The sequence below is a fragment of the Streptomyces sp. NPDC004435 genome, from assembly GCF_042873895.1.
Taxonomy (GTDB): domain Bacteria; phylum Actinomycetota; class Actinomycetes; order Streptomycetales; family Streptomycetaceae; genus Streptomyces.
The window spans coordinates 287,369-400,069 of record NZ_JBIAMB010000007.1; the positions used below are offsets into that span (position 1 = coordinate 287,369).

The window sequence follows — 112,701 nt, forward strand, 5'->3', positions numbered from 1 at the left end:
CGGTTCGCGCCCCGCGGGGTGCGGCGGCCCGGTACTCCCCCGGGGTCATGCCGTAGGTGGTGCGGAAGGCCAGGTGGAAGCCGACCCTGCTGCGGTAGCCGACGCGGGCGGGTACGGCCGACTGGGGGAGCCCGGTCTCGGCGAGCAGCCGGGCGGCCTCCCGTATCCGCCGGGCCGTCAGACGGCGGGCCGGGGGTGTGCCGACGGCCTCGCGGAAGGCGGCGGTGAAGGCGGAGCGGGACATCCCGGCCTCGCGGGCGAGGGTGACCACCGTCCAGGGCTCGGCGTAGCGGGTCTCGATGGCGGCGACGGCGCGGCCGATGCCGGGGTGGGGGTACGGGCCTGACGGGGGCCGGGGCGCGGCGGCCAGGACGAGGGCGGTCTCCAGGGCCCGCAGGGCGAGCAGCCGGTCGCCGGGTCCGGGGCGGCGGCCGGGGGCGGCGAGCAGGGCGAGGGTGTCGCGGAGCAGCGGGGCGGCGTCGACGCGGGCCCGTTCGAGGCGGAGGGCCCGGGGCAGGGCGGTGACGAGGGGCGACGCGGCCCGGCGGTCGTATCCGGCGCGGACGGTCAGCAGCCGGACTCCGGTGTCCGGTCCGCCGAGTTCGAGCACCGCGGCGGCGGGGCCGGACGGGGGCGGGGTGCCGGAGGCCCCGGGTCCGGCGGCGAGCCGGTGGCGGGCGCCGGTGGGCAGCAGCGCGAGGTCGCCGGCCGCGAGGTCGAGGGCCGCCGCCCCCGCCGCGGCGAGCCGGCACCTTCCGGCCAGGACGTGGTGGAGGACGGCCCGGGCGTCGCCGGTCTCCGTGTCCATGGGGGTCTCCCGTTCTCGCACCGGTCCCGAAGGACCGTCAGCGTAGCGAGGGCGGGGAGGGGGTCCGGTGCTCCGCGCGGCGCCCGGCGGATTTCTTGTCCGGCTCGCGTCCTTGCCCGGCCCCCTACGCCCTAGTAGTTAACAAAGGGCCGGATTGCCCACCCGCGAACCTGGGGAAGGCTCCACCGGTACCCCCCGAATCCGTTGTCCCCGTACCCGTCTTCATCCCTGTGGGCCCGCCATCCGAGTGAACGCGGAGGGGCGCGGCGATGCCGTCCTCCCCCCGGCCTCCGGCGCGGCTAGAAAGAGCGCACCACCACCCGCACCCCCGCAAACCGTCAGGTGATGCTGTGAATCCGCTCATGGGACGCATTCCCGTACTGGACGTCCGCCCGCTGGTCGACTGTGGCCGGCGCCCCGCGAAGGCTGTGGCCGGCGAGACCTTCGAGGTCTCGGCGACCGTTTTCCGCGAGGGCCACGACGCGGTCGCCGCCAATGTCGTACTGACCGGCCCGACCGGCCGGACCGGACCGTGGACCCCGATGCGCGAGCTGGCCGAGGGCACCGACCGCTGGGGTGCCGAGGTCACCCCGGACGCCGAGGGCCTGTGGACGTACACCGTCGAGGCGTGGAGCGACCCGCTGGCGACCTGGCGCCACGCGGCGAAGATCAAGATCCCGGCCGGGATCGACTCCGAACTCGTCCTGGCCGAGGGCGCGGAGCTGCACGAGCGGGCCGCCAAGGGCGTCCCGAAGAAGGGCGGCGGCCGGGAGGCGGTGCTCGCGGCGGCGGACGCGCTGCGCGACGAGTCCCGGCCGGCCGCCGCCCGGCTCGCCGCGGCGCTCGCGCCGCGGGTGACGGAGACCCTGGACCGGCATCCGCTGCGCGAACTGGTCTCCACCTCACCGGTGTTCCCCCTCCGGGTGGAGCGGGAGCGGGCGCTGTACGGCTCCTGGTACGAGTTCTTCCCGCGCTCGGAGGGCGTGCGGAAGGTCAAGGGCCGTACCGTGCCCGGGAATTTCCGCACCGCCGCGGAACGCCTGCCGGCCATCGCGGCGATGGGCTTCGACGTGGTCTACCTGCCGCCGATCCACCCGATCGGCGAGACGCACCGCAAGGGCCCCAACAACGCGCTGTCGGCGGCCCCGGGCGATGTCGGCGTGCCGTGGGCGATCGGTTCGCCGGAGGGCGGGCACGACGCGGTCCACCCGGACCTGGGCACGATCGAGGACTTCGACGCCTTCGTGGAGCGGGCCCGGGAACTGCGCCTGGAGATCGCGCTGGACTTCGCGCTCCAGTGCTCGCCCGACCACCCGTGGGTGGAGAAGCACCCGGAGTGGTTCCACCACCGCGCGGACGGCTCGATCGCGTACGCGGAGAACCCGCCGAAGAAGTACCAGGACATTTACCCGATCGCGTTCGACAAGGACATGGACGGCCTGGTCGCCGAGACCGTGCGGGTCATGCGGCACTGGATGGACCACGGGGTGCGGATCTTCCGGGTGGACAACCCGCACACCAAGCCGGTGGTGTTCTGGGAGCGGGTGATCGGGGAGATCAACGACCGCGACCCGGACGTGATCTTCCTGGCGGAGGCGTTCACCCGGCCGGCGATGATGCGGACCCTGGGCGCGGTCGGCTTCCAGCAGTCGTACACGTACTTCACCTGGCGGAACACGAAGGACGAGCTCACCGAGTACCTGACCGAGCTGTCCGGGGACGTGGCGGCGCAGATGCGGCCCAACTTCTTCGTGAACACCCCGGACATCCTGCACGCCTACCTCCAGGAGGGCGGCCGGCCGGCCTTCGAGGCGCGGGCGGTCCTCGCGGCGACGCTCTCGCCGACCTGGGGGATCTACGCCGGGTACGAGCTGTGCGAGAACACCGCGCTGCGCCCGGGCAGCGAGGAGTACCTGGACTCGGAGAAGTACCAACTCCGGCCGCGTGACTGGGAGTCGGCGGAGCGCTCGGGCGCGACGATCACTCCGCTGATCACCTCCCTGAACCGGATCCGGCGCCGTCACCCGGCCCTCCGGCGCCTCCGGAACCTGTCCTTCCACGGGACGGACAACCCCCAGGTGATCGCGTACTCGAAGAAGTCGGGTTCGAACACCGTTCTGGTGGTCGTCAACCTCGACCCGCACCACACCCAGGAGGCGACGCTCTCGTTGAACATGCCGGAACTCGGCCTCGGCTGGCACGAGACCGCTCCGGTGCGCGACGAGCTCACCGGCGACACCTATCACTGGGGCAGGAGCGCCTACGTGCGCCTGGAACCGGGCGTCACGCCCGCGCACGTGCTCGTCCTGCGACCGTCCCCGCAGACCGGAGGGTCACCCACCTCATGACTGTCAACGATCCCGTCCCCGACACCTTCGAGGACACCCCCGCCAAGGACCGCGACCCCGACTGGTTCAAGCGGGCCGTGTTCTACGAGGTCCTCGTCCGGTCCTTCCAGGACAGCAACGGCGACGGCGTCGGCGACCTGAAGGGCATCACGTCCCGGCTGGACTACCTCCAGTGGCTCGGCGTGGACTGCCTGTGGCTGCCGCCGTTCTTCAAGTCCCCGCTGCGCGACGGCGGCTACGACGTCGCCGACTACACCTCGGTCCTCCCCGAGTTCGGCGACCTCGCCGACTTCGTGGAGTTCGTGGACGCGGCGCACCAGCGCGGGATGCGCGTGATCATCGACTTCGTCATGAACCACACCAGCGACCAGCACCCGTGGTTCCAGGAGTCGCGGCGCGACCCGGAGGGCCCGTACGGCGACTACTACGTCTGGGCCGACGACGACAAGCAGTACCCGGACGCCCGGATCATCTTCGTCGACACCGAGACCTCCAACTGGACCTTCGACCCGGTCCGCAAGCAGTACTACTGGCACCGCTTCTTCTCGCACCAGCCGGACCTCAACTACGAGAACCCGGCGGTGCGGGAGGGGATCCTGTCGGCGCTGAAGTTCTGGCTCGACCTGGGGATCGACGGCTTCCGGCTGGACGCGGTGCCGTACCTGTACCAGCAGGAGGGCACCAACTGCGAGAACCTGCCGGCGACGCACACCTTCCTCAAGCAGGTCCGCAAGGAGATCGACGACCACTACCCGGACACGGTGCTGCTGGCCGAGGCCAACCAGTGGCCCGAGGACGTCGTGGACTACTTCGGCGACTTTCGGTCCGGCGGCGACGAGTGCCACATGGCCTTCCACTTCCCGGTCATGCCGCGGATCTTCATGGCCGTGCGGCGCGAGTCCCGCTACCCGGTCTCCGAGATCCTGGCGAAGACGCCGGAGATCCCCTCCGGCTGCCAGTGGGGCATCTTCCTCCGCAACCACGACGAGCTCACCCTCGAGATGGTCACGGACGAGGAACGCGACTACATGTACGCCGAGTACGCCAAGGACCCGCGGATGCGGGCCAACATCGGCATCCGGCGGCGGCTCGCCCCGCTCCTCGACAACGACCGCAAGCAGATGGAGCTGTTCACCGGGCTGCTCTTCTCCCTGCCGGGCTCGCCGGTGCTGTACTACGGCGACGAGATCGGCATGGGCGACAACATCTGGCTCGGTGACCGGGACGGGGTGCGGACCCCGATGCAGTGGACCCCGGACCGGAACGCGGGCTTCTCCTCCTGCGACCCGGGCCGGCTCTACCTGCCGGCCATCATGGACCCGGTCCACGGCTACCAGGTGACGAACGTGGAGGCGGGGATGGCCTCGCCATCCTCGCTGCTGCACTGGACGAAGCGGATGATCGAGATCCGCAAGCAGAACCGCGCCTTCGGGACGGGCACGTACACCGAACTGCCGTCCTCCAACGCGGCGGTGCTCGCCTTCCTCCGCGAGGCCGCTCCGGAGGAGGGAGAGGACGCCGACCTGGTGCTGTGCGTGAACAACTTCTCGCGGTTCGCGCAGCCGACCGAGCTGGACCTGCGGCGCTTCGCCGGGATGCGGCCCGTCGAGCTGATCGGCGGGGTGGAGTTCCCGGCGGTCGGCGAGCTGCCGTATCTGCTGACGCTGGCGGGTCACGGCTTCTACTGGTTCCGCATGAAGCGGAGTTGACATTTCGTCAGCTTCGTATTCGCCTCGGGCGGGGCGGTTTCCGCCGCCCCGCCCGGGGAACTGTGTCCCACACACGAACCCGCCCGATCCTGGGCCCTTCTGATCCATCCCGGTCCATCCGTATGGATCTTCCCTTTCCGACACGTCCCGCACATCCGGACAGCCCCAGCCGCCATCCGGGACAATCTGCGCATTTGAATGCCTACGACGCCCAACTGCGCGCCCCGGGGAAAGGACGCGATGCCATGCCGGAGACCGCATCCACCGCCCGGGCCACGGACGCCCTCCTTCCGTCCCTGACACCCCTGCTCCACGAATGGCTGCCCCGGCAGCGCTGGTTCGCGGGCAAGGGCCGCCGGGTCACCGGATTCACGCTGGACGCGGCCACCGAGCTGCTGCCCCTGGACGGCGCCGGCCCCGGACTGCTCCACCTCCTGCTGCGGGTCGAACAGCCGGGCCGTCCGGCCGGTGAACCCGCCGACTGCTACCAGATCCTCCTCGGCGTGCGGAGCCAGCTGCCGCCGCGGCTCGCCCCCGCCCTCATCGGACGCGTCCGGCAGGGCCCGCTGGCCGGCCGCGCCGTCTACGAGGGGCTGCGCGACCCGCGCCTCGCCGGGCTCCTGTACGAGCGGCTGCGCACCCCCGGCCGCACCGGACCGCTCCGCTTCCACGCCACCCGCGCGCTGCCCGGGGCGCTCGCCCCCCGGGTCCTCGACGCCGAGCAGTCCAACTCCTCGCTCGTCTTCGGCGACGCGTACATCCTCAAGATCTTCCGCCGGGTCAGCCCCGGCGCCAACCCGGATCTCGAACTGCCCCTCGCCCTCGGGCAGGCCGGCTGCGCCCGCGTCCCGGCGCCGGTGGCCTGGTTCGAGTCGGGGGCGGCGACGCTGGGCGTCCTCCAGCCCTATCTGCGGGACTCGCGGGACGGCTGGCGGCTGGCGCTCGACGCGCTGGCGGCGGGGCGGGAGTTCACCGCCGAGGCGCGGGCGCTCGGCCGGGCCACCGCCGAGGTGCACCTCGCCCTCGCCGAGGCCCTGCCCACCCAGCGGCTGCCGCGCGCCGAGACGGAGGGCCTCGCCGCCGCGATGGACCGGCGGCTGCACGCCGCCGCCCAGGCCGTGCCCGCGCTGCTGCCGTACGTGCCCGGACTGCGGGCCGTCTTCGCGGCGGCGGGCGACGCGGAGGGGGCGGGCGCGGTGCAGCGCATCCACGGCGACCTGCACCTCGGGCAGACGCTGCGCGGCTCCGACGGCGCCTGGGCCGTCATCGACTTCGAGGGCGAGCCGGCGAAGCCCCTCGACGAGCGGCGGCGCCCGCAGCCGACCGTCCGCGACGTCGCCGGCATGCTGCGCTCCTTCGACTACGCGGCCCGCACCCACCGGCCCTGGAACGCGGACTGGGCGGCACGGTGCCGGGCGGCGTACTGCACGGGCTACGCGGAGGCCGCGGGCGCGGATCCGCGCGCCGACCCCGCGCTGCTGCGCGCCTACGAGACGGACAAGGCCGTCTACGAGGTCGTCTACGAGGCGCGCCACCGTCCCGACTGGCTCCCCGTCCCCATGTCCGCCATCCACCGCCTCTCCGCCCCCCGATGACCCCTCCCTGCGCGCCGCCGTCCCGTCGCGGGCGGCGGCGGGAGATGGCCCGTTCGGCGGAGTGTCCCGGCGGGCCACGGGCGCGTTGCCCTATTCGTACACTTTCTCAGCATTCTGGAGGCTTCCGGTGACCGCCAAGACGCCCCGCACGGCGCCCCCTCTCGACCCCGGCGAGCGCGCGCGGCTCCTCGCCGGAGAGCACCACGATCCGCACGCGCTGCTCGGCGCCCACCCGGTGAAGGGCGGGGTGGTCGTGCGGGTGCTGCGCCCCTGGGCCCGGAGCGTGGCGGCCGTGCTGCCGAAGGGGCGGAGGGTCGAACTGCGCGACGAGGGCGACGGCCTGTTCTCGGCGCTCGTACCGCTGCTGCGCAAGGTCCCGGCGTACGAGCTGCGGGTGTCGTACGGCGACGGGGAGCTCGCGGTCCAGGACCCGTACCGGCACCTTCCGTCCCTCGGCGAGCTGGACCTGCACCTGATCGGCGAGGGCCGGCACGAGGAGCTGTGGACCGCGCTGGGCTCGCGGGTGATGACGCACGGCGGGGTGGCCGGCACCCGCTTCGCCGTGTGGGCGCCGAACGCGCGCGGGGTGCGGGTCACCGGTGAGTTCACGCACTGGGACGGCACCGGCCTGCCGATGCGCTCCCTCGGCTCGACCGGCGTGTGGGAGCTGTTCGTGCCGGGTGTCGGCGAGGGGGCGGTCTACAAGTACGACATCACCCGCCCGGACGGCTCGCACACGGTCCGCGCCGACCCGATGGCCCGCCGCACCGAGTGCCCGCCGGACACGGCCTCGATCGTCACCGAGTCGCACTACGAGTGGAGCGACCAGGAGTGGATGGCCCGGCGCGGGGCCCGCCCGCCGCACGAGGCGCCGATCTCCGTGTACGAGCTCCACCTGGCCTCCTGGCGGCCCGGCCTGAACTACCGCCAGCTGGCCGAGGAGCTGCCCGCGTACGTGCGGGAACTCGGCTTCACGCACGTGGAGTTCATGCCGGTCACCGAGCATCCCTTCGGCGGCTCCTGGGGCTACCAGGTCACCGGCTTCTACGCGCCGACCGCCCGCCTGGGCACCCCGGACGACTTCAAGTTCCTGGTGGACGCGCTGCACCGGGCCGGGATCGGCGTGCTGATGGACTGGGTCCCGGCGCACTTCCCGAAGGACGACTGGGCGCTGGCCGAGTTCGACGGGCGGCCGCTGTACGAGCACGCCGACCCGCGCCGCTCGCACCACCCGGACTGGGGCACGCTGGAGTTCGACTACGGCCGCAAAGAGGTGCGGAACTTCCTCGTCGCCAACGCGGTGTACTGGTGCCAGGAGTTCCACGTCGACGGCCTGCGGGTGGACGCGGTCGCCTCGATGCTCTACCTCGACTACTCCCGCGAGTACGGCGAGTGGCTGCCGAACGAGTACGGCGGCCGGGAGAACCTGGACGCGGTCGCCTTCCTCCAGGAGATGAACGCCACCGTCTACCGCCGCTGCCCCGGCATCGTCACCTTCGCCGAGGAGTCGACGGCCTGGGACGGGGTGACCCGGGCGACGGACCTGGTCGGCCCGGGCGGTCACGGCGGGCTCGGCTTCGGCATGAAGTGGAACATGGGCTGGATGCACGACTCGCTCCAGTACATGGAGAAGGAGGCGGTGCACCGCAAGTACCACCACCACGAGATGACCTTCTCGATGGTGTACGCGTACAGCGAGAACTACATCCTGCCGATCTCGCACGACGAGGTGGTGCACGGCAAGCGGGCGCTGGTGTCGAAGATGCCCGGCGACTGGTGGCAGCGGCGCGCCAACCACCGCGCCTACCTGGGCTTCATGTGGGCCCACCCCGGCAAGCAGCTCCTCTTCATGGGGCAGGAGTTCGCACAGGGCTCGGAGTGGTCGGCGGACCACGGGCCGGAGTGGTGGCTGCTCGACCCGGAGTACGGGGCGGAGGCCGACCACCGGGGCGTGAAGGACCTGGTGCGGGACCTGAACCGGGTCTACACGGCGACGCCGTCGCTGTGGGAGCGGGACACCGTGCCCGAGGGGTTCCGGTGGGTGGTCGGGGACGCCGCCGACGACAACGTCCTCGCCTTCCTGCGCTACGACGGCTTCGGCTCGCCGCTCCTCGCCGTCTGCAACTTCTCCCCCGTCGTCCGGCACGACTACCGGCTGGGCGTGCCGGACTCCTTCGCCGCCTGGGGCGAGGTGCTGAACACGGACGCGGCCCGGTACGGCGGTTCGGACGTGGTCGGCACCGACCCGGTGAAGACCGAGTCGGTGCCGTGGCACGGCCGGGAGGCCAGTGTCCGGATGACGCTGCCGCCGCTCGCGACGGTCTGGCTCAGGCCCGCCTGAGCCGCGCCCGCCCGGCCCGACCCCGGCGGCTCAGGCCCGCCTGACGATCCCGAGCCGCTGGGTGGCCCGGGTCAGCGCCACGTACAGGTCGTTCGTGCCGTGCGGGGCGCCGGCCCGGATGCCGTCCGGGTCGACGACGAGGACGGTGTCGAATTCGAGACCCTTCGCCTGGCGGGGGTCGAGGAGGACCACCGGGCGGGTCAGGTCGGGCTTCGGACCGTACGAGGCGTCGGGGAGGGCCGCGACCAGGCCGGGGAGCAGCTCCGCCGGGGCGATCACGGCGAGCCGGCCCTCGGCGCCGGCCTCGGCCGCGACGGCGTCGGCGGTCTCCTTCACCGGGTCCTCGACGCTCCGGTCCCAGGGCTCGACGCCGGTGGAGCGGACCGAGCCGGGCGGCTCGAAGGAGGGGTCGTCCTCCCGGCGCACGGCGGCGGCGACCGCCATGATCTCGGCGGGGGTGCGGTAGTTGACCCCGAGCCGCACGTGCTGCCAGCGGTCCTGCACGTACGGGGCGAGGATCGCGTCCCACGCGCCGACGCCGGCCGGGTCACCGGTCTGGGCGGGGTCGCCGACCAGGGTCATCGAGCGGGTGGGGCTGCGGCGCATCAGGAGCCGCCACTGCATCGCGGACAGCTCCTGCGCCTCGTCGACGATGATGTGGCCGAAGGCCCAGGTGCGGTCGGCGGCGGCCCGCTCGGCGGCGGTGCGGTGGTCGGCCTCCTCGTGCCGCTCGGCGAACCGCTCGGCGTCGATGATGTCGTGGGCGGACAGCACCTCGGAGGCGTCCTCGTCGAGTTCCTCCTTGTCCTCGAACTCGTAGGTGCGGGAGGCGAAGGAGACGTCGAGGACGCCCTGCGCGTACTGCACCTGGCGCTGCCGCTCGGCCTCCTGCGCGGCGCGGGCGGCCGAGTCGTCGTGACCGAGGAGTTCGGCGGCCTCGTCGAGGAGCGGTACGTCGCCCGGGGTCCAGGCGCCGCCCTCGCGGCGGATCGCGGCCGCGTCCTCCTCGGGGAGGTGGGTGGGCTCGGCGAGGTAGTCGGCGAGGAACTCCCCGGGGGTGAGCTCGGGCCAGAGCGAGTCGATCGCGGCGTGCACGTCGGCGTTGGCGGCGATGCCCTTGGCGAGCAGGGCGATGTCGTCGGGGCCGAGGAAGTTCGGTCCTCCGTAGGGGTCGGCGCCGATCCGGTCGGCGAGCTGCGCGGCGAGCGCGTCGAGGATCCGGAAGGCGAAGTAGGGGCGGGCGAGGTTGTGCGGGAGGACGGTCTCGCGCGCCTTGTGGCGGGCCTCCAGGGCCATGTCCCAGTCGATGACCAGGTCGCCGTCCTCGTGCGGCACGACCAGCGGTGCGCCGCGCTCGGGGACCTGCTGCCGGTCGCGTACGGCCGCCGCGAGCGCGTCGGCCATCCGCGCGTCGCCCTTCACGGCGGCGGCGCGGGCGGTGTCGGTGCCGGTGGCGCGGACGCCCGGGTACAGCTCGCCGGGGGTGGCGAGCAGGACGCCGGTCTCGCCGAGCGAGGGCAGCACGTTGCCGATGTAGCCGAGGAAGGCGGGGTTGGGGCCGACGATGAGGACGGCCCGCTTGGCGAGCTGCTCGCGGTGGGCGTAGAGGAGGTAGGCGGCGCGGTGCAGGGCGACCGCGGTCTTGCCGGTGCCGGGTCCGCCCTCGACGACGAGGACGCCGGCGTGCGGGGAGCGGATGATGGCGTCCTGCTCGGCCTGGATGGTCTGCACGATGTCGTGCATCCGGCCGGTGCGGGCGGCGTCGAGCGCGGCGAGCAGCACCTCGTCCGCGTCCCGGCCCTCGTGTCCCGAGCGGGTGCGGTCGGCGAGGTCGAGGACCTCGTCGTGGAGCGAGACGACCTCGCGGCCCCGGGTGGTGAGGTGTCTGCGGCGGGTCAGGCCCATGGGCTCGTGGCCGGTGGCGAGGTAGAAGGGGCGGGCGATCTCGGCGCGCCAGTCGACGACGAGCGGGGTGCGCTGCGGGTCGTCCTCGCGCAGGCCGATGCGCCCGATGTGGTGGTCGCGGCCGTCGCGGAAGACGAGCCGGCCGAAGCAGAGCCCGGTCTCTCCCGCGTTGAAGGCGGCGAGCAGTCCCGACTGCTCGGCCACCATGATGTCCCGCTCCAGGCGCGACTGCGCGCTCCCGGCCCCGGGCGTCCTGAGCGCCTCGCCCACGGCGGCCTCGGCCCGGTCCCGCAGAGCGTCGAGCCGCGCGTAGAGCGAGGTGATGAATTTCTGCTCTTCCCGAATTGGCTCGGTTGACAATTCGACTCCCAGCGCGATACAGTGCCTTTAGTGAAATGCTCCGTGAATTCGTCCGGCATAAGCTTGGAACAGACACACGGAATTCACTAATATAGGCGCCGCACCACCCCGACTGTCAATTCAGCCGGGGTATTTTTGTGCCCGCGTCCGCTCTCCGTCTAGCTCTCCGTGTGACGCAGGATCGCCTCCGCCAGCGGGGCGTGCACCTGCGGGGGCAGGGCGTGGCCCATGCCGGGGATCTCGGCGATGCGGGCGCCGCGGATCGCCTGGGCGAGGTGCTCGGCGTGCGGCGGCGGGGTGACCGGTTCGGCCGGGGCGGCGATCACCAGGACGGGCACTTCGGTGGCGGCCAGTTCGTCGGTGCGCAGCAGCCCGGACGCGTCGGCGAGGGCGTGGGCGGTGCCGGGCGCGTGATGCCCGGTGTGGGCGACGATCGCGCGTTCCTGCGCGCGGAACCAGTCCGCGTCGAAGGGAAGGGCGTCGCCGGCGAGGGCGCGCCAGTGCTCGACCCGGTGGTCCAGCTCCGCGTCGAGGTCCCGCTCCTCCGGAGGCAGCGACCAGAACTCCAGGAGGTGCTTCGAGGGGCCGGGCAGCTCCTCGGCCGGCACCCGGGTCCCGTCGGGGCGGACGTACGGGGCGGTGCTGACCGCGCCGGTGCCGATGAGCGTGGCGCTGAGCAGCCGGTCCGGGTGGTCGGCGATCAGGAGCTGGCCGATCAGCCCGCCGAGCGACATGCCGACGACATGGGCCCGGTCGACCCCGAACGCGTCCAGGACGGCGACGGCGTCCTCGGCGAGCCGGGAGAGGGGGTAGGGGTTCTCGTCGAAGGCCCAGGTGGAGCGGCCGGTGTCCCGGTGGTCGTAGCGGATCACCCGGTGGTGCTCGGCGAGCAGCGCCACCAGTTCGTCGGGCCAGGCGAGGCCGGACGCCAGGGCGCCCATGACCAGGAGCAGCGGGGGCCGGTCGGCGGCTCCGTGCTCCTCGGCCCAGAGTCGTACGCCCGGCTCCACGTCCACATACCGTTCCCGCGTCATGCGGATCTCCTCCCGTCGGCTCAACAAGACGAGACGTATCGTATTGCGACAGTGCCGAGGATGGCAAGGGCGAACCCGGACGGGAGTGGGGCCGGACCCGGACGGGAGCCGACGGGAGCCGGACGGGAGCCGGACGGGACTGCGGGAAGCGCGGAGGGCCGGGCCCCGGGGAGGGGCCCGGCTCCCCCGCGGTCACGGGGTGTCGGTCACCAGCTTCTTGTGGAAGTGGACGTCCTGCGCGCCGCCCGGGATGCCGAGCGTCCGGCCGGTCTCCACGTACCCGTGGCGCCGGTAGAAGTCCGGGGCCTGGAAGGTGAAGGAGGAGACCACCGCGCGGTCGCAGCCGCGCCGGCCGGCCTCGGCCTCGGCCGCGCGCAGCAGCCTGCTCCCCCAGCCGCCTCGGCGGTGGTCCTCGCGCACCCACAGCATGTCGATGCCGAGCAGCCCGCCCCAGGTCCAGGCGGTGAGGCCGCCGACGGTCTCGCCGGTTGCCGGGTCGACCGCCCGTACGGAGAGCTCTCCCTGGTCCTCGGCGGTGGTCCCGGTGGCCGCGAAGTTGTACGCGTCGAGGCCGGCGTCGAGGATCTTCGTCAGCTCCGGATCGCGGTCGCCGACGGTCAGTCCCGTCTCGTCGTGATCATGGTTCATGGGTCGAGTCTGGCACGGGCCGCCCGGCCCCGACCGCGTCGCGGGGAGGGGGGCGGGACCGGCGGGAGCCGACCGGCCGCGACCACGTCATGGGGAGGGGCGGGGACCCGGCGGGAGCCCACTGGCCCCGAGCCCGTCACGCGGAGAGGGCCGGGCCCGACAGAAGCGCCGACCGGCCCCGGCCTCGTCGACGGGGCCGACAAGAGAGCCGACCGGCCCCGACCTCGCTGACGGGCCGGCGCGGGCCGGCCGGCTCAGGCCAGGACGTCCGCCAGCTCCTCCCGGAGCTTCCGCTTCGGGCGGGCGCCGACCAGGGACTTCACCGGCTCGCCGTCCTGGAAGACCAGCAGGGTGGGGGTGGCGAGGACGCCGTAGCGGGCGGTGGTCGCGGGGTTGCGGTCGACGTCGATCTCGACCACCCGCAGCCGGCCCTCCTCCTCGGCCGCGAGCGCGGCGAGCACCGGCTTCAGCTGGCGGCAGGGGCCGCACCAGACGGCCGTGAACTGCACCAGGACCGGCGGCCCCGCCGACAGCACGTCCGCCGCGAACTCCGCGTCGGTCGTCTCCCGCACCGTCGCCGCCACGGGGTTCCTCGTCATGTCCGTCATCTCCGTCACTCCTCCGTACCTCCGGTCGTCTCCGCGCCCAGTTCGCATCGGGGGGCCGGGCCCGCGGGCAGGTCCGCCTCGGCCCTCAGCAGCTGGACGGCCACCTGGTCGCGGACCTCGTGGAGCCGGCCGAGCAGCGCGTCCAGCTCGTCGAGCTTGCGGCGGTAGACGGCCACCGAGGCGGGACAGGAGTCCCCCGCGGGGTGGCCCGCCCGCAGACAGTCGACGAACGGCCGGGTCTCCTCCAGCTCGAACCCGAAGTCCTGGAGCGTCCGGATCTCCCGGAGCAGCCGGAGGTCGCCCTCGTCGTAGGTCCGGTGCCCCTGTGCCGTGCGCCGGGCGGGCAGGAGACCGCGGGACTCGTAGTACCGCAGGGTCCGCGTGGTCGTCCCGGCCCGCTCGGCCAGCTCTCCGATGCGCATGCCGCCGAACGTACGCGTTGACGCCGACGTCAGGGCAAGGCCGCGGAGTACGGAAGCTCAGCCGACCGCCTTGAGGAGGGGCACGAGCTCCGCCTCCTCGTACGCGAAGTGCGTCTCCAGCTCCGACCGCAGCCGCTCGAACGCGGGGCGCAGCTCCCCCGGCCCGGTGTCCTCGACCCGGGCGAGCATCCCGCGCAGATCCTCCAGGGCGCGGGCGACCGTGTCGTGCTCGGACCGCAGCCGCTCGAAGACCTCCGCCTTCCCGGGGAACTCCCGGGCCAGGTAGGGGAAGAGGCCGGCGTCCTCGCCGCCGTGGTGGGTGGCGAGGCCCGCGCAGAAGGTGAGGCGGCGGCGGAGCTCCACCGTGAGGTCGGGCGTGCCGGGGGTGGCGAGGCCCTCGGCGAGGACGGCGAGTTCGCCGCGCAGCCGGTCGTGGATCTTCACCGGCTCGTCGGCGAGGGCGTCGGGCCGGCTCGGCGGGGTGTGGTCGGAGGCCGGGATCCGGTGGAGGACGACGACGGGCAGGACGCGGCTGGTGGCCCGCTGGTAGTCGGCGTAGCCGGGGGCGGCGGCGACCGCCTTCGCGAAGAGCGCGTCCCGTTCGGTCCCGGTGGCGGCGACAGCGGTGGCCTGCCAGGTGTCGGCGCCCAGTTCGACGGTGACGGTGGGGTTCCGCAGGATGTTGCGGTACCAGTCCGGGTGGCGGTCGGAGCCGCCGGCCGAGCCGACGACGCGGAGGCCCTTGACGCTGTCAAGGGCCTTCGGCGCGGGGCGGGTTCCTCCCGGTGCCCGGATCCGGCTCAAGGCCCGGGTCCCGGGAGGAGGTTCGCGGCGGTCATACTCCGGCGCGGGCGCGCTCCTCGCCCTGGTCGCGCTGGTCCGGAACGGGCCCGGGGTCGGTGGCCGGGGCGTGGGGTGCGTGGTCGGCGTGGTGGGCGTGGTCGTCGACGAGCGTCTTCTCGTCGAAGGGGATTTTCCCCGCCAGGACCTCGGTCACCCGCGTCCGGTCGATCTCCTTCGTCCAGGTGCCGACGAGGACGGTGGCGACGGCGTTGCCCGCGAAGTTCGTGAGGGCGCGGGCCTCGCTCATGAAGCGGTCGATGCCGACGATCAGGCCGACGCCGTCGACGAGGTCGGGGCGGTGCGACTGGAGGCCGCCGGCGAGGGTGGCGAGGCCGGCGCCGGTGACGCCCGCGGCGCCCTTGGAGGCGATGATCATGAAGACGAGGAGGGAGATCTGTTCGCCGATCGAGAGCGGGTCGCCCATCGCCTCGGCGACGAAGAGCGAGGCCATCGTGAGGTAGATGGCGGTGCCGTCGAGGTTGAAGGAGTAGCCGGTGGGGACGGTGATGCCGACGACCGGCTTGGAGACGCCCAGGTGCTCCATCTTGGCGATCAGGCGGGGCAGCGCGGACTCGGAGGAGGAGGTCGAGAGGATCAGCAGGAACTCGCGGCCCAGGTACTTCAGGAGCGCCCAGATGCCGATCCCGGCGACCAGCCGGAGCAGCGCGCCGAGGACGACGAAGACGAAGAGGGCGCAGGTCAGGTAGAAGCCGATCATGATGACGGCGAGCGACTTGAGGGCGTCGAGGCCGGTCGCGCCGACGACGGCGGCGATGGCGCCGAAGGCGCCCACCGGGGCCGCCCACATGATCATCGAGAGGATGCGGAAGACCAGCCGCTGGATGTGGCCGATGCCGCGCAGCACCGGCTCGCCGGCCGGGCCCATCGCCTGGAGCGCGAAGCCCGCGAGGAGGGCGACGAGCAGGGTCTGGAGGACCTCGCCCTCGGTGAAGGCGGAGACCAGGGTCGTCGGGATGATCCCGAGCACGAAGTCGGCGGTGGACTCGCTCGCGCCCTCCGCCTGCTGGGCGCCGGCCTCGGCCAGCTCCTTGGTGAGGTGGAGGCCGGAACCGGGCTCCAGGAGGTTGCCGACGAGCAGGCCGATCGCGAGTGCGACGGTCGACATCACCATGAAGTAGCCGAGCGCGAGGCCGCCGACGGCGCCGACCTTGGCGGCCTTGCGGACCGAGCCGACGCCCAGGACGATCGTGCAGAAGATGATCGGCGAGATCATCATCTTGATCAGGTTCACGAAGCCGGTGCCCAGCGGCTTCAGCTCGACGGCCACGCCGGGGGCGAGGAAGCCCACGGCGACGCCGAGCAGAACGGCGCCGATCACGGCCAGATACAGATAGTGGGTACGGTCCCGGCGTGCGGCCACGGGGTCCTCCTCGCGCTGATGGGTGTCCACGTCCCGGTGGACTCCGCGACTATCCATCAGCCTGTGACCGGGGTCACCGTTGCGTGCCTTTCGTTCACGGCCGAAACGTCGCCGTCCCCCGTGACCGGCCCGGACGGGGCCGGGGCGGCCGGCGGGGAAGGGCACGATTCGGGAACGCAACGCTCAGGAGCAAATCCCGGCGTGCACACTTCTCGCATGCGTCTCCCGTCCCTCCGCCCGCTCCCCCGGCCACGGCCCCGCAGCCTGGCGGGCCAGCTCTTCGCGATGCAGGTCGTGCTGATGGCCGCGGTCGTGGCGGGCTGCGCGGTCTTCGCGTACCTCACGGACCGGGACCAGGCCGAGGAGACCGCGCGCCGGCAGTCCACGGCGACCGCGACGGCCGTGGCCGGTTCGCCGTCCGTGGTGGCCGCGGCCCGCTCGGCCGATCCGTCCGCCGCGCTCCAGCCGTACGCGGAGGAGCTGCGCCGGCGGGCGGACGTGGCCTTCGTGGTGATCATGGCGCCCGACGGCACCCGGTGGACGCACCCGGAACCGGAGCAGATCGGCCGCCACTACCTGGGGCACATCGAGCCCGCGCTGCGCGGCGAGACGCTCTCGGAGACCCACCTCGGGGTCCTCGGCCCCTCGGTGCGGACGATCACCCCGGTCTTCTCCGGCGGTCGGGTGGTCGCCCTGGTCAGCGCGGGCATCACCATCGAGCGGATCAGCGCGCAGATACGGGAGCAGGTGACCGCGCTGCTCGGGATGGCGGGCCTGGCGCTCGCGCTCGGCGGCGCCGGGACGTACGTGGTCAACGCGCGACTGCGGCGGCACACCCACGGGATGAACGCCGCCGAGCTGAGCCGGATGCACGACTACCACGAGGCCGCGCTGCACGCGGTGCGGGAGGGCCTGGTGATGCTCGACGGGCGGCGGCGGATCGCGCTGATCAACGACGGGGCGCGTGAACTCCTGGGCCTGGACGAGGGGGTGGTGGGCCGGCCGGCGGCCGAGCTCGGGCTGCCGGCGCCGCTGACGGGGGCGCTGCTCTCCTCCGAGCCCCGGGTGGACGAGACCCATCTGACCGACGAGCGGGTGCTCGTCGTCAACACCCGCCCGGTGGTGGGCGGCGAGCGGCGCGGCACCGTGGTGACACTCCGGGACCGCACCGAACTCCAGTCACTGTCGGGCGAGTTGGACTCGCAGCGCGGGTTCACGGAGGCGCTGCGCTCACAGGCGCACGAGGCGGCGAACCGGCTCCACACGGTGGTGTCCCTGATCGAACTCGGGCGGGTGACCGAGGCGGTGGAGTTCGCCACGGCGGAGCTGGAGCTCGCCCAGGCGCTCACCGACCGGGTGGTGGACGCGGTCGGCGAACCGGTCCTGGCGGCGCTGCTGCTCGGCAAGGCGGCCCAGGCCAACGAGCGGGGCGTGGAGCTGGTCCTCACCGAGGACAGCCGGATCGACGACGGCCTGCTCCCGCCGGCCCTGGAGCCGAGGGACCTGGTGACGGTCCTGGGCAATCTCGTGGACAACGCGGTGGAGGCGGCGGGCGGCGCCCCGCACGCGCGCGTGACCGTCACGGTCGCGGCCCGGACGGGCGACGGCGAGCTGCTGCTCCGGGTCGACGACAGCGGGCCGGGCGTCCGCCCCGCCGACCGGGACGCGGTCCTCGGCCGGGGCTGGTCCACCCGGGGCCCCGGCCGCGGCCTCGGCCTCGCGCTGGTCCGCCAGGCCGTCACCCGCGCCTCCGGCACCCTGACCCTGGACGAGGCCCCGGGCGGCGGCGCGCGCTTCACGGTCCGGGTGCCGCTGCCGCGCCACGCGGAGGGGGCCGGGGCGGCGGAGGCAGGACCCGCCGTCAGGTCCGCGGCCCCCGAGGGAGGTGCCGCGTGAGCGGGGTGCAGGAGATCCGGGTGCTGGTCGTCGAGGACGATCCCGTCGCCGCCGACGCGCACGCGCTGTACGCCGGGCGGGTGGAGGGCTTCCGGGTGGTCGGGGTCGCGCACTCGCGGGCCGCGGCGGTACGGCTGCTCGACCGGGTCCCCGTCGACCTGATCCTGCTCGACCTCTACCTGCCGGACGGGCACGGGCTCGCGCTGCTGCGGGCGCTGCGGGCCGCCGGGCACGGGGCGGACGTGATCGCGGTGACCTCGGCGCGCGATCTGGCGGTGGTGCGCGAGGGGGTGTCCCTCGGCGTGGTCCAGTACGTCCTCAAGCCGTTCGCCTTCGCCACGCTGCGGGACCGGCTGGTGCGGTACGCCGAGTTCCGGGGTGCGGCCGGGGAGGCGTCCGGGCAGGACGAGGTCGACCGGGCGCTCGCCGCACTGCGCGCCCCGCATCCGGCCGCCCTGCCGAAGGGCCTGAGCGGTCCGACCCTGGAAGCGGTGACGCGGACGCTGCGGGAGGCGCCGGCGGGCCTGACGGCGGCGGAGTCGGGGGCGGCGGTGGGCATCTCGCGGATCACCGCCCGCCGCTACCTGGAGCACCTGGTGACCGAGGGCCGCGCGCTACGGGCCCCCCAGTACGGCCAGATCGGCCGCCCCGAGCTCCAGTACCGCTGGCGCGGCGCGGACCGCTGACCACACGGGGCGGGGCGGAGCCGCGCCGTGCCCGGAGCGATGGGGGCGAAGGCGGTACGGGCGCCGGGGGCCGGGCCCGCGTCGCCGGGCGGACGCTGGAGGCGGAGCCCCCACCACCGGCGCGGGCCTCTCGGGTGGAGCCCGTACCCGCCGGCGCGAGCTGCTGGAGCGGAGCCCGTACCGCCCGCGTGAAGCACACAGACGGAGCCCTTCCCGCCGGCGCGAGCCCCCACCACCGACGCGGTCGCGACGCGGCGGCGTCCGCACCGCTCACCGGACGTCACGTACCGATTACCGACCGGTTCCGACGTTCCTACAGGCCGTGGCCTCAGATGAACGCACCGTAGCCACAGATCCTCCCAGACCCCTACCGTGGTCGGGTGCACCATCCCTCTCCTCCCTTCGACGCCCCGGCCGCCCGCCGCCTGCGCCAGGCGCTCGGCATGGCGCCGGGTCATGTCGCCTACGGCCTGCGGGCCCAGTACGGCCTCCCCGTCGCGCCCGACACCGTCGCCGCCTGGGAGCGCGGCACCCTCCGGCCGACCGAGCAGGAGCTGACCGCCCTCGCGGGCGTCCTCTGGTGCTCGCCCGCCGACCTGATCGCCCTCCCCACCACCCTGCGGGAGCACCGCGTGGCACGCGGGCTCTCCGTGGAGGAGCTGGCCCACCAGGTGGGCGTCGCCACGCACGCGTACCGCCGGATGGAGGACGAGGGCAGCTGGAAGGGGACCGAGCGGCAGACGGCCGCGCTCGCCGAGGTCCTCGGCCTCGGTCCGCGCGCCCTCATCACCGCCACCGGCGGCGACGAGCAGCTCGCGGAGCTGCTGCGGGACGCGGCGACGACCCGCTGGCAGGCGTACGTGAAGCCGGTCGTCCGCCTGCTGCCGCTGCCCAAGCGGGTGGTGGAACCGGCCCTCGCGCGGCTGCACTCCGAGTACCACGCCCGGATGGCGGCGACCACCGGCTGGGGCGCCTCGGCCGCGACCGGCGACGAGGGCCGCGCCTACCTGGAGGCGGTCGCCGACCACTTCTGGGCGGCGGTCGGACACTAGGACCGGAACGGGATCCGGGCACGAGGACCAGGACAGGACTCGGGCACGAGAACCGGTACGGGATCCCGGCACAAGGACCGGTACGCGATCCCGGCACGAGGACCACGACGCGATCCGGGCCGGAAGGCCCGGGCAAAGAAAGGACGGAAGGCCCGGCGCCCGGGCCTTCCGTCCTTCGTCGTCCGCGCGCGCGTGCGGCCGTCAGAAGACCGACTCGGCCTCGCGCACCCGGTCCTGGGGGACCGTCTTGAGCCGGGTGACGGCCTCCGCGAGCGGGACCATCTTCACGTCGGTGCCGCGCAGCGCCGTCATGTTGCCGAACTCGCCGCGGTGCACCGCCTCCACCGCGTGCCAGCCGAAGCGGGTCGCGAGGACGCGGTCGTACGCCGTCGGGGTGCCGCCGCGCTGGACGTGGCCGAGGATGACCGGACGGGCCTCCTTGCCGAGGCGGCGCTCCAGCTCGTAGGCGAGGGCCGTGCCGATGCCCTGGAAGCGCTCGTGGCCGAACTGGTCGATCTCGCCCTTGCCGTAGTCCATCGTGCCCTCGGTGGGGTGCGCGCCCTCGGCGACGCAGATGACGGCGAACTTCTTGCCCCGGGCGAACCGCTCCTCGACCATCTTGACCAGGTCGGCCGGGTCGAAGGCGCGCTCGGGCAGGCAGATGCCGTGGGCGCCGCCCGCCATGCCGGACTCCAGCGCGATCCAGCCGGCGTGGCGGCCCATCACCTCGACGACCATCACCCGCTGGTGGGACTCGGCGGTGGTCTTCAGCCGGTCCATCGCCTCGGTGGCGACGCCGACGGCGGTGTCGAAGCCGAAGGTGCGGTCGGTCGACGAGATGTCGTTGTCGATGGTCTTGGGGACGCCCACGACCGGCACGCCGGCGTCGGACAGCATCCGGGCGGCGGTCAGGGTGCCCTCGCCGCCGATCGGGATGAGGGCGTCGAAGCCGCTCTTCTCGACGAGCGCCTTGGCGTTGTCGCAGGCGGCGGCGAAGCGGTCGCGCTCCAGGCGGGAGGAGCCGAGGATGGTGCCGCCGCGGGCGAGGATGCCGCTGACGGCGTTCAGGTCGAGGGGGCGGTAGCGGCCGTCGAGGAGCCCGGCGTAGCCGTCCTCGAAGCCGATGACCTCGTCCCCGTAATTGGTCACCGCCCGGTGCACGACCGACCGGATCACTGCGTTCAGGCCGGGGCAGTCGCCGCCTGCGGTGAGGACTCCGATGCGCATCGTGCTCTGTCTCCTGCTCGGTCGAGGTTCCGTTTGAGCCGTTTCGATTCTCACACGACGGATGCGCCCGGGGCGTTCGCCGCCGCTCCGCGCGTGCCGGGAACGGGTCCTTCCGGGGGTCTTTCGTCCCTGCGCGGAGGCCCTTCGTACAGCGGGCGACCTACCCAGGTGCGGGGGTATTGTCAAGGGGGTAATGCCACCCTGTCGGCTTCTTTTGGAGGCTCAGGGTTGACGCAGGGCGAGGGCCGGGCCCCGAGGAAGGGCCGGGCCCTCGCGCAGGACGGCCCCTCCACGGGACGGGCCCCTTCCGCAGGACTGGACAGGAGACCACGGCGTGACGCGCAGCGTGTACGTGACCGGGATCGACCGCGGGGACGGCCGCCAGGTCGTCGAGCTGGGAGTCATGGAACTCCTCACCCGACAGGTGGACCGGGTGGGGGTGTTCCGGCCGCTGGTGCACGACGGCCCCGACCGCCTCTTCGACCTGCTGCGCGCCCGCTACCGCCTCACCCAGGACCCCTCCACGGTCTACGGCATGGACTACCACGAGGCGTCCGCGCTCCAGGCCGAGCAGGGCACCGACGAACTCCTCTCCCGGCTGGTCGACCGCTTCCACGCGGTCGCCCGGGAGTACGAGGTCGTCCTCGTCCTCGGTACCGACTTCGCCGGCACCCAGGTCCCCGACGAACTGGCGCTCAACGCGCGCCTGGCGAACGAGTTCGGCGCCTCCGTCATCCCGGTCGTCGGCGGCAAGGGCCAGGAGGCGGAGTCGGTGCGGGCCGAGGCGCGCAACGCCTTCCGCGCCTACGACGGCCTGGGCTGCGACGTCCTCGCGATGGTCGTCAACCGGGTGGCGGGCGAGGACCGCGAGGCCATCGCCGAGCGGCTGGCCGCCCGGCTGCCGGTCCCCTGCTACGTCCTCCCGGACGAGCCGGCGCTCGCCGCCCCGACGGTCGCCCAGATCACCCACGCGCTCGGCGCGAGCGTCGTCCTCGGCGACGACGCCGGGCTCGCCCGCGACGCCCTGGACTTCGTCTTCGGCGGCGCGATGCTCCCGAACTTCCTCGCCGCGCTGACCCCCGGCTGCCTCGTCGTCACGCCCGGGGACCGCGCCGATCTGGTCGTCGGCGCGCTCGCCGCCCACTCGGCCGGTACGCCCCCGATCGCCGGCGTGCTGCTCACCCTGGACGAGCGGCCCAGCGACGCGGTCCTCACCCTGGCGGCCCGGCTCGCGCCCGGCACCCCGGTGATCTCCGTCCCCGGCAACAGCTTCCCGACCGCCGCCGAACTCTTCGCCCTGGAGGGCAAGCTGAACGCGGCCACCCCGCGCAAGGCGGAGACCGCGCTCGGCCTCTTCGAGCGGCACGTGGACACCTCCGACCTGCTCAAGCGGATCTCGGTGGCGCCCAGCGGCCGGGTCACCCCGATGATGTTCGAGCACGAGCTGCTGGAGCAGGCCCGGGCCGACCGGCGCCGGGTGGTGCTGCCGGAGGGCACCGAGGAGCGGGTGCTGCGCGCCGCCGACGTGCTGATCCGCCGGGACGTCTGCGACCTCACCCTGCTCGGCGACGTCGAGGCGATCCGCAAGAAGGCGGCCGACCTCAGCGTGGACCTGCGGGGCACCCAGCTGATCGACCCGCAGACCTCCGAGCTGCGGGACGTCTTCGCCGAGAAGTACGCGGCGCTGCGCGCCCACAAGGGCGTCACCGTGGAACTGGCGTACGACGTCGTCTCCGACGTGAACTACTTCGGCACCCTGATGGTCCAGGAGGGCCTGGCCGACGGCATGGTCTCCGGCTCCGTCCACTCGACCGCCGCGACCATCCGCCCCGCCTTCGAGATCATCAAGACCAAGCCGGACGCCTCGATCGTCTCCTCGGTCTTCTTCATGTGCCTCGCCGACAAGGTGCTGGTGTACGGCGACTGCGCGGTCAACCCGGACCCGAACGCCGAGCAGCTCGCCGACATCGCCGTGCAGTCGGCCGCCACCGCCGCCCGCTTCGGCGTCGAGCCGCGGATCGCGATGCTGTCGTACTCCACCGGCACCTCCGGCTCCGGCGCCGACGTCGACAAGGTGCGCGAGGCCACCAAGCTGGTCCGCGAGGCGCACCCCGGGCTGCGGATCGAGGGCCCGATCCAGTACGACGCGGCCGTGGAGCCCTCCGTGGCGGCGACCAAGCTGCCGGACTCGGAGGTCGCGGGCCAGGCGACCGTGCTGATCTTCCCCGACCTGAACACAGGCAACAACACCTACAAGGCGGTGCAGCGTTCGGCCGGCGCCGTGGCGGTCGGCCCGGTCCTCCAGGGCCTGCGCAAGCCGGTCAACGACCTCTCGCGCGGCGCCCTCGTCAGCGACATCGTCAACACGGTCGCCATCACGGCGATCCAGTCCCAGGTCCCGACCCCGGCTGAGGAGCTCCCCGCATGACCGGCACCCCGACCCGCGTCCTCGTCCTCAACTCCGGCTCCTCGTCGGTGAAGTACCAGCTGCTCGACATGAGCGACGGTAGCCGGCTCGCCCTCGGCCTGGTGGAGCGGATCGGCGAGGACACCTCCCGGCTCGCCCACACCCCGCTCCAGGGCGGCGGGAGCGCGCCGCGGGAGCGGACCGGCCCGATCCCCGACCACGCGGCGGCGCTCAAGGCGGTCGCGGAGGAACTGGCGGCGGACGGGCTGGGCCTGGACTCCCCCGAACTGGCCGCGATCGGCCACCGGGTGGTGCACGGCGGGCTGCGCTTCACCGAGCCGACCGTCATCGACGAGGAGGTGCTCGCCGAGATCGAGCGCCTGGTGCCGGTGGCGCCGCTGCACAACCCGGCGAACCTGCTGGGCATCCGCACGGCGATGGCGCTCCGCCCGGACCTGCCGCAGGTCGCGGTCTTCGACACCGCCTTCCACACCACGATGCCGGAGTCGGCCGCCCGGTACGCGATCGACGTGGCGACCGCCGACGCGCACCGGATCCGCCGCTACGGCTTCCACGGCACCTCGCACGCGTACGTCTCCCGGGCGGCGGCGAAGCTGCTCGGCAAGGAGCCGGAGGAGGTGAACGTGATCGTGCTGCACCTCGGCAACGGCGCCTCCGCCTCGGCGGTGCGCGGCGGCCGCTGTGTGGACACCTCCATGGGGCTGACCCCGCTGGAGGGCCTGGTCATGGGCACCCGCTCCGGCGACATCGACCCGGCGGTCACCTTCCACCTCAAGCGGGTGGCCGGCATGGACGCCGACGAGATCGACGTGCTGCTCAACAAGAAGTCCGGACTCGTCGGGCTCTGCGGCGACAACGACATGCGCGAGATCCGGCGCCGGGTGGACGAGGGAGATCCGGCGGCGGCACTCGCCTTCGACATCTACATCCACCGGCTCAAGAAATACATCGGCGCCTATTACGCGGTGCTCGGCCGCGTGGACGCCGTCGTCTTCACGGCCGGTGTGGGCGAGAACGCGGCGCCGGTGCGGGAGGCGGCCATCGGCGGCCTGGAGGAGCTGGGCCTCGCGGTGGACGCCGAGCTCAACGCCGTACGGTCCGGCGAACCGCGGGTGATCTCGCCCGAGTACGCCCGGGTCGCGGTGGCCGTGGTGCCCACCGACGAGGAGCTGGAGATCGCCCGCCAGACCTTCGCCCTGACGGGTGAAAGCGGGGGCGAAAGCGGGGGCGAAAGGGCGGTCGAAAGTTCGGGCGAGAGCGCGGGCGGAAAAGTTACTCGAACGACAAACGCCTGAGCGGACCCGCGCCCATTTGTACTTTCCGCCAGCCGGAATATTCCGCAGCGAAACAAACCGATAGGATCCGCCTCATGCGCCGTTCCAAAATCGTCTGCACACTGGGCCCCGCCGTCGACTCGTACGAGCAGCTGAAGGCTCTCATCGAGGCCGGTATGAACGTGGCCCGTTTCAACATGAGCCACGGGACCCAGGCAGAGCACCAGGAGCGGTACGACCGTCTCCGCAAGGCCTCCGCCGACACCGGCCGCGCCGTCGGCGTGCTGGCCGACCTCCAGGGCCCCAAGATCCGTCTGGAGACCTTCGCCGAGGGGCCGGTCGAGCTGGTCCGCGGGGACGAGTTCACCATCACCACCGAGGACGTCCCCGGCGACAAGTCCATCTGCGGCACCACCTACAAGGGCCTCCCGGGCGACGTCTCCAAGGGCGACCAGGTCCTCATCAACGACGGCAACGTCGAGCTGCGGGTCGTCGAGGTCGAGGGCCCCCGGGTCAAGACCGTCGTCATCGAGGGCGGCGTGATCTCCGACCACAAGGGCATCAACCTGCCCGGCGCGGCGGTCAACGTCCCGGCCCTCTCCGAGAAGGACGTCGAGGACCTCCGCTTCGCCCTCCGGATGGGCTGCGACATGGTCGCCCTCTCCTTCGTCCGCGACGCCGCGGACGTCAAGGACGTCCACAAGGTGATGGACGAGGAGGGCCGCCGGGTCCCGGTCATCGCCAAGGTCGAGAAGCCGCAGGCCGTCGAGAACATGGCCGAGGTCGTCGCGGCCTTCGACGCCGTCATGGTGGCCCGCGGCGACCTCGCCGTCGAGTACCCGCTGGAGCGGGTCCCGATGGTGCAGAAGCGCCTCGTCGAGATGTGCCGCCGCAACGCCAAGCCGGTCATCGTCGCCACCCAGATGATGGAGTCGATGATCACCAACTCGCGGCCGACCCGCGCCGAGGCGAGCGACGTCGCCAACGCCATCCTGGACGGCGCCGACGCGGTCATGCTCTCCGCCGAGTCCTCGGTCGGCGCCTACCCGATCGAGACCGTCAAGACGATGTCGAAGATCGTCGCCGCGGCCGAGGAGGAGCTGCTCGCCAAGGGCCTCCAGCCCCTCGTCCCGGGCAAGAAGCCGCGCACCCAGGGCGGCTCCGTCGCCCGCGCCGCCTGCGAGATCGCCGACTTCCTCGACGGCAAGGCGCTGATCGCCTTCACCCAGTCCGGCGACACCGCCCGGCGCCTCTCGCGCTACCGCACCCAGCAGCCGATCCTCGCCTTCACCACGGACGAGGGCACCCGCAACCAGCTCACCCTGAGCTGGGGCGTCGAGTCCTTCCTGGTCCCCTTCGTCGACAACACCGACGCCATGGTGGACCTCGTCGACGCCGAGCTCCTGAAGCTCCAGCGCTACAACGCGGGCGACACCATGGTCATCACCGCCGGCTCGCCCCCCGGCGTCCCCGGCACCACCAACATGGTCCGCGTGCACCACCTGGGCGGCGGCGAAAGCGCCTGACGCCCCGCACCCCTGGCACGGCGACGGCCTCCCCTCCCTGACGGGAGGGGAGGCCGTCGCCGTGCGCGGCTCCCGGAGCGGTGCGGGATCAGGCGGGCTCGATGGTGTTGCGGAGTTCCTTCACCCTGAGGGTGCCGCCGAACTGGCCGGCCTGCTTCAGCTTCACGTTGGTGAAGAAGACGGCCGGGAGGTCCAGCGGGGGCGGCGACTCGGGACCGAAGGTGATCGGGATGATGCCGAGGAGGTTGCCCTTCAGCTCCTCCGTGTACATCGTCACCGTGCCGTCGGTGATCGTCGACTCCGAGCCCTTCCTGGAGCGGACGTGGCCCTCGCGCCCCTCGGAGTGCTCGGTGATCTGGTGCAGGTCCTTGATGCCGATGTAGGTCGCGGTGAACTTCAGGACCTTCTTGACCTGGCCGCCGTAGGTCTTCACCTCGACGATGCCGTGGTACTTCAGGCCGCTCAGCGTGAGCCTGGTGCTCTCCAGGCGCCAGGGGGCGTCCGGCAGCAGCGGGATACCGGGCTCGACCTCCGCGGCGGCGAGCGCCGCGTCGTCGCGCTCGGGGCACGGGAAGCGGGGCTTGGCGCCGTCGGGTATGTCGGTGTCCGGCTTGGCGTCCAGGCCCTGCGCGCTCTCGGGCAGCTCCTCGACCGGTACGCCGGCCTTCTCTGCGGCCTCCTCGATGGCGGCCTTGGTCGCGTCGGCCGTCTCGCGCTTCGCGGCGGGCGGCTTGGTCGCCGGGGCCTCGGTGGCCGGGGGGTCCGTGTCCTCCGCCGTGGCCGCCTTCTGCCGCGGTGCGGCCGTCGTCGCCGAAGGGGTCGGCGTCGAGGTCGCGGAAGGAGTGGCCGACGGGGTCGCCGTGGGCTCCTGCTTCTTCGGGGCGAGCCCGTCGAAGAAGTCCTTGATGCTGTCGCCGACGCCCAGCGGGTCGAGCGGGTTGACCGACTTCGTGGGCGTGGGCGCGGCGGTGGTCGGCGCGGTGTCGGCGGCGGGCGCCGCCTCCTGGGCACCGCCCTGCGCGGCGGTGGCCGCGGACGTGGTCGCGGTCGGCTCCGGGCTCGCCGTACCGCTCGGTTCGGCGGTCGCGGACGGGGTCGCGGTGGCGGTCGCGGACGGGGTCGCCGTCGGCTCTCCGGACGGTCCCGACGGCTTGGTGGCCGTCGCCGTCGGTTCCGGCTTCGCGGTCTCGGTGGCCTTCGCCGTGGGCGTGGCCGTCGTCTCCTCCGCCACCGGCTCGTCGGAGCGGGTCACACAGGGGCCGGGGGCGAAGGGGATGTCCTTCTCGTCGGCCAGTGCGGGACTGGGCGCGAGGCCCATGCCCATGAGCACGGCGGTCGGCATGGCGGCGAACGCCATCGCCTTGCCCGCGGGGCCCTGGATCCTGTTCAGCAGCGTCTTACGAGGGGCCGCGTGCCGCGGCCCGCTCTTCGCGACAGTCGGCTGGGTGTCGTCACCCCGCACTGTTCCTCCCGCCGTTGGCGTCGGTCGTCGTGTCGGTGGCCGGTCCGTGCGCCTGCTCGGGGACACCGGCCGCCATCACCGGCTCCGTCTCGGGCTCGGAGGCGTCCGCGGTCTTCTCGAAGGTCACCGGCGCACCGTCGTGCTCCGCGTCGTCGGTCTCCTCGACCGGCGGGGCGGGTGCCCAGGCCGCGGACATGCCGCCGCCGACGAGGGCGAACAAGAACCCGATGACGAGACCGCCGAAGTTCGACACGGGGATGGAGACCAGGCCCAGCACGATCGCCGCGATGCCGGCGAAGACCCGGACGACGGGCTGGAACCACATCGTCAGGCCGAGCGTGAAGAGCAGGACGCCGATGATCAGGGCGCCGGCGCCCGCGGTCGTGGCCATGGCCAGGGTGATGTTGCCGAGCCGCACGTCCCCGTAGGGGAGGTACGCGATCGGCACGCTGGCGATGATGGTGAACAGTCCCGCCCAGAAGGGCCGGGTCTGCCGCCAGACCTTGAACCGGTTCTCCTTCTTGGGGACTTCGCGGGAGGCAGGGGTCTCGGCGCTCATGGAAACAGCTCCCTGGAAGCGGTGTTGCTGAGAAAGGTGGAGAGGGCGGGGCCAGGCCCCGGAGCGGGTGCGGGCCGCCGGAACGGCCCGCACCCTCAAGGGCCGGGATCAGCCCTGGAAGCACTCCTTGGACGTGCCCCGGTGCAGGGCCAGCTTCAGGTCCGGGAGCTTGAAGGTGGCGGCCGTGGTGGCCCACGCCTTCTGCTTCACGTTCCTCAGCGTGGCGACGTCGGCGCGCTGCGAGAAGCCGTTCGGGTCGGCCTGGGTCTTGGGCTGGATGCCCTGGCCACCGTCGTACTTCGGGAGCGAGCCGGCGGCGACGCCGATGTCGATGCGCTCGAACTCGGCGTCGGCCTCCAGGTAGGAGACATCGAGGTAGATGTCCTTCGCCTGGACCTTGTCCTCGTCCTTGCCGGTCTTGGCCGCGGCGGTGCCCGCCTCCAGGCGGAGGGTGATGTCACCGAGACCCGGAACCGGGGTCACGACGGACTGGCACATGTTGGTGATCTTGGCCGTGTCGAAGCCGGAGACCGCGACCGGGGCGTGGAGCGGCGAGCCGTCCAGATTCTTGCCGTGCGCGATGCTGCCGTACTGGACGAACTCGGTGCCCTCGAGCTTGTCCGTCGTGACCTTGAACTCCTGGCCGGAGATCGCGAAGGACGCGGCCAGCGCGCCCTGCGCCAGGCCGACACCGATCGCGGCCGTGGCGGCCATGCTCGGGACCATGACGACGGCGAACCGCTTCCATCTGGTCCCGCCACGAACCTGGGACTTCATGAGAATCCTCCTTCTCGGACGTACATCTCCAAGAAGGGCCCGGGGCCCGTCCTGGGATGGGAGAAGAGCTACGTCCTCGGGAAGGAGAGCGCCGAGGCATGAGGAGGCGCGTAGCGCGTCCTGATCACCGGCGATCACCCCCGAGCGACAACCATGTGCCGCGCGTGCGCACGGCCCGGTGGACAGGTCCTGCCCGGTGGGAGCAGGAACCCCCCTGTCCGATGGCCGGCCGCCAGGGGCGCCGGCCCGCCCGGTGGGGACCCTCGCCGCGCGTCCCGGGCGATTGCCGGGGCGTGCGGTTCGGACCGAGCGTGGCCGATCGTGGTCCATTACCGGCGCCCGCACAAGGGGTTCATTACTCGCTAGTAACGGATGCGTGACCACGCCATGGCGCGATGCCGCCGGGTGGGTACGCAGGGTGGAGGCGCGTGGTGCGGAAAGTCCTCTTATAGGAGGGTGAACCCGGACAGACTCACGGGTTCGATTTACTGCAAGTAACAGCGGCCGCGATTATCAAGATTTGGTAAAGCGCGGCCGCCACTTGTCACCGTGTCGCCAAATCGGCAGACGATCCGGCGCCATTCCCCGCCCTGAGCAGGCGCTTAGTGCGGGGCGGGGAATTCGGGGCTCAGAACAGCACCCGGGCCAGCGCCTGACGGCCCGCGATCACCCGCGGGTCCTCCGGGCCGATGACCTCGAACAGCTCCAGGAGACGCAGCCGCGCCGCGTCCCGGTCCTCGCCGAAGGTCCGGCGCACGGTCTCCACCAGCCGCCCGAAGGCGTCCTGGACGTGACCGCCCACCAGGTCCAGGTCGGCGGCGGCGATCTGGGCGGCGACGTCCGCCGGATGGTCCGCCGCGTTCTTCCGCACCGTCTGCGGGTCCATGCCCTGCACCCGGGCGAGCAGCTCGGCCTGGGCGAGGCCCAGCTTGGCCTCGGGGTGCTCGGGGTCGTCGGCCAGCACGTTCTTGTACGCCTGCACCGCACCGGCCATGTCGCCCGCGTCGAGCGCGGACATGGCCGCCTCCAGAAGGGCGTCGTACGGACCGGCGGCCGGCCGCTCGGCGGACTCCGCGCCGTCCGCGTCCCGGTCCACGGCGAGGCCGGTCAGACCGAAGCGCTCCTCGCCGACCTGGATCAGCTGGTCGAGGGTCTGGCGGATCTGCGCCTCGGGCACCGCGCCCTGGAAGAGGGGCAGCGCCTGACCGGCGACGACCGCGAAAACGGCCGGAATTCCCTGGATGCCGAACTGCTGCATCAGCATCTGGTTGGCGTCGACGTCGATCTTCGCGAGCAGGAAACGGCCGTCGTACTCCACGGCCAGCCGCTCCAGGAGCGGGCCGAGCTGCTTGCAGGGCTCGCACCACTCGGCCCAGAAGTCGAGGACGACCGGGACCTCGGCGGAACGCTGGAGCACATCGCGCTCGAAGCCCGCCTCGTCGACGTCGATCACGAGGGCGGAGGGCGGCACCGCCGCGGGCCCGCCGTGGCGGGCGGCCTCGGCACGCGCCTGCTCCGCCTTCGCCTTGGCCTCTCCGGCCGCCTTCACCGCGGCGAGGTCGACGACGCCGCTCATGGACATGTTTCGGGGCTGCATGGGTACATCCTCCCCCCTCCGCACGCCGAACCGGTAAGTCATGGCTGAACAGCGCCCTCCGCCGAGGGCGCCACACCCGCCGGGTCCCCACCCGGCGGTCCTGCGATGGTTGTCGCTCAGGCCGCTCAATGCCTTTCGCTACGGGTCGTAGCGTAATGGCCGGGGCCCGGCCGGCGGGAGTCCCGGGCCGTGAACTGCCTCACATCACGCGCCTCTGGCGCCGTACCTACCGGCGGGTATGGTCGTCGTTCATGTGTAGCCGCACCACCCCACGCACCGGCCGCCCCCGGTCCACCGAGGCCGACGCGGCCATCCTGGAGGCGACCCGCGCGGCCCTGGTGGAGCTGGGCTGGTCCGGGCTGACCATGGGCGACGTCGCCACCCGGGCCGGAGTCGCCAAGACCACCCTGTACCGCCGGTGGGCCAACAAGAACGAACTGGTGGTCGACGCCGTCGCCGTCCTCTTCGATGAACTCGAACTGCCCGACCTGGGTTCCCTCCAGGCCGACATCGAGCACGTCGTCCTCCAGTTCGCCGGTCTCCTGGAGCGCCCCGAGACCAAGACGGCCCTGATGGCCGTGGTCGCCGAGTCGACCCGGGACGCCCCGCTGCGCGAGCGGATCCGCACCTCGATCGTGGAACGCCAGAAGCGGCTCGTCCTGGACGGACGCCGGCGGGCCCAGGAGCGCGGCGAGCTCCCCGCCGACCGGGACCCGGTCGCGGTGGACGCCACCGACGACCTGATCTTCGACGTGGTCGCCGGCGCGGTGGTGCACCGGGCTCTGGTGAGCGCCGAGCCGGTGGACGGGCAGTGGGTCGCGCGGCTCTCCACGCTGCTGGTCGGCGGCCTGGGCGCGGTGGCCGCGCTCGGCTAGCGCTACCGTGCCCGCATGATCATTCGTACGGACATCCGGCTCTCCGAGGCGGTACGCGCCCTGCTCGACGACGTGAACCACGCGGTCCTGGCCACGATCCAGCCCGACGGCTCCCCGCAGACCTCGGTGGTGTGGGTGGGCCGGGACGGCGACGACGTCGTCGTCTCCAGCCAGGAGGGCCGCCGCAAGGTCAAGAACATCCGGGCCGACGCCCGGGTCTCCCTCACCCTCCTCGACCGCCGCGACCCGGACCGCTACACCGAGATCCGCGGCTCGGCGACGGTCACCGAGGACGAGGGCCGGGCCCTTGCGGTGGCGCTGGCCGAGAAGTACGAGGGCGCGGACGCCGGGCGGGAGTACCGGGAACTGCCGCCCGAGAAGGTCCGGGTGACGCTCCGGATCACCCCGTCGAAGGTGCTGGGCTCGGTCCGCTGACACGCACCGGCGGGCCGAGTACGGGCATTCCCGTACCGGTCCGCCGACACACGCCGGAGGCCGGTACGGGGGTCCCGTACCGGCCTGCCGGCTTCTTCGGGCGCGTCCGGATCAGAAGCCGGCGGGCTCCACGTACACGCCCCACTCCTCGCGGAGCACGTCGCAGATCTCGCCGAGGGTGGCCTCGGCGCGGACCGCGTCGAGCATCGGCGGGATCATGTTGGAGCCGTCCCGGGAGGCGGCCAGCATGGCGTCGAGGCAGGCGCGGACCTTCGCCTCGTCGCGTCGGCCCTTCCGCTCGCCGAGGACGCGGACCTGCTCCCACTCGACCTCGTGGCTGACCCGCAGGATCTCCAGGTCGCCGGTGACCGAGCCATGGTGCACGTTGACGCCGACGACCCGCTTCTCGCCCTTCTCCAGGGACTGCTGGTAGCGGAAGGCGGACTCGGCGATCTCGCCGGTGAACCAGCCGTCCTCGATGCCGCGCAGGATGCCGGAGGTGATCGGGCCGATCGGGTGCCTGCCGTCCGGGTGGGCCCGCAGCCCGCGCTCCCTGATCTGGTCGAAGATCTTCTCGGCGTCGGCCTCGATGCGGTCGGTGAGCTGCTCGACGTACCAGGAGCCGCCCAGCGGGTCGGCGACATTGGCGACGCCGGTCTCCTCCATCAGCACCTGCTGGGTGCGCAGCGCGATCTCGGCGGCCTGCGCGCTGGGGAGGGCGAGGGTCTCGTCGAGGGCGTTGGTGTGAAGGGAGTTGGTGCCGCCGAGGACGGCGGAGAGCGCCTCCACGGCCGTGCGGACCACGTTGTTGTAGGGCTGCTGGGCGGTGAGCGAGACGCCGGCGGTCTGGGTGTGGAAGCGGAGCCACTGCGCCTTGTCGGTCTTCGCCCCGTACACCTCCTTCATCCAGCGGGCCCAGATCCGGCGGGCGGCGCGGAACTTGGCGATCTCCTCGAAGAAGTCGAGGTGCGCGTCGAAGAAGAAGGAGAGGCCGGGCGCGAAGACGTCCACGTCGAGGCCGCGGGAGAGACCGAGCTCGACGTAGCCGAAGCCGTCGGCGAGGGTGTACGCCAGCTCCTGCGCGGCCGTCGCCCCGGCCTCGCGGATGTGGTAGCCGGAGACGGAGAGCGGCTTGTACGCGGGGATGCCGGCGGCGCAGTGCTCCATCAGGTCGCCGATGAGGCGCAGGTGCGGCTCGGGCGGGAAGAGCCACTCCTTCTGCGCGATGTACTCCTTGAAGATGTCCGTCTGGAGCGTGCCGTTGAGCACCGCCGGGTCGACGCCCTGGCGCTCGGCGGCGACCAGGTACATGCAGAAGACCGGGACGGCGGGGCCGGAGATCGTCATCGAGGTGGTGACGTCGCCGAGCGGGATGTCCTTGAAGAGGACCTCCATGTCGGCGGCGGAGTCGATGGCGACGCCGCAGTGGCCGACCTCGCCCAGCGAGCGGGGGTCGTCGGAGTCGCGGCCCATGAGGGTGGGCATGTCGAAGGCGACCGAGAGCCCGCCGCCGCCGGCGTCGAGGATCATCTTGTACCGCTCGTTGGTCTGCTCGGCGTTGCCGAAGCCGGCGAACTGGCGGATGGTCCAGGTGCGGCCCCGGTAGCCGGTCGGGTGCAGTCCCCGGGTGAAGGGGTACTCGCCGGGCCAGCCGATGCGCTCGAACCCCTCGTAGGTGTCCCCGGGCCGGGGCCCGTAGACCGGCTCCACGGGATCCCCGGAGAGCGTGGTGAAGTCCGCGTCGCGCTTGCGGGCCTTGTCGTAACGGGCCTGCCAGCGACGGCGGCCTTCCTCGATGGCGTCAGCGTCCATGCTTCAAATTTACTAGGACGTCCTAGTAAATGTCGATGACAAACCCCCGCACATCCGTGCGGGGGTGGGTGTCAGGCCTTGACGGGCACCGGCTGCGCGCCGCTGACCAGCGGCTTCACCTCGGCGACGACCTTGCGCTCGACGAAGAAGGCGGCGAAGGGAATCGTGCCGGAGAGCAGCAGCCACACGATCCTGCCGAACGACCAGCGGGCCTTGGAGCCCAGGTCGAAGGCGAAGACGAGGTAGATGATGTACAGGACACCGTGGGTCTGGGAGACCGCGAAGGTCAGGTCCTCGCCGGTGTCGAAGCCGTACTTGGCGACCATGCAGCCGCAGAGCACGAGCAGCATGACGGCGGTCACGTACGCCATGACGCGGTAGCGGGTCAGCACGCTGGATTTCATGCGGTCGAGCGTAACCGTCCGCTTCGGGGCGATCTTCGCTGGGGTCGCCGTCGCCGGAGCCGGGGTCGCCGCTCGCCGGAGCCGGGGTCCGCCGCTCGCCGGAGCCCGGTCAGCCGCTCGCCGGAGCCGGGTCAGCCCTCGTCGAAGTCGTGCGCCGCGACCCGCAGCGGGCGCAGCAGGGCGAAGATCTCGGCGCATTCCTCGGAGTCGTACGCACCCAGGCCGAACTCCATCTCCATGAGGTCGCGGGTGGCGGACTCGACCACCTCACGGCCCTTCTCGGTGATGGAGGCGAGGGTGCCGCGCCCGTCGTTGGGGTTGGGGCGCTTGTCGACGAGGCCGGACCTCACCAGGCGGTCCACCGTGTTCGTCACCGAGGTGGGGTGGACCATCAGCCGCTCGCCGATCTTCGACATCGGCAGTTCGCCCGCCTTGGAGAAGGTCAGGAGCACCAGGGCCTCGTAGCGGGCGAAGGTCAGCCCGTACGGCTTGACCACCGCGTCGACCTCGGCCAGCAGGATCTGGTGGGCGCGCATGATCGAGGTGATCGCGGCCATCGAGGGGACCGGGCCCCAGCGCTTCTGCCAGAGTTCGTCGGCTCGGGCGATGGGATCGAACGGGAGACTGAGCGGCTTCGGCACGCCTCGACCTTACCCACTGGTCACATGCCGGTCAGCCCTGTCTCATCTTTCGGCCGCCGGACGCGTACGTCTCGGCCAGGAGCGCGGCGACGGCCACGGTGGCGAGGACCCCGGCGCCGGTGACGACGTGGTGGACGGGGACGAACTCGGCGACCAGGCCGGCGCCCGCCATGCCGAGCCCCTGGACGGTCATCATGCCCGCCGTCATCAGGGTCATGGCCCTCCCCCGCTTCTCCTCCGGGACGGCGGCGACGAACCAGGCGTCGAGGCCCAGGACGTAGGCGCCGGCGGCACCGGACAGGGCGAGGGCGAGTGCGGCGAGGGCGAGGCCGGGGCGGAGCGCGTAGAGGAGGAAGGGCAGGAAGGTGACGAGGAGGAGCGGGGCGACGAGCCGGGAGCGGGTGGCGGGGCGCAGCACGGCGCCGGCGAGGAGTTCGCCGGCGATGGTGCCGACGGGCATGGCGCACATGAGGAGGCCGAGGGCGGCGGTGGAGGCGCCGAGTTCGCGCGCGTAGGGGGCGGCGAGGGCCTCGGGGACGACGACGAAGAAGGGCGGCACCCAGAAGAGCAGCATCAGGACGCGGATCCGCCGGTCGCGCAGGAGGGACCAGGTGGCGCCGAGCCCTTCGCGGGCGGCGGCGGCGCGGGCGGGGCGGCGGGCGGTGCCGAGGCGCAGCAGGACGGCGGACAGGAGGAAGGTGCCGGCGGTGAGGGCGATGGCGCCGCGGGCGGGGACGACGGTGAGGAGGACGCCGCCGACGCCGAAGCCGGCGAGGAGGGCGGACTGGGAGACGATCCGGAGGAGCGAGCGGCCGAGGACGAAGAGGTCGCCGTCTCCGAGGATGTCGGCGAGGGTCGCCATCCGGGTGCCCTGGAAGACGGGGGCGACGACGGCGACAGCACAGCGCAGGACGAGGAGTCCGGCGACGGGGGTGGCGGGCAGCACCATGAGCGCGACGGCGCCGGCGCAGATCAGGTCGCAGACGACGAGGACCCGGCGGGGCGGGTACCGGTCGGCGACGCCGGCGAGGAGGGTGCCGCCGAGCAGGTAGGGGACGAAGCCGACGGCGAAGGTGAGGGAGGAGAGGAGCGGGGAGCGGGTGAGGTCGTAGACGAGGACGGTGAGCGCGATCTCGCTGACGACGAGTCCGAGGAGCGAGAGGAGGTGCGCTCCGAAGACCCATCGGAACTCGCGGACGCGGAAGACGGCGAGGTAGCCGGGCGGGGGTGCGGTGGCGGCCGGGGGTGCGGCGGCCGCCGTGTCGGTCGGGGACATGACGGCAGCGTGCGGGCGGGAGCCGCCCCGTCCTAGACTTTCGGCTCCAGCCGAATCCTGAGCCACCCGGCCACCCCGGCCCGGACGCCGGGCCGCCGGGGCCCGAGGCCCGCTCCGGAGCCCTGACGCCCCGGAACTCAAGGCCCGTCCTGGCTCCGGGTCTGCCGCATTCGACCGCCATCGGGAGCCGCCATGCCCTACCACCTGCTCTTCGGGGACGCGGACGCGCTGCGGATCCGGTTCGCGGTGTCGCCGCTGTGGGAGACCCAGTCGGCCGTGAGGGTGCTGGCGCGGCCCCGGAAGCAGGGGTACCACCTGCCGTGGCTGCGGCGGATCGCCGGGGCCGCGCGGGAGCTGGAGCTGGCGCCGCTCCACCTCCTCATGCCGGAGCGGGGGCATTCGCCGGACTTCCTCTATCCGCCGCCGCTCGGTCCGGCGGCCTCCTTCGAGGAGGAGCTCGCGGCCGTGCGGGCGGTCGATCCGGCGCTGGCGGGGCCGGACCTCGCGCAGGCGCTGGCCTGTACGCCGGGGGCGGCGCAGAGCGCGGAGGGGCGGCGGCTGCTCGCCGATCCCGCGGCGGCGGTGGAGCGGCTCGCCGATCTGCTCGAGGCCGCCTGGGAGGCGCTGATCGCTCCCGAGTGGCCGCGGTTGCGGGCGCTGCTGGAGGCGGACGTGGCGTACCACTCGCGGCGGCTGGCGGACGGGGGCCTGGAGCGGCTGCTCGGCGAGCTGCACCCCTCGTTCTCCTGGGATCCGGTCACGGCGGTCCTGGAGGTGCGCGGATATCGCGGGGAGCACGTCCGGGCGCTGGGCGGGCAGGGGCTGGTGCTGATGCCCTCGGTGTTCATCTGGCCGGAGGTGGTGAGCGGTTTCGAGGAGCCGTGGCAGCCGACGGTGGTGTATCCGGTGCGCGGGATCGGCGGGCTGTGGACGGAGCCGCGTGAGCGCACTCCCGAGGCCCTCGCCCGGCTGCTCGGTCCGGTGCGGGCGGACGTCCTGTGCGCCCTCACCGAGCCGATGGGGACCACGGCGCTGGCCCATCGCCTCGGCCGGGCGCCCTCGACCGTCTCGTCCCACCTGTCGGTGCTGCGCGAGGCGGGACTGCTGACCTCGCGGCGCTACGGCCACCAGGTGCTGTACGAGCGGACGCCGCTGGGGATGGCGGTGTCGCAGCCGGACGGCGGGTGACCGACATGTGAGGATGACGCGGTCTGTCCCGTTTCCTTCGGGGGTGGACCTGCGCCCGCACTCCCCTTGTCGCCGACCCTGGGGGCCGGATGTCCCGCCGTACGACCGCCACCGCCACGCTCGCCCTGCTCAGCGCGCTGCTGCTGACCGCGAGCGGGTGCTCCTCCGACGAGCCCGCCCGCTCCCCCGTCGGGCCGCCCGCCGCGACGCGGGCCGAGACGCCGCCGCCGACCGCGGGTTCGCCGTTCTGGGTGGACCCGGAGAGCGACGCGGCGAAGCAGGTGCGGCAGTACGAGGCGCAGGGCCGCGCGGACGACGCCAGGGCGCTGAAGCGGATCTCGGAGCAGCCGGTCGCGGACTGGCCGGCCGGGGACGATCCGGTGCCGGAGATCCTGCGGGCGGTGCGCGGGGCGGCGGCGGAGGACCGGACGGCGGTCTTCGTGGCGTACAACATCCCGCACCGGGACTGCGGCATGTACTCGGCGGGCGGGGCGCGGGACGGGCAGGCGTACCGGGCGTGGGTGGACTCCTTCGCCTCGGCGATCGGGGACGCCCCGGCCGTGGTGGTGCTGGAGCCGGACGCGGTGCCGCACATGGTGGACGGCTGCACGCCGGGGCAGTACCACGAGGAGCGGTCACGGCTGCTGACGGAGGCGATCGAGCGGCTGAAGCGGCAGCCGGGGACGCGGGTCTACCTGGACGCGGGGAACCCGGCCTGGATCGACGACGCGGGGAAGCTGGTGGAGCCGCTGCGGCGGGCCGGGATCTCCCGGGCGGACGGCTTCTCGCTGAACGTGTCGAACTTCCAGACCGACGCGGTGGTGCGGGAGTTCGGGGCGACCCTGTCGGGGCTGCTCGGCGGGATGCACTTCACGGTCGACACGAGCCGGAACGGCGCCGGCCCCCTCCCGGGGGACCGGGCGGAGGCCTGGTGCAATCCCCCGGGCCGGTCGCTCGGCGTGCCGCCGACGGACCGGACCGGGGACGCGCTGGTGGACGCGTATCTGTGGATCAAGCGGCCGGGGGACTCGGACGGGCAGTGCCGGGGCGGTCCGGCCGCGGGGACATGGTGGCCGGAGTACGCCTTGGGGCTGGCCCGCCGCGCGGAGTCCTGACGGGCCTCAGTCCTCCTTCACCTGGATCCAGGTGGCCTCCGAGGGGATGCCGTCGGCGTCGGTGACGAAGAGCATGTACCAGCCGGGCGGGAGGAGGGTGGCGTCGTCCGGGGCGTCCACGGTGACCGTCAGCCCGTCCTGGCCCTTCGTCAGCTCCAGCGCCACCGAGCGCTGTTCGACGTCGGTGGTGTGGGTGACGGCGCTGGGCCGCATCAGCCGGGCCTCGGTGATCCTGCCGGCGTCCTTGGTCCTGAAGGTGGCGCGGCCGTTGCGGTCGAGCTCCCGCGGGCCCTCGCCCAGGGCGGGGCGGTCGGCGCCGGCCCGGTGGAGGTAGGGCGGCGTGAAGACCTCGATGCGCTGCTCGAAGGTGCCGAGCTTGGTGTTGTCCTTGTCGTCGAAGAGCGGGTCGGAGCCGAAGGTGGCGACCCGCCCGTCGGGCAGCAGCAGCGCCTCCGCGTGGTAGTTGCGGCCGACGGTGGGGTCGGCGGCGGCCGTGAAGGCGTTGGCGGCGGGGTCGTAGAACTGGGCCTTGAGGATGTCGCTGCCGCCGCGGCCGCGGTAGTCGCGGGAGCCGCCGGTGGTGAAGACGGTGTCGTCGGGGAGCAGCACGCTGTTGAGGTAGCGGGTGCCCTGCGGGAGGGCGGGGCCGTCCCGGAAGGTCGGGCTCTCGGTGGTGAGGTCGACGATGGCGGTGCGGGCGGTGGACTTGGCGGACTCGCCGACGCCGCCGCCGCCGAGGACCATGACCTTCTGGGCCTGCGCGGGGGGCAGGATCAGGGAGGCGGAGGTCTCCAGCTGGTCGGGGTCGGTGAGGCCGGTCAGGGGGGTGAAGGTGTTGGTCCCCAGGTCCCAGAGGCCCGGCGCGCGGCCCTTCTCGGCGGGGCCGTAGCCGGCGTTGGAGCCGGTGTAGAGGAGCTTGCCGCCCTGGGTGAGGAAGAGCGAGGGGTAGGTCGGGAAGTAGCGGAAGGGGGCCTTGGTCCACTTCTTGGTCTTCGGGTCGTAGATCTCGTTGTCGCCGGGGACGACGTCGCCGACGTCGTTGAGCCCGGAGACGGCCAGGACCTTGCCGTCCTGGAGGCCGACGAGGGTGGGGTACCAGCGGGCGTCCTTCATGGGGGCGACCGGGACGTACTTCTCGGCCCTGGGGTCGAACTCGTAGGCGGCCTTGATGCCCTGGAAGTCCTGCTTCTCGGTGGTGATCTTCTGGGCGAGGCCGTAGACGTTGTCGGCGTCCTCGCCCTGGAGCCCGACGACCTCGTACTGGGCGGCCTGGGTGGTGAGTCCCCCCGGGCCCTCCTCCACGGCCTCGACGAAGACGCGGGCCTCGGCGGCGGTCACCTTGGTCTCCCAGGGCTTCATCTGGCCGCTCTTGAAGTACGAGATCTCGAACTCGCGCTTGGCCTTGGGGACGGTGACGTCGGTGGTGGTGACGTACTCGACCCCGGACGGTGAGCGGAAGAGGGTGCCCTTCTTCAGGGTGACGGCCTTGTCGGGGCTCTCGTTCTTGACCCGCATGCCGCCGCCGGCCTTCTTCACCCCGCCGTCGAGGACCTCGTAGCGGGCGGTGCCGCCGGCCACCAGGAGCCGCCCGTCGGGGAGCTGGCTGTGGCCGGCGCAGAAGAAGTCCTCGGGGGTGGGGACCTTCTTGAAGGTGTTCTTCACCGGGTCCCACAGGACGGTGTCGAAGGTCCCGGCGTCGAAGTTCTTCTGGTTGTTGCCGGAGCCGGCGATCAGCAGCACCTTGCCGGTGTGGAGCAGGGCCGCGTGGATGGCGTTGACGCGGGCCCCGTCGGGGACGGACACCGCGCCCCAGGAGCCGTACTTCTTCTTGTAGCCGGGCTGGGCGATCTTGTAGGCGTGGTACTTCTCCGAGGCGAAGGTGACGGCGGCGGGGGCGTTGAGCGCCGCCAGGACGAGCACGGCGCCGCTGCCGAGCAGGGTCTTCTTGAACTTCTTGGACGGCCGGTACGCCATGGATCAGTTCCCTCCGGTCGTCGTGGTCGCGGGCGGGTGCGGGGGCAGGGGCGGGGACTGCGGGAGCGGCGGTACGGTGCGCAGCTCGATCCCGCTCCGGGCGAGGACGAGGCGGCGGTCGCGGGCCCTGGCGCGGGCGCGGGCGAGGAGGGCGCGGATCCGCCGGTCCCGCAGGCTGGTCCGGGCCCAGACGGCGACCGGGGCGAGCGCGATGACGAGGGCGAGGACCGCCCAGGTGCGCATGGCCGCGTGGGTGTGGTCGAAGCGGACCGAGGCCACCAGGGAGGCGACGAGGACGGCGGCCCAGAAGAGGTGGAGGCGGAAGGTGAGGAGGCGGTCGGGGCTGGCCGCGCCGCCCTTGGGGGTGACGACGAAGCGGCCGCGGGTGCGCAGCAGCGCGGAGCCGAGCGACGTGAGGTAGACGGGCGCGGAGAGCGCGGACATCACCATGCCGGCGAGGCCGCCGGAGCCCTCGGGCTCGTGCGGGGAGACGTTGTGGCGGCGGTTCCAGAGGTAGAGGCCGATCTGGAGGGCGACGGCGTCGCTGTAGATCATGAGCCAGACCTGGGAGGAGACCTGGGTGCCGGAGGCGCCGAGCCACAGGTAGAGGACGCAGCTGAGGATGCCGAGCAGCCAGTTGACGGCCGTCATGGGGTAGTAGACGAGCATCAGCGTGTAGTTGAGGAGGCGGCCGGGCGGCATGGAGAACGGCGCCTTCCAGTACTGCTTGAGGATCGTCTCGTAGGTGCCGCGGGACCAGCGGAGCTGCTGGGTGAAGAAGTCGGTCCAGGACTCCGGTCCCTCGCCGACGGCGAGGACGTCGGGGGTGTAGACGGAGCGCCAGCGGCGGCCGGTGACCGGGTTCTTGCGGCGGTGCAGCTCGAAGCCGGTGGCCATGTCCTCGGTGATGGAGTCGTACAGGCCGCCGATCTGCTTCAGGGCGGCGATCCGGACGACGTTGTTGGTGCCGACGAACATGGGGGCGCGGTAGCGGTTCCCCGCGCGCTGGATGAGGGCGTGGAAGAGGAACTGCTGGGACTCGGCGGCCATGGTGACGGCGCCGGTGTAGTTCCCGTAGACCTGCGGTCCGACGACGAAGGCGATGTCGGGGTCGCGGAAGTAGCCGAGCATCCGCACCAGGAACTCGGGGAGCGGGACGTGGTCGGTGTCGACCGAGGCCATGAAGGCGTAGTCGTCGCCGTGCATGGCGAGCCAGGCGTTGTAGTTGCCGTGCTTGGTCCTCGCCTTGTGCGGGCCCTTCCGGCGGTTCCACTCCGGCACGCCGGCCCGGGTGAAGTGACGGACGCCGAGTTCGGCGCAGAGGGCCTTGGCCTCCTCGGAGTCGCCCTCGTCGAGGAGCCAGACGTGCAGGGTGCCGTCGTGCCGCATGCGGACGGCGGCCTCCAGGGTGCCGCGGACCATGGAGAGGGGTTCCTTGCCGGGCACGTACGTGGTGAGGAAGGCGACCCGGGTGCCCTGCTCGGGGTACACCGGGACGGGGTCCCTGGCGACCATGGTGGCGTGGGCGATGGAGACGACGTTCACCAGCATGAAGAAGCAGATGAGGCCGATCGACACGAGCATCACCGTGTCGTAGGGCACCCGCCAGCTGTCGTCGCCCTCGCGGACGGTCCAGTGGGTGGGCCAGACGAGGTAGGCCAGGAGCACCGCGGAGAGCACCGGCGCGAGGGCCATGAGGAGGACGGCTCGTATTCGGTGCGGCTCCTTCGAGAGCAGGCTCGTGTACCGCACCCGGTAGGCCGTCGTGTCCGGTTCCGTGAGGGGACCGGCGAGTCGGCTGTAGGTGTCGTAGTCGTAGCCTCCCGGCCGCACGGTGCCTCCAGCTGTCGTCGATCGGGTCGATATCCCCACGAAAGGGGACATCGATCGGCGTGTCGACTGGAGTACTCCGAGTGAGGGTGTTCTAGCGCCCGCGGCCACCCGATCGACGCAGCGTGTACGCGACGGCCTTCCGCGCCACCGGGTTCAGCTCCTCGACGGCGGCGAGCAGCGCGCCGAGCTGCTCCAGCGCGGTGAGGGCCGCCTCGGCGCCGTCCGGGTCGACGCCCTCGTACAGTTCGAGCCCGACGAAGGAGGCGGCGACCGCCCGGGCCAGTCCCGAGGGGTCGGCGAAGCCGTCCAGCGGGCCGCCGGCGAGGACCCGCCGGAGCACCTGCTCGATCTCCCCGATCCACAGGTCGAGCCCGGCGGCGGTGGCCGGGGCGAGCCGGGGGTGGTTCTGGGCGCCGGCGAGCAGCTGGGCGAGGACGGCGACGTGCCCGGCGCCCCGCTCCTCGTCGTGCATCGCGCGTCCGAAGGCGAGCAGTTCGTCGAGGCTGGTGACGGCCCGGAGCCGGTCGCGGTGGCGGGCCACCCGCTGTTCGGCGCCGCGCCGGCAGGCGGCCGCGAGCAGGTCGTCGACCGAGCCGAAGTGGTAGAAGACGAGCGCCTGGTTGACGCCCGCGGCGGCGGCGACCGAGCGGGCGGAGGTCCCGGCGATCCCGTGGTCGGCGAGCGACCGCAGGGCGCCGTCGAGCAGCTTCTCTCGGGTCTCCCGACCCTTGTCGTCGCGCGCCCCCCGCGCCTTCTCTTCCCGGCTCACGCCCGCCCCTCTCGCGTACGGGGCCGCCACGCGCACGTCCGGCCGCCGCCGGCCCGGTGGCGCTCCCCCGCGGAGACACCGGCGCCGGCGACGGCCGGGATCGGGAACGCGCTGTGGATCCCCACGACCGTTCCCCCGTCTTGAGCGACTGCTCAAGGAGGACGTTAACCGATGACGATCATTCGCTCAAAGCGCCGCCGGCGACGGAAGAGCCCCCGGCGGTGGGCCGGGGGCTCGTACGGGGTTCCGCGTCAGGCGCCGAGGTGGCGCTCCACGGTCTCGACCTTGGCGGTGAGCCCGTCGGTGACGCCGGGCCGGATGTCGGCCTTGAGGACGAGGGAGACGCGCGGGGCGCGCGCCTCGACGGCGGCGACGGCCCGCTTCACGACGTCCATCACCTCGTCCCACTCGCCCTCGACGGAGGTGAACATCGCGTCCGTGCGGTTCGGGAGGCCGGACTCGCGGACGACGCGGACGGCGTCGGCGACGTACTCGCCGACCTCCTCGCCCACACCGAGCGGGGTGACGGAGAACGCGACGATCACGCCTTCACCGCACCCTCGGCGGCCTCGGCGCGGGCGCGCGAGGCGGTGACGGCCGCGGCGGCCTCGGCCTTCAGCTTGCGGTCGGCGAAGAAGCCGCCGAAGGGCACCACGGAGAGGAGGAAGTAGACGGCGGCGGTGCCGAAGCTCCACTTGGTGCGGTTCCAGGCGTCCAGCCAGAAGAGCACGTACAGCACGAAGAGCACACCGTGGACGGCGCCCATGACCGGCACCGCGTTGAAGTCCGTGGTCCGCTTGAGCACCGAGCAGACCAGCAGGAGCAGGAACGACACGGCCTCCGGGGCGGAGACGAGCCGGAGGCGGTGGAGCGAGGAAGCGGTCTTGAGGTCCACGGAGGGGTCACCTTCGTTATCGAGCCGACGGAGCGAGCCGACGGGCGAGCTGCCGGACGAGCTGCCGAGCGATCTTGTGAACGGATGCACAAGGGTGGGCGGATCCATTGTGCACGCCGTCTTTGCAGTCCCTTTAACCGGGTCCCCGCTACCTTCGGCCCGTGGCTACGTTCCGACTCCAGGGCAGCAAGGTGCTCGCCGTGACGATGACCGGCGACGCCGTCAAGGCGAAGAACGGCTCGATGGTCGCCTACGACGGACAGATGGCGTTCAAGAAGATGAGCGGCGGCGGTGAGGGCCTGCGCGGCATGGTCACCCGCCGGCTGACCGGCGAACAGATGGAGGTGATGGAGGTCAGGGGCCAGGGGACCTGCTGGTTCGCCGACCGGGCCTCCGAGATCAACCTCGTCCAGCTGCACGGCGACAAGCTGTGGGTGGAGGCGAGCAACCTGCTCTGCGCCGACGCCAGCCTGCGCACCGGCACCACCTTCACCGGGATGCGCGGCGGCGCGACCGGCAACGGCCTCTTCACCACCACGGTGGAGGGCACCGGGCAGGCGGCGATCATGTCCGACGGCCCGGCGACGGTGCTCCGGGTCACCCCGCAGTACCCGCTGTCCGTCGACCCCGGCGCGTACATCGCCCACCAGGGCAACCTCCAGCAGCACTTCCAGTCGGGCGTGACCTTCCGCACCCTGATCGGCGAGGGCGGCGGCGAGGCCTTCCAGATCCGCTTCGAGGGGGACGGGCTGGTCTACGTGCAGCCGAGCGAGCGGAACACGATCGGGGGCGATGTCTGATGCCGTTCCGCGAGGTGAACTCGAAGATGATCGAGGCGACCGTGGTGCCCGGGCAGCGGCTCTTCAGCCAGCGCGGCGCCATGCTGGCGTACCGCGGGGACGTCACGTTCACGCCGAACATCGCGGGCGGCCAGGGCGGCCTGGCGTCGATGATCGGCCGCCGGGTGGCCGGCGAGGCGACACCGCTGATGACCGTGGAGGGCAACGGCCTCGTGATGTTCGGGCACGGCGGCCACCACATCCAGGTGATCGCGCTGACCGGCGACACCCTCTACGTGGAGGCGGACCGGCTGCTCGCCTTCGACGGGACCCTGGAGCAGGGCACGATGTTCATGGGCTCGCAGGGCGGCGTCATGGGCATGGTCCGCGGCCAGGTGACCGGCCAGGGCCTCTTCACCACCACCCTCAAGGGCCACGGCTCGGTGGCGGTCATGGCGCACGGCGGGGTGATCGAGCTGCCGATCACGCCGGGCCGCCCGGTGCACGTCGACCCGCAGGCGTACGTGGCCCACCACGGCGACGTGCGCAACAAGCTCTCGACGGCGCTGGGCTGGCGCGACATGGTGGGCCGCGGCTCCGGCGAGGCGTTCCAGCTGGAGCTGAGCGGCAGCGGTGCGGTGTACGTCCAGGCATCGGAGGAGAAGCTTTGAGCACCCCTGTCATCCACGATCCGCACACCCTGCCGTCGGACGACAACGTCAACGCGTACACCTTCTGCGTCGAGCTGAAGGGCTCCCCCTGGTTCCTCCAGAAGGGGAAGATGATCGCCTACTACGGGCGGATCGAGTTCAACGGCATCGGGCACGGGCGGCTCGACCGGCTGGTGCGGACCGCCTTCCACTCGCCGCTGCACGCGAGCGACTGGGTGGTGGCCGAGGGCACCGGCAAGATGCTGCTGGCGGACCGGGCCTTCGACGTGAACTCGTACGACCTGGACGAGGGCAATCTGACGATCCGGTCCGGGAACCTGCTCGCCTACCAGCCGACGCTGGCGCTGAAGCAGTCGATCGTGCCGGGATTCGTGACGCTGATCGGCACCGGCAAGTTCGTGGCCGCGTCCAACGGACCGGTGGTCTTCATGGAGCCTCCGCTCCGGGTCGACCCGCAGGCCCTGGTCGGCTGGGCCGACTGCCCCTCCCCCTGTCATCATTACGACCACGCCTACCTGACGGGCGTGATGGGCGGGGTACGGGCCCTGACCGGCATCGGGGGCTCCTCCGGCGAGGAGCACCAGTTCGAGTTCGTCGGCGCGGGCACGGTCCTGCTCCAGTCGACGGAGCTGCTGATGGCGGAGCGGAACATCGGCGGGCCGCCGGCCCAGGCCGGGGTGCCGGGCGGGCACGGGCACGGTTCCGGCCAGGCGGCGCAGGGTGCGGTACCGCGCCTTCCCGGCCAGCTCGGGGACTTGCAGCGGCGCTTCGGGCTGTGAGCGGTAGTCTGCGGAGCGTGACGCTTCGAACGGCCGCGCGAGGCGTGCGGCCGGCCCGGCGGGTGCCGCGCGTCACCCCGCAGATTTCGTCAAGTATTCAACTTCTTAGGTAGAATCCACTCTATGGACACCGAGACGGCCACTCCCTGGCTCACCGACGCCGAGCAGTGCGCGTGGCGCACCTTCCTCGACGTCCAGCGAATGCTGACGCACCAGCTGGAGCGCGACCTCCAGCCCTTCGGCCTGACGATGAACGACTACGAGATCCTCGTCAACCTCTCCGAGTCCTCCGAGCGCAGGCTCCGGATGAGCGACCTCGCCGCCGCCACCCTCCAGTCCAAGAGCCGCCTCTCCCACCAGATCACCCGGATGGAGAACGCCGGCCTGGTCCAGCGGGTCAACTGCGAGTCCGACCGGCGCGGCCTCTACGCCGTCCTCACCGACCAGGGCATGGAGACCATGCGCAAGGTCGCCCCGCACCACGTGGAGTCCGTCCGCGACCACTTCATCGACCGGCTCACCCCGGAGGCGCTCGGCGACCTCCACGAGTCGCTGAAGCCGGTCGCCGAGCGGCTGCGCGGCAAGCGCGGCAAGCCGTGACCTGACAGAGAAACGCCGAAGGGCCTCCCCCGCGACGGGGAGGCCCTTCGGCGTTCCGGCACGCCTCAGTTGCCGGTGAGGCTCGCCAGGAGCTCGTCGGAGGCCGCGTACGGGTCGAGCGCGCCGGTCGCGATCCGCTCGGCCAGCGCGTCGAGACGCCGGTCACCGTGCAGGTCCCCGATCCGCTCGCGCAGCGCCGTGATGGTGATGGTCTCCACCTCGCGGGCCGCCCGGATCCTCCGGCGCTCCGCCAGGACCCCGTGCTCCTCCATCCAGGCCCGGTGCTTCTCCAGCGCCTCCACGACCTCGTCCACGCCCTCGCCGCGCGCCGCGACCGTCTTCACGATCGGCGGGCGCCAGTCGCCGGGGCCGCGGGCCTCGCCGAGACCCAGCATGTGGTTGAGCTCGCGGGCGGTGGCGTCGGCGCCGTCCCGGTCCGCCTTGTTGACCACGTACACGTCGCCGATCTCCAGGATGCCCGCCTTCGCGGCCTGGATCCCGTCGCCCATGCCCGGCGCGAGCAGCACCACCGAGGTGTCGGCCTGCCCGGCGATCTCCACCTCGGACTGCCCGACGCCGACGGTCTCCACCAGGACCACGTCGCAGCCGGCCGCGTCGAGGACGCGGATCGCCTGCGGCGCGGCCCAGGCGAGACCGCCCAGGTGCCCGCGGGTGGCCATCGAGCGGATGTAGACGCCGGGGTCGGAGGCGTGGTCGGACATCCGCACCCGGTCGCCGAGGAGCGCGCCGCCGCTGAACGGCGAGGAGGGGTCGACGGCGAGCACGCCGACCCGCTTGCCGGCCCGGCGGTACGCGCTCACCAGCGCCGAGGTGGAGGTGGACTTGCCGACGCCCGGCGAGCCGGTCAGGCCCACCACGTAGGCGTTGCCGGTGAGCGGGGCCAGCGCCGCCATCACCTCGCGCAGCTGCGGGGACGCCCCCTCCACGAGCGAGATGAGCCGGGCCACGGCCCGCGGCCGGCCCTCCCGTGCCTGGGCGACCAGAGCGGGGACGTCCACCATGCTGCCTTCTCCTGTCGGAAGTGCTCTTACTTGCCGGCCACGCGGATGATCAGCGCGTCGCCCTGGCCGCCGCCGCCGCACAGCGCCGCCGCGCCGGTGCCGCCGCCGCGCCGCTTCAGTTCGAGGGCGAGGTGGAGCACCACACGGGCGCCGGACATGCCGATCGGGTGGCCGAGCGCGATGGCGCCGCCGTTGACGTTCACCTTTTCCGGGGACACGCCGAGGTCCTTCATGGACTGTACGGCGACGGCGGCGAAGGCCTCGTTGATCTCGATCAGGTCGAGGTCGTCGACGGTCAGGCCGTCCTTCTCCAGGGCGTGCCGGATGGCGTTGGAGGGCTGCGACTGGAGCGAGTTGTCCGGGCCGGCCACGTTGCCGTGGGCGCCGATCTCGGCGATCCACTCCAGGCCCAGCTCCTCCGCCTTGGCCTTGCTCATCACGACCACGGCGGCGGCGCCGTCGGAGATCTGCGAGGAGGTGCCGGCGGTGATCGTGCCGTCCTTGGCGAAGGCGGGGCGGAGCTTGCCGAGGGACTCGACGGTGGTCTCGGCGCGGACGCCCTCGTCCGTGGCGAAGACGACCGGGTCGCCCTTGCGCTGCGGGATCTCGACCGGGGTGATCTCGGCCTCGAAGAGGCCGTTCTTCTGGGCGGCGGCGGCGCGCTGGTGCGACAGCGCGGCGATCTCGTCCTGCGAGGCGCGGTCGATGCCCAGGCGGGTGTTGTGCTTCTCGGTGGACTCGCCCATCGCGATGTTCTCGAAGGCGTCGGTGAGGCCGTCGTACGCCATCGCGTCGAGCATCTCGATCGCGCCGTACTTGTAGCCCTCGCGGGACTTCGGCAGCAGGTGCGGCGCGTTGGTCATCGACTCCTGGCCGCCGGCGACGATCACGTCGAACTCGCCGGCGCGGATCAGCTGGTCGGCCAGCGCGATGGCGTCCAGGCCCGACAGACACACCTTGTTGATGGTGAGGGCGGGGACGTTCATCGGGATGCCGGCCTTGACGGCGGCCTGGCGGGCGGGGATCTGCCCGGCGCCCGCCTGGAGCACCTGGCCCATGATCACGTACTGCACCTGGTCGCCGGCGACGCCCGCCCGGTCCAGGGCGGCCTTGATGGCGAAACCGCCCAGATCGGCGCCGGAGAAGGACTTGAGCGAGCCGAGCAGGCGCCCCATGGGCGTGCGGGCGCCCGAGACGATCACTGAGGTGGTACCGGTCGTTCCAGACATGAGGCACAGCCCCTTGGGATGAGGAGTGAACGAGGGTTTACCGCCAATGTACTGAGCGCCGCGGCGCCCGGTCACCGGCCTGCCGGTGTGACGGCGCGCACGTTGCGTAACCATCCCCGCGGGGGTGCACTGGAGCCATGCTGACGCGTATCGACCACATCGGGATCGCCTGCTTCGACCTGGACAGGACCGTCGAGTTCTACCGTGCCACGTACGGCTTCGAGGTCTACCACTCCGAGGTCAACGAGGAGCAGGGCGTCCGCGAGGCCATGCTGAGGATCAATGCCACCGACGACGGCGGCGCCTCCTACCTCCAGCTCCTGGAGCCCACCCGCGAGGACTCCGCGGTGGGCAAGTGGCTGGCCAAGAACGGGGAGGGCGTCCACCACATCGCCTTCGGCACCGCGGACGTCGACGGGGACGCCGAGGCGATCCGCGGCAAGGGCGTCCGGGTCCTCTACGACGAGCCCCGGACCGGCTCCATGGGCTCCCGGATCACCTTCCTCCACCCCAAGGACTGCCACGGCGTCCTGACCGAACTCGTCACCTCGGCGCGGCCTTCCGCTGACCACTCCTCAGCGGAGCACTGACCTCCGTATTCCCGGCCCGGTAGAGTGGGCGACTCCGGGCCGGGGCCGGTCGGGGCCGCTTCGCGCGGCGCCGTAGTCGGGATGTCGGGGTCGTCCGATCTGCCACGATTCCCCGGGGGGCCGTTCAGTCCGGTGAACGGTGCTCGTCGGAACGTAGCGACCAGGGTTGGGGTCTCCCCTGCTCGGAGAGCTCGGGGAAGGATGGACCGCGCAGTGCGGGGCTACGAACGCCAGGAGAGCCACCGAGCTGAGGACGACCATCTCTCGCGGTTCGAAGCCGAGATGGACCGGCTGAAGAAGGAACGCGAGAAGGCCGTCCAGCACGCCGAGGACCTCGGCTACCAGGTCGAGGTCTTGCGTGCCAAGCTCCACGAGGCGCGACGGACCATCGCGTCCCGTCCCGCCTACGACAGCGCGGACATCGGCTACCAGGCCGAGCAGACGCTGCGGAACGCGCAGGCCCAGGCCGAACAGCTCCGGCAGGACGCCGAGCGGGAGCTGCGCGAGGCCCGGGCGCAGACCCAGCGGATCCTCCAGGAGCACGCCGAGCACCAGGCCCGGCTCCAGGCCGAGCTGCACAACGAGGCCGTGCAGCGCCGCCAGCAGCTCGACCAGGAGCTGAACGAGCGCCGGCAGACGGTCGAGGCCCACGTCAACGAGAACGTGGCCTGGGCCGAACAGCTGCGTGCCCGCACCGAGTCCCAGGCCCGCCGGCTGATGGACGAGGCCCGCGCCGAGGCCGAGCAGTCGCTCTCCTCGGCCCGCGCCGAGGCCACCCGGCTCTCCGAGGAGACGGGCCGCCGCGTCGGCGCCGAGGCGGAGGCCGCCCGCGCCGAGGCCGAAGCGATTCTGCTGCGCGCCCGCAAGGACGCCGAGCGGCTGATGACGGCCGCGTCCACCCAGGCCCAGGAGGCCACCGGCCACGCCGAGCAGCTGCGGACCGCCGCCGTCGCCGAGACCGACCAGGCCCGCCGCCAGGCCACCGAGCTCTCCCGCGCCGCCGAGCAGCGGATCCAGGAGGCCGACGAGAAGCTGCGGCAGGCCCGTACCGAGGCCGACAAGGCGCTCACGGAGGCCAAGGACGCCGCCGCGAAGACGCTCGCCTCCGCCGACTCCGTCAACGAGCAGCGCACCCGTACCGCCAAGGCGGAGATCGCCCGGCTGGTCGGCGAGGCCACCAAGGAGGCCGAGCAGCTCAAGGCGGAGGCCGAGGAGAAGCTGCGCGAGGCGACCGCGCACTCCGAGAAGCTGGTCGCCGAGGCCACCGAGCAGGCCCGCGCCTCCGCGGCCGAGGACTCCGCCGCCGCGCTGGCCAAGGCCGCCCGCAGCGCCGAGGAGGTCCTCAGCAAGGCGTCCGAGGACGCCGCCGAGACCACCCGCAAGGCGTCCGAGGAGGCCGAGCGGATCCGCCGCGAGGCCGAGACCGAGGCCGACCGGCTGCGCTCGCGCGCCGAGGAGCAGGCCGACGAACTGCTCGGTTCGGCGAAGGACGACACCAAGGAGTACCGGGCCAAGACGGTCGAGCTCCAGGAGGAGGCGCGGCGGCTGCGCGGCGAGGCCGAGCAGCTGCGCGCCGAGGCGATCGCCGAGGGCGAGCGGATCCGGGGCGAGGCCCGCCGCGAGGCCGTCCAGCAGATCGAGGAGGCGGCGAAGACCGCCGAGGAGCTGCTGACCCGGGCGAAGGCCGACGCCGACGAGCGGCGCGCCAGCGCCGGCGCGGAGAGCGAGAAGGTCAAGTCGGAGGCGATGGAGCGCGCCCAGACGCTCCGGACCCAGGCCGAGGAGACGCTGGAGCGGACCCGCGCCGAGGCGGAGCGGCTGCGCGCCGAGTCCGAGGAGCAGGCGGAGGCGGTCCGGGAGGCCGCCGAGAAGGCGGCCGAGCAGCTGCGCGCGGACGCCGAGCGGGCCGCCGAGGCCCGCCGGGCCGAGGCCGCGGAGGAGCTGGCCCGGCTGCACACCGACGCCGAGGCGAAGGTGGCGGCGGCCGGGCAGGAGCTGACCGACGCCCGCGCCGAGGGCGAGCGGATCCGGCGCGAGGCGGCCGAGGAGTCCGAGCGGCTGCGGACCGAGGGCGCCGAGCGGATCCGTACGCTGCGGGAGCAGGCGGAGCAGGAGGCCGAGCGGCTGCGCACCGAGGCCGCGGGGGACGCCTCCGCGGCCCGCTCCGAGGCCGAGGCGACCGCGCAGCGGCTCACCTCCGAGGCGGAGACCGAGGCCGAGCGGCTGCGGACCGAGGCCCAGGAGACGGCCGACCGGGTGCGGTCCGAGGCCGCGGCCGCGGCCGAGCGGGTCGCCGCCGAGGCGGCGGAGGCGCTGAGCGCCGCGCAGGAGGAGGCCGTCCGGCGCCGCCGGGAGGCCGAGGAGACGCTGGAGTCGGCCCGTTCGGAGGCCGGCCGGGAGCGGGAGCACGCCCGCGAGCAGTCCGAGGAGCTCCTCGCCGCCGCCCGCAAGCGGGTGGAGGAGGCGCAGGCCGAGGCTCAGCGCCTGGTCGAGGAGGCGGACGCGCGGGCGACCGAGATGGTCGGCGCCGCCTCGCGAGCCGCGCAGGAGGTCCGCGACTCGGTCGCGGGGCTGCGCGAGCAGGCCGAGGAGGAGATCGCCGGGCTGCGGTCGGCCGCGGAGCACGCGGCGGAGCGGACCCGTACCGAGGCGCAGGAGGAGGCGGACCGCGTCCGCGCCGACGCGCACGGGGAGCGGGAGCGGGCGTCGGAGGACGCGGCCCGCACGCGGGCGCGTGCCCAGGAGGAGTCCGAGGCGGCGAAGGCGCTGGCCGAGCGGACGGTCGGGGACGCGATCGCGGAGGCGGAGAAGCTCCGTACGGACACCGCCGAGTACGCGCAGCGGGTACGGACCGAGGCGACGGACGCGCTGGCCTCGGCCGAGCAGGACGCGGCCCGCACCCGGGCGGACGCCCGGGACGACGCCAACCGGATCCGTTCGGAGGCGGCGGAGAAGGCCGAGGGCGTGGTCGGCGCGGCGACGGCGGAGGCGGAGCGGATCGCCGCGGAGGCCGAGCTGGTCCTGGACGAGGCCCGGCAGGCCGCCGACAAGCGCCGCCAGGACGCCGCCGAGCAGGCGGACACCCTCGTCGGGGAGGCGACCTCCGAGGCCGAGCGGATCGCCGCGGAGGCCGCGCAGGTCCTGGACGAGGCCCGGCAGGCCGCCGACAAGCGCCGCCAGGACGCCGCCGAGCAGGCCGACGCCCTCGTCGGCGAGGCGACCTCCGAGGCCGAGCGGATCGCGGCCGAGGCGGCCGAGCTGCGCGAGACCACGGAGCGGGACGCGACCCGGCTGCGGAGCGAGGCCGAGCAGGTCAAGACGGACGGCGAGGCACACGCCCAGGCGCTGCGGACGGCGGCCCTGGCCGACTCCGAGCAGATCCTGGACGAGGCCAGGAAGGCGGCCGACAAGCGCCGCCAGGACGCCGCCGAGCAGGCCGACGCCCTCGTCGGGGAGGCGACGACGGAAGCCGGCCGGATCACCGACGAGGCGATCGAGCTGGCCGAGTCGGTGACCGCCGACGCCCGGACCGAGGCCGAGCGGACGGTCGCGGACGCGGCCGGAGAGGCCGAGCGGCTGCGGACCGAGGGCGCCGAGGCCCTGGAGGCGGCCCGTCAGGACGCCGAGCGGATCCGTACGGAGTCGGCGAAGGCCGAGGAGGACGCCGCGTCGGCCGCCGAGCAGATGCGCTCCGAGGCCCGCGCGGAGGCCGACCGGACCCTGGACGAGGCCCGCGAGGCCGGCGCGAGGAAGCGCGCCGACGCGGCCGAGCAGGCCGACCAGCTGATCGCCAAGGCCCGGGAGGAGGCGCTGCGCGCCACCGCAGAGGCGGAGACGCAGGCGGACACGATGGTCGGCGCCGCCCGCAAGGAGGCCGACCGGATCGTCGGCGAGGCGACCGTCGAGGGCAACGCGCTGGTGGAGAAGGCGCGGACCGACGCGGACGAACTCCTGGTCGGGGCGCGGAAGGACGCGACCGACATAAGGGAGCGGGCCGAGGAGCTGCGGGGCCGGATCGAGGGCGAGATCGAGGAGCTGCACGAGCGGGCGCGGCGCGAGTCGGCCGAGCAGATGAAGACGGCCGGCGAGCGGGTCGACAAGCTGGTGAAGGCCGCCGAGGAGCAGCGCGCCGAGGCCGAGGAGAAGGCCAAGGAGATGGTCTCCGAGGCGAGTTCCGAGGCCAGCAAGGTCCGGATCGCGGCGGTGCGGAAGGCGGACGGGCTCCTGAAGGAGGCCGAGCAGAAGAAGAGTTCGCTGGTGGCCGAGGCGGAGCGGATCAAGGCGGAGGCGGAGGCCGAGGCGGAGCGGCTGGTCGAGGAGGGCCGGCGCGAGCTGGAGACCCTGACCCGTCGTCGTACCGACATCAATGCCGAGATCTCCCGTGTCCAGGACGTGCTGGAGGCGTTGGAGTCTTTCGAGACTCCGTCGGCGGGGGCGAAGGACGGCCTCAAGGCGGGCGCTTCCTCGGGTTCCACTCGTTCGAGTGGCAAGTCGCAGGACGGCTAGCCACTCAAAAGGCTGGACATTCTCCAGATCAAACGGGCATACGCTCGATGACACGCCGCTTCGGCCCCTAGGATTCCCTCTAACACCTCACCGGTCTCATTCGACAGGAACCCCATGAGCGACACATCCTCCCCCTTCGGCTTCGAGCTCGTGCGGCGTGGTTACGACCGCGGTCAGGTGGACGACCGCATTACCAAGCTCGTCGCCGACCGTGACAGTGCGCTGGCCCGGATCACCTCGCTGGAGAAGCGCATCGAGGAACTCCACCTCGAAACGCAGAACGCCCAGGCGCAGGTGACCGACGCCGAGCCGTCGTACGCCGGTCTCGGCGCGCGCGTCGAGAAGATCCTCCGTCTCGCCGAGGAGGAGGCGAAGGACCTGCGCGAGGAGGCCCGCCGCGCCGCCGAGCAGCACCGCGAGCTGGCCGAGTCGGCCGCCCAGCAGGTGCGGAACGACGCGGAGTCGTTCGCGGCGGAGCGCAAGGCGAAGGCCGAGGACGAGGGCGTCCGGATCGTCGAGAAGGCGCAGGGCGAGGCCAACTCGCTGCGGGCCGAGGCGCAGAAGGACGCGCAGTCGAAGCGCGAGGAGGCGGACGCCCTCTTCGAGGAGACCCGCGCCAAGGCCGCCCAGGCCGCCGCGGACTTCGAGACCAACCTGGCCAAGCGCCGCGAGCAGTCCGAGCGCGACCTGGCCTCCCGTCAGGCCAAGGCCGAGAAGCGCCTCGCCGAGATCGAGCACCGCGCCGAGCAGCTCCGCCTGGAGGCCGAGAAGCTCCGCACGGACGCCGAGCGCCGGGCCCGCCAGACGGTGGAGACCGCGCAGCGCCAGGCCGAGGACATCGTGGCCGACGCGAACGCCAAGGCCGACCGGATCCGCTCGGAATCGGAGCGCGAGCTCGCCGCGCTGACGAACCGCCGCGACTCCATCAACGCGCAGCTGACCAACGTCCGCGAGATGCTGGCCACGCTGACCGGTGCCGCGGTGGCCGCGGCCGGTTCCCCGCTGGACGAGGACCGCTCGGCGGGCGTCCCTGCGCAGCAGACCCGGTAAGCCCCGGCACGAGCCGGTAGCGCGTGCGCTCTGAACCCCCCGTCACTCCGGTGGCGGGGGGTTTCGCGCGCCCTTAGCTTGGTACGCATGATCGAGCTTGACGGACTGACGAAACGGTACGGGTCGAAGACGGCGGTCGATCATCTCTCCTTCCAGGTCCGGCCGGGCATGATCACCGGCTTCCTGGGGCCCAACGGGGCGGGGAAGTCGACCACGATGCGGATGATGCTCGATCTGGACAACCCGACGAGCGGGACGGTGCGGATCGACGGCCGGCACTACCGCGAGCTGGACGAGCCGCTGAAGTACATCGGGGCGCTCCTCGACGCCAAGGCGATGCACGGGGGCCGGTCGGCCTACAACAACCTGCTCTGCCTGGCGCAGTCGAACCGCATCCCGGAGCGCCGGGTGGGCGAGGTGCTGGACCTGGTGGGTCTGACGGCGGTGGCGCGGAAGAAGTCGAAGGGTTTCTCGCTCGGTATGGGGCAGCGGCTCGGCATCGCGTCGGCGCTGCTCGGTGATCCCGAGATCCTGATGTTCGACGAACCCGTCAATGGTCTGGACCCCGAGGGAATTCACTGGATCCGCAATCTGATGAAGTCGCTGGCCTCGGAAGGCAGGACGATCTTCGTCTCCAGCCATCTCATGAGTGAAATGGCGCTGACGGCGGATCATCTGATCGTGATCGGGCAGGGAAAGCTGCTGGCCGACACCTCGATGGCGGATTTCATCCAGGAGAATTCCCGGAGTTTCGTCCGGCTGCGCTCTCCGCAGCAGGAACGCCTGCGGGATGTGCTCCAGGCCGACGGATTCGTGGTGGTCGAGGCCGGGAACGGCACCCTGGAGGTCGACGGCGCCACGACCGAGCGGCTGGGCGAGCTGGCGGCCCGGCACCAGCTGACGCTGCACGAGCTGAGCGCCCAGCGCGCCTCCCTGGAGGAGGCGTTCATGCAGATGACGGCGGGCGCGGTGGAGTACCACGCGCACGGCACCGACGTGCACGGCGGCGGACCGGCCGCCCCCGGCCCCGTGTGGGGCGCGAACTCCGGCTGGGGCCCCGCGCGGGACTCCGGGTCCGGCTCGACGAGCGAGGGGGTCTGACCCATGGCAGCGGTACCCGCGGTCCTCCAGTCCGAGTGGACCAAGATCCGGACGGTCTCGTCGACGGTCTGGACCCTGGCGTGCGCCCTGATCGTCACGGTGGCGATGGGCGCCGCGCTCTCGGCGGTCCTGAAGGCGAGCTTCAGCGACCTCTCCGACCTGGAGCGGGCGACCTTCGACCCGACCTTCGTCAGCTTCTCCGGGATGGTGCTGGGGCAGCTGGCGATGGTGGTCTTCGGCGTGCTGGTGGTGGGGACCGAGTACTCCTCGGGCATGATCCGCACCTCGCTCGCCGCGGTCCCCCAGCGGGCCACCTTCCTCTTCTCCAAGATCGCGGTGGCCGGGGTGCTCGCCCTGGTCGTCGGTCTCGTGACGAGCTTCCTGTCGTTCTTCCTCGGGCAGGCGCTGCTCGGCGAGCACCGGACGACGATCGGCGCGGACAACGTGCTGCGGGCGGTGGTCGGCGGCGGGATCTACATGGGGCTGATCGCGGTCTTCTCGATGGGCGTGGCGGCGATGCTCCGCTCCTCGATGCTGTCGCTCGGCATCCTGGTGCCGTTCTTCTTCCTGATCTCCCAGATCCTGTCGGCGGTGCCGAAGGCGAAGGAGGTCGCGAAGTACTTCCCCGACCAGGCGGGCTCCAAGATCATGCAGGTGGTGCCGGACGCGCTGGGCACGGAGAAGGCGCCGTACGGGCCCTGGGGCGGGCTCGGGATCATGCTGGTCTGGGTGGCGGCCTCGCTGCTCGGCGGCTATCTGGTGCTGAAGCGGCGGGACGCCTGAGGCACGACCGGACGGCCCCCGGGACGCCCCGGAGCCCCGAGAGGGGTCCGGGGCGTCCCGGATTTTCCCCGGAGGTTTCACTTCGGTCTCGCTTCCCCGGCGCGGGAACCGTCAACGGCTGGATAAGCTCCTGACTCGTACGGGGGCCTTCCGGCCACGCGCCGTCTTGCCCCGATCGCACACCACCGAGCTGTCGATGGGGCTGGAGAATGATCGAGGCAGTCGGCCTGACCAAGCGCTACGGCGCCAAGACGGCCGTGTACAACCTTTCCTTCCAGGTGAGGCCGGGTGTCGTCACCGGCTTCCTGGGCCCGAACGGCTCCGGCAAGTCGACCACCATGCGCATGATCCTGGGCCTGGACCGGCCGACGGCCGGCCATGTGACGATCGGCGGCCACCCCTTCCGGCAGCTGCCGAACGCGCCCCGCCAGGTCGGCGCGCTCCTCGACGCCAAGGCGGTGCACGGCGGCCGCAGCGCCCGGAGCCACCTCCTGTCGCTGGCCCAGCTGGCCGGCATCCCGGCCCGCCGGGTGGACGAGGTGCTGGGCGTGGTGGGCCTCCAGGACGTGGCGAAGCGCCGCTCCAAGGGCTTCTCGCTCGGCATGGGCCAGCGGCTCGGGATCGCGGCGGCCCTGCTGGGCGACCCGCAGGTGCTGCTCTTCGACGAGCCGGTCAACGGCCTCGACCCGGAGGGCATCCTCTGGGTGCGGAACCTGATGAAGAAGCTGGCCGCCGAGGGCCGCACGGTCTTCGTCTCCAGCCACCTCATGAGCGAGATGGCGCTGACGGCCGACCACCTGATCGTGATCGGCCGGGGCCAGCTGCTCTCCGACATGCCGGTGAAGCAGTTCATCTCGGCGAACTCGGCGGACTTCGCCCGGGTCCGCACGCCGGACGGCGACACCGCGCTGCGGGACAAGCTGTCGGGCGTGCTCGCCGAGGCCGGCGGCCAGGTCCTCTCGGAGCCGGACGGGGCGCTGCGCGTCACCGGCCTGCCGCTGCCGAGGATCAGCGACCTGGCGCACGGGGCGGACGTACGGCTCTGGGAGCTCTCCCCGCACCAGGCGTCGCTGGAGGAGGCGTACATGCGGCTGACGCAGGGCGCGGTGGACTACCGCTCCACCGACGACAAGCTGGCGCACCTCCAGGCCCCGCCGCAGCCCGGACAGCCGGGGTACGGGCTGCCGTCGCAGCCGCAGCTCCCCGCGGACGTGCCGCAGCAGGGCTGGTACGCCCCGCCGCCGCCCGGCCAGAACCCGTACGCCGCCCCGCAGCCCCCCGCGGCTCCGGCCGCGCAGCCGCAGGGCGCCCCGCCGCAGAGCCCCCCGCAGCCGAGCCTCCAGAAGCCGAGCGACACCACCGAGGACGCCCGATGACCGCCCCGACGCCGACCCAGACGCCTCCCCCGCCGTACGGCTACGTGTCCCCCATCCCGGTCCGCCGGGCGCACCTCGGTGACGCGCTCGCCTCGGAGTGGACGAAGATCCGCTCGGTGCGGTCGACGATGTGGACGCTGGGCACCATGGTCCTGCTGATGCTGGTGATCGGGCTCGGCGTGGCCGCGGTCGCCGCCGGCGAGGGCGGGAACATGGGCGAGGAGTCGGCGCTGCCGCTGGGCTTCTTCGGGATGCTGCCGGCGTCGATCTGCGTGATCACGCTGGGCGTGCTGACCATCTCGTCCGAGTACGGCACCGGGATGATCCGCACCACGCTGACGGCGTGCCCCAGCCGGACCCGGGTGCTGACGGCGAAGGCGATCGTCTTCTTCCTGCTGGTCTTCACGGTGACCCTGGTGGTCGCCTTCGCGGTGGCGACGGCGCAGGTGGCGATGGTCGACGCGGCGGAGCCGACGGGCGCGGAGTGGGCGCGGGCCACGGTCGGCGCGGCCGGGTTCATGGCGGTGCTCGGCCTGCTGTCGATGGGGGTCGGGGCGCTGGTGCGGCACTCCGCCGGGGCGATCACGGTGATGATCGGCGTGCTGCTGCTGCCGCTGGTGGCGGCCCTGTTCATGTTCGCGCCGGCGCTGAAGGGCATCCAGGAGGCGCTCTTCACCTACTCGGTGCCCTCGCAGATGATCGCCCTGTACAGCGCGCAGCCGCCGTTCGGCGAGGGCGGTCCGGCGGGCTGGGAGGCCCTCTTCATCCTGATGGGCATCGCGGCGGTGGCGCTGGGCGGCGCGTACGCGCTGCTGAACAGCCGGGACGTCTGAGCCGGGGGTCAGTACTTCGGCGCGTTGCGGGACCGCTGCACCCGGGAGGTGCGGCGGTCCTTCGCGTTCCAGCACGCCTTGTGCCAGTGGCGGCGGTCGTCGACGCCGCCGTACTCGGGCCAGGCGACGACGTGCGGGGCGCCGGGCGGGATCTCCTGGTCGCAGCCGGGGCAGCGGTAGCGTTTGCCCGGGGAGCTGGCTCCCGCGACGAGGCGGACGTACCACTCCTCGCCCTGCCAGGTCTCGGTGGCCTGCGAGCCGCCGTACCGGTCGTCGCGATCGTCCCGCGCCTCGGGCCTGGAGCCGCGGCGGGAACGGTTCTGACGCGGGGACACAGCACACCTCACGGGGTCGGGGAACACGGACCGTTCCCTCCAGCGTACGGGCCGCGACAGGGGGGCCGGGGCCCCGGCCGGAGCGCGCGGGCCGAAAATCGCAAGAACTTCATACACGGCCGTTGCCTTTGGCACGTGTCAGGCGTTGTTGCCAGTACGAGGGGGATCAACGCGTCGGCCGCGAGGAGGCAGAAGGCGATGCGCGTAGGAACGTTCGTTCTGGCGGCTCAGTTTCCGGGCCAGGGGCAGGGAGAGGCGCTGCACCGTGCGGTGCGGACCGCCGAGGTGGCCGAGGAGGCGGGCCTGGACTCGGTCTGGCTGGCCGAGCACCACTTCGTGCCGTACGGCGTCTGTCCGTCGGCGGTGACGCTGGCGGCGCTGCTGCTCGGCCGCACCCGCCGGCTGCGGGTGGGGACGGCGGTGAGCGTGCTGCCGAGCGTCCACCCGGTCGCCCTCGGCGAGCAGGCGGCCTTGCTGCACGTGGTGTCGGGCGGCAGATTCACCCTCGGGGTGGGCCGTGGCGGGCCGTGGGTCGACCTGGAGGTGTTCGGCGCGGGTCTGGAGGCGTACGAGCGCGGCTTCCCCGAGGCCCTCGATCTGCTGCTGCGCTGGCTCACCGAGGCCCGGGTGGGTGCGGAGGGCGAACGATTCTCCTTCCGTGAGGTGCCGGTGGTGCCCCGGCCGGACGAGCTGATCGGCGGTGACCCGTCGCCGGAGGTGGTGGTCGCCTGCACCTCGCCGAAGAGCGTGCGGCTCGCCGCCGAGCGCGGGCTGCCGATGCTCCTCGGCATGCACTGCGGTGACGAGGACAAGGCGGAGATGGTCGCCGCCTGGGCCCGCTGCGCGCGCGAGGCCGGGCGGGACCCGGACGAGATCGCGCGGATCGCCGCCGGCCACGTCTCCGCGGGCGTGGTGCAGCTCGCGGACCGCACGCAGGAGGCGTCGGAGACCCTGGTGAAGGCGATGCCGGGCTGGCTGAAGCAGGGGCTCGACGCGCATGTGACGGTGGACGGCCGGCACCGGGCGATGCGGGACCCGGTGGCGTACACCGAACTGCTCTGCTCGCTCCACCCGGTCGGCACCCCGTCGCTGGCGGCCGACCGGCTGGCGGCGACCGCCGAGCGCACCGGAATCACCCGCTTCGCCCTGCTCGCCGAGGGCTCCGGCGATCTCGCCTCCACCGAGGAGAACCTGCGGCGCCTCGGCGCCGAGGTCCTGCCCCGGCTGGGCTGAGGAACAGGACGGGCCCCGCCACCGCTCCGGCGTCCCCGCGACCGGTGCGTGTCGGCACGCACCGGTCGCGGCTCCCGCGGCGCACAGCGGCGGTGTTCGAGTCCTGGCCTGTTCCCGGAGGCGACGGCCGGGCCTCAGCAGTCGCGGAGCTCCGGCGACTGGTTGAGCAGCTGACCCCGTATCGAGGTGAAGCGGGCGAGCCGCTCGTCCACCGCCGGGTCCAGCGGGAAGACCGCCACGCGGTGGCAGTTCTGGAAGGCGAGACGCACACCGAAGTGGCGCTGGAGCGCACCGCGGATGGCGTCGCTCGCCAGTGCGCGGAGCAGCTGACCGCGGGCCTGCTCGTTCGGCGGCGGCGTCTGGTTGTCGGCGAACTCTCCGCCTTCCACCTCCAGCTGGGCCACCAGAGAACTGATCATCTCCCACGCGAAGGGCAGGGAGGTCCGGACGCAGTCGACGAAGGCGGCTTCGTCGACCTCGCCTCGCTCGGCCTGTTCCAACAGTGCCGGTGAGACGTCGAGCGACATGGGTTCTCCTCTCGAGACCCCGCGGACGGGGTCTGTGCGGGCAGGGACGAGGGCCGACGTACGCCACGCAGCGTGCACGGACGACGACCTCCAGCTTCCACGGTAAGCGCGCGGTGCTGCCCGCACCAGGAGAATGGGCACACAACAGGCCGATAACCGACGGGTGTTCGGCTCATGCCGATGCCCGAATCGCGTAGAAGGGCGCTCCTCTTGTAGCGTTGGCGACCATGCGTCTCGTCATTGCCCGTTGCTCCGTGGACTACGCGGGTCGACTCACGGCCCATCTGCCCTCCGCGCCCCGTCTGATCCTGATCAAGGCCGACGGCAGCGTCTCGATCCACGCCGACGACCGGGCGTACAAACCGCTCAACTGGATGTCCCCGCCGTGCACCCTGAAGGAGGGTGCCGAGGGTGAGGCCGGCGTCTGGACGGTGATCAACAAAGCGGGCGAGAAACTGATCATCACGATGGAGGAGATCCTCCACGACTCGTCCCACGAGCTGGGTGTGGACCCGGGGCTCATCAAGGACGGCGTCGAGGCCCACCTCCAGGAGCTGCTGGCCGACCGCATCGAGACGCTCGGCGAGGGCTGGTCGCTGGTCCGCCGCGAGTACCCCACGGCCATCGGCCCGGTCGACATCCTCTGCCGGGACGCGGACGGCGCCACGGTCGCGGTCGAGATCAAGCGGCGCGGCGAGATCGACGGCGTGGAGCAGCTGACCCGCTATCTGGAGCTGCTCAACCGCGATCCGCACCTCGCGCCGGTGAAGGGCATCTTCGCGGCCCAGGAGATCAAGCCGCAGGCGCGGGTCCTCGCGACGGACCGCGGGATCGACTGCGTCGTGCTCGACTACAACGCGCTGCGCGGCATCGAGGACGACAAGCTGCGGCTGTTCTGAGCCGGGCGGTACGACGCGGGGACGGCCCCGGGCGCTCATCGCGCCCGGGGCCGTCCCCTTTCCGCGGTCTCAGCTCACCGTGGCGGTGTCGGAGGCCTCGGGAGTGCCGTCGAGGGCGGAGGACGCGCCGGCGCCGGGGGACTCGGTGCTGGGCTCCTGGCTCGGCGTCCCCGTCGCCGGCGGGCTGCTCGCGGGCGGGGTGCTGGTCGGCGGCGTCGGGGGTGACTGCGTCATCGACGGCGGGGTGGTCGAGACCGGCGGGGTGGTCGTCGTCCCCGTCGAAGGGGAGGTCGTGCTCGGCCGGGGGCTCGTCGGCCGGTCGGTCGGCGGCGTCGGGTCGTCCGTCGTGCCCGGGGCGCTCGTGGTGGGCGTCGGGTCCGGCGCGCCGGAGTCCGTGGTGGAAGGGGAGCCGGTCGCCGTCGGGTCCGTGCCGGTCGAGGACGGGGGCGAGCCGGCCGACGTGGTGGGGCCGGGCGAGCCGGAGGTGGTGGGCGTGCCGGTCGCGCTCGGGTCGGCGGGGTCGCCGTCGTCGGGGGCGCCGTCGTCGGTGCCCGGGATCTCGTCGCCGGCGCCCTGGTCGGCGGTGCTGTCGGTGGTGACGGTGCCGGAGGTGGGCGTGTCGTCGGTGCCGGAGGTGGCGCCGAGGGTGACGACGGTGCCGAGGACGGCGACCAGCAGGGCGCCGGCGCCGACGGCCGCGAGGTTCCGGCGGGTGCCGTCGAGGATGCCCGCCTTGAGGCTCCTGCGCGGCCGGTCCGCCGGGGCGGGGGCCTGGCGGGAGACGACCGTGGGGCCCTGCTCCGCGAAGTCGGGGTGGTCCGGGAAGTCCGGGAAGGCCGGGTGGGCGGGCGGTGTGGCGGCGGGGACCGGCGGCAGCAGCTCGGTCGGCGCCTCGGCGGGGACCTGGGCGGCGGGCGGAGCCACGGGCAGGCCCCGTGGCGGGGAGTCGGCGCGGGACGGCAGCGGGGCGTGCGGGGGCTCCTGCTCGCGGGAGAGGTCGGCGACGAGGGCGAGGGCCCGGCGTCCGGCGACGGTGCCGCGCTTGTCGGCGAGGACGCCGCGCAGGCCGATGGACGCCTCCAGTTCGGCTCGGGCGCGGCCGAGGTTGCCCGCGCAGACGGCGAGGACGCCGAGCTCGTGGTGGAAGTACGCCTCCTCGGCGACGTCGCCGGCGATCCGGGCGGCCTCCTGGCCGGAGCGCAGGGCGCGTTCCCAGGCGCCCCAGTGGAGCCCGGCGGCGAAGGCGGGAGCGGCGGCGCGGGCCAGCGCGACGGCGGTGGCGCGGGGGTCGGCCGCGGGCTCGCCGCCTGCGGCCCCGCCTGCACCGACCGCTCCGGTGGGGGAACCGTCCGCCGGGGCGGCGCCGGCGGTGGAGCCGTGGTCGCCGCCGACGAGGGCGCCGAGGACGGCGAGCAGGGCGTCGGACTCGGCGGCGGCCCGTTCGGGCCCGACCGAGGGGTGTCCGGCCCACCAGGCGTAGTGCTGGGCGGCGGTGTGGACGCGGTCGGCGGCGTCGTGGCCGTAGCCGTGGGCGAGGAGCTGGGTGAGGACGCCGCCGGCGAGCCGGTGCCGGGCGCCGACGGGGCTGAGCAGTCCGCAGGCGCGCAGTTCGCCGAGGGCCGCGTCGGCGTGGGTGTCGCCGACGAGCGCCGGGAGGTGGGCGTGGTGCGGGAGCTCGCCGCCGAGGGCGACGGCGAAGCGGAGGGTCGTCTGGGCGGAGCGGCTGAGCCGGGAGGCGAGCAGCGCGGCGGGGGCGGCTCCCTCGCCGAGGCTGGGCAGCGGCACCTCGTGGAGCTCGACGTCGGGGTTCTCGTACGGGTCGAGGCCGGGTACGGCGTCGGCGGGGCCCGCTCCCTGTCCCGTACCGGACGGGCCGAAGGCTTCCTCCAGGGCGCCGAAGGCGTCGAACTCGGCGGGGGTGACGCGGAGCCGGTCGCGCTGCCGGAGCAGGGCGCCGGCCTGGACGAAGCGGAGCGGCAGGCCCTCGGACTCGAACCAGAGGTCGCCGGCCCAGTTGGCCTCCTCCTCGGTGAGGCGGCGGCCGACGGCGGCCTCCAGGAGGTCGAGGGAGGCGGCCCGGCCGAGGCCGGGGAGGGTGAGCTCCTCGATCGGTGCCTCGGCGGAGGGGGCGGGGACCCTGGGGGCGGCGGCGAGGAGGAAGGCGCACTCGGGGGCGGCGGCGAGGAGTTCGTCGAGGGCCGCGCCGCCGAACTCCAGGTCGTCCACGACGACGACGGCGCCGATGCCGGCGAGGTCGGCGCGCAGTCCGTCGCGGTCGGGCCGGTGGCGGGGGGCGTGCAGGACGGCGGCGCGGAGTTCGTGGAGGAGTTCGCCGGTGGTGCGGTGGTGGCCGGAGAGGCGGACCACGCCGTCGGGGGCGAGCGTGGCGCAGTCGGCGGCGACGGCGTCGAGGAGGGCGGTGCGGCCGGAGCCGTCGGGGCCGGTGATTCGGGCGCAGCGGCCGCGGGTCAGGGTCTCGGTGAGCCGGGCGCGCTGCTCCTCGCGCTCCAGGAGGGGCAGCTCGGGGGCGGCGGGTCCGGGCGGGACGGGCACGGAGGCGGTACGGGCCGCCTCGGCGCGCTCCTCGGGGGTGCGGCGGCGGGCGGGCGGCGGTTCCTCGCCGGGCGGGCACGCCTCGATCTCGCTGCCGTCGACGGGGTTGACGGTGAGCAGCAGCTCGCCGGAGACGACGCGGGTGACGCGGGCGCGAGCGGGTGCCGGGGCGGCGCGCTCGGGCAGGGCGGTGGGCTGTGCGGGGCGGGCGCCCTCGGCCGCGGTGTCGTGACCGGACTCGTCCGGCCCCCGGTGTATCGGGTCCATGGTCAAAGCCCCCAAGAGCGGTGGTGCGGAGCCCGCCGGGTGGGTCCGTCGTCGGGTGCGGGCGACCGAACCCTAGACGGTCACGGGATCCCCGGGAACAGGCGGGGTGCCGTGGAGACCAAGACGTCACGGTCTTGTGAGGATTGAGCGTGACGCCTGGTTCGCACAGGGGCTTCACACTCCGCGGCGCCCCGTTCGCCCGGCGGCCGCGCGCGCACCGGCCGGTCAGACGCGGGGCAGGGACTCCAGGGCGAGGCCGCCCTCGATGGCGAGGATACGGTGGAGGCGGGTGGCGACGAGGAGCCGCTGCATCTGCGGTGGCACCCCTCGCAGGACGAGCCGGCGGCCGCAGCGGCCGGCCCGTCGGTGCGCGCCCATGATCACGCCGAGGCCGGTGGCGTCCCAGGAGTCGAGTCCGGTCAGGTCGAGCACCAGATCGCCGACTCCGTCGTCGACGGCCGTGTGCAGGACCGTACGGGCGTCCGCCGCGCTGCGGACGTCGAGGCGGCCCCCGACGACCAGCTCGGCGTGGTCGCCCCTGATGTGCATAGTCGCTCCCCGGGAAATGCTCCGTCTTCGCAACAACTGACTGCTGCCTCGGCAGATACGTTGCGCCTTGTCGTCGAACCGATACCTGAATTCACTCCATGGAGTGAGCCTGCGTGGCGGGCGGATCTCAGTACGTGTAGAAGCCCTGCCCGCTCTTGCGGCCGATGTCACCCGCGTCCACCATCCGGCGCATCAGCTCCGGCGGGGCGAACTTCTCGTCCTGGGTCTCGGCGTAGATGTTGCCGGTGGCGTTGACGAGGATGTCGACGCCGGTGAGGTCGGTGGTGGCGAGGGGGCCCATGGCGTGGCCGAAGCCGAGCTTGCAGGCGAGGTCGATGTCCTCGGCGGTGGCGACGCCCGACTCGTACAGCTTGGCGGCCTCGACGACGAGGGCGGAGATGAGGCGGGTGGTGACGAAGCCGGCGACGTCGCGGTTGACGACGATGCAGGTCTTGCCCACGGACTCGGCGAAGGAGCGGGCGGCGGCGAGGGTGGCGTCGCTCGTCTTGTAGCCGCGGACGAGCTCGACCAGCTGCATCATCGGGACCGGCGAGAAGAAGTGGACGCCGACGACGGCCTCGGGGCGCTCCGTCACCGCGGCGATCTTGGTGATCGGGATGGCGGAGGTGTTGGAGGCGAGGACGGCGCCGTCCTTCGCGATCTTGTCGAGGGAGCGGAAGATCTCGTGCTTGACCTCGATCTTCTCGAAGACGGCCTCGACGACCAGGTCGGCGTCGGCGACGGCTTCGAGGTCGGTGGTGGCGGTGATGCGGCCGAGGGCGGCCTCCGCGTCGGCGGCCGAGAGCTTGCCCTTGGCGACGAACTTCTCGTAGGACGCCTTGATGCCGTCGGTGCCGCGGGTCAGGGCCGCGTCGGTGACGTCCCGCAGGACGACGTCCCAGCCGGCCTGGGCCGAGACCTGTGCGATGCCGGCTCCCATGAGTCCGGCCCCGATGACGGCGAGCTTTCCGGCCACGAATTCCACCCCTTAACACCTGTTCACTTCTGGCTCTCCGGCGGAGATTAGCGGGCCCGGGGCGCCGTGTGACCGTGAAGTAATGCGCGTCACGCCCTCTTTGACGGACGTCACACTCGCGACACTCCCCGGGGCTCCGCCCGCGCCCCTCTCCGGCGCCCGGATACCCCCGATCGGTATGCCGGGGCAGGCCCGCGCCGTGACGGTCGGCACACCGGGGCCCGGAGCGGCGGCGCCTCACTAGGCTGGCCCCATGGTCAATCTGACGCGCATCTACACCCGCACCGGCGACCAGGGCACGACGGCCCTGGGCGACATGAGCCGCACCGCCAAGACCGACCTCCGGATCGCGGCCTACGCGGACGCCAACGAGGCCAACGCCGTCATCGGCACCGCGCTCGCGCTCGGGCAGCTGGCGGAGGAGGTCGTCACGGTCCTCACCCGCGTCCAGAACGACCTCTTCGACGTGGGCGCCGACCTCGCCACACCGGTCGTGGAGAACCCGGAGTACCCGCCGCTGCGGGTGGAGCAGAGCTACGTCGACAAGCTGGAGGCGGACTGCGACCGCTTCCTGGAGGAGCTGGAGAAGCTCCGCTCCTTCATCCTGCCCGGCGGCACGCCCGGTGCGGCACTGCTGCACCAGGCGTGCACGGTGGTCCGGCGGGCCGAGCGGTCGACCTGGGCGGCCCTGGAGGTCCACGGCGAGACGATGAACCCGCTCACCGCCACCTACCTCAACCGCCTGTCGGACCTCCTCTTCATCCTCGCCCGGACGGCGAACAAGGCGGTCGGGGACGTGCTGTGGGTCCCGGGCGGGGACCGCTAGAGCCTGTTGTCGCGGGCCGGGCCGGGTGCGTGACGGCCGGCCCTGGCCCTAGTGGCGCCCGCCGCCGGGGGTCCTGAGGTCGTCCGCGGCGGAGGCGGCGTCCTCGCCCGGACGGCGGACGAGGCCGTCGGGGTCGTGCTCCGGGGCCCGGGCGGGGGCCGCCGAGGAGTCGTCGGACGCCTTCTCGGGGCCCTTGCTGGGGAAGAGCGCGTAGCTGAGGGCGATCAGGCCGTGGATGCCGACGGCCTTCCAGACACCGTTGATCCAGCCCCTGAGCATCGAGGTGTCGCCGGAGTCCCCGACATACCAGATGGCGGCGAGGAGCAGGACGGAGGCGACCGCGCCCGCGACCACGGAGCCGAGCCAGACCGCCCCCTCGTGCAGGGCGCGGCCCTTGCCGTGGCGGGGCGGCTTCACGGGCGGCGGGGCGCCGCCGTAGCGGTGGGCGGCGTGGCCGTCGAGCCACCTCACGGTCCGGTGGCCGTGGCCGACGGTGTAGCCGATGTACACGGCGGCGAGGCCGTGCCGCCAGCTGGGTTCCGCGCCGTTCTTGAGGTCCATCGCGGTGACGACCAGGAGCAGGACCTCCAGGAGCGGCTCGCACAGCAGCAGTCCCAGGCCCAGCTTGGGCATCCGCAACAGGTAGCGGGCGGCGAGTCCGGCGGCCAGCAGGACCCAGAACCCCACCTCGCAGACGACGATCAGCGTGACGATCACGGCGCTTCCCCTTTCCTTCCCCCTTCGGGTACTCCCAGCCTCGCGTGCCGACGGGCCGGAATCGTCGTCGCCGGTGACGAATCGGGACTACATCCTTCGACGGAGGCACGGACCGGCGCGGATCGGCCCAGGCGTAGAGGACCCGGGGCCGCCGGACGTGTTGGATGGGGTCGTGACCCTCCCCCGCCCGCACCGCGTCGATCTGCTCATCGCCCTCGCCGGGCTGGCCACCGGAGTGCTCCTGTGGTCGTTCGGGCTCTACACCACGGGCGGGCGGCTCTTCGACGAGCGCTGGGCGGCTCTCGTCCCGCTGGCCGTGATGGCCGGGGCGGAGGCGCTGCGCCGGGTGGCGCCGCAGACCGCGCTGGCCGTCGGGACGCTGGCGATCGTGGCCGACCAGTTCACCAACGGGAACCTGGCCACCGTGCTGATGTTCACCGACATCGTCTACGCGGCGGTCGTCTACGGGACCCCGGGCCAGGCCCGCCGGATCCCGTACACGACCGCGCTGGTCACCGTCGGTACCACGGTCGCCTTCCTGGTCTGGTGGCAGAACGCGTTCGCGCTTCTCGTCGGCGTGATCACCGGCATCGTCTCGTTCCTGCCCGCCGTCACCGGCTCGATCGTGCGCAACCATCGCGAGGCCGCCGAGTCCGCCCGGCTGCGCGCCGAACAGACCGCGCTGCTCGCCGAGATCGACCGGGCGCAGGCGGTGGTGGCGGAGCGGGCGCGGATGGCGCGGGAGCTGCACGACATGGTGGCCAACCACCTCTCCGCCATCGCGATCCACTCGACGGCGGCGCTCTCCCTCGACGATCCCGGCACCACCCGGCAGGCGCTCACCGTGATCCGCGAGAACAGCGTGGCCGGCCTGGCGGAGATGCGGCGGCTGATCGGGCTGCTGCGGGAGAGCGGCGCGGAGACCGAGCCGGCCGCGACGGCGTCGCTCGCCGGTCTGGACGCCCTGGTGGAGCAGGCGCGGACGAACGGCTCGGCGAGCGGGCTGCGCTTCACGCTGGACGACGCCCGCCGGGAAGGTCCGGGCCTGCCGGCGCCGGTGGAGCTGGCCGCGTACCGGATCGTCCAGGAGTCGCTCACGAACGCGCTCAAGCACGCGGCGCCCGGTGAGGTGCGGGTGGCGCTGGCGCACGAGGAGGGGGCGCTGCGGGTGACGGTGACGAGCCCGTACGGGCAGCGGCCCGGGCCGCGCGCTCCGGGTTCCGGCGCGGGTCTGGTGGGCATGCGCGAGCGGGTGGCGCTGCTGGAAGGCTCTCTGGACGCCGGCCTTGAGGCCGGGGACGGGGACGGGGACGCGAAGGTGTGGCGGGTGCGGGCGGTTCTGCCCGTCGGAGCGAGCGAGGAGGAGGAGCGGGCATGACCGTGCGGGTGGTGGTGGCCGAGGACCAGGGCGCGGTGCGGGCCGGGCTGGTGCTGATCCTGGGCAGTGCGCCGGACATCGAGGTGGTCGGGGAGGCCGAGGACGGGGAGCGGGCGGTGGAGCTGGCCCGTGAACTGCGCCCGGACCTGGTGCTGATGGACGTGCAGATGCCCCGGATGGACGGGGTGACGGCGACCCGTCTGGTGGTGGCGGAGGGGCTCGCGGACGTACTGGTGCTGACCACCTTCGATCTGGACGAGTACGTCTTCGGGGCGCTGCGCGCGGGGGCGTCGGGCTTCCTGCTGAAGAACGCGGACGCGCGGGAGCTGATCGAGGCGGTGCGGACGGTGGCGCGGGGCGAGGGGCTGATCGCGCCGGCGGTGACCCGGCGGCTGATCGCGGAGTTCGCGACGGCGGGCGCCGCCCCTCCCCGGCCGGCCCCGGGGCGGGACGCGTCCTGCCTGGAGGCGCTGACGCCGAGGGAGCGGGAGGTGCTGGCGGCGCTGGGGGCGGGTCTGTCGAACGCGGAGGTCGCGGTGCGGCTGGACATGGCGGAGACCACGGTGAAGACGCACGTCAGCAAGGTGCTGGGGAAGCTCGGGCTGCGCAGCAGAGTCCAAGCGGCCGTGCTGGCACAGGAGTTGGGGCTCCGATAGAAGCTACCGACGTTGGTCTGGACCTCTTGACGGTTGGTCCAGACCTTTCTACGCTCGCGGGGCGCGCGCAACTCTCTCGGACCACCCCCACCCAGAACGTCCGCAACTTGAGGAGCACCGTTGAGCACTCAAGCACCGACGCGCCGAAGAGGTTTCAGGGCACGGGCCGCAGCCGCCCTGACCGCCCTGACCCTCCCGCTCGCCGCCATGGTCGGCCTCGCCACCCCCGCGGAGGCGGCCACCTCCGCCACGGCGACCTACACCAAGACCCAGGACTGGGGCAGCGGGTTCGGCGCCAACTGGACCATCAAGAACACCGGCACCACCACGATCAGTTCGTGGAACCTGGAGTGGGACTACCCCTCCGGCACCCGGGTCACCTCCGCGTGGGACGCCACCGTCACCAACAGCGGCGACCACTGGACCGCCAAGAACGTCGGCTGGAACGGCACCCTCGCCCCCGGCGCCTCCGTCTCCTTCGGCTACAACGGCGCCGGACCCGGCGCCCCCACCGGCTGTAAGATCAACGGCGCCTCCTGCGACGGCTCCACTCCCCCGGGCGACAACCCGCCCTCCGCACCCGGCACCCCGGTCGCCTCGGACATCACCAACACCTCGGTGAAGCTCAGCTGGGGCGCGGCCACCGACGACAAGGGCGTCAAGAACTACGACGTCCTGCGCGACGGCACGAAGGTCACCACCACCACCGCCCTGAACTGGACCGACCAGGGCCTCACCGCCGGCACCGACTACACCTACTCGGTCGTCGCCCGCGACACCATCGACCAGACCGGTCCCGCCGCCGGCCCGACCCCGGTGCGCACCACGGGCGGCGACACCCCGCCGCCGCCGAAGGCCGTCAAGCTGGGCTACTTCACCAACTGGGGCGTCTACGGGCGCAATTACCACGTGAAGAACATCGTGACCTCGGGCTCCGCGTCCAAGATCACCCACATCAACTACGCCTTCGGCAACGTCCAGGGCGGCAAGTGCACCATCGGTGACGCCTACGCCGACTACGACAAGGCCTACACCGCCGACCAGTCCGTCGACGGCGTCGCCGACACGTGGGACCAGCCGCTGCGCGGCAACTTCAACCAGCTGCGCAAGCTGAAGAAGGCGTACCCGAACATCAAGATCCTCTGGTCCTTCGGCGGCTGGACCTGGTCCGGCGGCTTCGGCCAGGCCGTGCAGAACCCCGCCGCCTTCGCCCAGTCCTGCTACGACCTGGTCGAGGACCCGCGCTGGGCCGACGTCTTCGACGGCATCGACCTGGACTGGGAGTACCCGAACGCCTGCGGTCTCACCTGTGACACCAGCGGCCCCGCGTCCTTCAAGAACATGATGCAGGCCATGCGCGCCAAGTTCGGCGCCAACAACCTGGTCACCGCGGCCGTCACGGCCGACGCCTCCGCCGGCGGCAAGATCGACGCCGCCGACTACGCGGGCGCCGCGCCGTACTACGACTGGCTGAACGTGATGACGTACGACTTCTTCGGCGCCTGGGCGGCGAAGGGTCCGACGGCCCCGCACTCCCCGCTGACCGCGTACCCCGGCATCCCGCAGGCGGGCTTCAACTCCGCCGAGGCGATCGCCAAGTTCAAGGCCAAGGGCGTCCCGGCCAACAAGCTGCTCCTCGGCATCGGCTTCTACGGCCGCGGCTGGACCGGCGTCACCCAGTCCGCCCCTGGCGGCACGGCGACCGGACCGGCCACCGGCACCTACGAGCAGGGCATCGAGGACTACAAGGTCCTCAAGAACTCCTGCCCGGCCAACGGCACCGTCGCCGGCACCGCCTACGCCCACTGCGGCACCAACTGGTGGAGCTACGACACCCCCGCCACCGTCAACTCCAAGATGAGCTGGGCCAAGAACCAGGGCCTCGGCGGAGCCTTCTTCTGGGAGTTCAGCGGTGACACCACGAACGGCGAGCTCGTGAACGCCATCAACGGCGGCCTGAGCTAACACCCCGGGAACGACGAGGCGGGGGACGGTGCAGCACACCGTCCCCCGCCTTCGTACACGTATACGTACGCCTAGGCGACGTTCACCCTCTGCCCGGGCGGCGCCGCCTCCAGCCAGGCCATGAAACCGGTCCGGGCGTCCTCGCTCATCGCGAGCTCCAGCCGGACGCCGTTGTACATGCAGGGCTGGATCACCGAGTCGGAGAGGAGCGCCAGCTCCTCCTCGCCCTCCGGCATCCGGCGCTCCAGGGCCACGATCGCCGAGCGCTCCAGGAAACGGCGCGGCCGGGGCGCGTACGAGAAGACCCGGAACCAGGCGATCTCGTCACCGCTGTACCGGGCCACGCCGTACACCCAGCCCTTGCCGGACAGGTCCGGCTCCTCCGGGACGTCCCAGCGCAGCGAACAGTCGAAGGTGCCGCCGGCCCGCTGGATCAGCCTGCGGCGCAAGCCGAAGACGAAGAGCCCGATCACCACCAGTGCGACGACCAGGCCGCACACGAGCAGAGCGAGGAACATCTTCACCGACCTCCTCGCTGCGTCCCGTGACCGGCGCCGCCGGCCGAACCGAATACAACCTGCATATGCATCGCCTCAGCCGCGGCACGGTCTGGAACATTCCAGCCGTGCCGCGGCTGAGGGCACTACTCTTCGGTCGCGGGTCCGCTAGCGGACCGCTACCGCGCGCAGCCGGACCTCGGCGCGCCGCTCGGCGGCGGCGTCCTCGTCCGACTTGGCACGCTCCAGCGCGCGCTCGGCGCGCTGGGCGTCGATCTCGTCCGCCAGCTCGGCGATCTCCGCGAGGAGCGACAGCTTGTCGTCCGCGAAGGAGATGAAACCGCCGTGGACGGCGGCCACGACGGTGGCGCCCTCGCTCGTACGGATGGTCACCGGGCCCGACTCCAGCACACCGAGCAGCGGCTGGTGACCGGGCATGACGCCGATGTCGCCGGAGGTGGTACGCGCGATGACCAGGGTGGCCTCGCCGGACCAGACACTCCGGTCCGCGGCGACCAGCTCGACGTGCAGCTCAGCAGCCAAGGGTGGCTCCTCGGGTCACCACCCGGCGGTGCTGCCGGGTGTTGGGATCAATTCTAGGGGGCGTGGTGGAGGGGGCGGGAACGGCTCCCGCCCCCTCCGGGCGAGCACGGGGCTCAGGAGACGCCGAGCTCCTTGGCGTTGTTCTTGAGGTCCTCAAGACCACCGCACATGAAGAACGCCTGCTCCGGGAAGTGGTCGAACTCGCCGTCGCAGATCGCGTTGAACGCGGCGATCGACTCGTCCAGCGGAACGTCCGAACCGTCCACGCCGGTGAACTGCTTGGCGGCGTGGGTGTTCTGCGACAGGAAGCGCTCGACACGACGCGCACGGTGCACGACGAGCTTGTCCTCCTCGCTGAGCTCGTCGATACCGAGGATCGCGATGATGTCCTGGAGGTCCTTGTACTTCTGCAGGATGCCCTTGACGCGCATGGCGGCGTCGTAGTGGTCCTGCGCGATGTAGCGCGGGTCCAGGATCCGGGACGTGGAGTCCAGCGGGTCCACGGCCGGGTAGATGCCCTTCTCGGAGATCGGACGGGAGAGAACCGTCGTCGCGTCGAGGTGGGCGAAGGTGGTCGCCGGCGCCGGGTCGGTGAGGTCGTCGGCGGGGACGTAGATCGCCTGCATCGAGGTGATCGAGTGACCACGGGTCGAGGTGATGCGCTCCTGGAGGAGACCCATCTCGTCGGCCAGGTTCGGCTGGTAACCCACCGCGGAGGGCATACGGCCGAGCAGGGTCGACACCTCGGAACCGGCCTGGGTGAAGCGGAAGATGTTGTCGATGAAGAACAGCACGTCCTGCTTCTGCACATCGCGGAAGTACTCCGCCATGGTCAGACCGGCGAGGGCCACACGGAGACGGGTGCCCGGGGGCTCGTCCATCTGGCCGAAGACCAGGGCGGTCTTGTCCAGAACGCCGGACTCTTCCATCTCCGCGATGAGGTCGTTGCCCTCACGGGTGCGCTCGCCGACGCCGGCGAAGACGGAAACGCCCTCGTGCAGCTTGGCCACACGCATGATCATTTCCTGGATCAGAACGGTCTTGCCGACACCGGCACCACCGAACAGACCGATCTTTCCACCCTTGACGTACGGGGTGAGAAGGTCGACGACCTTGAGGCCGGTCTCGAACATCTCGGTCTTCGACTCGAGGTCCGCGAACGCCGGGGCCTTGCGGTGGATGGACCAGCGCTCGCCGACCTCCGACTCCGCCTCGGGCTCGTTCAGGATCTGGCCCAGCGTGTTGAACACGCGGCCCTTGGTGACGTCGCCGACGGGCACCGTGATGCCGTCGCCGGTGTCGACCACGGGGGCCTGGCGGACCAGACCGTCGGTGGGCTGCATCGAGATGGTGCGGACGACGCCGTCACCCAGGTGCTGCGCGACCTCGAGGGTCAGCGTCTTGAGCGCGCCCTCCTCGGCCGGGTCGGCGACCTGGACGTGCAGGGCGTTGTAGATCTCCGGCATCGCGTCGACGGGGAACTCCACGTCGACGACCGGGCCGATGACCCGGGCGACGCGGCCCGTGGCGGCGGCCGTCTCAACAGTGGTCGTCATTACTTGTCACTCCCCGCGGTCGCGTCGGCCAGGGCTGCGGTGCCACCGACGATCTCGCTGATTTCCTGGGTGATTTCGGCCTGGCGGGCCGCGTTGGCAAGTCGGGAGAGGTTGTTGATCAAGTCTCCCGCGTTGTCGGTCGCCGACTTCATCGCACGCCGCGTCGCGGCGTGCTTCGACGCCGACGACTGGAGCAGCGCGTTGTAGATGCGGCTCTCGACGTAGCGCGGCAGAAGGGCGTCCAGGACGTCCTCCGCCGACGGCTCGAAGTCGTACAGCGGACGGAGCGTGTCCGACTCGCCGGCCTCCTTCGCGACCTCGTCGAGGCTGAGGGGCAGCAGCCGGGCCTCGACCGCCGTCTGCGTCATCATCGAGACGAACTCGGTGTAGACGATGTGGAGCTCGTCCACACCACCCTCCGCCGTGGCCTTCTCGATCGCCTCGATCAGCGGCGCGCCGATCTTCTTGGCGTCCGCGTACGACGGCTCGTCCGTGAAGCCGGCCCACGTGTCGGCCAGCTTGCGCTCACGGAAGTTGAAGTGCGCGATGCCGCGGCGGCCGACGACGTAGACGTCGACCTCGCGACCCGCACCCTCCAGCCGCTTGATGAGCTGCTCCGCCGCCTTGATGGCGTTGGAGTTGAAGGCGCCGGCCAGACCGCGGTCGCTCGACAGGAGCAGAACCGCGGCACGGGTCGGGTTCTCGGCCTCGGTGGTCAGCGCGTGCTTGTCGTTGGCACCCGTGGCCACCGCGGTCACCGCGCGGGTGAGCTCGGTGGCGTACGGGGTCGACGCCTGCACCTTGCGCTGAGCCTTGACCACGCGCGAGGCGGCGATCATCTCCATCGCCTTGGTGATCTTCTTCGTCGCGGTGACGGATTTGATGCGACGCTTGTAGACCCGGAGCTGCGCTCCCATGAGTCAGGTCCCTTCCGTCGTCACTTCGAGACGTTGACGGCGGCAGGGGCGTCCTCGCCGAGCAGCTTGCCGTCAGAGGTCTCGAACTGCTTCTTGAACTCCGCGATGGCGTCGGCGACGGCCGTCAGGGTGTCGTCCGACATCTTCTTGCCCTCGCGGATGGAGGTCATGAGACCGGAGTGGTTCTGGCGGAGGTACGCCAGGAGCTCGGCCTCGAAGCGACGGATGTCGGCGACCGGGACGTCGTCCATCTTGCCCGTGGTGCCGGCCCAGACGGAGACGACCTGGTTCTCGGTCGGCATCGGCTGGTACTGAGCCTGCTTGAGCAGCTCGACCATCCGCTGACCGCGCTCCAGCTGCGCCTTCGAGGCCGCGTCCAGGTCGGAACCGAAGGCGGCGAACGCCTCCAGCTCACGGAACTGGGCGAGGTCCACGCGGAGGCGACCGGCGATCTGCTTCATGGCCGGGTGCTGGGCGGAGCCACCGACACGGGAGACCGAGATACCGACGTTCAGGGCCGGGCGCTGGCCGGCGTTGAACAGGTCGGACTCCAGGAAGCACTGGCCGTCGGTGATGGAGATGACGTTGGTCGGGATGAACGCCGAGACGTCGTTGGCCTTGGTCTCGACGATCGGCAGACCGGTCATCGAGCCGGCACCCAGGTCGTCCGAGAGCTTGGCACAGCGCTCGAGCAGACGGGAGTGCAGGTAGAAGACGTCACCCGGGTAGGCCTCACGGCCCGGCGGGCGGCGCAGCAGCAGCGACACGGCGCGGTAGGCGTCGGCCTGCTTCGACAGGTCGTCGAAGATGATCAGGACGTGCTTGCCGTCGTACATCCAGTGCTGGCCGATGGCCGAGCCGGTGTACGGGGCGAGGTACTTGAAGCCGGCCGGGTCGGACGCCGGGGCCGCGACGATCGTCGTGTACTCGAGCGCACCGGCCTCCTCCAGGGCGCCGCGCACGGACGCGATGGTGGAGCCCTTCTGGCCGACGGCGACGTAGATGCAGCGGACCTGCTTGTTCACGTCGCCCGAGCGCCAGTTGTCGCGCTGGTTGATGATCGTGTCGACGGCCAGGGCGGTCTTGCCCGTCTGGCGGTCGCCGATGATCAGCTGACGCTGACCGCGGCCGACCGGGGTCATGGCGTCGACGGCCTTGTAGCCGGTCTCCATGGGCTCGTGGACCGACTTACGGGCCATGACGCCCGGGGCCTGCAGCTCGAGGGCGCGGCGGCCCTCGTGCGCGATCTCGCCGAGACCGTCGATCGGGTTGCCGAGCGGGTCGACGACGCGACCCAGGTATCCCTCACCGACGCCGACGGAGAGGACCTCGCCGGTGCGCTGCACCGACTGCCCCTCCTCGATGCCGCTGAACTCACCGAGAACGATCGCACCGATCTCGCGCTCTTCGAGGTTCAGCGCGAGGCCGAGGGTGCCGTCCTCGAACTTCAGCAGCTCGTTCGCCATGGCCGAGGGAAGACCCTCGACCTTCGCGATGCCGTCACCGGCCAGGCTGACCGTGCCGACCTCCTCGCGCGAGGCCGCGTCCGGCTGGTACGACTGGACGAAGGTCTCCAGCGCGTCCCGGATCTCCTCCGGCCGGATCGTGAGCTCCGCCATCTGGGTTCCCTGCTCTCCTTGTTGGGCCCGAAGTTTCTTAAGGGGTCTGGGGGCCGACCCCCAGGAATCTTCTGCAATCTCTGCACGGCCCAACCGGGCCGCTGTGATGCGTGTTGTGTTGCCGGCGGCGGGTGCCGTCAGCCGGCCAGTCGCCGCTTCGCCTCGCCGAGGCGCTCGGAGACCGTGCCGTCGATGACCTCGTCACCGACCCGCACCGAGATCCCGCCGAGGACCGCGGGGTCCACGTCCAGGTTCAGGTGCATCTCGCGGCCGTACAGCTTCGCGAGGACGCCGCCGAGGCGCTGCTTCTGCTGGTCGGACAGCGGCACCGCCGAGGTGACGACGGCGACCATCCGGTTCCGGCGCGCCGCGGCGAGCTTGGACAGGGACTCGAGTCCCGCTTCCAGGCTACGTCCCCGGGGCTGGGTCACCAGACGGACGACCAGGCGCTCGGTGGTGGCGTGGGCCTTGCCGCCGAGCAGGCTGCGGAGCAGCTCGCCCTTCGCGGTGGCCGTGGCGGTCTTGTCCGTCAGCGCCGAGCGGAGCTCGGTGCTGGAGGACACGATCCGGCCGAAGCGGAACAGCTCGTCCTCGACGTCGTCGAGGGCGCCCGCCTTCTGGGCCGCGGTGAGGTCGGCGGTGTTCGCCAGCTCCTCGGCCGAGTCGACCAGGTCACGCGAGCGCGACCAGCGGGACCGAACCATCCCGGAGACCAGATCCGCGGTCTCCCCGCCCACCTGACCGTTCAGGAGTCGCTGCGCGAGCTCGGCCTTGGCCTCACCCGCCTGCGCGGGGTCGGTCAGGACCCGGCGCAGCGACACCTCGCGGTCGAGCAGGGCGGTTACTGCGGCCAGCTCGTCCGCCAGCTTCGCCGCGTCGACCGAGGTGTTGTCGGTCAGCGCGTCGAGGGACTCGCGGGCGGCGGCCAGTGCCTCACGGCTCGCTCCGTTCATCGGACGGCCTCCGCCTTCTCCTCGAGCTCGTCGAGGAAGCGGTCGATCGTGCGGCTCTGGCGGGCGGTGTCCTCGAGGGACTCGCCGACCAGCTTGCCGGCCAGGTCGGTCGCGAGCTTGCCGACGTCCTGACGCAGCGAGGCGGTCGCGGACTTGCGGTCGGCCTCGATCTGCGAGTGACCGGCGGCGATGATCTCCTCGCGCTGGCGCTGGCCCTCCGCCTTCATCTCCTGGATGATCGCGGTGCCCTGCTCCGTCGCCTCCTGGCGGAGACGCGCGGCCTCGTGGCGGGCCTCGGCAAGCTGTGCCTTGTACTGCTCCAGCACACTCTGAGCCTCGATCTGGGCCGACTCGGCCTTCTCGATGCCACCCTCGATGGCCTCGCGGCGCTCGACCAGAACCTTGTTGATGTTCGGGAGGAGCTTCTTGGCGAGGAAGCCGAAGACGATGACGAAGGCGATCAGGCCGATGACGAGCTCGTCAAGATGCGGGAGGAGGGGGGGCTGGGGCTCCCCCTCGGCCGCAAGAAGCAGAGCGTTCACATCAGTGCCTTCCGTGAAAATGTGGCTGTCGTCGAGAAAGCAGGCTTAGTAGACGAAGCCCATGACGATGCCGATGAGGGCGAGCGCCTCACAGAAGGCGAAACCCATGATCTGGTTGGTACGGATCAGGCCGGCCGCCTCGGGCTGGCGGGCGAGGGCCTGGGTGCCGTTACCGAAGATGATGCCGACGCCGACGCCGGGGCCGATCGCGGCGAGGCCGTAACCGATGGCGGCGACGTTGCCTTCGACAGCAGCAAGGGTCTGGAGAGCGGACATGCCGGTTCTTCCTTCTCTTTCAAGGACCCGGTGGGGGTTGGCCACCGGAGACTGCGGGATGGGTGGTGGAGCTGGTCCGTGGCAGGGGGCTCAGTGGTGCTCGGAGAGCGCGCCCTGGATGTAGCTGCAGGCCAGGAGGACGAAGACGTACGCCTGGACGGCCTGGATGAAGAGCTCGAAGGCGGTCATCACGAGGACCATCACGAAGGACGTGCCGGCGTACACGATCCCGATGCCGTTGAGCAGGTACCAGGAAGCCAGCGAGAACATCACGATCAGCAGGTGACCGGCGAACATGTTCGCGAACAGTCGGACCGCGTGCGTGAAGGGCCGGATGATCAGGTTCGAGAAGAACTCGAGGACGACGACCAGCGGGAGGATCGGGCCGAGGGACTTGTCCCAGCCGACGATGTTCTTCCAGCCGCCGACGAAGCCGTGCTTCTTGAAGGTCAGCGAGACCCAGAGCACGTAGACGATCAGCGCGAGGGCCGCCGGGAAGGCGATCAGCGAGGTGACCGGGAACTGGGCGAGCGGGATGATCGACCAGAGGTTCATCATCCAGACGAGGAAGAACATCGACACCATGAAGGGGACGTACTTCTCGCCGTCCTTCTTGCCGATGATCTCGTAGACGATGCCGCGGCGCACGAAGTCGTAACCGGCCTCGCCGATCATCTGCATCTTGCCGGGGACCAGCTTCGGCTTGCGGAAGGCCGCCCAGAAGAAACCGACCACCACGACGGAGCTGAGCACGGCGAGCAGCATGGGCTTGGTCAGCTCGAAGCTGCCCCACGTCGCGACCGGCTCGTAGATGAACGTGTGCAGGCCCGGCGCCGGGAAGCCGCATCCGGTGAAGATGTGGCAATCCGGGTCGAAGGCAAGCGTCTGGTCAGCACTCACCGCGGGCTCCTTCAGCGTGGCGCATAGGTACGGCAACCTCGTTGTGTCGGCGCGGCGCGCAGCCGCGGGTCGGCACTGGACTGGTCTTACGGATAAGGGGGCGGCGGGTCGGCATCGAGCCTCGCGCTGGGACAGGCGCCGCTTCGGATGCCCGCGCCCGCAGTGCCGCAGTTGGCACCGGACGATAGCAGGAAGCCGAACGCGTCTTTATCCCGGCCCTACCCTTCACGACTTCGGACCCGTTTTCTCGGGCTCGACGTACGCGATCTTGGCCTTCATGTAGGCACGGGCCTGAGCCGCGACCCACACCACGGTCGCCGCGAGCAGCGTGAAGGCGAAGGCCTTGAAGTCGAACACCGTGGTGCTCTTCAGCAAGGCCAGGAAGACGAAGAGAACCAGCAGCTGGGTCGTGTAGAGCAAGAGCCCCATGGCCTGGAACAGCTGCGGAAGCTTCTTGGCCGTCCGCTGCAGCACCAACATCCCGATGCCCATGAAGAGGAGCACGACCAGAGTGCCGAGGACGGCGCCGATAGCGCCCTTCCCGCCGGCGACGATTCCACTGATCACCGTGGCGATGGCGCCGACGACGGCAGTGGGTACGACGGCCGAGAGAAGGAGGCGTGCGTCGCTGGAAGGCATGGCGGTGTCTCCGCTGTGATGGAGGGGGCGATGGTGTCGTCAGGGACGAGCGTAAGCCCGGTCCGAGGTGGGTCTCGGGGCCAACAGACCGTCGCACTACGGTCTTTCGGCACTGTCGCCGGGTCTCGTGAACGGTATCACAAACTATTTGAGTAGTTCTTTACACATGGGGTGTGCCAACTGTCACACATGAGGGTTACAACGCGCGGTTGTGCGCGACAGCGAGGCGTCTTGTCTGGTATTGGCCCCTGCTGAGGCATTCGGTGGTCGACGACGGAGGACCGTCAACCGCGCGTTCCGGCCTTCCTCCGGTCGGAGAAGCGCGAGCGGTGACCGATGGCCGTCGAGCCGTGCAGCCCGGCCGGCACCGGAACCCGCTCTTCCTCCTCCTCGACCGCGGCGTGCTCGGGCTCGGGCTCCGGGAGCGGCTTGCGGCGCCGGTACCGCGGCGGGACGACGGCCTCCGCCCAGCGGGGCGCCCGCGGCGAGAAGCGCGGCAGCAGGAGCAGCACCAGACCGATGGCGCTCAGCACCGTGATCACCAGCACGATCCACATCGACGTCGAGTGGACCGAGTACGCGAGCGCGCCGAAGGCGATCAGCGCCGACCAGAAGTACATGATCAGCACGGCCCGGCTGTGCGAGTGGCCGATCTCCAGGAGCCGGTGGTGCAGGTGGCCGCGGTCGGCGGCGAAGGGCGACTGGCCCTTCCAGGTGCGCCGCACGATCGCCAGGATCAGGTCCGTCATCGGGATCGCGATGATGGTCAGCGGCAGGATCAGCGGGATGAAGACCGGGATGGCCGCGTGGGTCGCCTCACGGGTCGAACCCTCGAAGATCTTCAGGGTGTCGGGGTCCACCTGGCCGGTGATGGAGATGGCGGAGGCGGCCAGGATCAGGCCGATCAGCATCGAGCCGGAGTCGCCCATGAAGATCCGCGCCGGGTGCATGTTGTGCGGCAGGAAGCCCAGGCACATGCCCATCAGGATCGCGGCGAAGAGGGTCGCGGGGGCGGCGGCCTCGATCGTGTAGCCGTACCAGAGCCGGTAGGCGTACAGGAAGAAGGCTCCGGTGGCGATGCAGACCATGCCGGCGGCGAGACCGTCGAGGCCGTCGACGAAGTTCACCGCGTTGATGGTGATGACGACCAGGGCCACGGTCAGCAGCGTGCCCTGCCACTGGGTCAGCGCGACCGTCCCGACGCCGGGGATCGGCAGCCACAGGATCGTCAGACCCTGCGCCACCATCACGCCGGCCGAGATCATCTGCGCGCCCAGCTTGATCAGCGCGTCCAGCTCGAACTTGTCGTCCAGGACGCCGATCAGCCAGATCAGCGCGGCGCCGGAGAGCAGCGCGCGCGGCTCGTTCGACTGCTCGAAGACGCTGTTGAGGTTCTGGAGGTGGTCGGCGACCAGCAGCCCCGCGCACAGCCCGAAGAACATGGCGATGCCACCGAGCCGCGGAGTCGGTTCTCGGTGTACGTCACGCGCGCGGATCTCCGGCATCGCGCCGGTCGCGATGGCGAACTTCCGCACCGGACCGGTCAGCAGATAGGTCACCGCGGCCGTGACACAGAGCGTCAGCAGGTAATCACGCACGGGCTGTCCCCACAGGAATCGCTGGCCATCTCAGCCCCACACCCTAGCCGTGCCGTCCATGTGGTTGGAGACACCAGGGGTGCCCGAACGGTTGCGGCCACCCTCCGGACGTCTCGCACTCACCGTCCATACGGGGGAAAACTCCTGGTCAGCTCCCGTACCTCGGCCCTTGCCCGAGCCGTCTCCTCCGGTTCGTCGCGGAGTGCCACGGTGAACAGGGCGGCGATCCGCGCCATCTCCGGGGCGCCCATCCCCTGGGTGGTGACCGCGGCGGTGCCGAGCCGGATGCCGCGCCCGTCCCCGTACGGCAGGGCGCAGGTGTCGAGGACCATGCCGGCCGCGGAGAGCCGGGACCGCGCGGTGCGGCCGTCGACGCCGAGCGGTGCGGGGTCGGCGGTGATGAGGTGGGTGTCGGTGCCGCCGGTGGTCAGCGCGAAGCCCTCGGCGGAGAGCGCGGCCGCCAGCACGCGCGCGTGCTCGACCACCCGATGGGCGTACCCGGTGAACGCCGGAGTGGACGCCTCCCCCAGGGCCACCGCCTTCGCCGCGATGGTGTGCATCTGGGCACCGCCCTGGGTGAACGGGAAGACCGCCCGGTCCACCCGCTCGGCCAGCTCCGCCGTGCACAGCACCATCCCGCCGCGCGGCCCGCGCAGCACCTTGTGAGTGGTGGCGCAGACGACGTCGGCGTACGGGACCGGGTTGGGCGCCGCTCCCCCGGCGACGAGTCCGATGGGGTGGGCGGCGTCGGCGATCAGATAGGCGCCGACCTCGTCGGCGACGGCCCGGAAGAGCGCGTAGTCGGGGTGGCGGGGGTAGGAGATCGAGCCGCAGACGATCGCCTTGGGCCGGTGGTGGCGGGCGAGCGCCGCGAGCTGCTCGTAGTCGATGAGACCGGTCTCGGCGTCGACGCCGTACGGGACGAAGTCGAACCAGCGGCCGGAGAAGTTCGCGGGCGAACCGTGGGTGAGGTGCCCTCCGTGGTCCAGACCCATGGCGAGGACCGTGTCACCGGGCCTGAGAAGGGCCGCGTACGCCGCCAGGACGGCCGAGGAGCCCGAGTGCGGCTGCAGGTTCGCGTGATCGGCTCCGAAGAGCGCGGTGGCCCGCTGCACGGCGATCCGCTCGGCCGCGTCGGCGTACTCGCAGCCGCCGTGGTGCCGGGCGCCCGGATACCCCTCGGCGTACTTGTTGGCCAGCTGTGAGCCGAGCGTGGCGAGCACCGCGGGCGAGGTGAAGTTCTCCGCCGCGATCAGCTGGAGCGTCTCGGCCTGCCGCCGGGCCTCCCCGAGCAGCACGTCGGCGATCTCGGGGTCCTGCCGCCGCAGGACGTCGAGGACCTCTTCTGGGGGCGCGCTGACCGACATGGCTGACTCCGTGCCTGGAGGGACGTAGCCCCAATGTAGGCCCGGCCACCCCAGGGCGCCCCCGGGACGCCTCAGCGCCGTGCGGGCACGTCCCCGGACGCCTCAGCGCCGCGTCGGGACGCCCGTCAGGGCGGTCACCACCGGGTCCAGGGCCTCCTGGATCTCGTCGCCGATGGAGCGGAAGACGGTGATGGGGGCGCCGTAGGGGTCGTTGACCTCGTCGGCCTCGGCGGAGGGGGCCAGGAGCCACCCGCGTAGAGCGGCGGCGGCGCGGACCAGGGAGCGCGCGCGCTCGACCACGCCGTCGCGGGGGTCCGGGAGGGTGGCGGGGTCGATGGCGCGGACCAGCCGGGTGAACTCCTTCAGGGTGAAGGTGCGCAGGCCGGCCGAGTGGCCCATCGAGATGACCTGCGCGCGGTGGTCGCGGGTCGCGGTGAGGACGAGGTCGGCGCGGATGACGTGCTCGTCGAGGAGCTCGCGCCCGACGAAGCCGCTGTGGTCGGCGCCGAAGTCGGCGAGGACCAGCTCCGCGTTGGTCTCCATGGGGGCGCCCTCGTGGCCCCAGGTGCCGGCGCTCTCCACGATGAGGCCCCGGCCGAGTCCGTCGCCGAGCCGCTCGCCCAGGGCGTGGCGGGTCAGCCGCTCGGTGATGGGCGAGCGGCAGACGTTGCCGGTGCTGACGTGGAGGATGCGGAAGGTGCCGACGGGCTCGTACCCCGCTATGCCACGCCCCTCAGGGGCGGTCAACTGGCCACCTCGAGGTCGGGTACGACCTTGCGGAGCTCCTCCGGTGACAGCGCGCCCTCGCGCAGCAGCACCGGGACCTTGCCCGTGACGTCGACGATGGAGGAGGGGACGATGCCGGGCGTCGGGCCGCCGTCGAGGTAGACGGAGACGGAGTCGCCGAGCATCTGCTGGGCGGCGTCGCAGTCCTCCGGCGCGGGGTGCCCGGTGGTGTTGGCCGAGGTGACGGCCATGGGGCCGACCTCGGTGAGCAGCTCGATGGCGACCGGGTGCAGCGGCATGCGGATGGCGACGGTGCCGCGGGTGTCGCCGAGGTTCCACATGAGGGACGGCTGGTGGCGGGCGACGAGGGTGAGCGGGCCGGGCCAGAAGGCGTCGACGAGCTCCCACGCGTGCTCGGAGAAGTCGGTGACGAGGCCGTGGAGGGTGTTCGGGGAGCCGATGAGGACGGGCGTGGGCATGGTGCGGCCCCGGCCCTTGGCGGCGAGCAGGTCCGCGACGGCCTCGCCGGAGAAGGCGTCCGCGCCGAGCCCGTACACGGTGTCGGTGGGGAGCACGACGAGCTCGCCGCGGCGGACGGCCGACGCGGCTTCGCGCAGGCCGGTCGCACGGTCGGTCGACTCGTTGCAGTCGTAGCGGCGTGCCATCAGTCGCGCTCCTCCTCGGTGGTGGTGCGGTGCCGGCTCATGGCATCGCCTTGCGGGCGGTCGCGAAGCGCGGCCGGTTGTTGAGGTCGGGGTGGTCGGCGGCGTCCGACCAGCCGGCCTCCTCGTTGAAGATCCACGGCACCTGGCCGCCCTGGGTGTCGGCGTGCTCGATGACGACGAGGCCGCCGGGGCGCAGCAGGCGGTGAGCGGTGCGCTCGATGCCGCGGATGGTGTCGAGGCCGTCCTCGCCGGAGAAGAGCGCCATCTGGGGGTCGTGGTCGCGGGCCTCGGGTGCGACGTACTCCCACTCGGTGAGGGGGATGTACGGCGGGTTGGAGATGACCAGGTCGACCTGGCCGTTCAGCTCCGGGAGCGCGGTGAGCGCGTCGCCCTGGTGGACGGTGACGCGGGAGCCCTCGGCGTTCCTGCGGGTCCAGACGAGCGCGTCGTCGGAGAGCTCGACGGCGTGGACGCGCGAGCGGGGCACCTCCTGGGCCATCGCGAGGGCGATGGCCCCGGAGCCGGTGCAGAGGTCGACGATGAGCGGCTCGACGACGTCCATGGCGCGGACGGCGTCTATGGCCCAGCCGACCACGGACTCGGTCTCCGGGCGGGGCACGAAGACACCCGGGCCGACCTGGAGCTCCAGATAGCGGAAGAACGCCCGCCCGGTGATGTGCTGGAGCGGTTCGCGCGCCTCGCGGCGGGCGATGGCCTCCCAGTAGCGGGCGTCGAAGTCGGCGTCCTTGACGTTGTGCAGCTCCCCCCGCTTGACGCCGTGCACGAACGCGGCGAGCTCCTCGGCGTCGAAACGCGGTGAGGGAACGCCGGCGTCGGCCAGCCGCTGGGTGGCCTGGGCCACCTCGGCAAGCAGCAGGTTCACGCTGGTCCTCCGTGGTGCGGGGTGGGGCTGGAGAGGGTGCCGGAGCGCGGACGCGCCTCAGGTCGCGGCGAGCTTGGCCGCCGAGTCGGCGTCGACGCAGGCCTGGATGACGGCGTCGAGCTCCCCGTCGAGGACCTGGTCGAGGTTGTACGCCTTGAAGCCGACGCGGTGGTCGGAGAGGCGGTTCTCGGGGAAGTTGTACGTGCGGATCTTCTCGGAGCGGTCGACCGTGCGGACCTGGCTGCGGCGGGCGTCGGCCGCCTCGGCCTCGGCCTTCTCCTGGGCGGCGGCGAGGAGCCGGGAGCGCAGGATGCGCATGGCCTGCTCCTTGTTCTGGAGCTGGCTCTTCTCGTTCTGGCAGGAGGCGACGATGCCGGTCGGCAGGTGGGTGATGCGGACCGCGGAGTCGGTGGTGTTGACCGACTGGCCGCCGGGCCCGGAGGAGCGGTAGACGTCGATGCGCAGGTCGTTGGCGTGGATCTCGACGTCGACCTCCTCGGCCTCCGGGGTGACGAGCACGCCGGCGGCGGAGGTGTGGATGCGGCCCTGCGACTCGGTGGCGGGCACGCGCTGCACGCGGTGGACGCCGCCCTCGTACTTCAGGCGGGCCCAGACGCCCTGGCCGGGCTCGGTGGCGCCCTGGCCGCCCTTGGTCTTCACGGCGACCTGGACGTCCTTGTAGCCGCCGAGCTCGGACTCGGTGGCGTCGATGATCTCGGTCTTCCAGCCGACGCGCTCGGCGTAGCGGAGGTACATGCGGAGCAGGTCCCCGGCGAAGAGGGCGGACTCGTCGCCGCCGGCGCCGGCCTTGACCTCCAGGATGACGTCCTTGTCGTCGCTGGGGTCGCGCGGGATCAGCAGGAGGCGGAGCTTCTCGGTGAGCTCCTCGCGCTGCTTCTCCAGCTCCTTGACCTCGGCGGCGAAATCGGGGTCGTCGTGCGCGAACTCGCGCGCGGTCTCGATGTCGTCCCCGGTCTGCTTCCAGGAGCGGTACGTGCCGACGATCGGGGTCAGCTCGGCGTAGCGCTTGTTCAGCTTGCGCGCGTTGGCCTGGTCGGCGTGGACCGACGGGTCTGCGAGCTTCTTCTCGAGGTCGGCGTGCTCGCCGACCAGTTCCTCGACCGCCTCGAACATCTTCGGGCTCCTGGTTTCGTCAGTTGCTACGGGGACGCCAAAGCGCCGGTCCCGGCCGCCCGCGCAGGGGCGACCGGCGACCGGCGCGGGGGCTCGCTACTTCTTGGAGCCGGCGGCCTTGCCGAAGCGGGCCTCGAAGCGGGCGACGCGGCCACCCGTGTCGAGGATCTTCTGCTTGCCCGTGTAGAACGGGTGGCACTCGGAGCAGACCTCGGCACGGATGGTGCCCTCGGTGAGGGTGCTACGGGTGGTGAACGACGCGCCACAGGTGCAGCTGACCTGGGTCTCGACGTACTCGGGGTGGATCTCGCGCTTCAAGGGTGTCTCCTAGTTCCGGGAGGGCGCCGGGTCGTCGCCGCGGGTTGCGGCGGACGTGAACCGGGGCCGACGTACCAGTCTGCCAGGACCGGCCGCATCTCCCCAAACCAGGGTGGGGCCGCCGGTATTCCCCGGGGGTGTCCGGGGCCCGGACGGGGCCCGGACGGGCTCTAGCGGACGACGCCCTCGGCCTTGCCGGTGGCGGTGTCCTCGGTGGCCGCGGCGGGGATCGGCCGGTCGCCCTCCAGGGCCTTCCAGACCAGCTCGGCCTTCTCCTCGACGGGGACGACCCGGTAGGGGTCCCGGGGGTCGTACCGGACGGGGAGGGTCACCATGTGGACCTGGTCGGCGGAGATGCCGGTCAGGCCCTGAGCGAAGCCCATGAGCTCCTGGACGGAGTCGAGCTCGGAGTCCGGGGTGATGGCCTTGGTGGCTGCGTCGGCGAGGTCGAGGAGCTTCTTGGGGCTGGTCCCGACGCCCAGGTCCTTGATCTGCTCGATGAACGCCTTCATGAAGGCCTGCTGGAGCTGGATGCGGCCGAGGTCGCTGCCGTCGCCGACGCTCTTGCGGGTGCGGACGAGGCCGAGGGACTGCTCGCCGTCGAGAGTGTGGGTGCCGGGCTCCAGGTCGAGGTGGCTCTTGGAGTCCTTGATGGCCTGGGTGGTGGTGATCTCCACGCCGCCGAGGGTGTCGATGAGCTTCTTGAAGCCGGTGAAGTCGACCTCGATGTAGTGGTCCATGCGGATGCCGGACATGGCCTCGACGGTCTTGACGGCGCAGCCGGGGCCGCCGACCTCGTACGCGGTGTTGAACATGGCGCGGCTCTCGCCGGCGACCTTGTTGCCCTGCCCGTCGGTGCAGGCGGGGCGGTCGACGAGGGTGTCGCGCGGGATGGAGACGACACTCGCCTTCTTGTGGCCCTCGTAGACGTGCAGGACCATCGCGGTGTCGGAGCGGGCGCCGCCCTCGTCCTTGCCGTAGGCGCCGTTGTCGCCGGAGCGGGAGTCGGAGCCGAGGAGCAGGATGTCCATGGATCCGTTGTCGACGTTCTTGGGGCGGTCGGTGCCCAGCTGGGCGTTGATGTCGACGCTCTGGATGTTGCCGTCGAGCTTGAGGTACACGTAGCCGAGTCCGGCGCCGGCCAGGACGAGCACGGCGGTGGCGCCGGACACGGCTATGCCGATCCGGCGGCGTCGTTTGGCCGGCGGTTTGCGGCGGCGTCCGGTGGCGCCTCCGCGTGCGCGCCCGCTCTGGTTCTGCTCGGTCATCGTCTTCCCTCGGGCCTATGGTTCACCTGATGTGACGGCGAAGCACCCGAAAGGGTTGCATACGGACCTGTGAGGTTTCGGTGCGCGAGCTGTCGGCAACGCACCGTGCCCACCGCTCGGGGAGCGGTGGGCACGGTGTTTGAGCAGGTCACGAACAGGTTACGACTCCGAGGTCGGCGCTCGTGATGTGACGCGAGTCTCCTCGACGACGTCAGTCGTTGTTGCCGCCCGGCGTCGTCTTCTGGATCTGCAGCAGGAACTCGCCGTTCGACTTCGTCTGCTTGAGCTTGTCCAGGAGCAGCTCGATGGCCTGCTGCTGGTCGAGCGCGTGCAGCACGCGACGGAGCTTCCAGGTGATGGCGAGCTCGTCGCTGCCGAGGAGGATCTCCTCCTTGCGGGTGCCCGAGGCGTCGACGTCGACGGCCGGGAAGATCCGCTTGTCGGCGAGCTTCCGGTCGAGCTTGAGCTCCATGTTGCCGGTGCCCTTGAACTCCTCGAAGATCACCTCGTCCATCCGCGAGCCGGTGTCGACCAGCGCGGTGGCCAGGATGGTCAGCGAGCCGCCGTCCTCGATGTTGCGCGCGGCACCGAAGAAGCGCTTCGGCGGGTAGAGCGCGGTCGAGTCGACACCACCGGAGAGGATGCGGCCGGAGGCGGGCGCCGCGAGGTTGTACGCGCGGCCCAGACGGGTGATGGAGTCCAGCAGGACGACCACGTCGTGACCCAGCTCGACGAGACGCTTGGCGCGCTCGATGGCCAGCTCGGCGACGGTGGTGTGGTCCTCGGCCGGGCGGTCGAAGGTCGAGGAGATGACCTCGCCCTTCACCGACCGCTGCATGTCGGTGACCTCTTCCGGACGCTCGTCGACCAGGACGACCATCAGGTGGCACTCGGGGTTGTTGTGGGTGATCGCGTTGGCGATCGCCTGCATGATCATGGTCTTGCCGGTCTTCGGCGGGGCCACGATCAGACCGCGCTGGCCCTTGCCGATCGGCGACACGAGGTCGATGATCCGCGTGGTCAGCACGCCCGGGTCGGACTCCAGGCGGAGCCGGTCCTGCGGGTAGAGCGGCGTCAGCTTGTTGAACTCGGGGCGGCCGCGGCCGGAGTCCGGCGCCATGCCGTTGGTCGAGTCGAGGCGGACCAGCGCGTTGAACTTCTCGCGGCGCTCGCCCTCCTTCGGCTGGCGGACCGCGCCGGTGAGGTGGTCGCCCTTGCGCAGGCCGCTCTTGCGGACCTGGGCGAGGGAGACGTACACGTCGTTCGGACCGGGCAGGTAGCCGGAGGTCCGGATGAACGCGTAGTTGTCGAGGATGTCGAGGATGCCCGCGACGGGGATCAGGACGTCGTCGTCGGAGACCTGCGGCTCGCCGGCGGCGAACTCGTCGCGCCCGCGACGGCCCCGGCGGTCGCGGTAGCGCCCGCGACGGCCGCGGCGGCCGCCGTCGAAGTCGTCGTCGTCGTCCTGCGGGAGGCCGCCGCCCTGCGGACGCTGGCTCTGGCCCTGCTGCTGGCCCTGGCTCTGGCCGCCCTGGCGCTGCTGGTCCTTGCGCTGGCCGCCGCCCTGCTGCTGGTCGTCGCCCTTGCCGCGCTCGCGCTGGCGGTCGCGGCGGTCGCGGCGGTCCCGGCGGGTGCGGCCCTCGGCGGTGTCCGCGGCGGCCTCGGCCTTGTCGCCCTGCGGCTCGCCCTTGACCTCGGTACGGGCCTCGGTCTTGACGGCCTGTGGGGCCTCGGCACCGTCCGGCGAACCGGCGGGGGCCGTGGCGCGGCGGCGGCGGCGCTCGCCGGCCGGCTGCTCCTCGGCCTGCTCGGCGGCGGGCGACTTCGACGGCTGGCCCGGGATGTCGATCTGCTGCTGGGCGGGGGCCTGCTCGGCCTTCTCCGCCTTCGGCTCGGCGGCCTCGGCGGTCTCGCCCGTACGGGCCTTGGAGGTGGCGCGGCGCTTCGGCTTGGCCTCGGCGGGGGCCTCGGCCTTGGCGGGCGCGGCGGCACCGCCGCCGGCCTGCGCCTCCTTGATGACCTCGATCAGCTGGCTCTTGCGCATCCGCGCGGTGCCCCTGATGCCGAGGCCGGACGCGACCTGCTGCAGCTCGGCCAGGACCATGCCCTCGAGGCCGGTGCCGGAGCGGCGGCGCCGTGCGGTGCCGCCACTGGCAGCACCTGCGGCGGGCGCGGTGGCGTCGACGGATTCGTCGGCAGTCACGCCCATCAGATCGGTGGTGTCGCTCACGAAGGGTCCTTCCCTGGAGCGGACGTCGGCCCTGTGGCTCGGCGACCGGTTGTGCTGTCCGGCAGCGGTCCTGGTTGGCGGACCGTGTCCGGGGCGGTGGTCCCGCCGGGATGCGGCGAGAGGAGAAAACGTGCTGTGGGTCCGGCCCGAGCGCCCCCTGCTCGGCCCTCGCACGGAAAGAGCGAGGGGTGTCGTGCCGGTTCCGGAGCGTGCTCGAAACTGCTCAGGCAGGCTGCTCAGGCAGTTGGGGAGGCTCCCGGAAGAATGGGTGGTCCCTGAGGGGACACTCCGCACCGCTCCACAAAGAGGTCGGGTGCAGACTTGAGGTTAACACTACCGGCTCCAACAAACATTCCCCCTCTCACTCACCGGCAATCGCGTGTTCAGGACGCTGCCCGGCGTCCCGTACGGCGTCCGCCGCCGCGCCGTCAGGGCGCCAGCGGCAGCACGCTCGCTCCGGACGCGTCGAGGTCGAGCCGGTTGGCGGCCCACCCCTCGCCCGCGAGCAGGGCGACCTTGTCGGCCGTCCCGTTGTCGGCCAGCGCGAGGACCGTCGGGCCCGCGCCGGAGATGACCGCGGGCACGCCGTCCGCCCGCAGCCGGTTCACGAGGGCGATGCTCTCCGGCATCGCGGGGGCCCGGTACTCCTGGTGCAGCCGGTCCTCGGTGGCCGCGAGCAGCAGCTCGGGACGGCGGGTCAGGGCCTCGACGAGGAGGGCGGCGCGACCGGCGTTGGCGGCGGCGTCCACGTGCGGGACGGTGCGCGGCAGCAGGCCCCGGGCGGTCTCCGTCAGCACCGGCTTCCCGGGCACGAAAACCACCGGAACGATGGAATCCGAGGGATCCATCCTGATCGCCCGCGCGGCACCGGCCTCGGTCCACGCGAGGGTGAAACCGCCGAGCAGACAGGCGGCGACGTTGTCGGGGTGACCCTCGATCTCGGTGGCCAGCTCCAGCAGGGCGGCCTCGTCGAGCTTGGCGTCCCCGCCTATGGTCACGGCGCGGGCGGCGACGATGCCGGCGCAGATGGCGGCGGAGGAGGAGCCTAGGCCGCGGCCGTGCGGGATGCGGTTGGCGCACACGACCTCCAGGCCGCGCGGCTGCCCGCCGAGCAGGTCGAAGGCGGTGCGCAGGGAACGTACGAGCAGGTGGCTCTCGTCGCGCGGGAGCGTCTCGGCGCCCTCTCCGGCGATGTCGACGTGCAGCCCGGAGTCGGCGACCCGGACGACGACGTCGTCGTAGAGCCCCAGCGACAGGCCGAAGGCGTCGAAGCCCGGGCCGAGGTTGGCGCTGGTGGCGGGGACGCGCACCCGTACGGCGGCGGCTCGGAACGCGGGACCGGCCATCGCTCGATGACTCTCCTTGACTGCGGCAACGGGGTGTTCAAGAGAAGTGCTGGGAACCCGGGGGGCCGTTTCGGCCGTTCGGCCGCGAAGGGGCGACAACGGCAACGACACCGCGCATATGCGCCGGGGCGGGTTCGGTACAGCCTATCGAAGGAAGGTTCTGTGGCGACATAGGGCGCACGGGAGGCGCACGATGCGTGTCGCGCGCCAACCTGTGCGCCTATGTACGTTCCTGATCGGGTTTCGACCAGGGCCCTCACCCCGTCGGGGGAGTTTCCGCTCGTTCCCGAGCATCCGCTCCCCCGTACGGGGCATCGGGATCAGGCCAGTCCGAGCCGCTCCGCGGCGGCCGCGGCGTCCACCGGGACGGTGACGGGCTGCGGGGCGCCGGCGACGGCCCAGTCGGGGTCCTTCAGACCGTTGCCGGTCACCGTGCAGACGATCCGCTGGCCCGGGTCGACCTTGCCCTGCTCGGCGGCCTTCAGCAGACCGGCGACGGACGCGGCCGAGGCGGGCTCCACGAAGACGCCCTCCTGCGCGGCCAACAGGCGGTAGGCGCGCAGGATCTCACGGTCCGTCACCTCGTCGATGAAGCCGCCCGACTCGTCGCGCGCGGCGATCGCGTACTGCCAGGAGGCCGGGTTGCCGATGCGGATCGCGGTGGCGATGGTCGACGGGTCCTTGACGACCTCGCCGCGCACCAGCGGGGCCGAACCGGACGCCTGGAAGCCCCACATGCGCGGCCGGCGGGTCGCCAGACCGTCGGCGGCGTACTCGGTGTAGCCCTTCCAGTAGGCCGTGATGTTGCCGGCGTTGCCGACGGGCAGCACGTGGATGTCGGGCGCGTCGCCGAGCATGTCCACGATCTCGAACGCGGCGGTCTTCTGGCCCTCGATACGAACCGGGTTGACCGAATTGACCAGCGCCACCGGGTAGTTCTCGGAGAGCGAGCGGGCCAGCGTCAGGCAGTCGTCGAAGTTGCCGTCCACCTGGAGGATCTTCGCGCCGTGCACGAGGGCCTGGCCCATCTTGCCCAGCGCGATCTTGCCCTGGGGCACCAGCACCGCGGAGACCATCCCGGCCCGCACCGCGTACGCGGCGGCGGAGGCGGAGGTGTTGCCGGTGGAGGCGCAGATGACCGCCTTGGCGCCCTCCTCCTTCGCCCGGGTGATGGCCATGGTCATGCCCCGGTCCTTGAAGGAGCCGGTGGGGTTGGCGCCCTCGACCTTGAGGTGCACCTCGCAGCCCGTGCGCTCGGACAGGACCTGAGCGGGGACGAGCGGCGTACCACCCTCACGGAGCGTGACGACCGGCGTCGTGTCCGTGACCGGAAGGCGGTCCCGGTACTCCTCGATGATGCCGCGCCACTGGTGGGTGCCCTTGTTGGTCATGGGTCCTTACTCCCCTTCAACACGCATGATGCTGGCGACACCGCGCACGGTGTCGAGCTTGCGCAGCGCTTCGACGGTCCCGGAGAGGGCTGCGTCGGCCGCGCGGTGGGTGACGACGACGAGGGATGCCTCGCCGTCCTTGCCCTGCTGGCGCACCGTGTCGATCGATACGCCGTGCTCGGCGAAGACCGTCGCGACCTGGGCGAGGACGCCCGGCTTGTCGGCCACGTCGAGACTGATGTGGTACCGCGTCACCACGTCACCCATGGGGCTCACGGGCAGCTGGGTGTACGCGGACTCGCCGGGGCCCGTCGCCTCGTTGAGACGGTTGCGGCAGACGGCGACGACGTCGCCGAGAACGGCCGAGGCGGTCGGCGAGCCGCCGGCGCCCGGGCCGTAGAACATGAGCCGCCCGGCGGCCTCCGCCTCGACGAAGACCGCGTTGTACGCCTCGCGGACCGAGGCCAGCGGGTGGCTCAGCGGGATCATCGCCGGGTGCACGCGCGCGGTGACGGACTCGCCGTCGGCGGCGCGCTCGCAGATGGCGAGCAGCTTGATGGTGCAGCCCATCTGGCGGGCGGAGGCGAAGTCGGCGGCGGTGACCTCGGTCATGCCCTCGCGGTAGACGTCGTCGAGACGCACGCGCGTGTGGAAGGCGATCCCCGCGAGGATGGCGGCCTTGGCGGCGGCGTCGAAGCCCTCCACGTCGGCGGTCGGGTCGGCCTCGGCGTACCCGAGCGCGGTGGCCTCGTCCAGGGCCTCCTGGTAGCCGGCGCCGGTCGAGTCCATCTTGTCGAGGATGAAGTTCGTGGTGCCGTTGACGATGCCCATCACGCGGTTGATCTTGTCGCCGGCGAGGGACTCGCGGAGCGGGCGGATCAGCGGGATGGCGCCGGCGACGGCGGCCTCGAAGTAGAGGTCGCGTCCGTACCGCTCGGCGGCGGCGTAGAGGGTCGCGCCGTCCTGGGCGAGCAGCGCCTTGTTGGCGGAGACCACGGAGGCGCCGTGCTCGAAGGCGGTGGTGATGAGGGCGCGGGCCGGCTCGATCCCGCCGATGACCTCGACGACGACGTCGATGTCCCCGCGTTTGACCAGGGCGGTCGCGTCGGTGGTGATCAGCGCGGGGTCGATGCCGCCGCGGACCTTGTCGGGCCGGCGGACGGCCACGCCGGCGAGCTCGATCGGCGCGCCGATGCGCGCGGCGAGGTCGTCGGCGTGCGTCGTCATGATGCGCGCCACCTCGGAGCCGACAACTCCACAGCCCAGCAGCGCCACCTTCAGCGGACGCGTACGCATCATCCGACCCTCGTTTCTCGTACTTCTGGTTCGTATCTCTACGGTTCTGGCGGGGATGGGGACAAGTCTCACTCACCGGACGGCGGATTCAGCCCTCCGTCCGGATCCTGAGACATCGATTCCACCACCCGACTATTTCATCAGCCGACGTCGAGGCGCAGGAGATCTTCCTCCGTCTCGCGCCGGACGATGACCCTTGCTTCGCCGTCCCGGACCGCCACCACGGGCGGCCGGAGGGCGTGGTTGTAGTTGCTCGCCATGGAGCGGCAGTAGGCGCCGGTGGCGGGCACGGCGAGCAGGTCGCCGGGCGCCAGGTCGGCGGGGAGGAAGGCGTCGCGCACGACGATGTCGCCGCTCTCGCAGTGCTTGCCGACGACCCGGGTGAGCATCGGTTCGGCGTCGCTGACGCGGGAGACGAGGCTGACGCTGTACTCGGCGTCGTACAGGGCGGTGCGGATGTTGTCGGACATGCCGCCGTCCACGCTGACGTACGTGCGCAGCCCGTCGAGCGGCTTGATCGTGCCCACCCGGTAGAGCGTGAAGGCGGTCGGGCCGACGATGGCGCGGCCCGGCTCGACGGAGATGCGGGGGGTGCGCAGCCCGGCGGCCTCGCACTCCCGGCTGACGATCTCGCCGAGCGCCTTGGCGATCTCGTGCGGCTCGCGCGGGTCGTCCGCGGAGGTGTAGGCGATGCCGAGGCCGCCGCCGAGGTCGATCTCCGGGAGTTCCACGCCGTGCTCGTCGCGGACCTCGGCGAGGAGCTGGACGACGCGGCGGGCGGAGACCTCGAAGCCGGCCATGTCGAAGATCTGCGAGCCGATGTGCGAGTGGATGCCGACGAGCTCCAGGCCGTCGAGCTTCAGCGCCCGGCGCACGGCCTCGGCGGCGTGGCCGCCGGCGAGCGCGATGCCGAACTTCTGGTCCTCGTGGGCGGTGGCGATGAACTCGTGGGTGTGCGCCTCGACGCCGACGGTGACGCGGATCTGGACGCGCTGTCGCTTGCCGAGGGAGTGGGCGATGTGGGCGACCCGGACGATCTCCTGGAAGGAGTCGAGGACGATCCGCCCGACGCCGGCCTCGACGGCCCGGAGGATCTCCTCCTCGCTCTTGTTGTTGCCGTGGAAGGCGATCCGCTCGGCGGGCATGCCGGCGGAGAGGGCGGTGGCGAGCTCGCCGCCGGAGCAGACGTCGAGGTTGAGCCCCTCCTCGTGCAGCCAGCGGACGACGGCGCGGGAGAGGAACGCCTTGCCGGCGTAGAAGACGTCGGCGTCCGGACCGAAGGCTTCGGCCCAGGCGCGGCAGCGGGTCCGGAAGTCGGTCTCGTCGAGGAAGTAGGCGGGGGTGCCGAACTCCTCGGCGAGGTCGGTGACGCGCAGTCCGCCGACCGTCGCGACGCCCTGTCCGTCCCGGGCCACGGTCCGCGCCCACACCTTGGGGTCGAGGAGGTTCAGGTCGGCGGGCGGCGCGGTGTAGTGCCCCTCGGGGAGGACGTCGGCGTGGCGGGGGCCGGCGGGGTGGGCGGAACGGCTCATGTCTGGTCTGCTCTTTCAGATCCGGTCGGGTGCGCTGATGCCGAGCACGGAGAGGCCGCCGGCGAGCACCTTCCCGGCGGCTTCGGCGAGCGCGAGCCGGGAACGGTGGGCGACCGAGGGTTTCTCGTCGCCGAGCGGCAGAACGGTGTGCTGGAAGCCGAGCAGCGCGTCGGCGACGGCTTCGAGGTGCCGCGCGACCCGGTCGGGGGCGCGGTGGCGGGCGGCGGCGAGGAGGACGTCGGGGTGGTCGCGGAGCAGCGCGGCGAGCGGGTCCTCGACGTCGGTGTCGTACGCGGGGAGGACGCCGAGCTGTGCTCCGTTGACGAGGAGCCGGCGGGCGCGGGAGTGGGCGTACTGGACGCGGAAGAGCGCGTTGCGTTCGTGGCGCGCGAGGAGCGGGGGGCCGTCGAGCGGCCGGTCGTGCGGCGCGGCCCGCAGCAGCCGCCAGCGGGCGGCGTCGGTCCCGAGCCGCGCGGTCTCGTCGGCGCCGGGGTGGACGTGCGGCCGCTCGCCGCCGGCCGCGGTGTCCGCGTCGGCGCCCTGTCCGCGCAGCAGTCCGACCAGGCACGCGACGACGACGGAGGCGCGGGCCTCGGCGGGCGGCTCGAACCGCACGGTCTGTCCGGCGAGCGCGTCGCCCCGCCCGTACGAGAGCCCGGCGGCGCGGACGGCCCGGACGAGTGCGGCGCCGCTCTCGCGCCGCAGGGTGAAGTTCAGGAAGCCGGGGCCGGTGATGTCGACGGCGAGGATCCCGGCGGCGCCGTCGAGGCGGGTCTTCAGCTCGGTGGCGACGTCGAGCGCGGGCCGCCCGGCGGGCCGGGCGAGCGAGAGGGCGATGCTGCTGGCGTACTCCCCCACCCCGCCGGGCCTGGCCTTCTCGACCTTGACGCGCGGCGGGACGTCGACCCGGAGCGCACCGTCGTCGACCGCACGGCGCACGGCGTGCTGCACGGTGAGGGAGAGGTCCGCGGGGGTCACGGTCCCAGCCTAGGGGAGGAGGGGGGTCGGAACGCGAACCGGTTTCGCCATCCGGGCACCCACCCGGGTGCCCGGGGAGAACCCCGAGGCCGGCGGGGGTCGCCGCCCCGCGCGAACCCCGACGTCGACAGGGGTCGCCGCCCTACGCGAACCTTGGCGTCGGCAGGGGCACCGCCCCGCCCGCTCACCGCCCGGGGCGCAGGCTCCCGGCGGCCGGTCTGTCCGTGGTCCCGTCCCCTGCGGACGGCTCCTCTCCCGCGTCGGGCGTCCCGGCCTGGCGCCGCTGCCGGGGCTCCCGGTGCAGCAACTGCCGGACGACCCGTACGAGCTCGGCCGGCTCGAAGGGCTTGGCGAGGAAGGCGTCCGCCGACGGGGCGGCCTCGCCCTCCCCGCAGGCGCTGATGATGGCCACGGGCAGGTGGCGGGTCCGCGGGTCCTCCCGCAGCCGCTGGGCGGTCTGGATGCCGTCGAGCCTCGGCATGACGACGTCGAGGGTGACGACGTCGGGCCGGACGCGGTGGACCACGTCCAGACACTCGGCACCGTCGGCCGCGGTCACGACCTCGAACCCCTCTAGTTCGAGATTGACCCTGATCAACTGCCGGATGACCTTGTTGTCGTCGACAACGAGCACCCGCCCGGACACGCCTGACACGTGAACGAGAGTAGGACGCGCCGAGGGGCTGCGTCCGGGTTTTGCCCACTTCCGACCCGCGCGAGCGAACACCCCCTGGTGACGCCCCGGAAATACCTGTTCACAGGCACCCCGAGAGAGCTGGTAGGGTTCTACCCGTCGCCACAGAGCGCGACGAAGCCCCCGTAGCTCAGGGGATAGAGCAACGGCCTCCGGAGCCGTGTGCGCAGGTTCGAATCCTGCCGGGGGCACCGCAGTTCAGGTGCCTAGAAGGCCCTCTGACCAGGCAGCTAGCCAGGTCGGAGGGCCTGCTGTTTTGCGCAGCCGTATGCCACCTCACGCACCTCTAGGAAACCCTCTGTGGGACATGCGTGGGATCGGACATCAGGTGCCATGTCAGACAAACCAAGACATACCAAACGCCCCGAGGGTGAACCCTCGGGGCGTTTGATGTGATGATCGTCACACGTATTCGGCGTAGAAGCTCTCGACCTTCTGGTTGGCAATCGCGGCTCGGCCATGTATGCACTTCGCGTACCGGGCCAGAAGCACCTCCACGGAGTTGCCAGCCCTCCGGGCGGCCTCCGTGGGATCCATGCCCGCATTGAGCCAAGCCGAGAGGGCGGCGTGACGTAGGTCATACGGGATGCCTGCCAGCGGGCTCGCGACCAACTCCGGTGGAAGACCAAACTCGCGCGCCTCGGACCAGACACGTCCATATGTGGACGACCCGACTACCCCTCCGCGCTCGTTGAAGAACAGCCGCCCGTCGTCGGCGACCCCGAAGGTCTCAATCCCATCCAGAAGCATCCAGACCAGCACCGGAGGTAGGGGCACCACTCGGACGTCCTCCGGTGCCCGGTTCTTCAGCCCCCGATCATCATGAACCTCGCCAGTTTTCGTCCACTTCTTCCCGACTGTGGGCCGCGTCCGGTGGAGAGTGGCCGAACCCCACCCCTCCTTGGGGAGGTAGCAATCCGGGAGCGCGAGGCCCACAGCCTCGGCCGGCCGGATGCCCGCGTAGTACATCGCCCCGAACATACCGACCAACCGACGACCGCGAGCCCGCCCGAAAGACCCTACGTAGGAGGTCGCATCAATAAGGTTCGCGGCCTGTCGAGGATTCGCGACAACGCGCGGATCAACTTCTACGACTTTCTTGCTGACCGTCTCCTTCACCTGGCCGACCGGATTTTCTGCGAACTCGCCGATCTCCGTCGCATAGTTGAGCGCCGCCACGAATCCCTTGCGCTTTCGCTTCGCGAATTCCGTGGACGCCTGGGTGCCGTCGAGCTTGAGCTTCAGGGCGTCGAGGACGGTATGCACGAGCTTCCTGTCGTCCAGGGCGCTCAGGGGCGGAGAGTTCTCCGCAACCCAGTTGAGGACCGCCCGGGAGTCCGCTGGAATCTCGCGATCATTCGGCCCCGGGAGAACGAAGGCCCAGTCACGCAGGGCGCGCTGTAGCGCCATGTCAGCGGGCCGGCCAGAGGTTTTGGGGAGGATCGCCTTGGTGACCGCCGTCAACGACTCGTTGATTTCGTCGCGGTAGTTCGGTGAGGCCATCGGCCACCGTCGCCCCATGTAGCTCAGAGCGAACTCGTACCAGGTCGGCCCCTGCGGCTGCTCCTCCATGGAGCCAGGCAGGCCGCTCTCCGTGTCGAACTGCTCGCCGGCTTCCTGAGCCATGAGCAACCGGGCACGCAGCTTGTCAGCCAGTCCCTGGGTAGCCCGTGACCTCGAGAAGGGACGGCCGGCCACGCCCCACCGCACCTCGAAGGTGTCCTTGCCCTGACGCCGCTTCGTCCTGACCTTCCATATTCGGACGTCAGTCGTTTTCAAGCTGCCAAATCCTCTCTTTCCTGTAGCCATTCGAGAAAGTCGCTCCGCCATAGCCGTAGCTCACCATTAGGCAGTTTGAAGGACGCTGGCGCGACACCCAACTCCCTCCATCGGTAAAAAGTTCTACGCGATACGCCGCCGAGCTCTGATAGCGCCTCGGGAACCGTCATGAGCACATCGCCCGCTCGCGACTTATTGCTCTGCCGCCTCCTCACGAAACCACCTGCCCGAAGCAGGGGTAAGCCGCTGCCAGGGGAGAGCAGCCTCCGCAAGTCTGTGCCAGGACAACGAGCACCGCAGATTTACGCGAGGACGGATTTTCTTCGAGCCAGAGCACGTCGCAGTTCCTAAGGGTTCAACCGAGCGAACCGGGGGGCAGGGGTTCCCTTGACTTCACATCCGTAGTCGGCCCTCGGTGGCCGACGGGAACAGGCGTTGCGATCTGGTCCACCGCCAAGCAGCCAGAGCACGTCCCCGATGATCCGGACGATCCCCGGTTTCGGAAACCGGGGATCGTCCGCTACATTGCGCCCTGCACTCAACGCCCCATCAGGCCGGAAGGCTGTACCGGCGAACACCCCCATGGAGTTCACGGCGGGACAAGAAGCCTTCTTTTGTCAGCCGATCAAGGCCGACCTGGGCTGTCGGCGTTGAGCGGCCAACAGCCCTCGCCACCTGCCCAGCCGTCGCTTCCGGGTGATTCGCCACCCATGCAAGGATCTTCTGGCCGAGCTGAAGAGCCTGCTGCTTCTGGGCGTTAACGAAAAGCCCAGCGGCACAGAGGCATAGGCATAGGGCAGTCGAGACGCTGACAAGATCATCCTGCAGCGACGCCGTAACGGCGTTCATTGCCCCCACGGCAAAGAGGACTGGGCAGACGTATCGAAGCGATCCGAGTGGTGACAGGGAGGTCTCCTAAAATAACCAGGCAGCCTGTTGACGGCGGATAAATCGGCGGGTGTGTAGGTTGACATGCCGCCACACTTTGTTCCAGTCCTGCCCTCAGGATTCCTGTCTGCCATGAGCGAATGGCCAACCAGATTGAATCGGATTGCCGCAAGACGACCTCGGCCTACATGACCCCACCCGGGCGCCTCTAAGCCGACAGGCAACGGCGCCTCGCTGCGCACATGTGTCCGATTTCAGCTCTACTGCCGCCTGCTGGACCCCGGTTAACTCAGACCTTCGCCCGGAGCCGGGCGGGAGCGACTGAGGGGAGAGTGCAGATGAGCAGCGGAGCATCTACTCCGGCAGCGGGGACCAGTCCCGCGCTTCTGATCGCCGTGGAGGAACTGGCTGTGGCGCACGAGCGCAGTGAGTCCGAGCGGTCTGACGTCACCAGCTCGCAGAACAGCGCGGGCGATGACGGCGAGAACCGCGACCTGAACCTCCCGAAGGCGTAGGGAGGAGCCCGTGGAGCACCGGCTCGTCACCCATATCGAGAAGGCTCTCGGCTGGGACGGGCCGGGCGCCGTGGGGGCCGCGTTCGCGCGCGGCCGGCTCACGGACCCGGACCTGCCCGCCCGGCTGCTGACTCCGCACCGGCTGTTGGACCTGATCAAGCGCCGACACCTGGCCAACCCGCAGCTGCGCTGCTATGCCGAGGGCGAGGAGGTCCACCCGTCCAACTATCTGGCCATGAACGTCAACCGGCGGCGGCAGTCCGTGAGCCAGGCCGACATGGCAGCCCTCGGGCGCATCCTCAGCAGTGGCGGCACGGTGGTCTTGGACCACGTGGACTTCTTCGATCCGACGTTGGAAGTCGCCTGCCGCGCCCTGGGGTGGTGGTCGGGCGAGCTGACCTCGGCCAACGCCTATCTGGCGGTTGGGGACACCGACGGGTTCCACCTTCACTGGGATGACCATGAGGTGATCGCCGTGCAGCTGTCCGGCGAGAAGTCCTGGGAGGTCCGCGGACCGTCCCGGCCGGCGCCGATGTACCGAGACGCCGAGCGCAACCGCACCCCTTCCGAGGAGGTGCTGTGGAAGGGCACCATGCGAGCCGGGGACATCATGCACATCCCCCGCGGTTTCTGGCACACCGCCACCCGTCTCGGCTCCGGCAGCGGTGGCCACTCGCTGCACGTCACCTTCGGGTTCACCAAGCGCACCGGAGTCACCTGGGTCAACTACCTCTCCGACAGGGCCCGCTCCGACGAGGAGTTCCGCCGCGATCTGGAAGGCACCGGGGACAGCGGGCCTCAGGAGCTGGCGGACAGGCTCAGCGCCCTGGCCGCTGCCCACAGCCCCGAGAAGTACCTGGACGAGCTGCGCGCCAGCACCCCGCCCGCCCGCCACATGCCCCACGTGGCCGCGTTCGGCCGGCCAGACGGCGTCGCCGCGGTCACCGAGTTCGCCCCTTCGATCGTGCGCTCCGGCGGCGTGGTCCAGGTCGTCGGCGGCGGCAAGCGGCTCACCTTCCACGAGCGCGCGGAGCCGAGCCTGCGCACGCTCCTGTCTGGCCACCCGGTCCAGCTCGCCGGCGCCGATGAGACCACCCTCACCCTGGCCGACCTGCTGATCACGGAGGGGCTGTGCGAACCGCTGACGGAGACGTCATCCTCGGGCTACACCGGTCTGGTCACCCCCGTGACGTACTCGAAGCAGCCGCAGACCTCGGCATAACACGCCTCGACACCGCCTCCAACTACCTGCGCCACCGCTCCCACGAGACCTTGAACGCCGTGGCTGGTGACCTCCTGTCGAAGTTCACGGTCTCCACCAAGGTCGCGTACTTCCCCGACGGACACTCCCTCGCCCCGGCCCGGCTGCGCGCCGCGGTTGAGCGGGCCGCGAAGGACCTCGGGCGGGAACCGGACACGGTGCTCCTCCACAACCCCGAGCACTCCCGCCCCGCCGCCGGACTCCTGTCCCAGGCGTGCGCGGCCCTGGCAGACGCTGCCCAGACGGGACTGTGCGGCGGGTGGGGAGTTTCGAGCTGGGACCCGCGCCCGCTTGTCGGCTTCGACGTGCCCCAACCGGATGTGCTCATGGTGAGGGCCGGGCTGCTCGTCGGCCTCGATGTCCTCGAAGCCGCCGAGGCCCTCGCCGCGCGGTGGCGGCCGTCGCAGGTCTGGGGCATGAGCCCCTTCAACGGCAGCACGACCGAGGCAGTCTGGGAGCGCTTCGACCCTCGGATCTTCCTCCGGGACGGACCGTCGGTCACCAAGGTCCAGGCAGCGTTCCGCTCCGCCTACCACCTGCCCCAGGTCAACGCCGTAGCGGTCGGCACCGACGATGCCGGCCACCTTCGGGAGCTGGTCGATGCCCTCGCCCACGAAGTCGACCACCACGTGGTCACCGAGTACCGCCAGCTCCTTCAGGGGCGCCGTCAGAGCGACTGAAGGTCCTCCACCACGCGCTGCGCCGTCTCCCGGGCGGCCCCCAGCCGGGGGTCGTCCGGGTCGGCGTGGGGGCCGAGGATCTTCGCGGCAACGTACAGGGTCATTAGCCGGCCGTCCCGGCTCTCCAGGTCGGCGCGTCGCTCGCGGAGGACGCGGTCGGCAAGTGCCGGCACGGCGAGGGATGCGCCCCACAGGCTAGCCGCGTCGAGGCCACGGGGGGCCATGCCCCAGTCCTCCCAGTCGAACATGCAGAACGCGGGTGCGGTGATGTTCGCCCAGTTGAAGTCGGCGTGGGCTGGACGCCACTCCCCCAGTGTGGTGTCGACGTCCGGGAAGACCGCGCGGATCGTGGCGGTGACGAGCTCCTGCGTGATGGTCTCGGTGTCTGGCGACGCGATCCGGTTGGTGGGCTGCGCGGCAAGCGCGTCCAGCGAAATGTTCATGTCGGCCCACCACCTGTCCGGCAAGCGCGGGTCCCTTGTGATCACGGCGCTGCCCGCCGGTACACCGGGCAACAGCTCCGTCTCGTCCGCCCTCCACATCACGGGCTCCAGTTCGTCCCGCCACGCCACCCCGGCGAACCAGCGAGGCTTCGCGATCCCGGAGAGGGCCTCTGCGGAAGCTGTCCCGTCGGCGCCCTGGACACCGACCCGGTCCAGGCCCCGCCGTTCAACCCGCACCCATGTCTCACGGCCCGTACGAGCGCCGACCGACCGGCGCTTGCGCACCACGCTCTCGCGGTTCAGTTTCGTGCCCACCGACCGTTCGACCCGTTCCAGCACGGCTTCCACCGGCTCCTTGCGCAGATCCACCGAACGCAGCGTCATGCGCTCGAAGTTACCAAGCCAGCGATCGGGATGTGCCTGAAGTCGACCGCTCTGGGAGAGCTCCTGAATACGGTGGTGGAGGTCCTCTCCATGTGGACCGTCCACCATGCCGGGTGCCGGGTGCCGAGTGCCGGCGAACAACGGTAACGGCTCCAGGTCCCACGTTCGCAGCGTCGCCCAGCCCGCTTTAGGGAGCCCGAACCTGGCCGATGAGGCGAAGGAGAGTACGAGCCGAGCCGAGGTCAGACACGACTTGGTCTGCCCCTGCTGCTCGCAGCTGCTCTTCGGTGGTGGTGCCCGAGGCGACTCCGATGACCCTGGCACCGCCTTCCAGACCGGTGCGTACGTCTTCCAGCGAGTCGCCCACGATCACCGTGTTGTCGCGATCGAACCGGCCTCCGTGCTTCGCGGCTGCCCGGTCTTGGGCGATGCGTACGAGAGCCGGCCGGTGGGGATCGTCGGACGCGTAGCCGCCGATGTCGGTGTCGAGGTAGCCGATGAGGCCCAGCGCGGACAGTTTGGTCTCGGCGCTGCCTCGCAGGTTTCCCGTGACGACGGTCGGGATCAGGTGCTCCGCCTGCTGAACCGCGGCCAGCGCGTCCACGGCTCCGGGCATGATGACCCCCTCGGTGGCCAGCAGCTCCCGGTGGCCGGCCAGGCGGTCGGGGAGCTCGGCGACGATGCGGTTCGCCAGCGCCTCCACGCTCTTCTCAGGAACATGGTTGACGCGCAGGAGCTCGCGGACTGCCAGGGGCATGGTGACTCCGGTGCCGCGGGCCGGCAGGGCGGTCGGGGGTCGACCGACGACGCTGGTAAAGGTCTCCCGGTACACACGCCGGTCGATGTCACCGGTGTAGACGAGGGTGCGGTCGATGTCCCACAAGACCAAGATCATGCGGCACGCTCGTTCATGACGGCCTGACCATGTTCCAGAAGCTCTCGGACGGGAGCCACCGAGGAGTAGCGGCGGGCTTCGGCGAGCATCGCATCCAGGTTGTCGTCCAAACGTGCGGAACGGACTCCGGTGACGAGAGCGAGGACTTCGTGTCCGGTCGCGGATCCGGCGTCGACGTCGCCGGCGCGCATCTGGGCGGTGGCGGCGCGGGACAGGAACTGCGCGCGGGTGCGGATCTCATCCGGGCTGAATGCGTCGCGGGCGTCAGCGAATGCCTGGGCGGCCTGGTCGGGGCGGCCCAGATCGAGCAAGCAGCTGGCTGTCTGGCCCATGATCTCGCCGGGGTTGATCCAGTAAAGCCAGTGGGGGTCGTCCTCGCCGCGTCCCTGGGCGCACAGGGCCTGGGCCTCCTCCAGGGCGATGCGGGCCTGGCGTTCCTCGCGCAGACGGGCATGCCCGCGGGCCTGGCGGGTGAGGAGCATGGCGTGCAGGGCGGGCGCGTCCTGGTCGGCGATGACCTGGCGGGCGGTGCGCGCGGCGGTGATCGCGTCGCGGGGGTCGCCGACGGAATAGCCGTGGATGGCGATGAAGGACAGAGCCCCGGCACGCAGCCTGCTGTCGCCGCTGGCATGGGCAGCGCGCAGGGCTCCGAGGAGAAGGTTGCGGGCGACGTCGTGGGCGCCGCTGTCGAAGTGGTACCAGCCGGTCTGGATCGCGGTGTCCGCGGCCACCGCCGCGAGGCGCCGGCCAGTCGCCTCGGTGAAGTCCCCTTCCTTCAGAAGCCGGAGGAGGACCTTGAGGTGTGCCGTGGCGGCTCGGGCGAGGTTGCCGCTGCCGTGGTTGGCATCGGCCTGACGCAGAGCGTCGGTGGTCGACTGCAGGCTCGTGAGGAGCTGGTCGGAGACGCTGATTCCGTTCCGAGCGGTGGAGGCCACGGCCTCAGGAGGGGCGATGGCTGCTTGCAGGATGTACTGCGTGAGGCCGGCCCCACCCAGGGCGATCACACTGCGGCGGTTCAATCCGGTCATGGCTCCTCCGACGGCTGCGTCCAGTGACGTCACCATACGAGCCGTCGTCCACGGCAGGGCCGGGTCGATGGCAGCGCTGAGCCGCTGCGATTCAGCCTGCGCGAAGGGGGTCAGGAGGAGCGGGCGCAGGTCGGCAGGAAGCCCAAGTCCGGTCAGAAGGTCGATGATCGCCTCTCGGCCGTTGACCTGTTTGAGACCGCGCTCCACATCCGAGATGTAGCCCTGGGTCAACCCGGTCAGCTCGCGTACTGCTTTCTGGGAGAGCCCGGATCGGCGACGGACAAGGCGTACGACAGTCCCGAAATCCCAGGCAGCAAGGGCCTTGTGTACTTGCTCGTCGCGCCAGGCCCGGTCCGGGATCGTCGGTGCCTCATCAGTCCGGGCGCAGGCAGCGCACCGCGTATCCGGGTTGTACCGGCTAATCGGCAGCCCGCACCGCACACACATCCGCCCAGGCGCCTCTGACATGGCCACCTCAGCTCCCCTGGTCGTGATCCAGCTCGCCCCAGCCGTGAGAACAGGCTAGGCGGAGATCGATATCGCCGCAGCGATATCGCTGCGGCGGTGCCCTGCCAGCCGGTGCGAATCCAAACTCATGGCACTGAACCCGTTACTCCCCGTTGAGCTTTGTTGCTTCCGGGCCGTTTTGATCCGCTGCTCCAGAAAGGGGATGCCTCATGAAACGAGGACACAGGGCCGTGTCCGTATCACGTGGCAGGCGTCTTCGGCTACGCGGCGATCTCGGCGCAACGCACGCGCCATTGGGGTGCAACGGCCGGTGTGGGCGAAACAGCTTGCCCTTGCCATATCGCGTCGCAGGCGCGACCGGCCGAGAGGGGGCCCTGAAGACGGATCTCGCTTCACGGCCGCTCGCGAGCGTCCCGCCAGTAGTTCTGCAGCATGTCGGTCGGCCACTCCGGCTGGCGGACGGGGCCGCGGGGCAGCATCTCCCGGAAGACGGGCGCCAGGTCGATCACCGGCGTGTCGTCATCGGCGTCCAGGTCCGTGACGTGAAGGTCCCGGCCCTCGACTCGCAGCAGTCGGGGGTACGAGACCCCGAGGCGGGCCGGGCGGCGGTGGTTCCGGTGCACGAGGCCGCCGGTGGCGGGCCACTGGGGGTTTCCCCGCGGGCTTCGTGGTTCGAGCTCGATGTCGCCGTCCGTTCCCAGGTGGAAGTGGAAGAGCACCTCGATGTGGCTGAACTCGTCGATCCCTTCGAGGGCGCTCTCAGGGACTTCCGGGACGAGACGGATGATCGATTCGACGCCGGCCTTGTAGTCGTCGAGGCGACCGGTCTGGCCTCCGACAACGGTGGCGATCACCGGAACCTGAATGTAGTTGCTGACTTTGAACACGTACTGCCTCTCCTGACATGGCCGCCGTCCGAGGACGGAGGTTCCTTGATCCGGGCGTCTGTACGCTATCGGTCAGCGGGCGGCGAGCACTGCGCGCGCTTGGGCGTCGAGTTCTGCTGCCGGGCTGCCGCCTCGGTTTCGGAACGGGCTCAGCGCTCGGCGCATCTGTACGACGGTCTCCCGAGCGCGGCCAGACTGCACCCCGGTCATGGCGTCGAGCGCCTGCTGCCATGTGGCGCAGGCCGCGTCGAGCTGCCCTTGCCGGACCTGTACGTCGCCGAGGTATCCCAGGGTCACGGAGTGGGTGCGCTTGAACTGCGCCCGGCGGGTGCGGACGCTGCGTTTGAACTCCCGCTCGGCGCCCTTCAGATCGCCGAGGTCCCTCAGCGTGGCACCGGTTTCGTGGGCAAGGCTGGCCTCAGCGAAGAACCAGACACGCTCCGGTTCCTCGCCTTCGTCGGTGGCGCGTCCGAGGTCCTTCTCGGCTTGGAGGAGCGCGGCTGCGGCCTGTGGCTTGTGTCCGGCGGCAGCGAGCGCCCGGGCATGCACGACGCCCAAGAGGGCCTTCTCCCGCCAGCACGCCTCCCGGTAGCGGCGGCCGGAGAGGGATCCCTCCGCCAGGCGGATGGCCTCGGTCGGCTGCTTCAGGTCGACCGCCTGGTGGGCCATGGCACGCAGCACGTGTCCGGCGAGGGGGGCGTCGCCGGCCTCCTCGGCGAGCTGGGTCGCCAAGGTCAGCCACCGGAGCGCGATCGGGTGCTCGCCCGCGTCGAAGGAGGTCCATCCCGCGAGGTAGGCGAGTTCGGCTGCCGCCGAGGTCATGGCCCGGCGCACATGGTCGGTGGGGAACCGGCCGGAGAGAAGCTCTACGACGTCGGTGCGCAGGTAGGCGACGAGTGCGGTACGCCCCACACCGTGGCCGCCGCGCTCTTGGTCCCGGCGGGAGAGGAACGTCGTCATCTCGCGGACGCTGGCGACGTCGTCGAGGGTGACGGTGCGTCGCGAGAGGGGCTTCCTGGCGCGGGCGCGTTCCGCGGCCTGGTGCCATTCGGCCTCGGAGGGGAGCACCATGCCCGTAACCGAGTAGGCCGTCTGCGCCAGCACCCGGCGCCGTTCTATGTCCATGTCCGTGCTCCCGAGGGTGGCCAGCGTGGTGAGGGCGTCGACGCTCCACCCGGGTGCCGGCGGCGCGGCTCGGTCTTTCTGCTCCAGCCCGATGTCGGCGAGCGTGATGACGCGGCCAAGGCCCCGGGTGAGCGTCTCCGCCAAGATATGCGGTGCCCGGCCCTCGGGGATCGCGCCTCCGATCCATCGGGCGATGCGCGACTGGTCGCATCGGAGCAGCTCTGTGGCGCTGTTCTCGGCGGCGACGGCTCGAAAGCGGGCAGCCAGTTGCCGCTGCGACAAGCCGAGTTCCTGGACGAGAGCGTCCAGTTTGGTGTTGCGCATCCGGCTCACGTGCGTGCGCCCCTGTCCCTGAAACGATCTTGCATCACGTGCATCACCTCGCTGGGGCCGCCGGGATACCCGCAGGCCCGCAGGCGCGGTTTCCTCGACGGGACGATATTCCTCCAACCCCCGTGCGACGTAAAGAAATCGGCCTTGTCACGCCTATGGGCGAGGACGGTGACCGGAATTGGCCCTTGCAGGGGCCGAGAAGGGGAGCTGATGAACGTGCACGACCCCGCGGCCGGCCTCCGTCCGCCCTGCACTGCGACGGTAGTGCACGCCCGGAGCCCGCAGGGGCACGACATTGTGGGCGGGCAGCCACGCACCCCGTCTCCCGCCGAGCCGACGTCGTATGACGGGCGCCCGTTCCAGGCCGTTTCGGTTTTCCCGGCGGAACTCTCCCTCGTTTCCGAGGCTCGCCGGGAGCTCCACCGGCTGATGTGCTGTGTCGGGCTTTCCTCGGTCGCGGACGACGTCGCGCTCGGGGCCCAGGAGCTGATGGCGAACGCGGTGGAACACGGCTGCGGCAGCCAGCCGGCAGGGGAGTTCACCGTGAAGGCTTCTCACCTGCGTGGGCGTGTCCGGGTCGAAGTGCACGACGCTTCGGACGAATGGCCGCGCCTTCGGCCGGAGAACGGGGACCACGAGGGGGGGCGCGGTCTGATCCTGGTCGACGCCGTGGCCGCGAACTGGGGAGTCCAGCCAGGAGCGCCGGGCCGAGGAAAGACGGTCTGGATGGAGCTGGACGTCCCGCCCGTGCTGGCGGAGGGGTTGTGATGCTGGCCGCGAGCAGCGACGTGAGCACGATGGCCTGGGCGTTGACAGCCCTCCGCCAGTCCGTTGCGGACGACCCGCCGGACGACGACGAGGTCCTGCTCGCCGCCATCGACGTTGTCATGGACCCCTGTCACGCACCGGCACCCCCTGCGACCCCAACCGCGGCCGACGCCTTTCTGGACCGCCTCCCGTACCGACCGCGCCGTCGCAGGGAGGTCGCCTTGAAGGCCGGCGCGCTCTCCGAGGAGGACGTGGCCTGGATCAGCTTCCAGCTCAGGCGGGCGACCGAGCCGACCATCAACCGAGCGATGGTCCGGGTCCGGCCTGTTCCGACCCGGCTGATCGCGCAGGCGCGTGCGCTCCACCAGGGGGTGCCCGAGGGCGATGACACGGTCGGTTACCTGCGCCGTTACGCCCAGGTGTTGCTGGATCTCCTGGACCTCGTGAGGGGTGACGCCCCATGACGCCCCCTCTCCCCGTGCTCGCCGACCCCACCCGTTCCCTCCTCTCGTCCCGTTGCCGGAGCATCATGACCGCCGACTTCGAAGCCGCCCCCGACCCGCAGAACGCCGAGCCCGTCGGCGACCCGACGCTCATCCGGCTCCGGTCGGATCTGGCGGCGCTGAGGCGGCTGGGGAAGCAGTACGACGGGAAGTCCGGTGACACAGAGGGCGTGCTGCGGCTGGTGACGCCCTGGCTGCCGGTCGCCGAGGGGCGCCTGCAGGCCGCGGAGGGCTCGTCCGCCGACCAGGCCCGCTGGCGGAGCCTCATCGACGAGGTACGCGCCAGTTCCGAAGCGGACTTCGTGACGGCGAGCTCGGCGGCGCGGTCGCTGCTGCGGGAGCTGGTGGAAGCGTTCTTGCCGGGGCCGAGCGTGAGCGAGATCGCGGACCGCGTGCGCAGGGGAATTGCCGACGGCGCCCTTCCGCCTGGAACCCTGCTGTCGCGTATGCGCATCCTGGCGGACGCAGGTCTCACTTCGGCCTCCGGAACCCGTGTGGATCTCGCTCTCCAGGACCTCGCGGCCGACGGCCTGGTCGTGGTCCGTTACTCGAACCAGGTCCTGGTGGCGGGCCCCAGGAGTACGTACGACCAGGTCACCGTCGCGGCCGACTTGCTGCGCGTACTGGTGTCCACCGGTGTCTATCCTCTGATGTCGTCCCTGCCCGTCCAGCAGGATCTGTCCCGGCTCCTTGCTGCCGATAGGTCGATCGTCAGCCGGGCTCTGCACCGGCTGCACGAGGAGGGGTACCTCTCCGTCCAGCACAGCAGGCGAGCGGTGGTCCGCCCGGTGCCGCCGGCCCCGGTGAGCGGGCCGCCCACGTTGGAGGACTTGGTCGGACGGCTGCGCAGTGCGGCGCCGTCCGGTACGAGTCTCGACCGCGCCGGCCTCCGAAAGAGCTGCCGCCGGGCCAAGGGCTGGTGGCACCGCCGCTCAGCCCCCGACGCCGAATCGCTCCGAGAGGTGCGCCAGAGCCTGGTCGCCTCCGCCGCAGACCTCCTTCCGCTCGCCGCCCGCCGGCACCCGGACGACCCGGACGCACACGCCGTCCTCGGGTACACCGTCACCGCCGCGCTGCACGACTGGCCGACGGAGCGGGAGATCGAGGTCTGGCGTCTGGCGTGCGTCGCCACCGCCGTCCTGGATGTCCTCGACCTCGCGGGGGATGCCGCGTGAGCGCCTACCGCCTGCCCCAGACCCGGAGCGTGACGAGTACCGCCCCGATGCACCCCTACCTCGCGCGCGAACTGGTCGCCCGGGCTGAGAGGGCTGACGAGCACTGGGCCCGGCTGGCCCGGATGCAGCCGGCCGACCAGCAGATCGGCGCGGCTCGCCACATCGACCACGCCAACGCGGGGTTCCTGGCGCGGGCCGTCGCGGACTACGGGTGGCCGGGCGTGCCGCTCGTCGGCGAGGAAGGTGCGAGGGCCGCGTGGCGTCTCGCCCTTCGCGCCGATACCCGGGCCGACGTCCAGCAGCTCGCCTCCCGGCTGATGTACGACGCCGTGGACCGGGGTACCGCTTCCCTTCGGCAGTGGGCTCACCTCTACGACCGGTGTCTCGTGAACGCCAACCTGCCGCAGCTCTACGGGACTCAGCACCGCCTCGGCCCCGACGGGCCCCAGCGGCAGGCGGTGTCCGAACCGGCCAGCGACCTCGACGCGCGCCGGGCCGCCGTGGGACTCCCGCCCGCCGGCCTCGCGCTGCGCAGGCTGCGCGACCGCCTGGCAGCAGATCCGTGCTTCGGCGACACGGCACCCGCTGCCCTCGTGGGCGCGGCATGACCGCCGCTGCCGCCCCGGACGCGGCCGAGAGCCTCCGGAAGAAGGCGCGGACGCTCGCGGACGAGGTCCTGGCGTGGGCGCCGGACGGTGAGGACCGGCCGTCGCTGGACCAGGCCGTCACCGCGGTGCACCAGCTCAACGCGTACGGGCAGCGTCTGCGCGACGTGGTTCAGGCCGGTGTGCGGCCGGACTCTCCCGACCGCACGCTGGCCGTCCTCGGCGAGGCGCACAGGCGGCTCGGCCAGCCGCTGACGTCCGCGGTGCCGCCGTTCGTCCTCACGACCGACACCGCCGTCCGCCGGGCGCAGAACCTCGCGCGCCTCGTGGCCGGGCTGCTGTCCGCCCTGGACGCCGGCCCTTCCACTCCGCCCGATCTGGGCGGAAACACCACCAACACCCCTTGAGGGAAAGGATTTTCCGATGAAGTTCGGTACCACGGCGGTACTGCTCGCGGGCGCGGCTGTGGCCGGCGTCGGCGTGGCCCGCCTGCGCCAGGAGGCGACGCACCAGCGGGAGCGGGTCGACATCGCCCTCGCCCGCAACCAGCTCGACTGGCTGGAGAAGGTCTCCACGGACCCCGCCGTGGCGGCGACGTGGGCGCCCGCCGGCATGAAGCCCGAGGAGTACATGGGGCTGATGTCCGCCAACCACCTGATCTGCACCCTCAGCCTGCGCGACCGGCTCGGCCGCGTGAGCAAGCACCAGCTCCGCCTCTACGCCTCGATGATCATGCGCAACGAGACGGCCCGGCGGTACTGGGACCGGTTCGGGGACCTGCGGATCCAGGAGGCCCTGGGAGACCCGCGGGCCGAGCGGCTGAACGACGCCCTGGAGAAGGCCGCGGACGAAGCCGTACGGGCGGCCGAGCGCGAGACCCAGCCCGCCGCCGCCTGACGCGGAGGGGAAATGCCGCGCCGTCCTGACGGCGCGGACCTGAACCGGGGCCTTCCTCGCCCGAGGGAGGCGGCGCACCCGTCCGCGCCCCGGCCGCACCTCCATGGGGGAGCTCGCGGCCGGCCCTTCCCCCTCACCGGTACCGGGAGCCCGGGGCCGGCACGGCATCCCACACCCCAAAAGCACCCCTTTTCTACCGACATGACCGTCAGCGGAAGCGGGGGCGGTGTTCTGGCCGCCCGCTTCGTGCGGCAGGCGCCGACAGACACGGAGGAGAGCGATGACCTTGTGGGGAG

The 112,701-nt window shown here is 71.8% G+C and carries 104 protein-coding genes and 1 tRNA gene (2 of these 105 only partly in view); 42 read left to right on the forward strand and 63 right to left on the reverse strand.

All coding sequences use genetic code 11. The annotated features are described in order from the left end of the window. A protein-coding gene (locus ACFYT9_RS15265; protein WP_389163703.1) for an AraC family transcriptional regulator crosses the window boundary here: on the reverse strand, nt 1-808 show its 5' portion. The gene continues 32 nt to the left of window position 1, outside the view; 808 of the gene's 840 nt are visible here — the first part of the coding sequence; the start codon lies at nt 806-808; its stop codon lies beyond the left edge, outside the window. Between the two features lie 362 nt (nt 809-1,170). On the opposite strand from ACFYT9_RS15265, the gene ACFYT9_RS15270 reads away from it, so the two are divergent. From ACFYT9_RS15270 to glgB, 4 genes are all read left to right on the forward strand, one after another. Continuing rightward, nucleotides 1,171-3,156 carry an alpha-1,4-glucan--maltose-1-phosphate maltosyltransferase gene (locus ACFYT9_RS15270; RefSeq protein WP_389163705.1) on the forward strand — a complete coding sequence of 662 codons (1,986 nt, stop codon included), beginning with the start codon at nt 1,171-1,173 and terminating at the stop codon, nt 3,154-3,156. Then, a complete protein-coding gene (gene treS / locus ACFYT9_RS15275) occupies nt 3,153-4,865 on the forward strand; it encodes a maltose alpha-D-glucosyltransferase (RefSeq protein ID WP_387272963.1) in 1,713 nt (570 codons plus the stop codon). Before ACFYT9_RS15270 ends, treS begins: the two co-directional genes overlap by 4 nt. Nucleotides 4,866-5,110: 245 nt before the next feature. Beyond that, nucleotides 5,111-6,460, forward strand: a complete 1,350-nt coding sequence (locus ACFYT9_RS15280; protein ID WP_376598201.1) for a maltokinase — start codon at nt 5,111-5,113, stop codon at nt 6,458-6,460. Between the two features lie 127 nt (nt 6,461-6,587). Further along, on the forward strand, nt 6,588-8,801 hold the full coding sequence (glgB, locus tag ACFYT9_RS15285) for a 1,4-alpha-glucan branching enzyme (RefSeq protein ID WP_387272961.1): 2,214 nt from the start codon (nt 6,588-6,590) through the stop codon (nt 8,799-8,801). 30 nt (nt 8,802-8,831) lie between these two features. Here glgB and ACFYT9_RS15290 read toward each other — a convergent pair whose 3' ends face one another. The 7 genes from ACFYT9_RS15290 to ACFYT9_RS15320 all read right to left on the reverse strand — a co-directional run bounded on the left by ACFYT9_RS15290 (nt 8,832) and on the right by ACFYT9_RS15320 (nt 16,059). Further along, nucleotides 8,832-11,066: a HelD family protein gene (locus ACFYT9_RS15290; protein WP_389163710.1), complete on the reverse strand. Its 2,235-nt coding sequence runs from the start codon at nt 11,064-11,066 to the stop codon at nt 8,832-8,834. 158 nt (nt 11,067-11,224) lie between these two features. Next, nucleotides 11,225-12,100: an alpha/beta fold hydrolase gene (locus ACFYT9_RS15295; RefSeq protein ID WP_389163714.1), complete on the reverse strand. Its 876-nt coding sequence runs from the start codon at nt 12,098-12,100 to the stop codon at nt 11,225-11,227. A 192-nt stretch (nt 12,101-12,292) separates the two neighbouring features. After that, entirely contained in the window at nt 12,293-12,748 is a 456-nt protein-coding gene (locus tag ACFYT9_RS15300) for a GNAT family N-acetyltransferase (RefSeq protein WP_389163716.1), read from the reverse strand. Nucleotides 12,749-13,002: 254 nt separating this feature from the next. Beyond that, nucleotides 13,003-13,356 carry a thioredoxin family protein gene (locus ACFYT9_RS15305; RefSeq protein WP_376600459.1) on the reverse strand — a complete coding sequence of 118 codons (354 nt, stop codon included), beginning with the start codon at nt 13,354-13,356 and terminating at the stop codon, nt 13,003-13,005. A 5-nt stretch (nt 13,357-13,361) separates the two neighbouring features. After that, the gene (locus tag ACFYT9_RS15310; RefSeq protein WP_387272953.1) at nt 13,362-13,778 is read right to left on the reverse strand and encodes a MerR family transcriptional regulator; all 417 of its coding nucleotides are present in this window, start codon (nt 13,776-13,778) and stop codon (nt 13,362-13,364) included. Nucleotides 13,779-13,835: 57 nt separating this feature from the next. Then, nucleotides 13,836-14,582 carry a nitroreductase/quinone reductase family protein gene (locus tag ACFYT9_RS15315; RefSeq protein WP_389163719.1) on the reverse strand — a complete coding sequence of 249 codons (747 nt, stop codon included), beginning with the start codon at nt 14,580-14,582 and terminating at the stop codon, nt 13,836-13,838. A gap of 31 nt (nt 14,583-14,613) precedes the next feature. Further along, nucleotides 14,614-16,059 carry a cation:dicarboxylate symporter family transporter gene (locus ACFYT9_RS15320; RefSeq protein ID WP_389163722.1) on the reverse strand — a complete coding sequence of 482 codons (1,446 nt, stop codon included), beginning with the start codon at nt 16,057-16,059 and terminating at the stop codon, nt 14,614-14,616. A 159-nt stretch (nt 16,060-16,218) separates the two neighbouring features. Here ACFYT9_RS15320 and ACFYT9_RS15325 point away from each other — a divergent pair, with 159 nt between their 5' ends. From ACFYT9_RS15325 to ACFYT9_RS15335, 3 genes are all read left to right on the forward strand, one after another. Next, a complete protein-coding gene (locus ACFYT9_RS15325; protein WP_389163725.1) occupies nt 16,219-17,898 on the forward strand; it encodes an ATP-binding protein in 1,680 nt (559 codons plus the stop codon). 5 nt (nt 17,899-17,903) lie between these two features. Further along, on the forward strand, nt 17,904-18,584 hold the full coding sequence (locus ACFYT9_RS15330; protein ID WP_387273029.1) for a response regulator: 681 nt from the start codon (nt 17,904-17,906) through the stop codon (nt 18,582-18,584). A gap of 443 nt (nt 18,585-19,027) precedes the next feature. Next, a complete protein-coding gene (locus tag ACFYT9_RS15335) occupies nt 19,028-19,636 on the forward strand; it encodes a helix-turn-helix domain-containing protein (RefSeq protein WP_387273027.1) in 609 nt (202 codons plus the stop codon). 201 nt (nt 19,637-19,837) lie between these two features. Here the strand turns inward: ACFYT9_RS15335 and ACFYT9_RS15340 are convergent, their stop codons facing one another. Continuing rightward, complete coding sequence (locus ACFYT9_RS15340; RefSeq protein WP_387272945.1) at nt 19,838-20,863, reverse strand: 6-phosphofructokinase; 1,026 nt, start codon at nt 20,861-20,863, stop codon at nt 19,838-19,840. A gap of 334 nt (nt 20,864-21,197) precedes the next feature. Between ACFYT9_RS15340 and pta the strand changes: the two genes are divergently transcribed. From pta to pyk, 3 genes are all read left to right on the forward strand, one after another. Next, complete coding sequence (gene pta, locus ACFYT9_RS15345; RefSeq protein ID WP_376600448.1) at nt 21,198-23,291, forward strand: phosphate acetyltransferase; 2,094 nt, start codon at nt 21,198-21,200, stop codon at nt 23,289-23,291. Further along, entirely contained in the window at nt 23,288-24,586 is a 1,299-nt protein-coding gene (locus tag ACFYT9_RS15350) for an acetate kinase (RefSeq protein WP_389163729.1), read from the forward strand. Before pta ends, ACFYT9_RS15350 begins: the two co-directional genes overlap by 4 nt. Before the next feature lie 74 nt (nt 24,587-24,660). After that, nucleotides 24,661-26,091, forward strand: coding sequence for a pyruvate kinase (gene pyk / locus ACFYT9_RS15355; protein ID WP_387272939.1), 1,431 nt, complete (start codon nt 24,661-24,663; stop codon nt 26,089-26,091). Between the two features lie 88 nt (nt 26,092-26,179). Here the strand turns inward: pyk and ACFYT9_RS15360 are convergent, their stop codons facing one another. From ACFYT9_RS15360 to ACFYT9_RS15375, 4 genes are all read right to left on the reverse strand, one after another. Continuing rightward, nucleotides 26,180-27,553: a hypothetical protein gene (locus tag ACFYT9_RS15360; protein WP_389163732.1), complete on the reverse strand. Its 1,374-nt coding sequence runs from the start codon at nt 27,551-27,553 to the stop codon at nt 26,180-26,182. Then, a complete protein-coding gene (locus tag ACFYT9_RS15365; RefSeq protein ID WP_389163735.1) occupies nt 27,543-28,112 on the reverse strand; it encodes a DUF6114 domain-containing protein in 570 nt (189 codons plus the stop codon). Before ACFYT9_RS15365 ends, ACFYT9_RS15360 begins: the two co-directional genes overlap by 11 nt. 108 nt (nt 28,113-28,220) lie before the next feature. Beyond that, on the reverse strand, nt 28,221-28,889 hold the full coding sequence (locus tag ACFYT9_RS15370; RefSeq protein WP_389163738.1) for a DUF6230 family protein: 669 nt from the start codon (nt 28,887-28,889) through the stop codon (nt 28,221-28,223). Between the two features lie 628 nt (nt 28,890-29,517). Next, complete coding sequence (locus ACFYT9_RS15375; protein WP_387272931.1) at nt 29,518-30,486, reverse strand: tetratricopeptide repeat protein; 969 nt, start codon at nt 30,484-30,486, stop codon at nt 29,518-29,520. A 251-nt stretch (nt 30,487-30,737) separates the two neighbouring features. Between ACFYT9_RS15375 and ACFYT9_RS15380 the strand changes: the two genes are divergently transcribed. Together ACFYT9_RS15380 and ACFYT9_RS15385 are read left to right on the forward strand one after the other, a co-directional pair. Beyond that, the gene (locus ACFYT9_RS15380) at nt 30,738-31,361 is read left to right on the forward strand and encodes a TetR/AcrR family transcriptional regulator (protein ID WP_389163741.1); all 624 of its coding nucleotides are present in this window, start codon (nt 30,738-30,740) and stop codon (nt 31,359-31,361) included. 15 nt (nt 31,362-31,376) lie between these two features. Continuing rightward, nucleotides 31,377-31,796, forward strand: a complete 420-nt coding sequence (locus tag ACFYT9_RS15385; RefSeq protein WP_389163744.1) for a PPOX class F420-dependent oxidoreductase — start codon at nt 31,377-31,379, stop codon at nt 31,794-31,796. Between the two features lie 111 nt (nt 31,797-31,907). On the opposite strand, the gene ACFYT9_RS15390 is transcribed toward ACFYT9_RS15385, so the two are convergent. From ACFYT9_RS15390 to ACFYT9_RS15405, 4 genes are all read right to left on the reverse strand, one after another. After that, nucleotides 31,908-33,608, reverse strand: a complete 1,701-nt coding sequence (locus ACFYT9_RS15390) for a methylmalonyl-CoA mutase (protein WP_376601974.1) — start codon at nt 33,606-33,608, stop codon at nt 31,908-31,910. 71 nt (nt 33,609-33,679) lie between these two features. Then, nucleotides 33,680-34,012: a DUF3817 domain-containing protein gene (locus tag ACFYT9_RS15395; RefSeq protein ID WP_376601973.1), complete on the reverse strand. Its 333-nt coding sequence runs from the start codon at nt 34,010-34,012 to the stop codon at nt 33,680-33,682. A 131-nt stretch (nt 34,013-34,143) separates the two neighbouring features. Beyond that, nucleotides 34,144-34,653: a MarR family winged helix-turn-helix transcriptional regulator gene (locus ACFYT9_RS15400; protein WP_376601972.1), complete on the reverse strand. Its 510-nt coding sequence runs from the start codon at nt 34,651-34,653 to the stop codon at nt 34,144-34,146. Nucleotides 34,654-34,684: 31 nt separating this feature from the next. Next, entirely contained in the window at nt 34,685-35,929 is a 1,245-nt protein-coding gene (locus tag ACFYT9_RS15405; RefSeq protein ID WP_387279846.1) for an MFS transporter, read from the reverse strand. A 192-nt stretch (nt 35,930-36,121) separates the two neighbouring features. Here ACFYT9_RS15405 and ACFYT9_RS15410 point away from each other — a divergent pair, with 192 nt between their 5' ends. Together ACFYT9_RS15410 and ACFYT9_RS15415 are read left to right on the forward strand one after the other, a co-directional pair. Then, nucleotides 36,122-37,117 (forward strand): DUF5937 family protein, encoded by a 996-nt coding sequence (locus tag ACFYT9_RS15410; RefSeq protein WP_389163749.1) that lies wholly within the window; start codon nt 36,122-36,124, stop codon nt 37,115-37,117. 89 nt (nt 37,118-37,206) lie between these two features. Beyond that, nucleotides 37,207-38,232: a glycoside hydrolase family 6 protein gene (locus ACFYT9_RS15415; protein WP_387279850.1), complete on the forward strand. Its 1,026-nt coding sequence runs from the start codon at nt 37,207-37,209 to the stop codon at nt 38,230-38,232. A gap of 6 nt (nt 38,233-38,238) precedes the next feature. Here the strand turns inward: ACFYT9_RS15415 and ACFYT9_RS15420 are convergent, their stop codons facing one another. The 5 genes from ACFYT9_RS15420 to ACFYT9_RS15440 all read right to left on the reverse strand — a co-directional run bounded on the left by ACFYT9_RS15420 (nt 38,239) and on the right by ACFYT9_RS15440 (nt 43,703). Then, on the reverse strand, nt 38,239-40,206 hold the full coding sequence (locus ACFYT9_RS15420) for a galactose oxidase-like domain-containing protein (protein WP_389163754.1): 1,968 nt from the start codon (nt 40,204-40,206) through the stop codon (nt 38,239-38,241). 3 nt (nt 40,207-40,209) lie between these two features. Continuing rightward, complete coding sequence (locus ACFYT9_RS15425; RefSeq protein ID WP_389163757.1) at nt 40,210-42,039, reverse strand: glycosyltransferase family 2 protein; 1,830 nt, start codon at nt 42,037-42,039, stop codon at nt 40,210-40,212. Nucleotides 42,040-42,130: 91 nt separating this feature from the next. Then, a complete protein-coding gene (locus ACFYT9_RS15430) occupies nt 42,131-42,808 on the reverse strand; it encodes a TetR/AcrR family transcriptional regulator (RefSeq protein ID WP_389163760.1) in 678 nt (225 codons plus the stop codon). Nucleotides 42,809-43,059: 251 nt separating this feature from the next. Continuing rightward, entirely contained in the window at nt 43,060-43,353 is a 294-nt protein-coding gene (locus ACFYT9_RS15435) for an MTH1187 family thiamine-binding protein (protein WP_250761794.1), read from the reverse strand. Next, a complete protein-coding gene (locus ACFYT9_RS15440) occupies nt 43,350-43,703 on the reverse strand; it encodes a DUF3817 domain-containing protein (protein WP_376605301.1) in 354 nt (117 codons plus the stop codon). The genes ACFYT9_RS15435 and ACFYT9_RS15440 overlap by 4 nt, the downstream gene beginning before the upstream one ends. Before the next feature lie 161 nt (nt 43,704-43,864). Here ACFYT9_RS15440 and ACFYT9_RS15445 point away from each other — a divergent pair, with 161 nt between their 5' ends. The 4 genes from ACFYT9_RS15445 (at nt 43,865) to ACFYT9_RS15460 (ending at nt 46,532) form a co-directional block, all read left to right on the forward strand. Beyond that, entirely contained in the window at nt 43,865-44,503 is a 639-nt protein-coding gene (locus ACFYT9_RS15445) for an AIM24 family protein (protein WP_389163764.1), read from the forward strand. After that, the gene (locus ACFYT9_RS15450) at nt 44,503-45,153 is read left to right on the forward strand and encodes an AIM24 family protein (protein ID WP_376605297.1); all 651 of its coding nucleotides are present in this window, start codon (nt 44,503-44,505) and stop codon (nt 45,151-45,153) included. The genes ACFYT9_RS15445 and ACFYT9_RS15450 overlap by 1 nt, the downstream gene beginning before the upstream one ends. Next, complete coding sequence (locus tag ACFYT9_RS15455; protein WP_387279860.1) at nt 45,150-45,932, forward strand: AIM24 family protein; 783 nt, start codon at nt 45,150-45,152, stop codon at nt 45,930-45,932. Before ACFYT9_RS15450 ends, ACFYT9_RS15455 begins: the two co-directional genes overlap by 4 nt. Nucleotides 45,933-46,055: 123 nt before the next feature. Then, nucleotides 46,056-46,532, forward strand: a complete 477-nt coding sequence (locus tag ACFYT9_RS15460) for a MarR family winged helix-turn-helix transcriptional regulator (RefSeq protein ID WP_376605294.1) — start codon at nt 46,056-46,058, stop codon at nt 46,530-46,532. 65 nt (nt 46,533-46,597) lie between these two features. Here the strand turns inward: ACFYT9_RS15460 and meaB are convergent, their stop codons facing one another. Further along, nucleotides 46,598-47,554 carry a methylmalonyl Co-A mutase-associated GTPase MeaB gene (meaB, locus tag ACFYT9_RS15465; protein ID WP_387279800.1) on the reverse strand — a complete coding sequence of 319 codons (957 nt, stop codon included), beginning with the start codon at nt 47,552-47,554 and terminating at the stop codon, nt 46,598-46,600. A 26-nt stretch (nt 47,555-47,580) separates the two neighbouring features. After that, a complete protein-coding gene (locus tag ACFYT9_RS15470) occupies nt 47,581-48,783 on the reverse strand; it encodes an acetyl-CoA C-acetyltransferase (RefSeq protein ID WP_376600601.1) in 1,203 nt (400 codons plus the stop codon). A 137-nt stretch (nt 48,784-48,920) separates the two neighbouring features. Between ACFYT9_RS15470 and mce the strand changes: the two genes are divergently transcribed. The 7 genes from mce (at nt 48,921) to ACFYT9_RS15505 (ending at nt 59,022) form a co-directional block, all read left to right on the forward strand. After that, on the forward strand, nt 48,921-49,373 hold the full coding sequence (mce, locus tag ACFYT9_RS15475) for a methylmalonyl-CoA epimerase (protein WP_376600603.1): 453 nt from the start codon (nt 48,921-48,923) through the stop codon (nt 49,371-49,373). 213 nt (nt 49,374-49,586) lie between these two features. Next, nucleotides 49,587-53,879 (forward strand): polarized growth protein Scy, encoded by a 4,293-nt coding sequence (scy, locus tag ACFYT9_RS15480; RefSeq protein WP_389163873.1) that lies wholly within the window; start codon nt 49,587-49,589, stop codon nt 53,877-53,879. A gap of 114 nt (nt 53,880-53,993) precedes the next feature. Beyond that, nucleotides 53,994-54,929 (forward strand): cellulose-binding protein, encoded by a 936-nt coding sequence (locus ACFYT9_RS15485; protein WP_376600604.1) that lies wholly within the window; start codon nt 53,994-53,996, stop codon nt 54,927-54,929. Between the two features lie 87 nt (nt 54,930-55,016). Further along, complete coding sequence (locus ACFYT9_RS15490) at nt 55,017-56,030, forward strand: ABC transporter ATP-binding protein (protein WP_376600606.1); 1,014 nt, start codon at nt 55,017-55,019, stop codon at nt 56,028-56,030. Nucleotides 56,031-56,033: 3 nt separating this feature from the next. Next, the gene (locus ACFYT9_RS15495) at nt 56,034-56,813 is read left to right on the forward strand and encodes an ABC transporter permease (RefSeq protein ID WP_387279795.1); all 780 of its coding nucleotides are present in this window, start codon (nt 56,034-56,036) and stop codon (nt 56,811-56,813) included. A gap of 209 nt (nt 56,814-57,022) precedes the next feature. After that, a complete protein-coding gene (locus ACFYT9_RS15500) occupies nt 57,023-58,189 on the forward strand; it encodes an ATP-binding cassette domain-containing protein (RefSeq protein ID WP_376600610.1) in 1,167 nt (388 codons plus the stop codon). Then, nucleotides 58,186-59,022 carry an ABC transporter permease gene (locus tag ACFYT9_RS15505; protein ID WP_376600612.1) on the forward strand — a complete coding sequence of 279 codons (837 nt, stop codon included), beginning with the start codon at nt 58,186-58,188 and terminating at the stop codon, nt 59,020-59,022. Before ACFYT9_RS15500 ends, ACFYT9_RS15505 begins: the two co-directional genes overlap by 4 nt. An 8-nt stretch (nt 59,023-59,030) precedes the next feature. Here the strand turns inward: ACFYT9_RS15505 and ACFYT9_RS15510 are convergent, their stop codons facing one another. Then, nucleotides 59,031-59,357, reverse strand: coding sequence for an ATP/GTP-binding protein (locus ACFYT9_RS15510; protein ID WP_376600613.1), 327 nt, complete (start codon nt 59,355-59,357; stop codon nt 59,031-59,033). A 198-nt stretch (nt 59,358-59,555) separates the two neighbouring features. Between ACFYT9_RS15510 and ACFYT9_RS15515 the strand changes: the two genes are divergently transcribed. Further along, nucleotides 59,556-60,590: an LLM class flavin-dependent oxidoreductase gene (locus tag ACFYT9_RS15515; protein ID WP_389163772.1), complete on the forward strand. Its 1,035-nt coding sequence runs from the start codon at nt 59,556-59,558 to the stop codon at nt 60,588-60,590. 134 nt (nt 60,591-60,724) lie between these two features. Here the strand turns inward: ACFYT9_RS15515 and ACFYT9_RS15520 are convergent, their stop codons facing one another. Then, nucleotides 60,725-61,117, reverse strand: coding sequence for an SCO5389 family protein (locus ACFYT9_RS15520; RefSeq protein WP_031006219.1), 393 nt, complete (start codon nt 61,115-61,117; stop codon nt 60,725-60,727). Between the two features lie 227 nt (nt 61,118-61,344). Here ACFYT9_RS15520 and nucS point away from each other — a divergent pair, with 227 nt between their 5' ends. Further along, entirely contained in the window at nt 61,345-62,016 is a 672-nt protein-coding gene (gene nucS / locus ACFYT9_RS15525; protein WP_376606142.1) for an endonuclease NucS, read from the forward strand. Nucleotides 62,017-62,085: 69 nt separating this feature from the next. Here the strand turns inward: nucS and ACFYT9_RS15530 are convergent, their stop codons facing one another. From ACFYT9_RS15530 to ACFYT9_RS15540, 3 genes are all read right to left on the reverse strand, one after another. Then, the gene (locus ACFYT9_RS15530) at nt 62,086-64,836 is read right to left on the reverse strand and encodes an ATP-binding protein (protein WP_389163777.1); all 2,751 of its coding nucleotides are present in this window, start codon (nt 64,834-64,836) and stop codon (nt 62,086-62,088) included. A 225-nt stretch (nt 64,837-65,061) separates the two neighbouring features. After that, on the reverse strand, nt 65,062-65,385 hold the full coding sequence (locus ACFYT9_RS15535) for an STAS domain-containing protein (protein ID WP_360318477.1): 324 nt from the start codon (nt 65,383-65,385) through the stop codon (nt 65,062-65,064). A 127-nt stretch (nt 65,386-65,512) separates the two neighbouring features. Beyond that, nucleotides 65,513-66,361: a 3-hydroxyacyl-CoA dehydrogenase family protein gene (locus ACFYT9_RS15540; protein WP_387274307.1), complete on the reverse strand. Its 849-nt coding sequence runs from the start codon at nt 66,359-66,361 to the stop codon at nt 65,513-65,515. A 253-nt stretch (nt 66,362-66,614) separates the two neighbouring features. Here ACFYT9_RS15540 and ACFYT9_RS15545 point away from each other — a divergent pair, with 253 nt between their 5' ends. Then, nucleotides 66,615-67,187: a cob(I)yrinic acid a,c-diamide adenosyltransferase gene (locus ACFYT9_RS15545; RefSeq protein WP_387274305.1), complete on the forward strand. Its 573-nt coding sequence runs from the start codon at nt 66,615-66,617 to the stop codon at nt 67,185-67,187. 48 nt (nt 67,188-67,235) lie between these two features. Here ACFYT9_RS15545 and ACFYT9_RS15550 read toward each other — a convergent pair whose 3' ends face one another. Then, a complete protein-coding gene (locus tag ACFYT9_RS15550) occupies nt 67,236-67,904 on the reverse strand; it encodes a hypothetical protein (protein ID WP_389163781.1) in 669 nt (222 codons plus the stop codon). Between the two features lie 172 nt (nt 67,905-68,076). Between ACFYT9_RS15550 and ACFYT9_RS15555 the strand changes: the two genes are divergently transcribed. The 3 genes from ACFYT9_RS15555 (at nt 68,077) to ACFYT9_RS15565 (ending at nt 71,903) form a co-directional block, all read left to right on the forward strand. Further along, nucleotides 68,077-69,282 (forward strand): sensor histidine kinase, encoded by a 1,206-nt coding sequence (locus ACFYT9_RS15555; protein WP_389163784.1) that lies wholly within the window; start codon nt 68,077-68,079, stop codon nt 69,280-69,282. Continuing rightward, nucleotides 69,279-69,938, forward strand: coding sequence for a response regulator (locus ACFYT9_RS15560; protein WP_376597073.1), 660 nt, complete (start codon nt 69,279-69,281; stop codon nt 69,936-69,938). Before ACFYT9_RS15555 ends, ACFYT9_RS15560 begins: the two co-directional genes overlap by 4 nt. 207 nt (nt 69,939-70,145) lie before the next feature. Next, entirely contained in the window at nt 70,146-71,903 is a 1,758-nt protein-coding gene (locus tag ACFYT9_RS15565) for a glycosyl hydrolase family 18 protein (protein ID WP_389163876.1), read from the forward strand. Between the two features lie 71 nt (nt 71,904-71,974). Here the strand turns inward: ACFYT9_RS15565 and ACFYT9_RS15570 are convergent, their stop codons facing one another. From ACFYT9_RS15570 to ACFYT9_RS15690, 25 genes are all read right to left on the reverse strand, one after another. Next, nucleotides 71,975-72,421, reverse strand: coding sequence for a DUF2550 domain-containing protein (locus tag ACFYT9_RS15570; protein WP_150233122.1), 447 nt, complete (start codon nt 72,419-72,421; stop codon nt 71,975-71,977). A 147-nt stretch (nt 72,422-72,568) separates the two neighbouring features. Next, the gene (locus ACFYT9_RS15575) at nt 72,569-72,943 is read right to left on the reverse strand and encodes a F0F1 ATP synthase subunit epsilon (protein WP_031006240.1); all 375 of its coding nucleotides are present in this window, start codon (nt 72,941-72,943) and stop codon (nt 72,569-72,571) included. Between the two features lie 113 nt (nt 72,944-73,056). Then, nucleotides 73,057-74,499, reverse strand: a complete 1,443-nt coding sequence (gene atpD / locus ACFYT9_RS15580; protein ID WP_030762231.1) for a F0F1 ATP synthase subunit beta — start codon at nt 74,497-74,499, stop codon at nt 73,057-73,059. Next, nucleotides 74,499-75,416, reverse strand: a complete 918-nt coding sequence (locus ACFYT9_RS15585; RefSeq protein ID WP_376597076.1) for a F0F1 ATP synthase subunit gamma — start codon at nt 75,414-75,416, stop codon at nt 74,499-74,501. Before ACFYT9_RS15585 ends, atpD begins: the two co-directional genes overlap by 1 nt. A 20-nt stretch (nt 75,417-75,436) precedes the next feature. Continuing rightward, entirely contained in the window at nt 75,437-77,035 is a 1,599-nt protein-coding gene (atpA, locus tag ACFYT9_RS15590; RefSeq protein WP_376597078.1) for a F0F1 ATP synthase subunit alpha, read from the reverse strand. A 137-nt stretch (nt 77,036-77,172) separates the two neighbouring features. Then, nucleotides 77,173-77,988, reverse strand: a complete 816-nt coding sequence (locus ACFYT9_RS15595; RefSeq protein ID WP_376597079.1) for a F0F1 ATP synthase subunit delta — start codon at nt 77,986-77,988, stop codon at nt 77,173-77,175. Beyond that, nucleotides 77,985-78,530 (reverse strand): F0F1 ATP synthase subunit B, encoded by a 546-nt coding sequence (locus ACFYT9_RS15600; RefSeq protein ID WP_376597081.1) that lies wholly within the window; start codon nt 78,528-78,530, stop codon nt 77,985-77,987. The genes ACFYT9_RS15595 and ACFYT9_RS15600 overlap by 4 nt, the downstream gene beginning before the upstream one ends. Nucleotides 78,531-78,575: 45 nt before the next feature. Beyond that, nucleotides 78,576-78,806: an ATP synthase F0 subunit C gene (atpE, locus tag ACFYT9_RS15605; RefSeq protein ID WP_006346597.1), complete on the reverse strand. Its 231-nt coding sequence runs from the start codon at nt 78,804-78,806 to the stop codon at nt 78,576-78,578. A gap of 90 nt (nt 78,807-78,896) precedes the next feature. Beyond that, a complete protein-coding gene (atpB, locus tag ACFYT9_RS15610; protein WP_376597082.1) occupies nt 78,897-79,706 on the reverse strand; it encodes a F0F1 ATP synthase subunit A in 810 nt (269 codons plus the stop codon). Between the two features lie 225 nt (nt 79,707-79,931). Continuing rightward, a complete protein-coding gene (locus ACFYT9_RS15615; RefSeq protein WP_376597084.1) occupies nt 79,932-80,345 on the reverse strand; it encodes a hypothetical protein in 414 nt (137 codons plus the stop codon). 284 nt (nt 80,346-80,629) lie between these two features. Continuing rightward, the gene (locus ACFYT9_RS15620; protein ID WP_376597086.1) at nt 80,630-81,943 is read right to left on the reverse strand and encodes an MraY family glycosyltransferase; all 1,314 of its coding nucleotides are present in this window, start codon (nt 81,941-81,943) and stop codon (nt 80,630-80,632) included. A 119-nt stretch (nt 81,944-82,062) separates the two neighbouring features. Continuing rightward, the gene (gene glyA / locus ACFYT9_RS15625; protein ID WP_376597088.1) at nt 82,063-83,310 is read right to left on the reverse strand and encodes a serine hydroxymethyltransferase; all 1,248 of its coding nucleotides are present in this window, start codon (nt 83,308-83,310) and stop codon (nt 82,063-82,065) included. Nucleotides 83,311-83,412: 102 nt separating this feature from the next. Beyond that, a complete protein-coding gene (locus ACFYT9_RS15630) occupies nt 83,413-84,057 on the reverse strand; it encodes a protein-tyrosine-phosphatase (protein ID WP_376597090.1) in 645 nt (214 codons plus the stop codon). Next, nucleotides 84,054-84,701, reverse strand: a complete 648-nt coding sequence (locus ACFYT9_RS15635; RefSeq protein ID WP_376597092.1) for an L-threonylcarbamoyladenylate synthase — start codon at nt 84,699-84,701, stop codon at nt 84,054-84,056. The genes ACFYT9_RS15630 and ACFYT9_RS15635 overlap by 4 nt, the downstream gene beginning before the upstream one ends. Before the next feature lie 37 nt (nt 84,702-84,738). Beyond that, the gene (prmC, locus tag ACFYT9_RS15640) at nt 84,739-85,584 is read right to left on the reverse strand and encodes a peptide chain release factor N(5)-glutamine methyltransferase (RefSeq protein ID WP_387274290.1); all 846 of its coding nucleotides are present in this window, start codon (nt 85,582-85,584) and stop codon (nt 84,739-84,741) included. Nucleotides 85,585-85,641: 57 nt separating this feature from the next. Then, a complete protein-coding gene (gene prfA / locus ACFYT9_RS15645) occupies nt 85,642-86,718 on the reverse strand; it encodes a peptide chain release factor 1 (RefSeq protein ID WP_376597096.1) in 1,077 nt (358 codons plus the stop codon). Between the two features lie 96 nt (nt 86,719-86,814). Beyond that, nucleotides 86,815-87,036 carry a 50S ribosomal protein L31 gene (gene rpmE / locus ACFYT9_RS15650; RefSeq protein WP_030492616.1) on the reverse strand — a complete coding sequence of 74 codons (222 nt, stop codon included), beginning with the start codon at nt 87,034-87,036 and terminating at the stop codon, nt 86,815-86,817. A 170-nt stretch (nt 87,037-87,206) separates the two neighbouring features. Then, a complete protein-coding gene (locus tag ACFYT9_RS15655; protein WP_387274288.1) occupies nt 87,207-88,304 on the reverse strand; it encodes an LCP family protein in 1,098 nt (365 codons plus the stop codon). A gap of 211 nt (nt 88,305-88,515) precedes the next feature. Further along, complete coding sequence (gene rho / locus ACFYT9_RS15660; protein WP_389163795.1) at nt 88,516-90,534, reverse strand: transcription termination factor Rho; 2,019 nt, start codon at nt 90,532-90,534, stop codon at nt 88,516-88,518. Nucleotides 90,535-90,962: 428 nt separating this feature from the next. After that, entirely contained in the window at nt 90,963-91,880 is a 918-nt protein-coding gene (gene thrB / locus ACFYT9_RS15665) for a homoserine kinase (protein WP_376596041.1), read from the reverse strand. Between the two features lie 320 nt (nt 91,881-92,200). Then, nucleotides 92,201-93,271 (reverse strand): threonine synthase, encoded by a 1,071-nt coding sequence (thrC, locus tag ACFYT9_RS15670; protein WP_376596040.1) that lies wholly within the window; start codon nt 93,269-93,271, stop codon nt 92,201-92,203. A 6-nt stretch (nt 93,272-93,277) separates the two neighbouring features. Beyond that, complete coding sequence (locus ACFYT9_RS15675; RefSeq protein WP_376596046.1) at nt 93,278-94,567, reverse strand: homoserine dehydrogenase; 1,290 nt, start codon at nt 94,565-94,567, stop codon at nt 93,278-93,280. A 140-nt stretch (nt 94,568-94,707) separates the two neighbouring features. After that, nucleotides 94,708-96,099 (reverse strand): diaminopimelate decarboxylase, encoded by a 1,392-nt coding sequence (gene lysA / locus ACFYT9_RS15680; RefSeq protein WP_389163799.1) that lies wholly within the window; start codon nt 96,097-96,099, stop codon nt 94,708-94,710. 15 nt (nt 96,100-96,114) lie between these two features. After that, nucleotides 96,115-97,077 carry an ArgS-related anticodon-binding protein NrtL gene (nrtL, locus tag ACFYT9_RS15685; protein WP_389163802.1) on the reverse strand — a complete coding sequence of 321 codons (963 nt, stop codon included), beginning with the start codon at nt 97,075-97,077 and terminating at the stop codon, nt 96,115-96,117. A 184-nt stretch (nt 97,078-97,261) separates the two neighbouring features. After that, nucleotides 97,262-97,732 carry a response regulator gene (locus tag ACFYT9_RS15690; protein WP_387274279.1) on the reverse strand — a complete coding sequence of 157 codons (471 nt, stop codon included), beginning with the start codon at nt 97,730-97,732 and terminating at the stop codon, nt 97,262-97,264. 158 nt (nt 97,733-97,890) lie between these two features. Between ACFYT9_RS15690 and ACFYT9_RS15695 the strand changes: the two genes are divergently transcribed. Further along, a tRNA-Arg gene (locus ACFYT9_RS15695) sits at nt 97,891-97,962 on the forward strand. A gap of 211 nt (nt 97,963-98,173) precedes the next feature. On the opposite strand, the gene ACFYT9_RS15700 is transcribed toward ACFYT9_RS15695, so the two are convergent. The 3 genes from ACFYT9_RS15700 to ACFYT9_RS15710 form a co-directional block, all read right to left on the reverse strand. Beyond that, entirely contained in the window at nt 98,174-99,550 is a 1,377-nt protein-coding gene (locus ACFYT9_RS15700; protein ID WP_389163805.1) for a tyrosine-type recombinase/integrase, read from the reverse strand. Beyond that, entirely contained in the window at nt 99,547-99,720 is a 174-nt protein-coding gene (locus ACFYT9_RS15705; protein ID WP_389163808.1) for a helix-turn-helix transcriptional regulator, read from the reverse strand. Before ACFYT9_RS15705 ends, ACFYT9_RS15700 begins: the two co-directional genes overlap by 4 nt. 379 nt (nt 99,721-100,099) lie before the next feature. Continuing rightward, complete coding sequence (locus ACFYT9_RS15710; RefSeq protein ID WP_389163811.1) at nt 100,100-100,399, reverse strand: MarR family transcriptional regulator; 300 nt, start codon at nt 100,397-100,399, stop codon at nt 100,100-100,102. Nucleotides 100,400-100,776: 377 nt separating this feature from the next. Here ACFYT9_RS15710 and ACFYT9_RS15715 point away from each other — a divergent pair, with 377 nt between their 5' ends. Genes ACFYT9_RS15715 through ACFYT9_RS15725 form a run of 3 tightly spaced genes read left to right on the forward strand, consistent with a single transcriptional unit; the run spans nt 100,777 to nt 102,894 of the window. Then, nucleotides 100,777-100,953 (forward strand): hypothetical protein, encoded by a 177-nt coding sequence (locus ACFYT9_RS15715; protein ID WP_389163813.1) that lies wholly within the window; start codon nt 100,777-100,779, stop codon nt 100,951-100,953. A 10-nt stretch (nt 100,954-100,963) separates the two neighbouring features. After that, a complete protein-coding gene (locus ACFYT9_RS15720; RefSeq protein ID WP_389163816.1) occupies nt 100,964-102,175 on the forward strand; it encodes a JmjC domain-containing protein in 1,212 nt (403 codons plus the stop codon). Next, the gene (locus tag ACFYT9_RS15725; RefSeq protein ID WP_389163819.1) at nt 102,085-102,894 is read left to right on the forward strand and encodes an aldo/keto reductase; all 810 of its coding nucleotides are present in this window, start codon (nt 102,085-102,087) and stop codon (nt 102,892-102,894) included. The genes ACFYT9_RS15720 and ACFYT9_RS15725 overlap by 91 nt, the downstream gene beginning before the upstream one ends. On the opposite strand, the gene ACFYT9_RS15730 is transcribed toward ACFYT9_RS15725, so the two are convergent. The 5 genes from ACFYT9_RS15730 to ACFYT9_RS15750 all read right to left on the reverse strand — a co-directional run bounded on the left by ACFYT9_RS15730 (nt 102,882) and on the right by ACFYT9_RS15750 (nt 108,448). Then, entirely contained in the window at nt 102,882-103,721 is an 840-nt protein-coding gene (locus ACFYT9_RS15730; RefSeq protein WP_389163821.1) for a hypothetical protein, read from the reverse strand. The two genes, ACFYT9_RS15725 and ACFYT9_RS15730, sit on opposite strands and share 13 nt — an antisense overlap. Nucleotides 103,722-103,908: 187 nt before the next feature. Continuing rightward, nucleotides 103,909-104,616 (reverse strand): HAD family hydrolase, encoded by a 708-nt coding sequence (locus ACFYT9_RS15735; protein ID WP_389163824.1) that lies wholly within the window; start codon nt 104,614-104,616, stop codon nt 103,909-103,911. After that, entirely contained in the window at nt 104,613-106,112 is a 1,500-nt protein-coding gene (locus ACFYT9_RS15740) for a helix-turn-helix domain-containing protein (protein WP_389163879.1), read from the reverse strand. The genes ACFYT9_RS15735 and ACFYT9_RS15740 overlap by 4 nt, the downstream gene beginning before the upstream one ends. Nucleotides 106,113-106,504: 392 nt before the next feature. Next, nucleotides 106,505-106,999 carry a TrmO family methyltransferase gene (locus ACFYT9_RS15745; RefSeq protein WP_388688946.1) on the reverse strand — a complete coding sequence of 165 codons (495 nt, stop codon included), beginning with the start codon at nt 106,997-106,999 and terminating at the stop codon, nt 106,505-106,507. A 72-nt stretch (nt 107,000-107,071) separates the two neighbouring features. Continuing rightward, the gene (locus ACFYT9_RS15750; RefSeq protein ID WP_389163826.1) at nt 107,072-108,448 is read right to left on the reverse strand and encodes a Tat pathway signal protein; all 1,377 of its coding nucleotides are present in this window, start codon (nt 108,446-108,448) and stop codon (nt 107,072-107,074) included. 219 nt (nt 108,449-108,667) lie between these two features. Between ACFYT9_RS15750 and ACFYT9_RS15755 the strand changes: the two genes are divergently transcribed. From ACFYT9_RS15755 to ACFYT9_RS15785, 7 genes are all read left to right on the forward strand, one after another. Next, nucleotides 108,668-109,225 (forward strand): ATP-binding protein, encoded by a 558-nt coding sequence (locus tag ACFYT9_RS15755; RefSeq protein ID WP_389163829.1) that lies wholly within the window; start codon nt 108,668-108,670, stop codon nt 109,223-109,225. Beyond that, complete coding sequence (locus ACFYT9_RS15760) at nt 109,225-109,689, forward strand: hypothetical protein (protein WP_389163831.1); 465 nt, start codon at nt 109,225-109,227, stop codon at nt 109,687-109,689. The genes ACFYT9_RS15755 and ACFYT9_RS15760 overlap by 1 nt, the downstream gene beginning before the upstream one ends. Next, nucleotides 109,686-110,903: a GntR family transcriptional regulator gene (locus ACFYT9_RS15765; protein WP_389163834.1), complete on the forward strand. Its 1,218-nt coding sequence runs from the start codon at nt 109,686-109,688 to the stop codon at nt 110,901-110,903. Before ACFYT9_RS15760 ends, ACFYT9_RS15765 begins: the two co-directional genes overlap by 4 nt. After that, nucleotides 110,900-111,511, forward strand: a complete 612-nt coding sequence (locus ACFYT9_RS15770; RefSeq protein ID WP_389163835.1) for a DUF6624 domain-containing protein — start codon at nt 110,900-110,902, stop codon at nt 111,509-111,511. The genes ACFYT9_RS15765 and ACFYT9_RS15770 overlap by 4 nt, the downstream gene beginning before the upstream one ends. Continuing rightward, nucleotides 111,508-111,915 (forward strand): hypothetical protein, encoded by a 408-nt coding sequence (locus ACFYT9_RS15775; RefSeq protein ID WP_389163838.1) that lies wholly within the window; start codon nt 111,508-111,510, stop codon nt 111,913-111,915. Before ACFYT9_RS15770 ends, ACFYT9_RS15775 begins: the two co-directional genes overlap by 4 nt. Nucleotides 111,916-111,931: 16 nt before the next feature. Next, entirely contained in the window at nt 111,932-112,405 is a 474-nt protein-coding gene (locus ACFYT9_RS15780; protein WP_389163841.1) for a DUF6082 family protein, read from the forward strand. A 280-nt stretch (nt 112,406-112,685) separates the two neighbouring features. Next, a protein-coding gene (locus ACFYT9_RS15785; protein WP_017236914.1) for a hypothetical protein crosses the window boundary here: on the forward strand, nt 112,686-112,701 show its beginning. 146 nt of this gene lie beyond the right edge of the window; the window shows 16 of its 162 coding nt (coding positions 1-16); its start codon is at nt 112,686-112,688; its stop codon lies beyond the right edge, outside the window.

Bases quoted from the DNA above. Each gene is read 5' to 3' on its own strand.
- ACFYT9_RS15505 (WP_376600612.1), top strand. From the start codon at position 58,186: ATGACCGCCCCGACGCCGACCCAGACGCCTCCCCCGCCGTACGGCTAC.
- atpD (WP_030762231.1), bottom strand. From the start codon at position 74,499: ATGACGACCACTGTTGAGACGGCCGCCGCCACGGGCCGCGTCGCCCGG.
- ACFYT9_RS15385 (WP_389163744.1), top strand. From the start codon at position 31,377: ATGATCATTCGTACGGACATCCGGCTCTCCGAGGCGGTACGCGCCCTG.
- ACFYT9_RS15705 (WP_389163808.1), bottom strand. From the start codon at position 99,720: ATGACGGTTCCCGAGGCGCTATCAGAGCTCGGCGGCGTATCGCGTAGA.
- ACFYT9_RS15740 (WP_389163879.1), bottom strand. From the start codon at position 106,112: ATGTCAGAGGCGCCTGGGCGGATGTGTGTGCGGTGCGGGCTGCCGATT.
- ACFYT9_RS15715 (WP_389163813.1), top strand. From the start codon at position 100,777: ATGAGCAGCGGAGCATCTACTCCGGCAGCGGGGACCAGTCCCGCGCTT.
- ACFYT9_RS15750 (WP_389163826.1), bottom strand. From the start codon at position 108,448: ATGCGCAACACCAAACTGGACGCTCTCGTCCAGGAACTCGGCTTGTCG.
- ACFYT9_RS15560 (WP_376597073.1), top strand. From the start codon at position 69,279: ATGACCGTGCGGGTGGTGGTGGCCGAGGACCAGGGCGCGGTGCGGGCC.
- ACFYT9_RS15410 (WP_389163749.1), top strand. From the start codon at position 36,122: ATGCCCTACCACCTGCTCTTCGGGGACGCGGACGCGCTGCGGATCCGG.
- ACFYT9_RS15490 (WP_376600606.1), top strand. From the start codon at position 55,017: ATGATCGAGCTTGACGGACTGACGAAACGGTACGGGTCGAAGACGGCG.
- mce (WP_376600603.1), top strand. From the start codon at position 48,921: ATGCTGACGCGTATCGACCACATCGGGATCGCCTGCTTCGACCTGGAC.
- ACFYT9_RS15535 (WP_360318477.1), bottom strand. From the start codon at position 65,385: ATGCACATCAGGGGCGACCACGCCGAGCTGGTCGTCGGGGGCCGCCTC.
- ACFYT9_RS15405 (WP_387279846.1), bottom strand. From the start codon at position 35,929: ATGTCCCCGACCGACACGGCGGCCGCCGCACCCCCGGCCGCCACCGCA.
- ACFYT9_RS15320 (WP_389163722.1), bottom strand. From the start codon at position 16,059: ATGGATAGTCGCGGAGTCCACCGGGACGTGGACACCCATCAGCGCGAG.
- ACFYT9_RS15735 (WP_389163824.1), bottom strand. From the start codon at position 104,616: ATGATCTTGGTCTTGTGGGACATCGACCGCACCCTCGTCTACACCGGT.
- glyA (WP_376597088.1), bottom strand. From the start codon at position 83,310: ATGTCGGTCAGCGCGCCCCCAGAAGAGGTCCTCGACGTCCTGCGGCGG.
- ACFYT9_RS15500 (WP_376600610.1), top strand. From the start codon at position 57,023: ATGATCGAGGCAGTCGGCCTGACCAAGCGCTACGGCGCCAAGACGGCC.
- ACFYT9_RS15520 (WP_031006219.1), bottom strand. From the start codon at position 61,117: ATGTCGCTCGACGTCTCACCGGCACTGTTGGAACAGGCCGAGCGAGGC.
- ACFYT9_RS15365 (WP_389163735.1), bottom strand. From the start codon at position 28,112: ATGAGCGCCGAGACCCCTGCCTCCCGCGAAGTCCCCAAGAAGGAGAAC.
- ACFYT9_RS15780 (WP_389163841.1), top strand. From the start codon at position 111,932: ATGAAGTTCGGTACCACGGCGGTACTGCTCGCGGGCGCGGCTGTGGCC.
- ACFYT9_RS15380 (WP_389163741.1), top strand. From the start codon at position 30,738: ATGTGTAGCCGCACCACCCCACGCACCGGCCGCCCCCGGTCCACCGAG.
- ACFYT9_RS15390 (WP_376601974.1), bottom strand. From the start codon at position 33,608: ATGGACGCTGACGCCATCGAGGAAGGCCGCCGTCGCTGGCAGGCCCGT.
- ACFYT9_RS15765 (WP_389163834.1), top strand. From the start codon at position 109,686: ATGACGCCCCCTCTCCCCGTGCTCGCCGACCCCACCCGTTCCCTCCTC.
- ACFYT9_RS15415 (WP_387279850.1), top strand. From the start codon at position 37,207: ATGTCCCGCCGTACGACCGCCACCGCCACGCTCGCCCTGCTCAGCGCG.
- ACFYT9_RS15755 (WP_389163829.1), top strand. From the start codon at position 108,668: ATGAACGTGCACGACCCCGCGGCCGGCCTCCGTCCGCCCTGCACTGCG.
- ACFYT9_RS15545 (WP_387274305.1), top strand. From the start codon at position 66,615: ATGGTCAATCTGACGCGCATCTACACCCGCACCGGCGACCAGGGCACG.
- nucS (WP_376606142.1), top strand. From the start codon at position 61,345: ATGCGTCTCGTCATTGCCCGTTGCTCCGTGGACTACGCGGGTCGACTC.
- ACFYT9_RS15305 (WP_376600459.1), bottom strand. From the start codon at position 13,356: ATGACGGACATGACGAGGAACCCCGTGGCGGCGACGGTGCGGGAGACG.
- prfA (WP_376597096.1), bottom strand. From the start codon at position 86,718: ATGTTCGAGGCGGTCGAGGAACTGGTCGGCGAGCACGCCGACCTCGAG.
- ACFYT9_RS15350 (WP_389163729.1), top strand. From the start codon at position 23,288: ATGACCGGCACCCCGACCCGCGTCCTCGTCCTCAACTCCGGCTCCTCG.
- pyk (WP_387272939.1), top strand. From the start codon at position 24,661: ATGCGCCGTTCCAAAATCGTCTGCACACTGGGCCCCGCCGTCGACTCG.
- ACFYT9_RS15495 (WP_387279795.1), top strand. From the start codon at position 56,034: ATGGCAGCGGTACCCGCGGTCCTCCAGTCCGAGTGGACCAAGATCCGG.
- ACFYT9_RS15595 (WP_376597079.1), bottom strand. From the start codon at position 77,988: ATGAACGGAGCGAGCCGTGAGGCACTGGCCGCCGCCCGCGAGTCCCTC.
- lysA (WP_389163799.1), bottom strand. From the start codon at position 96,099: ATGAGCCGTTCCGCCCACCCCGCCGGCCCCCGCCACGCCGACGTCCTC.
- ACFYT9_RS15635 (WP_376597092.1), bottom strand. From the start codon at position 84,701: ATGGCACGCCGCTACGACTGCAACGAGTCGACCGACCGTGCGACCGGC.
- ACFYT9_RS15675 (WP_376596046.1), bottom strand. From the start codon at position 94,567: ATGCGTACGCGTCCGCTGAAGGTGGCGCTGCTGGGCTGTGGAGTTGTC.
- ACFYT9_RS15340 (WP_387272945.1), bottom strand. From the start codon at position 20,863: ATGCGCATCGGAGTCCTCACCGCAGGCGGCGACTGCCCCGGCCTGAAC.
- ACFYT9_RS15280 (WP_376598201.1), top strand. From the start codon at position 5,111: ATGCCGGAGACCGCATCCACCGCCCGGGCCACGGACGCCCTCCTTCCG.
- ACFYT9_RS15570 (WP_150233122.1), bottom strand. From the start codon at position 72,421: ATGTTCCTCGCTCTGCTCGTGTGCGGCCTGGTCGTCGCACTGGTGGTG.
- ACFYT9_RS15615 (WP_376597084.1), bottom strand. From the start codon at position 80,345: ATGCCTTCCAGCGACGCACGCCTCCTTCTCTCGGCCGTCGTACCCACT.
- ACFYT9_RS15565 (WP_389163876.1), top strand. From the start codon at position 70,146: ATGGTCGGCCTCGCCACCCCCGCGGAGGCGGCCACCTCCGCCACGGCG.
- ACFYT9_RS15270 (WP_389163705.1), top strand. From the start codon at position 1,171: ATGGGACGCATTCCCGTACTGGACGTCCGCCCGCTGGTCGACTGTGGC.
- ACFYT9_RS15485 (WP_376600604.1), top strand. From the start codon at position 53,994: ATGAGCGACACATCCTCCCCCTTCGGCTTCGAGCTCGTGCGGCGTGGT.
- ACFYT9_RS15730 (WP_389163821.1), bottom strand. From the start codon at position 103,721: ATGACGCTGCGTTCGGTGGATCTGCGCAAGGAGCCGGTGGAAGCCGTG.
- meaB (WP_387279800.1), bottom strand. From the start codon at position 47,554: ATGGTGGACGTCCCCGCTCTGGTCGCCCAGGCACGGGAGGGCCGGCCG.
- ACFYT9_RS15655 (WP_387274288.1), bottom strand. From the start codon at position 88,304: ATGACCGAGCAGAACCAGAGCGGGCGCGCACGCGGAGGCGCCACCGGA.
- ACFYT9_RS15760 (WP_389163831.1), top strand. From the start codon at position 109,225: ATGCTGGCCGCGAGCAGCGACGTGAGCACGATGGCCTGGGCGTTGACA.
- ACFYT9_RS15515 (WP_389163772.1), top strand. From the start codon at position 59,556: ATGCGCGTAGGAACGTTCGTTCTGGCGGCTCAGTTTCCGGGCCAGGGG.
- ACFYT9_RS15710 (WP_389163811.1), bottom strand. From the start codon at position 100,399: ATGAACGCCGTTACGGCGTCGCTGCAGGATGATCTTGTCAGCGTCTCG.
- treS (WP_387272963.1), top strand. From the start codon at position 3,153: ATGACTGTCAACGATCCCGTCCCCGACACCTTCGAGGACACCCCCGCC.
- ACFYT9_RS15420 (WP_389163754.1), bottom strand. From the start codon at position 40,206: ATGGCGTACCGGCCGTCCAAGAAGTTCAAGAAGACCCTGCTCGGCAGC.
- ACFYT9_RS15335 (WP_387273027.1), top strand. From the start codon at position 19,028: ATGGCGCCGGGTCATGTCGCCTACGGCCTGCGGGCCCAGTACGGCCTC.
- ACFYT9_RS15375 (WP_387272931.1), bottom strand. From the start codon at position 30,486: ATGCAGCCCCGAAACATGTCCATGAGCGGCGTCGTCGACCTCGCCGCG.
- atpE (WP_006346597.1), bottom strand. From the start codon at position 78,806: ATGTCCGCTCTCCAGACCCTTGCTGCTGTCGAAGGCAACGTCGCCGCC.
- ACFYT9_RS15775 (WP_389163838.1), top strand. From the start codon at position 111,508: ATGACCGCCGCTGCCGCCCCGGACGCGGCCGAGAGCCTCCGGAAGAAG.
- ACFYT9_RS15450 (WP_376605297.1), top strand. From the start codon at position 44,503: ATGCCGTTCCGCGAGGTGAACTCGAAGATGATCGAGGCGACCGTGGTG.
- ACFYT9_RS15295 (WP_389163714.1), bottom strand. From the start codon at position 12,100: ATGACGCGGGAACGGTATGTGGACGTGGAGCCGGGCGTACGACTCTGG.
- ACFYT9_RS15470 (WP_376600601.1), bottom strand. From the start codon at position 48,783: ATGTCTGGAACGACCGGTACCACCTCAGTGATCGTCTCGGGCGCCCGC.
- ACFYT9_RS15585 (WP_376597076.1), bottom strand. From the start codon at position 75,416: ATGGGAGCGCAGCTCCGGGTCTACAAGCGTCGCATCAAATCCGTCACC.
- thrC (WP_376596040.1), bottom strand. From the start codon at position 93,271: ATGACCAACAAGGGCACCCACCAGTGGCGCGGCATCATCGAGGAGTAC.
- thrB (WP_376596041.1), bottom strand. From the start codon at position 91,880: ATGGCCGGTCCCGCGTTCCGAGCCGCCGCCGTACGGGTGCGCGTCCCC.
- atpA (WP_376597078.1), bottom strand. From the start codon at position 77,035: ATGGCGGAGCTCACGATCCGGCCGGAGGAGATCCGGGACGCGCTGGAG.
- ACFYT9_RS15310 (WP_387272953.1), bottom strand. From the start codon at position 13,778: ATGCGCATCGGAGAGCTGGCCGAGCGGGCCGGGACGACCACGCGGACC.
- ACFYT9_RS15325 (WP_389163725.1), top strand. From the start codon at position 16,219: ATGCGTCTCCCGTCCCTCCGCCCGCTCCCCCGGCCACGGCCCCGCAGC.
- ACFYT9_RS15300 (WP_389163716.1), bottom strand. From the start codon at position 12,748: ATGAACCATGATCACGACGAGACGGGACTGACCGTCGGCGACCGCGAT.
- ACFYT9_RS15460 (WP_376605294.1), top strand. From the start codon at position 46,056: ATGGACACCGAGACGGCCACTCCCTGGCTCACCGACGCCGAGCAGTGC.
- ACFYT9_RS15530 (WP_389163777.1), bottom strand. From the start codon at position 64,836: ATGGACCCGATACACCGGGGGCCGGACGAGTCCGGTCACGACACCGCG.
- ACFYT9_RS15395 (WP_376601973.1), bottom strand. From the start codon at position 34,012: ATGAAATCCAGCGTGCTGACCCGCTACCGCGTCATGGCGTACGTGACC.
- ACFYT9_RS15370 (WP_389163738.1), bottom strand. From the start codon at position 28,889: ATGAAGTCCCAGGTTCGTGGCGGGACCAGATGGAAGCGGTTCGCCGTC.